General features: G+C 66.3%; 71 protein-coding genes, 3 rRNA genes and 2 pseudogenes (1 of these 76 running past the window's edge). 44 read left to right on the forward strand and 32 right to left on the reverse strand.

Annotated elements, in window-relative coordinates; genetic code table 11:
* Positions 1-988: the 5' portion of a phosphoenolpyruvate--protein phosphotransferase gene (ptsP, locus tag OVA06_RS18955; RefSeq protein WP_268160453.1), read on the reverse strand. It extends 698 nt beyond the left edge of the window; the window shows 988 of its 1,686 coding nt (coding positions 1-988); it begins with the start codon at positions 986-988; its stop codon lies off the left edge, out of view.
* 170 nt (positions 989-1,158) lie between these two features.
* Here ptsP and OVA06_RS18960 point away from each other — a divergent pair, with 170 nt between their 5' ends.
* From OVA06_RS18960 to OVA06_RS19005, 10 genes are all read left to right on the forward strand, one after another.
* Positions 1,159-1,887, forward strand: a complete 729-nt coding sequence (locus tag OVA06_RS18960; RefSeq protein ID WP_268160455.1) for a TetR/AcrR family transcriptional regulator — start codon at positions 1,159-1,161, stop codon at positions 1,885-1,887.
* A 97-nt stretch (positions 1,888-1,984) separates the two neighbouring features.
* The gene (locus tag OVA06_RS18965; RefSeq protein WP_268160457.1) at positions 1,985-4,051 is read left to right on the forward strand and encodes a PTS mannitol transporter subunit IICBA; all 2,067 of its coding nucleotides are present in this window, start codon (positions 1,985-1,987) and stop codon (positions 4,049-4,051) included.
* Entirely contained in the window at positions 4,051-5,214 is a 1,164-nt protein-coding gene (locus OVA06_RS18970) for a mannitol-1-phosphate 5-dehydrogenase (protein WP_268160459.1), read from the forward strand. Before OVA06_RS18965 ends, OVA06_RS18970 begins: the two co-directional genes overlap by 1 nt.
* A 221-nt stretch (positions 5,215-5,435) precedes the next feature.
* Positions 5,436-6,380, forward strand: a complete 945-nt coding sequence (locus tag OVA06_RS18975; RefSeq protein WP_268160461.1) for a siderophore ABC transporter substrate-binding protein — start codon at positions 5,436-5,438, stop codon at positions 6,378-6,380.
* 19 nt (positions 6,381-6,399) lie between these two features.
* Positions 6,400-7,407, forward strand: coding sequence for an ABC transporter permease (locus OVA06_RS18980; protein ID WP_268160463.1), 1,008 nt, complete (start codon positions 6,400-6,402; stop codon positions 7,405-7,407).
* The gene (locus tag OVA06_RS18985; protein WP_268160465.1) at positions 7,400-8,437 is read left to right on the forward strand and encodes an iron chelate uptake ABC transporter family permease subunit; all 1,038 of its coding nucleotides are present in this window, start codon (positions 7,400-7,402) and stop codon (positions 8,435-8,437) included. Before OVA06_RS18980 ends, OVA06_RS18985 begins: the two co-directional genes overlap by 8 nt.
* The gene (locus OVA06_RS18990; protein WP_268160467.1) at positions 8,434-9,195 is read left to right on the forward strand and encodes an iron ABC transporter ATP-binding protein; all 762 of its coding nucleotides are present in this window, start codon (positions 8,434-8,436) and stop codon (positions 9,193-9,195) included. Before OVA06_RS18985 ends, OVA06_RS18990 begins: the two co-directional genes overlap by 4 nt.
* 91 nt (positions 9,196-9,286) lie before the next feature.
* Complete coding sequence (locus OVA06_RS18995) at positions 9,287-9,778, forward strand: GNAT family N-acetyltransferase (protein WP_082497424.1); 492 nt, start codon at positions 9,287-9,289, stop codon at positions 9,776-9,778.
* A gap of 30 nt (positions 9,779-9,808) precedes the next feature.
* A complete protein-coding gene (locus OVA06_RS19000; RefSeq protein ID WP_268160469.1) occupies positions 9,809-10,261 on the forward strand; it encodes a MarR family winged helix-turn-helix transcriptional regulator in 453 nt (150 codons plus the stop codon).
* 29 nt (positions 10,262-10,290) lie between these two features.
* On the forward strand, positions 10,291-11,514 hold the full coding sequence (locus tag OVA06_RS19005; protein WP_056080583.1) for an MFS transporter: 1,224 nt from the start codon (positions 10,291-10,293) through the stop codon (positions 11,512-11,514).
* Positions 11,515-11,520: 6 nt separating this feature from the next.
* Here OVA06_RS19005 and OVA06_RS19010 read toward each other — a convergent pair whose 3' ends face one another.
* The 5 genes from OVA06_RS19010 to rraA form a co-directional block, all read right to left on the reverse strand.
* The gene (locus OVA06_RS19010; RefSeq protein WP_268160471.1) at positions 11,521-13,056 is read right to left on the reverse strand and encodes a DUF6297 family protein; all 1,536 of its coding nucleotides are present in this window, start codon (positions 13,054-13,056) and stop codon (positions 11,521-11,523) included.
* A 4-nt stretch (positions 13,057-13,060) separates the two neighbouring features.
* Positions 13,061-13,738, reverse strand: coding sequence for an ABC transporter ATP-binding protein (locus OVA06_RS19015; protein WP_268160859.1), 678 nt, complete (start codon positions 13,736-13,738; stop codon positions 13,061-13,063).
* A 75-nt stretch (positions 13,739-13,813) separates the two neighbouring features.
* Positions 13,814-15,253: a sugar porter family MFS transporter gene (locus OVA06_RS19020; protein ID WP_261618990.1), complete on the reverse strand. Its 1,440-nt coding sequence runs from the start codon at positions 15,251-15,253 to the stop codon at positions 13,814-13,816.
* Positions 15,254-15,570: 317 nt separating this feature from the next.
* Positions 15,571-17,238, reverse strand: coding sequence for an MDR family MFS transporter (locus OVA06_RS19025; protein ID WP_268160473.1), 1,668 nt, complete (start codon positions 17,236-17,238; stop codon positions 15,571-15,573).
* 110 nt (positions 17,239-17,348) lie between these two features.
* The gene (gene rraA, locus OVA06_RS19030; protein ID WP_268160475.1) at positions 17,349-17,834 is read right to left on the reverse strand and encodes a ribonuclease E activity regulator RraA; all 486 of its coding nucleotides are present in this window, start codon (positions 17,832-17,834) and stop codon (positions 17,349-17,351) included.
* Between the two features lie 126 nt (positions 17,835-17,960).
* Here rraA and OVA06_RS19035 point away from each other — a divergent pair, with 126 nt between their 5' ends.
* The 5 genes from OVA06_RS19035 (at position 17,961) to OVA06_RS19055 (ending at position 22,500) form a co-directional block, all read left to right on the forward strand.
* Entirely contained in the window at positions 17,961-19,238 is a 1,278-nt protein-coding gene (locus OVA06_RS19035; protein ID WP_268160477.1) for an MFS transporter, read from the forward strand.
* A gap of 138 nt (positions 19,239-19,376) precedes the next feature.
* On the forward strand, positions 19,377-19,985 hold the full coding sequence (locus OVA06_RS19040) for a TetR/AcrR family transcriptional regulator (protein WP_268160479.1): 609 nt from the start codon (positions 19,377-19,379) through the stop codon (positions 19,983-19,985).
* Positions 19,986-20,271: 286 nt separating this feature from the next.
* Positions 20,272-21,471 carry an NAD(P)-dependent malic enzyme gene (locus OVA06_RS19045; RefSeq protein ID WP_268160481.1) on the forward strand — a complete coding sequence of 400 codons (1,200 nt, stop codon included), beginning with the start codon at positions 20,272-20,274 and terminating at the stop codon, positions 21,469-21,471.
* Between the two features lie 110 nt (positions 21,472-21,581).
* On the forward strand, positions 21,582-22,085 hold the full coding sequence (locus tag OVA06_RS19050) for a DUF456 domain-containing protein (protein WP_056080602.1): 504 nt from the start codon (positions 21,582-21,584) through the stop codon (positions 22,083-22,085).
* A gap of 40 nt (positions 22,086-22,125) precedes the next feature.
* Complete coding sequence (locus OVA06_RS19055) at positions 22,126-22,500, forward strand: nuclear transport factor 2 family protein (protein WP_268160483.1); 375 nt, start codon at positions 22,126-22,128, stop codon at positions 22,498-22,500.
* 18 nt (positions 22,501-22,518) lie between these two features.
* Here the strand turns inward: OVA06_RS19055 and OVA06_RS19060 are convergent, their stop codons facing one another.
* On the reverse strand, positions 22,519-22,737 hold the full coding sequence (locus OVA06_RS19060; RefSeq protein ID WP_056080610.1) for a hypothetical protein: 219 nt from the start codon (positions 22,735-22,737) through the stop codon (positions 22,519-22,521).
* 147 nt (positions 22,738-22,884) lie between these two features.
* On the opposite strand from OVA06_RS19060, the gene OVA06_RS19065 reads away from it, so the two are divergent.
* Positions 22,885-23,859 (forward strand): hypothetical protein, encoded by a 975-nt coding sequence (locus tag OVA06_RS19065; RefSeq protein ID WP_268160486.1) that lies wholly within the window; start codon positions 22,885-22,887, stop codon positions 23,857-23,859.
* On the opposite strand, the gene OVA06_RS19070 is transcribed toward OVA06_RS19065, so the two are convergent.
* Positions 23,856-24,503 carry a LysE family translocator gene (locus tag OVA06_RS19070; protein ID WP_268160488.1) on the reverse strand — a complete coding sequence of 216 codons (648 nt, stop codon included), beginning with the start codon at positions 24,501-24,503 and terminating at the stop codon, positions 23,856-23,858. The genes OVA06_RS19065 and OVA06_RS19070 overlap by 4 nt on opposite strands.
* A 106-nt stretch (positions 24,504-24,609) precedes the next feature.
* On the opposite strand from OVA06_RS19070, the gene OVA06_RS19075 reads away from it, so the two are divergent.
* Entirely contained in the window at positions 24,610-25,065 is a 456-nt protein-coding gene (locus OVA06_RS19075) for an Lrp/AsnC family transcriptional regulator (RefSeq protein ID WP_015938915.1), read from the forward strand.
* A 15-nt stretch (positions 25,066-25,080) separates the two neighbouring features.
* On the opposite strand, the gene OVA06_RS19080 is transcribed toward OVA06_RS19075, so the two are convergent.
* The 3 genes from OVA06_RS19080 to OVA06_RS19090 all read right to left on the reverse strand — a co-directional run bounded on the left by OVA06_RS19080 (position 25,081) and on the right by OVA06_RS19090 (position 27,768).
* Positions 25,081-25,758, reverse strand: coding sequence for a hypothetical protein (locus OVA06_RS19080; RefSeq protein WP_268160490.1), 678 nt, complete (start codon positions 25,756-25,758; stop codon positions 25,081-25,083).
* On the reverse strand, positions 25,755-27,239 hold the full coding sequence (locus OVA06_RS19085; RefSeq protein WP_268160492.1) for a WXG100 family type VII secretion target: 1,485 nt from the start codon (positions 27,237-27,239) through the stop codon (positions 25,755-25,757). Before OVA06_RS19085 ends, OVA06_RS19080 begins: the two co-directional genes overlap by 4 nt.
* Before the next feature lie 70 nt (positions 27,240-27,309).
* A complete protein-coding gene (locus OVA06_RS19090) occupies positions 27,310-27,768 on the reverse strand; it encodes an Lrp/AsnC family transcriptional regulator (RefSeq protein ID WP_045731753.1) in 459 nt (152 codons plus the stop codon).
* Between the two features lie 325 nt (positions 27,769-28,093).
* Here OVA06_RS19090 and gluQRS point away from each other — a divergent pair, with 325 nt between their 5' ends.
* Both gluQRS and OVA06_RS19100 read left to right on the forward strand, forming a co-directional pair.
* Positions 28,094-28,987, forward strand: coding sequence for a tRNA glutamyl-Q(34) synthetase GluQRS (gluQRS, locus tag OVA06_RS19095; RefSeq protein ID WP_268160495.1), 894 nt, complete (start codon positions 28,094-28,096; stop codon positions 28,985-28,987).
* A 47-nt stretch (positions 28,988-29,034) separates the two neighbouring features.
* Positions 29,035-29,235, forward strand: coding sequence for an AsnC family protein (locus OVA06_RS19100; RefSeq protein WP_268160497.1), 201 nt, complete (start codon positions 29,035-29,037; stop codon positions 29,233-29,235).
* 4 nt (positions 29,236-29,239) lie between these two features.
* Here the strand turns inward: OVA06_RS19100 and OVA06_RS19105 are convergent, their stop codons facing one another.
* Positions 29,240-30,499 (reverse strand): low temperature requirement protein A, encoded by a 1,260-nt coding sequence (locus OVA06_RS19105; protein WP_268160499.1) that lies wholly within the window; start codon positions 30,497-30,499, stop codon positions 29,240-29,242.
* A gap of 27 nt (positions 30,500-30,526) precedes the next feature.
* The gene (locus tag OVA06_RS19110; protein ID WP_268160501.1) at positions 30,527-31,843 is read right to left on the reverse strand and encodes an ATP-binding protein; all 1,317 of its coding nucleotides are present in this window, start codon (positions 31,841-31,843) and stop codon (positions 30,527-30,529) included.
* A 223-nt stretch (positions 31,844-32,066) separates the two neighbouring features.
* Between OVA06_RS19110 and ggt the strand changes: the two genes are divergently transcribed.
* Positions 32,067-33,929 (forward strand): gamma-glutamyltransferase, encoded by a 1,863-nt coding sequence (ggt, locus tag OVA06_RS19115; RefSeq protein WP_268160503.1) that lies wholly within the window; start codon positions 32,067-32,069, stop codon positions 33,927-33,929.
* Between the two features lie 100 nt (positions 33,930-34,029).
* On the opposite strand, the gene OVA06_RS19120 is transcribed toward ggt, so the two are convergent.
* Genes OVA06_RS19120 through OVA06_RS19135 form a run of 4 tightly spaced genes read right to left on the reverse strand, consistent with a single transcriptional unit; the run spans position 34,030 to position 38,811 of the window.
* Positions 34,030-35,544 carry an amino acid permease gene (locus OVA06_RS19120; RefSeq protein WP_268160505.1) on the reverse strand — a complete coding sequence of 505 codons (1,515 nt, stop codon included), beginning with the start codon at positions 35,542-35,544 and terminating at the stop codon, positions 34,030-34,032.
* Positions 35,545-35,579: 35 nt separating this feature from the next.
* Complete coding sequence (locus tag OVA06_RS19125) at positions 35,580-36,995, reverse strand: aspartate ammonia-lyase (protein WP_261620876.1); 1,416 nt, start codon at positions 36,993-36,995, stop codon at positions 35,580-35,582.
* Between the two features lie 40 nt (positions 36,996-37,035).
* Positions 37,036-38,082: an asparaginase gene (locus OVA06_RS19130; RefSeq protein ID WP_261620875.1), complete on the reverse strand. Its 1,047-nt coding sequence runs from the start codon at positions 38,080-38,082 to the stop codon at positions 37,036-37,038.
* Positions 38,083-38,106: 24 nt separating this feature from the next.
* Entirely contained in the window at positions 38,107-38,811 is a 705-nt protein-coding gene (locus OVA06_RS19135; protein ID WP_261620874.1) for a FadR/GntR family transcriptional regulator, read from the reverse strand.
* Between the two features lie 165 nt (positions 38,812-38,976).
* Here OVA06_RS19135 and OVA06_RS19140 point away from each other — a divergent pair, with 165 nt between their 5' ends.
* Together OVA06_RS19140 and OVA06_RS19145 are read left to right on the forward strand one after the other, a co-directional pair.
* A complete protein-coding gene (locus tag OVA06_RS19140; RefSeq protein ID WP_268160508.1) occupies positions 38,977-39,240 on the forward strand; it encodes a helix-turn-helix transcriptional regulator in 264 nt (87 codons plus the stop codon).
* Entirely contained in the window at positions 39,237-40,487 is a 1,251-nt protein-coding gene (locus OVA06_RS19145; RefSeq protein ID WP_268160510.1) for a type II toxin-antitoxin system HipA family toxin, read from the forward strand. The genes OVA06_RS19140 and OVA06_RS19145 overlap by 4 nt, the downstream gene beginning before the upstream one ends.
* A 35-nt stretch (positions 40,488-40,522) precedes the next feature.
* Here OVA06_RS19145 and OVA06_RS19150 read toward each other — a convergent pair whose 3' ends face one another.
* Positions 40,523-41,140, reverse strand: a complete 618-nt coding sequence (locus OVA06_RS19150; protein ID WP_056078396.1) for a uracil-DNA glycosylase — start codon at positions 41,138-41,140, stop codon at positions 40,523-40,525.
* Between the two features lie 133 nt (positions 41,141-41,273).
* Between OVA06_RS19150 and OVA06_RS19155 the strand changes: the two genes are divergently transcribed.
* Positions 41,274-41,786 carry a hypothetical protein gene (locus OVA06_RS19155; RefSeq protein WP_268160512.1) on the forward strand — a complete coding sequence of 171 codons (513 nt, stop codon included), beginning with the start codon at positions 41,274-41,276 and terminating at the stop codon, positions 41,784-41,786.
* Positions 41,787-41,813: 27 nt separating this feature from the next.
* Here OVA06_RS19155 and OVA06_RS19160 read toward each other — a convergent pair whose 3' ends face one another.
* From OVA06_RS19160 to OVA06_RS19185, 6 genes are all read right to left on the reverse strand, one after another.
* A complete protein-coding gene (locus OVA06_RS19160) occupies positions 41,814-43,337 on the reverse strand; it encodes an amidohydrolase (protein WP_268160861.1) in 1,524 nt (507 codons plus the stop codon).
* Between the two features lie 57 nt (positions 43,338-43,394).
* Positions 43,395-43,778 (reverse strand): RNA-binding S4 domain-containing protein, encoded by a 384-nt coding sequence (locus OVA06_RS19165; protein WP_056078390.1) that lies wholly within the window; start codon positions 43,776-43,778, stop codon positions 43,395-43,397.
* A 39-nt stretch (positions 43,779-43,817) separates the two neighbouring features.
* Entirely contained in the window at positions 43,818-44,936 is a 1,119-nt protein-coding gene (locus OVA06_RS19170; protein WP_268160514.1) for a sulfite oxidase, read from the reverse strand.
* Between the two features lie 101 nt (positions 44,937-45,037).
* Complete coding sequence (locus OVA06_RS19175; protein WP_268160516.1) at positions 45,038-45,892, reverse strand: SDR family oxidoreductase; 855 nt, start codon at positions 45,890-45,892, stop codon at positions 45,038-45,040.
* 4 nt (positions 45,893-45,896) lie between these two features.
* Positions 45,897-46,901 carry an aldo/keto reductase family protein gene (locus OVA06_RS19180; protein ID WP_015938893.1) on the reverse strand — a complete coding sequence of 335 codons (1,005 nt, stop codon included), beginning with the start codon at positions 46,899-46,901 and terminating at the stop codon, positions 45,897-45,899.
* Positions 46,902-46,928: 27 nt separating this feature from the next.
* Positions 46,929-47,678, reverse strand: coding sequence for a hypothetical protein (locus OVA06_RS19185; RefSeq protein ID WP_268160519.1), 750 nt, complete (start codon positions 47,676-47,678; stop codon positions 46,929-46,931).
* A 164-nt stretch (positions 47,679-47,842) separates the two neighbouring features.
* Between OVA06_RS19185 and OVA06_RS19190 the strand changes: the two genes are divergently transcribed.
* The gene (locus OVA06_RS19190) at positions 47,843-48,241 is read left to right on the forward strand and encodes a YchJ family protein (protein WP_268160521.1); all 399 of its coding nucleotides are present in this window, start codon (positions 47,843-47,845) and stop codon (positions 48,239-48,241) included.
* Here OVA06_RS19190 and OVA06_RS19195 read toward each other — a convergent pair whose 3' ends face one another.
* The 3 genes from OVA06_RS19195 to OVA06_RS19205 form a co-directional block, all read right to left on the reverse strand.
* Positions 48,242-49,162 carry a TIGR04086 family membrane protein gene (locus OVA06_RS19195; protein ID WP_261620868.1) on the reverse strand — a complete coding sequence of 307 codons (921 nt, stop codon included), beginning with the start codon at positions 49,160-49,162 and terminating at the stop codon, positions 48,242-48,244.
* 64 nt (positions 49,163-49,226) lie between these two features.
* Positions 49,227-51,227 (reverse strand): acyl-CoA dehydrogenase family protein, encoded by a 2,001-nt coding sequence (locus tag OVA06_RS19200; RefSeq protein WP_268160523.1) that lies wholly within the window; start codon positions 51,225-51,227, stop codon positions 49,227-49,229.
* A gap of 61 nt (positions 51,228-51,288) precedes the next feature.
* Positions 51,289-51,591 carry a hypothetical protein gene (locus tag OVA06_RS19205; protein WP_268160525.1) on the reverse strand — a complete coding sequence of 101 codons (303 nt, stop codon included), beginning with the start codon at positions 51,589-51,591 and terminating at the stop codon, positions 51,289-51,291.
* 263 nt (positions 51,592-51,854) lie between these two features.
* On the opposite strand from OVA06_RS19205, the gene OVA06_RS19210 reads away from it, so the two are divergent.
* The 4 genes and pseudogenes from OVA06_RS19210 (at position 51,855) to OVA06_RS19225 (ending at position 58,705) form a co-directional block, all read left to right on the forward strand.
* The gene (locus tag OVA06_RS19210; RefSeq protein WP_056078366.1) at positions 51,855-53,312 is read left to right on the forward strand and encodes a DUF3375 family protein; all 1,458 of its coding nucleotides are present in this window, start codon (positions 51,855-51,857) and stop codon (positions 53,310-53,312) included.
* Positions 53,305-54,171, forward strand: a pseudogene (locus tag OVA06_RS19215) (DUF4194 domain-containing protein); the annotation flags it as partial. The gene OVA06_RS19210 and the pseudogene OVA06_RS19215, both read left to right, overlap by 8 nt.
* Before the next feature lie 149 nt (positions 54,172-54,320).
* On the forward strand, positions 54,321-57,782 hold the full coding sequence (locus OVA06_RS19220; protein WP_268160527.1) for an ATP-binding protein: 3,462 nt from the start codon (positions 54,321-54,323) through the stop codon (positions 57,780-57,782).
* A 200-nt stretch (positions 57,783-57,982) separates the two neighbouring features.
* Entirely contained in the window at positions 57,983-58,705 is a 723-nt protein-coding gene (locus OVA06_RS19225) for a hypothetical protein (RefSeq protein WP_268160529.1), read from the forward strand.
* Between the two features lie 65 nt (positions 58,706-58,770).
* Here the strand turns inward: OVA06_RS19225 and OVA06_RS19230 are convergent, their stop codons facing one another.
* Positions 58,771-59,265, reverse strand: coding sequence for an FBP domain-containing protein (locus OVA06_RS19230; protein WP_261620864.1), 495 nt, complete (start codon positions 59,263-59,265; stop codon positions 58,771-58,773).
* A gap of 366 nt (positions 59,266-59,631) precedes the next feature.
* On the opposite strand from OVA06_RS19230, the gene OVA06_RS19235 reads away from it, so the two are divergent.
* The 6 genes and pseudogenes from OVA06_RS19235 to OVA06_RS19260 all read left to right on the forward strand — a co-directional run bounded on the left by OVA06_RS19235 (position 59,632) and on the right by OVA06_RS19260 (position 65,763).
* Positions 59,632-60,717: an iron-siderophore ABC transporter substrate-binding protein gene (locus OVA06_RS19235; RefSeq protein WP_268160531.1), complete on the forward strand. Its 1,086-nt coding sequence runs from the start codon at positions 59,632-59,634 to the stop codon at positions 60,715-60,717.
* A 10-nt stretch (positions 60,718-60,727) separates the two neighbouring features.
* Positions 60,728-61,819 (forward strand): FecCD family ABC transporter permease, encoded by a 1,092-nt coding sequence (locus tag OVA06_RS19240; RefSeq protein WP_442793569.1) that lies wholly within the window; start codon positions 60,728-60,730, stop codon positions 61,817-61,819.
* Between the two features lie 77 nt (positions 61,820-61,896).
* Entirely contained in the window at positions 61,897-62,940 is a 1,044-nt protein-coding gene (locus OVA06_RS19245; RefSeq protein WP_268160533.1) for a FecCD family ABC transporter permease, read from the forward strand.
* Between the two features lies 1 nt (position 62,941).
* Positions 62,942-63,755 (forward strand): annotated as a pseudogene (locus OVA06_RS19250) (ABC transporter ATP-binding protein).
* Positions 63,752-64,822 carry a siderophore-interacting protein gene (locus OVA06_RS19255; RefSeq protein WP_268160535.1) on the forward strand — a complete coding sequence of 357 codons (1,071 nt, stop codon included), beginning with the start codon at positions 63,752-63,754 and terminating at the stop codon, positions 64,820-64,822. Before OVA06_RS19250 ends, OVA06_RS19255 begins: the two are co-directional and overlap by 4 nt.
* 95 nt (positions 64,823-64,917) lie before the next feature.
* The gene (locus tag OVA06_RS19260) at positions 64,918-65,763 is read left to right on the forward strand and encodes an SGNH/GDSL hydrolase family protein (RefSeq protein ID WP_268160537.1); all 846 of its coding nucleotides are present in this window, start codon (positions 64,918-64,920) and stop codon (positions 65,761-65,763) included.
* Here the strand turns inward: OVA06_RS19260 and OVA06_RS19265 are convergent.
* Positions 65,760-66,083: a YciI family protein gene (locus OVA06_RS19265; protein ID WP_268160539.1), complete on the reverse strand. Its 324-nt coding sequence runs from the start codon at positions 66,081-66,083 to the stop codon at positions 65,760-65,762. The genes OVA06_RS19260 and OVA06_RS19265 overlap by 4 nt on opposite strands.
* Positions 66,084-66,183: 100 nt before the next feature.
* Between OVA06_RS19265 and OVA06_RS19270 the strand changes: the two genes are divergently transcribed.
* Positions 66,184-66,669 carry a MarR family winged helix-turn-helix transcriptional regulator gene (locus OVA06_RS19270; protein ID WP_056078341.1) on the forward strand — a complete coding sequence of 162 codons (486 nt, stop codon included), beginning with the start codon at positions 66,184-66,186 and terminating at the stop codon, positions 66,667-66,669.
* A 56-nt stretch (positions 66,670-66,725) separates the two neighbouring features.
* Positions 66,726-67,499: an SGNH/GDSL hydrolase family protein gene (locus OVA06_RS19275; protein ID WP_268160541.1), complete on the forward strand. Its 774-nt coding sequence runs from the start codon at positions 66,726-66,728 to the stop codon at positions 67,497-67,499.
* Between the two features lie 9 nt (positions 67,500-67,508).
* On the opposite strand, the gene OVA06_RS19280 is transcribed toward OVA06_RS19275, so the two are convergent.
* The 3 genes from OVA06_RS19280 to OVA06_RS19290 are packed head-to-tail and all read right to left on the reverse strand — an operon-like array spanning position 67,509 to position 70,385.
* The gene (locus OVA06_RS19280; RefSeq protein ID WP_261620859.1) at positions 67,509-68,252 is read right to left on the reverse strand and encodes an FAD:protein FMN transferase; all 744 of its coding nucleotides are present in this window, start codon (positions 68,250-68,252) and stop codon (positions 67,509-67,511) included.
* A 55-nt stretch (positions 68,253-68,307) separates the two neighbouring features.
* Complete coding sequence (locus OVA06_RS19285; RefSeq protein ID WP_056078333.1) at positions 68,308-68,898, reverse strand: FMN-binding protein; 591 nt, start codon at positions 68,896-68,898, stop codon at positions 68,308-68,310.
* Positions 68,895-70,385 carry a ferredoxin reductase family protein gene (locus OVA06_RS19290; protein WP_268160545.1) on the reverse strand — a complete coding sequence of 497 codons (1,491 nt, stop codon included), beginning with the start codon at positions 70,383-70,385 and terminating at the stop codon, positions 68,895-68,897. The genes OVA06_RS19285 and OVA06_RS19290 overlap by 4 nt, the downstream gene beginning before the upstream one ends.
* A 340-nt stretch (positions 70,386-70,725) precedes the next feature.
* On the opposite strand from OVA06_RS19290, the gene rpmB reads away from it, so the two are divergent.
* The 8 genes from rpmB (at position 70,726) to OVA06_RS19330 (ending at position 81,925) form a co-directional block, all read left to right on the forward strand.
* Complete coding sequence (gene rpmB, locus OVA06_RS19295; RefSeq protein ID WP_015938871.1) at positions 70,726-70,962, forward strand: 50S ribosomal protein L28; 237 nt, start codon at positions 70,726-70,728, stop codon at positions 70,960-70,962.
* Entirely contained in the window at positions 70,962-71,129 is a 168-nt protein-coding gene (gene rpmG / locus OVA06_RS19300) for a 50S ribosomal protein L33 (RefSeq protein ID WP_013602737.1), read from the forward strand. The genes rpmB and rpmG overlap by 1 nt, the downstream gene beginning before the upstream one ends.
* A gap of 2 nt (positions 71,130-71,131) precedes the next feature.
* Positions 71,132-71,437 (forward strand): 30S ribosomal protein S14, encoded by a 306-nt coding sequence (gene rpsN, locus OVA06_RS19305; RefSeq protein WP_015938870.1) that lies wholly within the window; start codon positions 71,132-71,134, stop codon positions 71,435-71,437.
* A gap of 660 nt (positions 71,438-72,097) precedes the next feature.
* Positions 72,098-73,619 (forward strand): 16S ribosomal RNA (locus OVA06_RS19310).
* A gap of 485 nt (positions 73,620-74,104) precedes the next feature.
* Positions 74,105-77,233 (forward strand): 23S ribosomal RNA (locus OVA06_RS19315).
* Between the two features lie 155 nt (positions 77,234-77,388).
* Positions 77,389-77,505: ribosomal RNA gene (rrf, locus tag OVA06_RS19320) — 5S ribosomal RNA — on the forward strand.
* The 16S, 23S and 5S rRNA genes sit together here, the layout of an rRNA operon.
* 279 nt (positions 77,506-77,784) lie before the next feature.
* On the forward strand, positions 77,785-78,792 hold the full coding sequence (locus OVA06_RS19325) for a LacI family DNA-binding transcriptional regulator (protein ID WP_268160548.1): 1,008 nt from the start codon (positions 77,785-77,787) through the stop codon (positions 78,790-78,792).
* 118 nt (positions 78,793-78,910) lie between these two features.
* Positions 78,911-81,925 (forward strand): glycoside hydrolase family 2 TIM barrel-domain containing protein, encoded by a 3,015-nt coding sequence (locus tag OVA06_RS19330; protein WP_268160550.1) that lies wholly within the window; start codon positions 78,911-78,913, stop codon positions 81,923-81,925.
* The last annotated feature ends 124 nt before the right edge of the window (positions 81,926-82,049 follow it).

The following is an 82,049-nucleotide window of genomic DNA, read 5'->3' on the forward strand; positions in this document are numbered from 1 at the left end:
CGCCGGCGTCCAGGGTGCGCAGCACCACCTTCTTGCCGGGGAACGCATCGAAGACGCTCTTGTACGCGGCGGCCTGTTCCTCCACGGAGGGCTCGGTGTCGCGTTCCAGGAAGCAGAACTCGGTGCGGAACAGCCCCACGCCCTGGGCGCCCAGCTTCGCCGCAGCCACGGCGTCCTTGCCGCCGCCCACGTTGGCGAGCAACGGGACCTGGTGGCCGTCCGCCGTCGCGCCCGTGCCGGTGAACTCTGCCAGCAGCGACGCCGTTGCGGCCCAGCCTTCCGCGGCCTCGCGCAGGGAAGCGTCCGGTTCGGACGTGACGGAGCCGGCGGCGCCGTCCACGTAGACCTCGGTTCCGTCAGCGATGTGGTCCACCCCGACGGCGGCCACGACGGCGGGAAGGCCTAGCGAGCGGGCGATGATGGCCGTGTGCGACTGCGGGCCGCCGCCGGACGTCACCAGGGCGAGGACCTTGTTCGGGTCCAGGGTGGCGGTATCGGCCGGGGCGAGGTCGTCTGCCACCAGGACGAAGGGGTTCTCGGACGCGGGGATGCCGGGCGCGGCCACGCCCCGGAGCTCGGCCACGATGCGGGCCCGCACGTCCAGGACGTCGGTGGCGCGCTCAGCCATGTAGCCGCCCAGGTTGTGGAGCATCTCCGACACGGAGGATCCAGATTCCCAGATGGCCCGCTCGGCGGACGTACCCCGGGCCACCAGCTTGGCGGCGCCCTTGATCAGCATGGTGTCCTTGGCCATCAGTGCCGTGGCCTCCAGGACGGCCTTGCCGTCGCCGCTCGCGTGCGCGGCGCGCGCCTTCAGTTCGTCATGCACGGCCTGGGAGGCCGCCTTCAGTGCTGCAGTGGCTTCCTCGGCGGTGGTGTCCGGTGCCAGCTGCTCACCGGCGGGAGGTTCGCTGATCGGTTTGGGCATCTGCCGCACGGTGCCGATGACGCGGCCTGGACTGACGCCTACTCCTGGGAAGTTCTGCACTGAAGGTCCTCATTCTCTGCCGGTAACCAGGCCCGCCAAACAATCCCGGCGCCATGCCGGAACACCTCCGCCCCGCCACAACGCGTCACGTCAGGAGATGGAAACGAGCCTGAAAAAATTGTATGTGATTCAGTTCATATAGCAACGCTATAGGTGTTAGGGTAGCGGTTATGAGTTTGGATGGCCAGCTTCCCCCCAAAATGCGGCTGCTCCGTGCAGCGGCGGAGCTGCTGGCAAAATCCGCGGGAGCGCCGGTCTCCACCCGCCAGATCACGCAGCTGGCAGGGGTATCTGCACCCACCCTGTACCACCACTTCGGCGACAAGGAAGGCCTTTTCGACGCCGTGGTGGCTGCAGGATTCGAAGAATATGTCGCAGGCGAAAGGGATTTCGCCCCCTCCGGGCAGCCTCTCGAGGACATCCGGAGAATGTGGGACAACCACGTGCAGTTCGGGCTTAACCAGCCGGAGCTCTACCTGGTGATGTTCGGCAACATCCGCCCGGAAAACCGCCCCGCCATCGTTGCCGATGCCGAGGCGCTGATGGAGGAGATGCTGAACAAGGCCGCAGCGGCGGGCCAGCTCAACGTCCAGCCCAGGGAGGCGGCCAGGTCCATCCTGGCGGCCAACGTTGGCGTGACGCTGATGCTGATCGCGGAACCCGCTCCGGATCGGAACCTCGAACTGTCCACCATGACCCGGGATGCCATGATTTTCGCGGTGTCCGCCGAGCCCGCCAGTGGCTCGGCCCCGGGCAGCGCCGGAAAGTCCTCGGTGGTGGTGGCAGCGATTGCCCTGAACGCCGCACTTCAGGCCTCGCACTCAGACCAGCTCTCGAGCTCGGAGCTCAAGCTCTTCCTCGAGTGGCTGCACCGGATCTCCGCCACCCCCGCCGGTTAGCCCGGCATAACCTGCGCCACCCGGTTCCACCAGCAGTACGTCGTCGGCAGTATCGGACCATCCTGCGGAGCAGCAGGACGAACGGTTAGGAAATCACATGGCAACAGAAACAGTTGCAAAGCCCCGTACCAGCGCTCGGGTACACGTCCAGAAATTCGGGACGTTCCTGTCCGGAATGATCATGCCCAACATCGGCGCCTTCATCGCCTGGGGCATCATCACAGCCCTCTTCATCGAAAAGGGCTGGCTGCCGGTTCCCCAGCTTGGCGGCTTCGGTGAAACCGACGGGAAGCCGAACATCGGCCTCGTAGGGCCCATGATCACCTACCTGCTGCCGCTGCTGATCGGTTACACCGGCGGCAAGATGGTCTACGACGTCCGCGGCGGCGTGGTGGGCGCCATCGGCACCATGGGCGTGATTGTGGGCGCCGGCATCCCGATGTTCATTGGCGCCATGATCATGGGCCCGCTGGGCGGCTGGACCATGAAGAAGATCGATTCGCTCTGGGACGGAAAAATCCGCCCGGGCTTCGAAATGCTGGTCAACAACTTCTCCGCGGGTATTTGGGGTGCCCTCCTTGCCATGCTGGGCTTCTACGCGGTCGCTCCGGTGGTTTCAGGGTTCAGCGCCGGTGCCGGCAACGTGGTGCAGTTCCTGGTCAACAACGGCCTGCTGCCGCTCACCAGCATCTTCATTGAGCCCGCCAAAGTCCTCTTCCTGAACAACGCCATCAACCACGGTGTGCTGACCCCGCTGGGCGTCCAGCAGTCGCTGGAGCAGGGCAAGTCCATCCTCTTCCTGCTCGAGGCCAACCCCGGCCCGGGCCTGGGCATCCTGCTGGCTTACATGTTCTTCGGCAAGGGCGCGGCCAAGGCCTCCGCCCCGGGCGCAGCGATCATCCACTTCCTCGGCGGCATCCACGAGATCTACTTCCCGTACGTCCTGATGCGCCCGCTGCTCATCCTGGCCGCCATCGCCGGCGGCATGACAGGCATCGCCACCCTGGCGGTCACCGGTGCCGGCCTCGTGGCACCGGCAGCCCCGGGTTCCATCTTCGCCGTACTCGCACAGACCTCCCGTGACAGCTACCTCGGGGTGATCCTCGCGGTGCTTCTTGCCACGGCCGCGTCCTTCCTGGTGGCCTCGGTGATCATGAAGACCACCAAGCACAGCGACGAAGGCGACCTCAACGCCGCAACCTCCCGCATGGAAGAAATGAAGGGCAAGAAGAGCTCCGTCTCCTCCCACCTGACCGGTGCGGGTGCCGGTGTGGGAACCGCCGTGATGGCTGGTCCCATCAAGAACATTGTGTTCGCCTGCGACGCCGGAATGGGCTCCAGCGCCATGGGCGCATCAGTGCTCCGCAACAAGATCAAGGCCGCCGGCTTCCCGGATGTCAAGGTCACCAACTCGGCAATCGCCAACCTCAGCGACACGTACGACGTTGTGGTCACGCACCAGGACCTCACCGAACGTGCCAAGCCGTCCACGTCCAGCGCCGCTCACTTCTCGGTGGACAACTTCATGAACAGCCCACGCTACGACGAGATCGTTGACCTGGTCAGGGAGAGCAACACCGACGGCGGAACGTCCGACGCCGGCGCCACGGCCGAACCGGATGCCGGAACCTCCGGCGGTGCTGCTGCAGCGGGCGCTGCAGGAGTTGGCGCCGGGGCTGCTGCAGCCGCGGGCCGGGGTGCGCACGCCGCAGACGCCCCGGCCGCGGGACAGGCGGAGATCCTGGCCCGTGAAAGCGTCATCCTGACCGGAACGGCCACCACCCGCGACGCCGCCATCGACGAAGCCGGCAGGCTCCTGCTGGCCCGCGGCGCGGTGGACCAGGGCTACATCGACGCCATGCACGAGCGCGAGGAATCCGTGTCCACCTACATGGGCAGCTTCCTGGCCATCCCGCACGGCACCAACGCCGCCAAGGACCACATCCGGAAGTCGGCAGTCTCGGTGATCCGCTACCCGCAGGGCATCGACTGGAACGGCAAGGAGGTCAAGTTCGTGGTGGGCATCGCCGGCGTGAACAACGAACACCTGCACATCCTGTCCTCCATCGCCAAGGTCTTCACCAACAAGGAGCAGGTGGCCCGCCTTGAGGCGGCCAGCTCCGTTGATGAAGTCCTGGAGCTCTTCGGAAAGGTCAACGCATAGTGAAGGCTGTACATTTTGGTGCCGGTAACATCGGCCGCGGCTTCGTGGGGCTGCTCCTGCACAATGCCGGCTACGAGGTGGTGTTCGCCGACGTCGCCGACGCGCTGATCGCCCAGCTGGCGGCCGCGGACAGCTACGCCGTCCATGAGGTGGGGGAGAACCCCGCCGTGCAGACCGTGGACAACTTCCGCGCCCTGAATTCGAACACCCAGGAAGCGGAACTCATCACGGAGATCGCGACGGCGGACATCGTCACCACCGCGGTGGGGCCGCACATCCTGAAGTTCGTGGCGCCGGTGATCGCGCGGGGCATTGCCGCACGCGGGGCCGGGATGGCGCCGCTGCAGGTCATGGCCTGCGAGAACGCCATCAACGCCACGGACGTCCTGGCCCGGGAGGTGGCCTCCCGCCCGGAGGCCGCCGGCGGGGCGCTGGACGGCCAGGCGGTGTTCGCGAACACCGCCGTGGACCGGATCGTGCCCAACCAGGAAGCCGGGCAGGGCCTGGACGTCACTGTGGAATCCTTCTATGAGTGGGTCATCGACCGGACTGCCTTCGCCGGTTCGGAGCCGGAGATCCCCGGCGCCACCTTTGTGGACGAGCTTGCGCCCTACATAGAGCGCAAGCTGTTCACGGTGAACACCGGCCACGCTTCGGCCGCCTATTTCGGGTTCGAGGCCGGATTGGAGAAGATCTCCGACGCCATGGCGGACCAGGACGTGGCGGAAGACGTGCGGGCAGTGCTGGAGGAAACCAAGCAGCTCCTGGTGGCGAAGCACGGCTTCAGCAACGCGGCGCAGGAAGCCTACGTGCAGAAGATCCTGGTCCGGTTCACCAACCCGCACCTGCCGGACACCGTGAACCGGGTGGGCCGCGCCCCGTTGCGCAAGCTCAGCCGGCACGAGCGGTTCATCGGCCCTGCGGCCGAGCTGGCCGAACGCGGCGTGGTGCCCGAGGCTCTGCTGGGAGCCATCTCAGCGGCGCTGCGGTTCACTGATCCTGCCGACGCCGAGGCCGCCGAACTGGCCGGCATCCTCGCGTCGGGCAGTGCGGCGGACGCCACCGCCAGGATCACCGGCCTGGAGCCGGAGCACCCGCTCTTCAACGCGGTGTCCACCCTCGTGGAGGAACGGCAGGCAGAGGTGGCCGCCGCCTCCGCCTGATGTCCGCAGCGGCAGCACGCTGCCTGCCGCACCATCCGACGAATGACTGCAGCGACGTAATGCACAATGACGACGCCGGCACTGAACCCCAGTGCCGGCGTCGTTCTTCTGTGATCTCGCACACAAACGGACCGAAAGTGTATTGGTTAGCCTGTCCTTACTTATAGGCTCGGCTCTATTAGGCAACGAAGTTGTGACGTTATTACCGAGTGGAGAACATCGTGAAGAAGAGCCTGTCGGGCTATCTGGGGGCAATGGCAGCGGGGGCGGCTCTCCTGACCGCGACCGCGTGCGGCGGCAACGCCACGGCAACCCCCGCAGCGGAAACCTCCACCATCACCGTCGAGCACGCCCAGGGGAGCACGGCCAACGTTCCCGTCAACCCGGAAAAGGTCTTCACGTTCGACCTCGGCGTCCTGGACACGATGGATGCCCTGGGAGTAGAACCTGCCGGTGTGCCGGAGGCCGCCTACCCGGACGCGCTGAAGAAATACTCCGACGCCAAGTACGCAAAGATCGGCTCCCTGAAGGAACCCGACTTCGAAGCCGTCAGTGCCGGCGACCCGGACCTCATCATCATCTCCGGCCGCACCGCCGGAGCCTATGAAGAGCTGAGCAAGATCGCCCCCACGATTGATCTCTCCATTGATGCCGCCAAGCCCATGGACAGCTTTAAAGAGCAGGCCGGAAAGCTGGGGACCATCTTCAACAAGTCAGCCGAGGTTGAGGAGAAGCTCGCCGCCGTGGATACCACCGTGGCCGGCACCAAAGCCAAGGCCGCAACAGCCGGCAAGGGCCTGATCGTCCTCACTTCCGGCGGCGAAGTCACCGCCTACGGCGCGGGGTCCCGCTTCGGCATCATCCACGACGTTTTGGGCGTCCCCACTGCGGCGGACGTGAAGTCCGAGGGATCCCATGGCGAGGCCATCTCCTTCGAGTACATCAAGCAGGCCAACCCGGACCTCCTCTACGTGATCAACCGCGATACCGCCATCGGAACGGAAGGCAGCGCAAACGCCATCCTGGACAACGAGCTCGTCCAGTCCACCAATGCCGCCAAGAACGGCAAGATCATCAACCTTGACCCCGCAGGCTGGTACATCGTGGGATACGGCCTGAACAACGTCAAAGCCATGGTGGACGCCGTGGCCGGCTCCGTCGCCTAAACCACCACCGGGCTACAGCATGACCATCACCGCCGCGCGCCCCCATGCGCCGGCAACCCGCAGCCAGGCCCGCCACTACGCGGGCCTGGCTGCCGCCGCAGTTGCCGTCCTGGTCCTCGCCGCCGGAAGCATGTTCGTGGGCGTCAGCGACGTCTCACTCCCGGCGCTGCTCGCGGGTGACGCGGACACCATCGACATCTTCTGGATCTCCCGGGTGCCACGCACCCTGGCGGTGCTGCTGGCAGGCATGGCTGTGGCCGTGGCCGGGCTGATCATGCAGCTCATGGCCCGGAACCGCTTCGTGGAACCCTCCACCGTGGGTACGGTCGAGTCCGCCACACTGGGCATCCTGGTGGTCACGGTCCTCGCCCCGGGCGCGCCCATATTGGCCCAGATGCTGGTGGCCAGCGTTTTCGCGATGCTGGGGACCGCCCTGTTCCTGGCCATCCTGCGGCGGCTGCCCGCCAGGAACACCCTGCTCATCCCGCTGGTGGGCATCATGCTGGGCGGCATCATCGCCGCCGTCACCACCTTCTTCGCCTACCGGTACGACCTGCTGCAGACGCTCAGCAACTGGATGATCGGCGACTTCTCGGGCGTCCTCCGCGGCCGCTATGAGCTTCTCTGGATCGTCGCCGCACTCATGCTGGTGGGCGTGCTCGCTGCGGACCGTTTCACCGTGGCAGGGATGGGGCAGGACTTCACCACCAACCTGGGCCTGAACTACGCCCGCACCATGCGGCTGGGGTTGCTGATCGTCTCGCTGATCTCCGCCGTCGTGGTCACCACCGTGGGCGCCGTACCCTTCCTGGGCCTGGTAGTGCCCAACATCGTCTCCCTCATCTTCGGTGACAACCTCCGCCGGGCCGTCCCTTGGACCGCCCTGTTCGGGGCCGCGTTCGTGCTGGTCTGCGACATCATCGGCCGGACCATCCGGTACCCCTACGAGGTCCCCGTGGGGATGGTGATGTCCGTGCTGGGCGCCATCCTCTTCCTCGCCCTGATCCTGAGGAAACGCAATGCCTAAGGCGCCAGCCCTGACCTCCCCGGCTCCCGTGGATGCCGCCGCCGCCCCGTCCCGCGGCCCGGCCCGGCGCCGGCTCCGCAATGCCCCGCCCCACGTCGTGCTGGGTGTCCTGCTCGCGGCGGCGGCCGCCGCGGTCCTCTTCTTCCTGTTCTTCGAACTCAAGGGCAACGTGGGCTACATCCTGCCGCGCCGCGCCATCAAGGTCTCCGCCATGCTGCTGGTGGCCGTAGCCGTGGGCGTATCCACGCTGCTGTTCCAGACCGTGACGGCCAACCGCATCCTGACGCCGTCCATCATGGGCTTCGACTCGCTGTACATCCTGGTGCAGACCGTCATGGCCTTCCCCCTCGGTGCCGCGGCCGTGGTGACCGCCCCGCCCACGCTGCAGTTCGGCGTGGAGGTGGTGCTGATGGTGACCTTCAGCGCACTGCTGTACCGCTGGATGTTCACCGGCGCCACCCGCTCGCTGCATCTGCTCCTGTTGGTGGGAGTGATCCTCGGCAGCCTGTTCCGTGGATTCTCCTCACTGCTGCAGCGGCTGATGGAACCCAGCGAGTTCATCATCCTGCAGGACCTGTTCTTCGCGTCCTTCAACAACGTTGACCCCGCCCTGCTGGGCGTCGCCGCGGTGATCGTCGCCGCCGTTTGCGCGGCCGTGTGGCGGGCCCGGCACACCCTTGACGTCCTGGCGCTGGGCCGGGACGTGGCCATCAACGTGGGTGTGGACCACCGCAAGGTGGTGATGCGCGTGCTGCTGGCGTGCTCGCTGCTGGTGGCCGTCTCCACCGCCCTGGTGGGGCCGGTGACCTTCTTCGGACTCCTGGTGGTGAGCCTGGGCTACCAGCTGTGCCGCGGGTTCAGCCACGCCTGGCTGCTGCCCATCGTGGTACTGATCGGCGCCATTGCCCTGGTGGGCGGCCAGCTGGTTTTGGAGAAGGTTTTCGGCTTCGGCACGGCGCTCAGCGTGGTCATCGAGTTCACCGGCGGCATCCTCTTCCTCTACCTCCTGCTGAAAGGCTCGCTCAAATGACCATCGCGGTCCGCAACGTCTCCAAAAGCTACGGCGGCCAGACGGTCCTCGACGACGTCAGCTGCGAGCTCCCGCAGGGCGGCATCACCTCGATCATCGGACCCAACGGCGCCGGCAAATCCACCCTGCTCTCACTGATCAGCCGGTTGCAGCCCCTGGGCTCAGGCGAGGTGTCCGTGGGCGGCCTGGACATCGCGTCCACGGACAGCCGCCAGCTGGCCCGGACCATGGCCATCCTCCGCCAGGAGAACCACCTCACCATGCGGCTCACCGTCCGCGACCTGGTGGCCTTCGGCCGGTTCCCCCACTCCGGCGGCCGGCCCACCGTTGAGGACCTCGCCAAGGTGGAAGAGGCCATCGCGCACCTGGACCTGACGCCCATGGCGGACAAGTTCGTGGACGAGCTCTCCGGCGGGCAGCGGCAGCGCGCGTTCATTGCCATGGTGCTGGCCCAGGACACGCAGTACCTGCTCCTGGACGAGCCGCTGAACAACCTGGACATGAAGCACTCGGTGGAGATGATGCGGCTCCTGCGGCGTCTTGCCGACGAATTCGGCAAGACGATTGTGATCGTGGTCCACGACATCAACTTCGCCTCCTGCTACTCGGACACCATCCTGGCCATGAAGGACGGCAGGCTGATCCACCAGGGCAGCCCGCGGCAGATCATGCAGCAGGCCATGCTCCACGACGTCTACGACATCGACATCCGCATCGAGGAAATCGGCGCGCACCGGATCGGCGTCTACTTCACCTGACGCGCGCTCACTTGTGGTGGGTATTCCTGCAACGCGCGCTCGCCCGTGTAAGGCTGGGCAGGTGACTGAAACCGCTGGTGCCCCGGAACCTTTGCTGACCGCCGACGTCGAGCGCGGGACTTTCCGCCTCCGCCACGCCACGCGGGCGGACCTGCCCGCCGTCGTGCAGCTCCTCGCCGATGACGCCCTGGGCGCGGGCCGCGAGGCGGGCCAGGACATGGCGCCCTACGAACGCGCCTTTGACGCGATCGACGGCGACCCCCGCCACATGCTCCTTGTGGGCGAGCTGGTGCCGCCCGGGGAAGCCGCGGGTCCGGTGGTTGCCACGTTCCAGCTGAGCTTCCTCCCCGGCATCTCGCGGCACGGGGCATGGCGCTCGCAGATCGAGGGCGTGCGGGTGGCCGACGCCCTCAGGGGCCAGGGCATCGGCAACCTGATGATCCAGTGGGCCATCGGCGAGTCCAGGCGCCAGGGCTGTTCGCTGGTGCAGCTGACCACCCACAAGACGCGGACGGCCGCCCAGCGCTTCTACCAGCGGCTCGGATTTGAAGGCTCGCACGAGGGCATGAAGCTCACGCTCTGACAGCACATCCTTGACTGTTAGGTACCCTAAATGTTAGGGTACCTAATGATGAATGACACCAAGCTCCAGGAACTCGCCGCAGGCTTCCGCGAAGCCCTGCGCCACAGCGTCTACCTGGTCCGCCGCCTCGACGCGGACGGAGACCTCAGCGCCGCCCAGCTCAGCACCCTGAAGATGCTGCTGGACGACGGCGTCCGGGTAGGTGAGATCGCCCGCAACCTCGGCGTCAGGGTACCCAGCGCCACCGAGCAGATCATCAAGCTCGAACGCGCCGGGCTGGCCCGCCGCGAACCCGACCCCGCCGACTCCCGCGCCGTCCGCGTCATCCTGACCGCCGAAGGCCGCGCCGCCGTCGAGTCCGCAAACCAGCGGCGCAACGCCGTCATGGCCGAACTCCTCGGCGAACTCACCGAGCAGGACCGGGAAGCACTGGCGGCGGCGCTGCCCGTCATCGACAAAATCAACGCGTCCCTCCAGAACTGACGCACCGCACCCCCTTAGGAGCACACCCCATGAACCGCCAAGCAGACACCCTGCCGGCACCCGGGAACACCCTGCAGGCCGAAAAGGCCTCCTTCCTCAAACAGCCAAAAGCCGTGTGGGCCACCGCCCTGGCCGCGGTCTTCGCGTTCATGGGCATCGGCCTGGTGGACCCCATCCTCCCCGCGATCGCCACCAACCTGGACGCCAGCCCCAGCGAGGTCTCGCTGCTGTTCACCAGCTACTTCCTGGTCACCGCCCTGGCGATGCTGATCACCGGCTTCGTCTCGTCCCGCATCGGCGGCAAGAAAACCCTGCTGATCGGGCTGGCCATCATCGTGGTGTTCTCTTCGCTCTCCGGCCTGTCCGGCAGCGTGGATGAGCTGGTGGGCTTCCGCGCCGGCTGGGGCCTGGGCAACGCCCTCTTCGTCGCCACCGCCCTCGCGGTCATCGTGGGTGTGGCAAGCGGCGGCGCCGGCATTGCCATCATCCTCTACGAGGCCGCACTGGGCCTTGGCATCTCCCTCGGCCCGCTCCTGGGCGCCCTGCTGGGCGGCTGGCAGTGGCGCGCCCCGTTCTTTGGCACGGCCGTCCTGATGGCCGCCGCATTCATCGCCTTGCTGGCCCTGCTTCCCAAGACGCCGCTGCCCGAGCGCAAGGTGCGCCTCCGCGATCCGCTACTGGCCCTGGGCCACAAGGGATTGCGCACGACGGCGGCCAGCGGCTTGTTCTACAACTACGGCTTCTTCACCATCCTGGCTTTCACCCCCTTCATCCTGGGCATGGACGCGTATGGAATCGGCGCCGTCTTCTTCGGCTGGGGCGTGGCGGTGGCCGTGTTCTCCGTCTTCGTCGCGCCGGTCCTGCAGCGCCGCTTCGGTGCCGTCAAGGTGCTGACCGGCACCCTGTTCGTCCTGTTGCTGGACCTGGCCGGCCTGGGACTGGCGGCCGGGCACTCGGTGCCTGCCGTCGTCGTACTGGTCATTGTGGCGGGCGCCCTGCTGGGCATCAACAACACCGTCTACACCGAACTGGCCATGGGCGTCTCCGATTCCCCTCGGCCGGTGGCCTCCTCCGGCTACAACTTCGTCCGCTGGATGGGCGGCGCGCTGGCGCCATTCCTGGCCGCGCAACTGGGTGAGCACTTCGGCCCCCAGGTGCCCTTCTACGCCGGTGCCGTGGCCATGGGAATTGCCATCCTGGTGGCGTTCAGCGGCCGCAAGTACCTTACGGCGCACGAACCGCACCTGGTCTAGGAGTCGCTACTGCCTCCCGGAGGCAGACTTGGTGCCGGACAGCAGGACCACCAGCACCGCAGCCAGGCTCACCGCGGCCTGCACCATGACAAGCACCGGAAGGGCCTGCCCCACGAAGAGGGCGATCCCCACCGGCAGCAGAGACAGGACGGTGACGTCGAGTCCCCGCAGCAGCGAGGACAACTGGGCCCGGGGAACCGGGCCCATTGGCGTATCCACCGGCGGCAGCGTCCAGTCCGCGGGCGGCCGGGTAGCTCCGCGGAGGCAGCCGGCGCCCATGCCGATGCCGGCCAGCGCACCCATGGCGGGCAACAGCGGTCCGCCCGCCCCCAGCAGGGCCAGGGCGCCCGAGAGCAGTGTCATCCAAGCGGCCAGCGCCAGCGCGGGCATCAACAGCCGGCTCGCCCGGACGGCGGCGCGGGGGAGCGGCAGCAGGGCGTCCAGCTCGGGCAACAACGCTGTCCGCCGGGCCACGGTGCCCATCCCGCTGGCCACTCCACAGCCGGCCACCAGCAGGAAGACCAGCTGCAGCCAGGCGGGGAGCCCGGCGTCGGACACCACCACGGCCAGGCATGCCGCCAGCCACAGCAACGGCACTGCCAGGAGGGGCTGCAGGCGAAGGAACGCCGTAACGTCCGCCCTGACGAGGCCGGCAAACGGGCCCCGCGTCCTGCGGGCATAGAAACGCCGGGCCCGGGAACCGGCTGCGGGACGCGGTGTCCCCGCCATCGAGCGGAGCAGCTCGTTGGTGTCCAGGAAGAACACCGCCGACGCCGCGTGCCCTGACACGTTGCCGCCACGGACCAGTTCCATGCCGGTGACCTGGCCCGCGCGGCGCAAAAGGGGAACAAGGACCACGACGCCGGCCAGCACCGCGGCAGCCAATGGCCACCCGGCGTCGGCCATCCCCGGCAGCAGCGCAAGCGGGGCGAGGGCCAGCAGTGCGGCGGCCCGGCCACGGCGCGGAGCCACCAGCCCGAGCTGGAGTACACCTGCAATGCCCACTACCGCCACGCTTGCGGCCCCGAACGTTGCCGCGGCCAGCGCGTGGTCCGCGGCGTCCGCCGCCAGGTCCGTGACGATGCTGAACGGGACATAGCCGAGGGTGGCGCCGAGGCCCACGGAAAGCAGGCGGCGCCGGAAGGTGGGCAACACCATGGGGCGGCGGTCAAGGGGCAGCGGCAGCCACCACGCACCCTGCGCGCCCGTGACGGCGATGGGACCCAGCCGCCGTGCCACTGCCAGGATGGCCGCCAATCCGCCGTAGGTCAGCAGGGTCCACAGGAGCGGGGCCGGAAGCACCAGCGGGCTCCCCGCCACCAGGCTTGCCGCCATGGCGTTGTCCCTGGTCATTTCATCGCGCAGCCCGCCCACGAAGGAAACGGCAATGGCAGCGGCGCAGCCCAGGGCCACCAGGGAGGTATAAATATCCGCGAAGGCATCTCCCACGGACGTCTGGGTGCGGTTGTACGCCCGGGAGTGCCGCCTGGTGAAAGTCACCAATTCGCCGGCAAGGGCGGTGCCGGCTTGGGCGCCTGTCACGGGATCAGAGGCCTGCAATGAAAGCTGCCCCCTCGTCGGCGGACACCAGCTCCACATCGTCCTTGATCACCAGTGCAGAGGTTGCCGTGCGGACCAGCAGCCGCGGGTCGTGTGTCACCAGCAGGACGGCGCCACCGCCCTCCGCGTAGGCGGCGATCCGGCCTGCCAGGGCGTCCCGCATGCCGGGGTCCAGGCGCTGCTCCGGCTCGTCCAGGATCAGCAGGGCCGATGGCCGGATGAATCCCGCGGCCAACAGCAGGCGGCGCCGCTGCCCCGAAGACAATGCATCCGGTATGGCGTCCGCGCGCGTGGACAGGCCAAAGAACTCCAGTTCGGCAGCCACCCGCTCCCCGGGAGCCGCCAGCGAGTGGCCGCGGGCCACCAGGAGCAGGTGCTCGGTGACGCTCAGCGACGGAAAGAAGAGGTCGTCGTCGAACACGGCGGCAACTTCACGGCGGAAATGGACGGAATCCGGGTCCACGGGCAGTCCGAGGATCCGGGCGTCGCCGCTGATGGCGGGCTGCCGGCCGGCGATGGTCTGTACCACCGTGGATTTCCCGGCCCCGTTGACGCCCACCACGCCCAGCACCTGGCCTGCGCGCACTTCCGCCGTCACTTCGCCGCAAACGGGCGCGCCGCCATAGCCCACCACCAGCTGTCCGGCCTCAAGGACCGCCCCCAGATCAGTCACCCGTCCAATCTAGCGGGTGGTTCCCTGACGGAGTTCAGCCGGACCTGGGTTCAGCCGGACCTGCTGTCAGCCCTTCGCCGACCCCTTGGCCACGAACAGGGTCTCCGCCTGCTCGAGGGACATGCCGTTGGTCTCCGGCACCTTGAACATCACGAAGAAGAAGGATGCCGCCGCGAACAGCGCGTACATGGCGTAGGTCAGCGGCAGGGACACGGCGGACATCACCGGGAAGCTGAGGGTGATGGCGAAGTTGGCCACCCACTGTGCCGCGGCGGCGAGCCCCAGGGCGCGGGCGCGGATGCGGGACGGGAAGATCTCGCCGAGCAGCACCCACACCAGCGGGCCCCAGGAGGCGCCGAAGCTGACCACGAACACGTTGGCAGCCACCAGGGCCACGGGCCCCCAGGCGCCCGGGAGGGTGATGTCTTCGCCGGATCCCGTTGCGGAGGAGAAGGCCAGGGCCATGGCGCCCAGGGAGACGGCCATGCCTACGGAACCAACCAGCAGGATGGGGCGGCGGCCCACCCGGTCCACCAAGGCAATGGCCACGAGGGTGACCAGGATGTTGGTGACGGATGTGGCCACCGAGATGGCCAGGGAATCCTCTTCCCGGAAACCCACGGCCTTCCACAGGGTGGTGGAGTAGTAGAAGATCACGTTGATGCCCACGAACTGCTGCAGCATGGAGAGGATGATGCCCACCCAGACCACCGCCTGCAGGCCGAAGGTCTTGCCGCGCAGCGAGCCCTTCTGCCCGGCGATCTTGTCTTCCTCGATGGCGTCCCGGATTTCCCGGATGTGGCGCTCGGTGTCATCGGCCGGGGCGATGCTGTCGAAGATCTTGCGTGCTTCGTCGTCTTTGCCCTGGAACACCAGGAACCGCGGAGACTCCGGGAGCGTGAAGGCAATCCAGCCGTAAACCAGGGCGGGAACGGCGGCGGCCAGGAACATCCAGCGCCACGCCTCGATGCCCAGCCAGAAGGTCTGGTCCGCGCCGCCGGCGCTGGTGGCCAGGAGGGCGTCCGACAGCAGGGCCGCGAAAATACCTGTGGTGATGGCCAGCTGCTGCAGGGAGGCGAGCCGCCCGCGGACCTGCCGCGGCGAGATTTCGGAGATATATGCAGGGGCAATCACGGAGGCGAGGCCAATGCCGAGTCCGCCCACCAGCCGCCAGAAAATGAGGTCCCACACGCTGAAAGCGAAGCCGGTGCCGATGGCGCTGACCAGGAAGAGCAGCGCACCGATTTTCATGGCGGGGATGCGGCCGTATTTGTCGGCCACCTTGCCTGCCAGGTAGGCGCCGGCTGCGCAGCCCAGCAGCGCAACGGCGACGGCGAACCCGGTCACCGCCTCGGAGAGCGCGAACTCGCCCTTCATGGCGTCCACGGCACCGTTCACCACGGACGAGTCGAAGCCGAAGAGGAATCCGCCCACCGCTCCCGCAAGGGCCAGCCAGATCACCCGCTGCGGTATGCGGGTCTTGGTCTGCTCCTGTGCAGTGGGCATGGTTCTCCCTGGGTTTGGGGTGTGGTGGAGTTCGCGCGGACGTCGTCGGCTGCGGACCGGCTGAATGGCCAGTGTACTTACGGTAGTGTTCCATGCCACGGCGAACCGTTCCAGTTAAAGCAGGCCCGCGCCGGCTCCCCTCCCGCAGTGGACGCGCACGACGACGGTACGCGCCGCCGTCGTACACCCCGCCCCGGGCGCGCAGCACTCAGAAGAGAAACGCCGGAACCCTCCCGCACGGTGTGCGAAAGGGTTCCGGTTATGCCGCCACGAGTGAGCGCGCGTTGGTGTTTTGGACACCACAAGTGAGCTCGCGATTAGTGGGCGGGGACCTGCAGGGTGTCGTTGTCCTGCGGGGGAGTGGCGTTGGGGTCCGTCAGCTTCTTCTTCGGCAGCGCGAGGCTGATGAGGAACGCGATTCCGGTCAGCACCGCAGCTGTCAGCATCACGGCGTCGATCGAACCGGCGAAGCCTTCGGTGATGGGCCGGGTCAGGGTGCTGTTGGCCGTGTGCAGCCAGCTGGTGTCGTTGAGCGAATCGTTGGACGCGCCGTTCTTGAAGAAGTCGTACAGCTTGGCGTTGGCCGGGTCTGCCGCCACCGCCGGGTCCTTCAGGACGGCAAGGTACGCGGCATCAGTGGTGGCTGCCTTCATGCCGTCGGCGATCTTGTCGGCCGCCAGGCTGAACAGCATGGAGATGAAGACGGCGGTTCCCACGGCGCCGCCCATGGAGCGGAAGAAGGCGGCCGAGGACGTTCCCACACCCATGTCACGCGGCGGGACGGAGGTCTGCATGGCCAAGGTGAGCGGCTGCATGCAGAAGCCCAGGCCCACGCCGAAGAACACGGCGATCAGTCCGGGAACCCACAGGGCCGTGTCCACGCGAAGCGAAAGCCCCATGACCAGTGCTGCGGCCGTGAGGATTCCCGTGCCCATGATGGGGAAGATCCGGAAGGTGCCGGACGCAGAGATGGTCCGCCCGGCGGTGATGGACCCGAACAGGATGCCCACGGTGAAGGTGATCATCATCAGGCCGGCCTCGGTGGGAGTCAGGCCCTTCACGAGTTGGAGGTACATGGGGAGCATGGCGATGGCACCGAACATGCCGATGCCGATGATGAAGTTCAGCAGCGAGGACAGCCCGAAGGTGATGTTGCTGAAAAGCCGCAGCGGGATCAGGGCGTAGTCTCCGGCGCGTTTCTCGGCCAGCAGGAACCAGGCGATGCCCAGTACGCCCAGGCCGTAGCAGAGGAAGGAGTTGGTGGACGCCCAGCCCCAGGAGCGGCCCTGCTCGGCCACCAGGAGCAGCGGGACGATGGCCACGGTGATGGCTGCGGCGCCCCAGTAGTCGATCTTCTGCTTCAGGTGCTTGGCCGGCAGGTGCAGGAACAGGAACACCACCACCAGGGCGGCGAGGCCGATAGGCACGTTGATGAAGAACACCCAGCGCCAGCCGTCAAAGCCCAGGATGTTGGAGGTTCCGGCGAAGGCACCGCCCACCACGGGGCCCAGCACCGAGGAGATGCCGAACACGGACATGAAGTAGCCCTGGTACTTGGCCCGGTCCTTGAGCGAGACAATGTCGCCGATGATGGTCAGGGCCAGTGCCAGCAGGCCGCCGGCGCCGAGGCCCTGGACGCCGCGGGCCAGTGCAAGTTCCGTCATGGAATGGACGGAACCGGCGTAGACCGAGCCCGCCAGGAAGATCACGATGGCGCTCAGGTACAGGGGCCGGCGGCCGAATATATCGCTCAGCTTGCCGTACAGCGGGGTGCTGACCGTGGAGGTGATCAGGTACGCAGTGGTGGCCCACGCCTGGAGCGAGAGGCCGTCCAGGTCGTTGGCGATGGTGTAGATGGACGTGGACACGATGGTCTGGTCCAACGAGGCCAGGAACATGCCCAGCATCAGGCCCACCATCACGGTGACGATCTGGCGCTGCGTCAGGGTATCTCCGGCGCCGGGCGCGGCAGTGGCTTTGGACATAGGGGCTCCAAGGGGAAGAAAAGGGAAGTAAGCAATTGATAGTTGCTTTCAGTAACTATCTTACCTGCACTTCCATTCCCCGGCACGGGAAACTTTTTGAGGCTGCCGGGTCACGGCTCCACGAGGACGCCGTCCGGATCGCACCAGATCATGGCCCCCGTGCGGATGGTGACGCCATCGATCACCACGTCAACGTCCACTTCGCCTGCTCCGGCCTTGGCGCTCTTCCGGGGGTTGCTGCCCAGCGCCTTCACGCCCAGGTCGAGCTTCGCGATGGCCTCGCGGTCCCGGATTGCCCCATTGATCACGACGCCGGCCCAGCCGTTCGCCACGGCGCTTTCGGCGATCATGTCCCCCATCAGGGCGGTCCCCAGCGAGCCGCCGCCGTCCACCACCAGCACGTTGCCGTTGCCCGGGGTTGCCAGCGTGGACTTCACCAGGGCGTTGTCCTGGAAGCAGCGGATGGTCCGGGCCTGCCCGGAGAAATGCGTGCGGCCGCCGAGGGACTGGAACTGCAGCGCCACGGACGCCAGCTCATCGCCGCGCTCGTCGTAGAGGTCCGCCGTGTTGATGGCAGGGGTGGAAGCAGCGTTCATGTGGTTCTCCTTCGAGCCTCGGGGTGCCGCGCGCTCGTTACTGCCCCGGCGTGCGGCACAGACGCCGGGCAAGGCCCACGATAGTCTGAATTCCAGCATCAGCACCTGCCCCGGGGGGAACCAGCCATGAGCATGTCCAACACGCCGGTCCCGCCGGACGTTCCGCGGACCACGACGGCGGCGCTCGCCGAGCCAACGCAGAAGGTCACCGCGCGCTGGGTCACCGGGCTGGTGCTGGTCAATGTTGGCATCAACGCCGCATTCTTCGGGCCCATCAATGTCTTCATCGGCCAGCAGGCCATCAGCATTGATTCGCCCAGCAAGGAAGCCATCCTGTCCCTGGTCACGGCATGCGGCGCCGCAGTCTCCCTCGTGGCCAACCCGCTGTTCGGCGCCCTGTCTGACCGCACCACGTCGCGCTTTGGCCGCCGAGCCCCCTGGGTCCTTCTGGGAGCGGTGCTGGCCACGGCGGCCCTGCTGGCCATGTCCGTCTCGGCGTCGGTGGCGCTGATGGTGCTGTTCTGGTGCCTGGTGCAACTGGGTGCCAACGCGGCCTACGCAGCCATTTTCGCTGCCGTCCCGGACAGGGTCCCGGTGCCGCAGCGCGGCGGCGTGGGCGGGCTGGCGGCCATGGGCCAGACCTTGGGCGTCCTTACCGGGGCCGTCTTCGGCGCTGTGGTTACCGGAAACTTCATGGTGGGCTACTGGCTGTGCGCCGGGGCCTTGCTGGTTTCCGTGCTGCCCTACCTGTTCCACCGCAACGACCCCGCCCTGCCCAAATCGGAACTGGGCACTTTCAATCTGCGGGCCTTTGCCAAGGGTTTCTACATCAGTCCTGTCCGGTATCCGGACTTCGGCTGGGCCTGGCTGACCCGGCTGCTGGTTAACGTGGGCAATCAGCTCACCATCGTGTACCTGCTCTTCTTCCTCCGGGACATCATCAAACACGGCGACCCTGCCTTCGGAGTTCTGATACTCACCGGAATCTATGCGGTGATGGTGATGATCACCGCTGTGATCGCCGGGCCGTGGAGTGACAGGGTTGGCAAACGGAAGCCGTTTGTCATCGGCTCCTCGGCCACGATCGCCATGGCGGCCCTGATCATGGCCTTCTTTCCGGTCTGGCCGGGTGCCCTTGCCGGCGCCGCCGTGCTGGGCATCGGCTTTGGAGCCTACCTTGCAGTGGACTTTGCCCTGCTGACCCAGGTGCTTCCGAAGGCCGCGGACCGGGGCAAGGACCTGGGTGTCATCAACATCGCCAGCTCCCTGCCGCAGGTGATCGCACCCCTGCTTGCGTTCCTGGCCCTGAAGTTCTTCGGCGGGTACGGAACCCTCTTCACCACGGCGGCCGTCATCGGCCTGCTGGGCGCTGTTTTCGTCGTCAAGATCAAAGGCGTGGACTGACCCTTCCGGCGGCCATTGGTAAGGACACTGACGGGTTGCATCGCTGGCTGGTGCCGTATAGTTGAGCCGGCTGCGGGGCTGTATGGATGGGGGAGCCCGGGCAGCAGCAACCCCAGAACACAACCCCGGAAAATGCTGATGACCGAGACTGTTTCAGACCATCCGCCCATGGCCCCCCGGCCCACTGCACCACGCCAGCGCCTTCGCTACGCACGCATGCTCGAAGCCGCTGCTTCCTTTGCCCGGAAGGGCCTGGACTCCGTGGACCTGTCCGACATCGCCGCGAAAGCAGACGTTCCGTTGGGGACGGTGTACCGCTACTTTCCGTCTTCCACACACCTGGTGCTTGCCCTGTACCGCCACCAGCTGGAAGAGTTGGAGGCCGCTGCACGGCGCGAGTCTGACCGGTTCCGCGGCCGCACCCTGCCCGGCGTCGTGATGGAAATCTTCCACATGCGGGTCATGCAGCCTGCCGTGGAACAGTGCCTGAGCCGCGGTGTGTACCTTCCCGACCGGGACACCACGGCCCTCCTGCGCGACATCGACGCCCTGGGGCAGAAGGCAGTGGAGGCCGCCGCCGGCGATGCCGTGGCCGCCAGGGTCCTGATGCTGTCCGTCACTGGTCTGGTCCAGTCCGTCCGGAACCGCCGGCTGTCCCTCTTCGAGGCCGAAGAAGACCTCAAAAAGGCCTGCACCCGGCTCTCTCCGGCCGCGGATGCCCGGTTCACACTCCACCAGACGGCGTAACCGGTCTAGACCAATTCGGCATTAAATACGCCTTTATGGCGTGGCGTGAGTCATAATAAGCGCTGAATAAACGATTTGTCGTCCGTTTTCGCTGTCAAGACCGCCGTTGCGGGCTCCGGCGCTTGCCTACCATTGATCCAGCGGAGCAGCAGGGAGCGAACATCCCCGGGGGCTCCTACGGACCCGCCACCCCTGGGTTTCCTGTCGCACCATTTTCCCTGCCGGAGCCCGCACGGGTCCGGCCCCATGTGCCGTGCGTGCACGGCGAGCACCAGGAGACAACGACGTGTCCATTGACGCAGCTACAGCCACTGACAATTCCGCAGCCACAGCCTTGACCGAAGCCGAGATCTTCGACGCCCACCAGGGCGGAAAGCTCTCCATCGCCAGCACCGTCCCGCTGTCCAACAAGCGCGACCTGTCCATCGCCTACACCCCCGGTGTGGCCGAGGTCAGCCGCGCCATCCACAAGCAGCCGGAGCTCGCCCGCACCCTGACCTGGGCCGAGCGCCTGGTGGTCGTAGTCAGCGACGGCACCGCAGTCCTGGGCCTGGGCAACATTGGTGCCAGCGCCTCCCTGCCCGTGATGGAGGGCAAGTCCGCACTCTTCAAGACCTTCGGCGACCTTGATTCCATCCCCTTGGTCCTGAACACCAGCGACGTCGACGAAATCGTGGAGACCCTTGTCCGCCTGCGTCCCAGCTTCGGCGCCGTCAACCTCGAGGACATTGCCGCTCCCCGCTGCTTCGAGCTCGAGGAAAAGCTGATCGAGGCCCTGGACTGCCCGGTCATGCATGACGACCAGCACGGCACCGCAGTGGTGGCACTGGCCGCCCTGACCAACGCCGCCAAGGTGACCGGCCGCAGCCTGGACAGCCTGAAGGTTGTGGTTTCCGGTGCCGGTGCCGCGGGCATCGCCGTCGCCGAAATCCTCCTGGCCGCCGGCATCCCGGATGTCGTCCTGCTGGATTCCCGCGGTGTCATCAACAGCACCCGCGCCGACCTCGCCGCGGACACGTCCAGCAAGAAGGCTGACATTGCCGGCCGCAGCAACCCCCGCGGGGTGGAAGGCGGCCCGGCCGAGGCGCTTACCGGAGCGGACGTCTTCATCGGCGTTTCCTCCTCAAAGCTGGACGAGGCACACCTTGCCCTGATGAACCAGGACGCCATCGTGTTCGCCCTTTCCAACCCGGACCCCGAGGTCCTGCCGGAGGTCGCCGCGAAGTACGCCGCCGTGGTGGCCACCGGCCGCAGTGACTTCCCCAACCAGATCAACAACGTCCTGGCGTTCCCCGGCATCTTCCGGGGCGCCCTGGACGCCGGCGCCCGCCGGATCACCCCGGCCATGAAGCTGGCGGCGGCCAACGCCATTGCCGAGCTTGCCGCCGAGGACCTGGCCGCCGACTACATCGTGCCCAGCCCGCTCGACCCCCGGGTTGCACCGGCGGTGACAGCGGCCGTCGCCGCGGCGGTGGAAGCGGAGTAGTCCAACCCCCGTTACTCCCGACGGCGGTGCCTCCTTCCCCGAAAGGAGGCACCGCCGTCGGGCGTTAGCGCGGTCCGGTCCGGCAGGCGCGCCACCCTAGACTGGGTGCCATGACTTCCGAGACCGTGGTGACCATCCTGTGCGGCCTTGCGATCCTGGTGGGTGTGGCGGGGACCATCATCCCCGTCCTGCCCGGCAGCATCCTGATCGGGGCCAGCCTGCTGGCGTGGGCCATCTGGGGCGGCGCCGGTCCCGCCGGCTGGGTGGTGTTCGCCGTCGGCATCATCTTCGTGGCCGCCGGGATGGCCGCCGGCGCCGTCCTCACCGGGCGGAAGCTCAAGGAGCATGCCATCCCCAGCCGCAGCATCGTGGTGGGACTGGTGGCCGGTGTGGCCGGCATGTTCATCATCCCGGTGGTGGGACTGTTCGTCGGGTTCGCCGCAGGCCTGCTCCTCAGTGAAGTCCTGCGCACACGCAACCTGCCCACCGCGGCCCGTTCCAGCTGGGCCGCCCTCAAAGCCACCGGCATCGGGATGCTCGCCGAATTCGGGCTGGCGTGCCTGGCCGCAAGCGCCTGGGTCATCGGGGTGTGGATTGCCGCGGTGAACGGGTAGTTCCCTTGCGCCGGGTCAGGCAGGCGCGTACAACGGGGGGATGACCGAGCCCACGGAAGCAGCCCTGCACATCGCCACGTGGATGGACAACTACCAGGCCGCATGGTCCAGCAACGATCCGGAGCACATCCGCGCACTTTTCACGGAGAATGCGCGGTATGAAACCCGGCCGCACGACCCCGACGCCTGGACCGGCCGGGACGGGATCGTGGACGGTTGGCTGGCTGCCCGGGACGAACCCCAGGACTGGACCTTCAGCTGGGACCTGCTGGGAACCGACGGCCCCACGGCCTTCGTTCAAGGCGTGACCGTCTATGCCGGGGACCAGCCCAGCTATGACAATCTCTGGGTGGTGCGCTTTGACGGCTCAGGCCGCGCCGCCTCGTTCACCGAGTGGTTCATGGCGAGGCCCTGAGTCTGGTCAGATAGGGTCCTAGAGCCCCAGTCCGCCGAGTTTGTCTCCGATATGGTTGCCGATGCCGCCGGGCAGCTTTCCCAGTAACTCTGCGGGGTTGATGCCTAGGTTGGACAGGAGGCCTGCGTGCTGCTCGGTGTCTACCTGGTCCGGCAGCTCAGATTCAGCTTGGGATGCTTTGTCGTTGTTCCCTTGGGACCTCAGGAATTCAAGGATCTGGTTCTTGTCGATCTGCATGCTGTTCTCCTTGGCCTGGATTTTTTACTAAGGGCACTTACTACCATCCCCTACCCCGGTGGCCCGAGCAATGGGCTGGGTGAAGGTGCCTTGCTGATGGTCCGGACAGTCCGCATGCCGCGGCCCGGCGTTCGTTAGCATGGAAAGATGACTGCCGGGGACAGCGCACCGATCTATTGGGACAGCCGTGACCTGACGCCGTTCGGACAGGCGCACCTGCGCACGCCTGTCCACGACCTTGCCGGGGGAGTGGGCGGCCTGCTGACCGGAGTGCTGGGCGCACGCAATCCGTCACTGCTCGCGATCAACGGCGAGGTGCCGCGGCTCCGGCGGATGCCCCGGCCGGCCAAAGAGGTGCACGACGCGGTCTTCTCGAGCCGTGAACCCGAGCGGCTGATTGCCCTGGCCCGCACCTACCCGGGCTGGGCTGGCCTGTGCTACCTGATGTCCGGGCTGCTGGTGTACCAGCACGGCGGGTACCTCCGCGCCTCGGAGCTGCTGCAGCGCGGGCTCACCACCCGCAACGACGACGACGCGAACCGCTACTCAGCCACCTACCTGCGGCGCATCGTCACCCGGATCGAACTGGCCGAACGGGTGGAGGTTCCCGTCCTGTTCAGCGAGGAATCGGTGTTCCTGGCGCTGGCCCACGCGCTGCGCGAAACAGGCCGGACCGAGGCGGCGCTGGACGCCCTCACCGGGCTGCCGCCGTCGCTCCCCATGGCCCTTGCCCGGTGCTCGCTGGCACTCAGCCTGGGCCGGAGTCGCACAGTGATCGACTGGACCGAGGGGCTCCTGAACGCCGATGACCTGTCCGCCGCGCTGCTGCTGGTCCGTGCCCGCGCCCTGCGCCGGGAAGGCCGGCTCGACGCCGCGCAGCAGGCCATCACCGAAGTGCTGCGGCGCCGCAAGACGCACCTTGCGCTCCGGAACGATGCCCTGACGGACAAGGCGCTGCTCCTGCTGGACTCCAGCCGGCGATCGCTCAATCCGCGCGACTGGGGCAGGCGGCACGAGGATCCGGTGCCGCAGCGGGAGATCGCCGCGCCGGTCCCCATCCGCAAGGACGAGGAGATGCGCCGCATCTGGGAACAGGACTGGAAGAACCTCAGCGAGGACTAGGCGCGGCCCGCCACCAGGGGAACCAGCTGTTCGCCGAGCAGCACTGTCCCCAGCAGGACCATGATGATCCCGCTGGCAAGGGTCACCGCCCGCGCCGCCCCGGGCCTGCTCTGCAGCAGCGTGCGGGACAACAGCGCCACGGCCGTGTAGACCAGCCCGGCCAGCGCCACGAACGTCATGCCCAGCAGCCCGGACTGAACCGGCACCGGCAGGGAGGCGTCCGCGCTGACGAACTGCGGAATCAGGGCAATGTAGAACAGCAGGCCCTTCGGGTTGATGCCGCTGGTGCCCATTCCCTGCAGGAAGGTGCGCAGCCGCGTTGCGCCGGGACGTCCGACGGCGTCTGCCGTACTGAAGGACGCCACGCGCCACGAGCGGAGCGTGCTGATGCCCAGCCACATCAGGTAGCCGGCGCCCACAAGCGTCAGCCAGCCCAGCACGCCGGGCATACCGGTCAGCACGGCCGCGAGGCCGGCCACCAGCAGGGCGGTGTGCAGGACATAGCCGCCGCACAATCCGGCCACGGCGGGCACGAAACTGCGCTGTCCAAGCCCTGCCGTGATGGAGTAGGCCCAGTCCACGCCGGGCGTGCAGGCGAGGGCCGCGGCCACCAGCACAAAGGCCAGGAACAGCTCCGGATTCATGGTTTCTCCTGTCGGGGGATCTTTCAGGAGTAACTGTATGAACTTTCAGCCCGGAAGTGCTGTCCGGTTTTCGCCCGGCACGCTGACCAAGCAGTAGGATTTTTGCGTGATAGACGCCATTGACAGAAATATCTTGCGCCACCTCAAGGAGGACGGGAGGATGACCGCCACGGCGCTTGCCGCCAAAGTGGGGCTGACGGTGGCCCCGTGCCACCGCCGGTTGCGCGACCTGGAACAGTCCGGCGTGATCCGGGGCTACAAAGCGGACATCGATCCCGGGGCCGTTGGCCTGGGGTTTGAGGCGATTGTCTTTGTCACGCTGCGCCAGGTGGACCGGCCCACCATGGAGATCTTCGAGAACCGCGTGGCGGACAACCCGAACATCGTGGAGGCGCAGCGGCTCTTCGGTTCGCCGGACTACCTGCTGAAGGTCATCGCCGAGGACCTGCCCGCGTACCAGCGCTTTTACGACGCAGAGCTGACATCCCTGCCCGGCGTGGAACGGCTGACCTCCACCCTGGTGATGAAGAACCTCAAATCGAACGCCGGCCCTCCGGTGTAGCGGCCGCCCGTTGCCCTAGTCGGCCGGGCGGACGTGGACGATGATCACCTGGGTGTCCTTGCCGCCGTCGTACCTCAGGTCGTAGTTCACGTCCAGGCCGGTGGCCGTTCCGGAGGTGATGGAGAAATCGCTCTTTCCCTCCGGGTCGCTTTCGGTGCTGCTGATCCACCGCTCGGCGGAGTCACCGTCGATCCCGTAACGCTGCACACCCTCACGGATCAGGGCGAAATACTCCTCGGCGGATTGTGCGGTGAGGAAGTAGGTGACCTCGCTGAAGTCTGTGCGCCTGTCCGTGGTGTTGAACCGGATGCGGTCCGTTTCGCCCGTGATTTCGCCGCTGGGCGCCACGATGGTCAAGTTGATCTTTCCGGCGCCACGGGTGTTGATCTCGGGTCCGTAGCTGTCCGGCGTCACCTGAACGGCGGCCTTGTCCAGCGTGCCGGAGCTCATGTCCAGCCGTGCGGCCCCGGTGCTGCGGATGGTCTCTACGCCGGCGGCATCAAGGGTGGAAAATTCAGAGGTTTTCACGGTGCTCCCTGCAGAAGGTGATGTGGCGGAGGACGGGGTTGCGGGATCGGGGGCGGACAGTTGGCAGCCGCCCAGGGCCAGGCCGACGGCCAGGGCCGGCAGGAGGAGTACGACGCCGGATGCGCGCCGTTGCTTCCCGGCTGCGGCTGTGTGGGTGGTGGTCACTGGTGGACCTCCGCGTCGAAGCCTTCCAGGAAGCGGTCCATGATCTGGGGGATGTTGTTGGTGGGCCGGTACTGGTCCACCCGGGAGTCAAAGTCGGAGCCGATGATCTGGGCTGCCCGGTCCGGGTCCGAGGCCAGCAGGTCCTGGTAGGCGGGCAGGGTGTCCTGCCGGATGAGTTCCCAGCGCTGGTCCGCGTTGGCAATGTTGCCGTCCGGGAAACCCGTGGTGAAGTCGGTGCGGAACTGCGTGGGGTTGTCCCAGTTGGTGAACGGCACGTTCTGCGGGCCTGGGCTTTCCACGCTGAAGGTGTAGGGGAACACCTCTGCGTAGCTCCTGGCCCCGGGGATGGAGGGCTCGCCGGCCAGGGTCACCATGTAGGTCACGGCTTCACCGCCGGGGTGGCTGCGCATGTTGTCGTAATCGTCGGCAATGATTTCGTTCTGCTCGCGGTACAGGAGGGCGGTGTTGCCTTCCTGGACGCGGTCCGGGTCGCCGGAATCGATATTGGCCCAGGCCTCCGCCGTTCCGGCATCGATGGCGCCGGAATCTTGGAGCCGGTTGATCTCGTCCAGACCGCCGTTGAGATACGCCTGGTGCTGGCGCGCCTGGTCCAGGAAGATTTCCTTGTTCATGTCCAGCATGCTGGTTTCGTAGAAGCGGATTTCGTCATCGGTCATTCCGGCCAGCTGTTCGATCTGGTCCAGGATGGGCAGCGGGATGTTGGACGCCGGATTGTTGGCGATCTGCTGCGCGAGGTCCCGCATCATGGCCATGTCGCGGAAGCCGCCCGCGAAGGACGGTCCGATCATGTTGGCCATGCCGGCCCACTGCAGGTCCGGGTTGGCCAGGTAGGCCTGGCCGTAGAAGTCGTAGACGCTGCGGATGGTGTCCCAGTTGGCTTCGGTGCCGTTGGCGGTATCCCAGGTGGCCGGATCGATGCCCATGTCCAGCATGGCCTGGTTGTTCCAGTAGTCGCTGAGGAAATCGGCGTACTCCGGGGAGTTCTTGTCGATCAGGCCGGAGTCCGCTGCCGCGTCCATGGCGGCCTTGGCGGCTCCCGGGTTGGCCAGCGCCCATTGCCTGAACTCTTCGCTCTGCAGGTAGTCCCGGCGCTCGTCCGGCGTCATCGAGTTCAGGGTGTCGGTCAGGTCCTGGGCTGTTCCGCCGCCCCCGCCCGACTGGCCCGCGCCACCACCGCTGCCGCCGCCGGCGCCGTTGCTGGCCCGTTCCTGTTCGTCCGCGTTGGCCAGCAGCGCTTTTGACGCCGTTTCGAGCCCGGCCGTGGCGGCCTTCAGCAGCTTGATGTGGGAGGAGGTCCATTCGCTGCGGAACCTGTCGCCGTCGTGCCCCTTCCACGGCCCGGAGCTGATGGTGCTGTTGAGCTGCTGGCCCAGGGCGTTGAGCTGGTTGGCGCCGCCGGCGAGGTCCTTGGCGAGCTGCCGGAGCTGGGCCACGTCGCCGCCGTAAAAGGTACCCGCCATGATGATTCCCCCTGTGTGGATGTACCGTGCCAGCCTAGCCGGGAAGGTATATGCGGGGCGATGGGGAGCGCTATCCGTCCAGCAGACCCGTGGTGCGGTAGGGAATGACTTCGCGCAGGAACATGCTGGTGGAGGTGCGGACGATTCCCGGGCACAGCCGGATCTCCTCCGATACCCGGTACAGGTCGTCCGGGCTGGTGGCCACCACCCGGATCAGGAGGTCCGTGTCACCGGCGGGTGCGTGGCATTCGAGGACCTCCGGAATGTTCCGCAGGGCGGCGATGGCCTCATTGAGGTGGCTTTGGTCCAGTTCTGCGCTCACCGACGCCGCCACCCCGCGGCCCAATGCCGCGGGAAGGACCCTGCTGCTGTTGGGCCGGAGCGCGCCGGCCGCCGTCATCCGCTCCAGGCGCGACTGCACCGTGCCGCGCGCCAGCCCCAGCCGCTGGGCCAGCACCATGATGGGAACCCGCGGGTCATCGTCCAGCGCCCGGAGGATCCGCCGGTCCGTGGCGTCGAGTTCCTGCAATTTGCCTACTTTCTGCTGAGCTGGCCCGCGCGGATTAGTCAGATTGACTAAAGAACGCGGGACCAGTTGCACCAACTGTATGGCTGCTGCTGAAATGTTGGCAACAGGGCAGCGGCTACCGCCACTGCCCGCAGGCCACCGGCCTCCGGCACACCACCCGGGCGCCGCGCACAGCTTCCCGCAAGGAGGCCGCCGCTGATTGACTCTTGTTCACGCATCGTCTTTCCGCACCCACTGACGAGAGCCCCTGGGCTACCGATCCACCGGATATCCGGTCATATCGGTGGCTGAGGGGCTCTTGTGCTGTTCCGCATAGGCTGGATGCATGACTTTGGCCGGCCGCTTCGCCCCCAGCCCTTCCGGCGAACTCCATCTGGGCAACCTCCGTACCGCCATCCTTGCCTGGCTCTTCGCCCGTTCCAGCGGCCGCAGCTTCCTCCTGCGCGTTGAGGACCTGGACAGGGCGCGCGCCGGAGCCGAAGCCGTTCAGCTGCGTGACCTCGCCGCCATAGGGGTGGACTGGGACGGCGCGGTGGTCCGGCAGACCGCCCGCGGAACGTTGTATGCGGACGCTATCGGGCGCCTGCAGGCCGCAGGCCTGACCTACGAGTGCTTCTGCACCCGCCGTGAAATCCAGGAAGCCCCCTCCGCCCCGCATGCACCCCAGGGCGCCTATCCGGGAACCTGCCGGAACCTTGAATCCGCGGAGCTGGAGTACAGGCGGTCCACCCGGCCGGCGGCCATCCGGCTGCGCGCCGACGTTGCGGAGTTCACCGTCCGGGATGTCCTGCACGGCGCCTACACCGGCGTGGTGGATGACTTCGTGCTCCGCCGCAACGACGGTGTCACCGCGTACAACCTGGCAGTGGTGGTGGACGATGCCGAGCAGGGCGTAGACCAGGTGGTCCGGGGCGACGACCTACTTCCCTCGACCCCCAGGCAGGCATATCTCGCCTCCCTCCTGAATATTCCAGTTCCGGAATATGCCCACGTCCCGCTGGTGGTGAATTCCGACGGCGTCCGGTTGGCCAAGCGCGATGGTGCAGTGACGCTCGGTGACCTCGACGCTGCGGGCGTTCCGGTGGACCAGGTCCGGAACCGGCTGCTGGCGTCACTCGGGCTCCCCCCGGGGCCGCTGAGCCAGGCGCTCGACGCCTTTCATCCCGCCCGGGTGCCGACCTCGCCCTGGGTCTGGGAAGGCGCCGTCAACAATCGTTGACGGCCGCCTCCTCGTCAACTAACGTTGACGGCATGGAGGTGGACCGGATGAAAACACTCGTTGGATCAATGGACGGCAAAGGCCCAGCCGAGGCCCTGTACGCCGTTGCCGAACTGCAGAAGGAAGTCGGCCGGGCGGAAGCTGCCCTGGTGCGCGGCGCCAGACAGGCCGGCTTGTCCTGGGAAGCCATTGCGCTGTGCCTGGGCGTCACCAAGCAGGCGGTGCACCGGAAGTACGGCAAGCAGTGAAGCCTTAGGCGGGCAGTCCCGGCTCCGCCCCGCCCTCCAGCTTCGACAGGGCCGTGTGCACCCGGTCGCTGCCGCGCTTTTCGTCAATGATGATCGAGGCGGCCAGGGCGGCCACAATGACCAGCAGGCACACGGGGACGGAGACGCCTGCTGCCGCCAGGGCCACCGCACCGCCCTGGAGAGCGATGACACCCGCTGCGACCGCGATGACCATGCGTTCGGTTCCCATCATCACGCTGTACAGCCAGGTGAGGGTTGTCTTGAAGATTGCCACCGGAATGGCGATGCTCGCCACGGCCGCCGCAGCGCTGATGTGGGCCTCGTGGTCGATGTAGTACGCGGCCACGTGGAGGCCGGCGCCGGTGGCGGCGATGGCCGCGAAGATGGGGATATGGCCGTAGCCGAACAGGTAGGACCGGTGCCGCCGCAGGTGCAGCGCCCGCCCGGCAGGCAGCATGAAGTACACCCACCACATTCCGAAGGCCAGTGCCGTTCCGCCGAATCCCACCAGGGCCGCGTCCATGGTCCAACCGCTGTTGGCTACAAACGCGCGCAGCGTCTCGATGGCACCGATCAGGCACTCACCCAGGGCAATGATGGCGAGCAGTCCGTACCGTTCGGCGATGTGGTGTGCATGCCACGGCGTGGTTGCCCTGCGTTCGGCAAAATACGGCGTGGCCATTTCCAGCGCCACCAGCGGAACCACCATCAGGAGGGTGGCTGCAACGCCGGTGTCGAGGATCAGCACCGCCACCCAGCCCAGCTGGACGATGGCCAGATACCGGGCGTAGCGCAGGCACGTCCCGCGGCGGGCAGGATCCTGGCGCGCAGCCCGCATCCACTGCGCCACCAGGGCCAGGCGCATCAGAATGTAGCCGCCCACAATGACCCTGTTGTCCACGTGCTGCCCCTCGACGATCGAGTGGAACATCGGTTCGATTCCCATGGTGAGGATCAGGACGCCCACGATCTGGACCATGGTGACCACGCGGAACACCCAGTCGTCCGTGTCGTAGGCGCTGGCGAACCAGGTGAAATTTATCCAGGCCCAGATGACGGCGAACATCGCGAACGCGAACCCGATCAACCCGGGCAATACGTGGGCTTCCGCGATTTCATGGGCGAACTGGCTTCCCGCGACGCCGAAGGCAATGACGAACGTCAGGTCGAAGAAGAGTTCCAGCGGGGTGGCTGCCCGGTGTTTTTCATGCGGATCGCGGCCGCCCATGCGCGCGAACGCATGGCGGAGAGGGTTTGAGGACATGCCTCAAAGATAGCCGGACGGGCGCGCTCAGACCCTTCCCAAGGCGTCGATGTCTTCGAGGAAGTCCTGGTGCACTTCGGCGCTGACAGTGGTGCGGGTTTCGGCGATCGCGGCGAGGTAGTCCTCTGTGGAGGGCCCCTTCCGTACCGCCTCCCGGACGGACGGCCGCGCATCGGTGGCCAGCCCGCCGTCGTCGTACACCGCTTTCTCCAGCGCCCGCTGCGACGCGCTCCGTGCCGCGTATTCAATGTCCGCAGGGGAGAAGCCCTCGGTCCGCTCCACGAGGAGTTCCACGTCCACGTCATCCACCACGGGGGCGGGGATGAAGCGCTGCCACATGGCGTTGCGGGCCTGCCGGTCCGGCAGGCCGATGGGGATGACATAGTCGAACCGGCCGTGCCGCAGGAACGCGGTGTCCAGGGCGCGGATGAAGTTGGTGGCGCAGACCAGGAGCCTGCCGGGCTGTTCCCGGAACGCCGGAATGATCTTGAGCAGTTCGTTGGTGACGCCCTGCAGGGGTGAGGGCGGGTCCCCGGCGCGCTGGGAGGCGATCTCCTCCACCTCGTCGATGAAGACCACCGCGTGCTCGAGTTCGGCGATCTCCAGGAAGGTTTCCCGCAGTGCCCCTGCCAGGCCCTGTGGATCCGCGGCGAGGCGGGACGGGAACACCTCCACGAAGGGCCACTCCAAGCGGGAGGCGATGGCCTTGGCGAAGGTGGTCTTGCCGGTGCCGGGAGGGCCGAAAAGGACGACGGCGCGCGGCGGCACCACGCCGAATTCGTCCGCGAGGTCGGCCTCGGCAAGCGGCAGCACCAGGCGGCGTTCCAGGAGTTCCTTTTCCTTGCGCATGCCGGCGACGTTTTCCCAGAGGTCGCGGGCGAGGACGCGGCCGCCGAGCTGTCCGAGCGCACCGAGCTCCTGCCGTTGCACGGGGATGGTGCGTTCGAAGTAGCGCAGGTTCTTCTTCAGCGCGAAGCCGCGGCCCAGGAACGCTTCCACCCGGGTTTCGGACTCCGGCATCAGGGCCGAAAGCTTGTTCAGCCCGTGTGGTGCCATCCGGTTTTCGACGGCGGCCAGCAGCGAGGTGCCGATGCCCCGGCCGCGGTACTCCGGCAGGGTGGCCAGGAAGACAATCCAGCCCTGGTCGTGCGCGGCACGTCCCACGGCGGCGCCCACCACCTGATCACCCAGCACCGCCACCACGGCATGGTCCTTCTCGCACGAGGCCAAGACCTCGGACAGCGCGTACACCGGTTCCACGTTTGTTGCCTTCAGCGTCTCCCACAGGTGCAGGATCCCGTCCAGGTCTGCCGAATGAAAATCCCTGATCCGCCAGTTGGTCATGCCGTCACTCCTGTTGGTTCCCCGTTGAACTGCCCATGGTCTCTACTGCAGCGAGCATAAGCGATCCGACGGACGATGCCCGTTGCGGTCCCGTTGCATGACGCTGCGGTTCCGTGGGCGCCCAGCAACTCCAGGGGCTCCGCAGGGTAGCCGGGGGCGTTGAGCCCGTCCGGCCCTAGGAGTAGCGTGTGATGCACATCACCCAAGCCCCCTAGGAGCAACCATGCCACATCTGGGACGCCGGGTAGGAGCCTTAACGGCTGCACTGGCGATGAGCGTGACGTCCGGAGCCATCATGAGCCCGGCCTCGGCCCACACATGGGACGACGAACCCGAGAAGAAAGCCACCGCCACCGGATACGGGGGAGCGGTCAGCACGGTGGACGCCGATGCTTCCGCGGCCGCCATCACAGTGCTCCGCAAGGGCGGCAACGCCGTGGACGCCGCCGTCGCAGCGGCAGCTACCCTGGGGGTAACGGAGCCCTACTCTGCCGGCATCGGCGGAGGCGGCTACTTCGTGTACTACGACGCGAAGAGCGGCGAAGTCCACACGCTCGACGGCCGCGAGACCGCACCCGCGGCGATGCCGAACGATGCGTTCATCGATCCCGCCACCGGAAAGGCATATAACTTCTCTCCGGAACTCGTCACCAGCGGCGTTTCCGTGGGCGTCCCCGGCACGGCAGCTACGTGGGAGCGTGCGCTGGAACGCTGGGGCAGCCTGAGCCTCGGCGATGCCCTGAAGCCTGCCATTGACGTGGCGGACAACGGGTTCACCGTGGACGCGACGTTCAACCTCCAGACTGAAGAAAACAAGTTGCGCTTCTCAGCCTTCCCGTCCACCAGCGAGCTCTATCTTCCGGGAGGGGCAGCCCCCGCCGTGGGGTCGGTCCTGAAGAACCCCGACCTCGCCGACACCTACCGCTTGCTTGGCGATGAGGGCACTGACGCCTTCTACAAGGGTCCGCTGGCCGAGGAGATTGCCGCCACCGTCCAGGAACCACCCAAGACGGCAACAACCAAACTGCCGGTGCCCAAGGGCTACATGACCGCCGAGGACCTGGCCGACTATGAGGTACTGAACCAGGACCCCACCCACGTCAGCTATCGGGACTACGACGTCTACGGCATGGCACCGTCCAGCAGTGGCGGCACCACGGTGGGCGAGGCCCTGAACATCCTGGCCCCCTTCGAACTGCCGGACCTCGTGAAGGGCAAAGGCAACGCCAAGAACCAGTCTGACGTCCTGCACTACTACCTTGAAGCGTCCGCGCTCGCCTTCGCTGATCGGGCCAAGTATCTGGGCGACCCGAAGTTCGTGGACGTCCCCACCGAAGCCCTCCTCGACGACGTCTTCGGCAAGGAACGCGGCTGCGAGATCGACGCCCGGAAGGCGGCCGTCAAGCCCGTGGCGGCCGGTGACGTGGAGAACTATGACGGCACCTGCGACGTGGAACCGGCAGCGGCCGGCGACGCGCCGGACACCGAGAACATCAACACCACCAACCTCACCGTCTCGGACAAGTGGGGCAACGTGGTGGAGTACACGCTCACCATCGAGCAGACCGGTGGCTCGGGCATCGTGGTTCCCGGCCGTGGCTTCATCCTGAACAATGAACTCACGGACTTCTCCACCGAGTACAAGGCGGACGACCCCAACCGGATCCAGCCCGGCAAGCGGCCCCGTTCCTCGATGTCGCCCACCATTGTGCTCAAGGATGGTGACCCGTTCCTGGCCCTCGGCTCGCCCGGCGGCTCGACCATCATCACCACGGTGCTGCAGACCCTGGTGAACAGGATCGACCTCGGAATGAGCATTGAAGACGCCGTGGCAGCTCCCCGCGCAACACAGCGGAACACCGCCAACGTGACAGCGGAACAGGGCTTCATCGACTCGCCCTCGGGCAAAGTCCTGGCGGCCAAGTACGGGCATACGTTCACCGCTGCCGGTACCCCCGGCACATCCGCGGCCGAGATCGGCGCCGCAACGGCCATCGAGTTCCATCGGGACGGCCGCGTGACAGCGGTCGCTGAACCGGAACGGCGCGGTGGCGGATCGGCCATGGTGGTCAAACCGGCCAGGTGATCCGGCCGCTGCCGCCGGGCAGCTGCCCTTAAACCCTGACGGCGGCACCTGGGTTCTGTAGTTCCAGAACCCAGGTGCCGCCGTCGGACGTTAAGAAGCGTTACTTCTTGAAGGTGCCTGCCGGAGGATTGGCAACCACGGGTGCGGTGCCGGTGTGGCCTTCGCGGGTTTCGGCGATTTTGTGGATGCGTTTGCGGCAGGCGTACCAGCCGAAGACCATGAGGACTGAGGCGATGGCGGTGACCATCATGGTCAGCGGTGAGTCGATGAAGACCATGATGAGGACGCCTACCAGGAAGACCAGGGAGAGGTATCCGGTGAACGGGGCGCCGAACATCCTGAAGGACGGCCGTTCCACCCATCCCTTGTCGGCCCAGCGTTTGAGCTGGATCTGGCACAGGACGATGGTGGCCCAGGTCATGATGATGCCCACGGAGGCGATGTTCAGCACGATCTCGAACGCTTCGGCCGGGACCAGGTAGTTCAGCGGCACACCGAGGAGGGAGACGCCGGCGGTGATGGCGATCCCGCCGTAGGGGACGCCTGCCTTGTTCATCCGGGACGCGAACTTCGGGGCGGACCCGTTCACGGACATCGAGCGCAGGATCCGGCCGGTGGAGTACAGGCCGGCGTTCAGCGAGGACAGCGCCGCGGTGAGGACCACCAGGTTCATGATCACGTCCACGCCCTGGACGCCGATGGAGCCGAAGAACGTCACGAACGGGCTGACGCCCTTCTGGTAGGACGTGTACGGCAGCAGCAGGGCCAGCAGGATCACGGAGCCCACGTAGAACACCGCGATGCGGAAGACCACGGAGTTGATGGCCTTGGGCATGATCTTCTCGGGGTTCTCGGTCTCGCCGGCCGCGGTGCCCACCAGTTCGATCGAGGCGTAGGCGAACAGGACGCCCTGCATGAGGATGATCATGGGCAGCAGGCCGTTGGGGAACACGCCGCCGTTGTCCGAGAGGAGGCTCAGGCCCACTTCCTGGCCGTCCACCGGGGTCCCGAAGATCACGAAGTACGTGCCGACCAGCAGGAACGCGACGAGGGCGGCGACCTTGATGAGGGCGAACCAGAATTCCATCTCGCCGAAGACCTTCACGGAGACCAGGTTCAGGCTCAGGACCACCACCAGGGCAATCAGGGCCCAGGCCCACTGCGGCACGTCAGCCATCCAGGGGACGTAGTTGCCGAAGAAGTGCATGTAGAGGGCGGCGGCGGTGATGTCCACGATGGTGGTGGTGGCCCAGTTGATCCAGTAGAACCAGCCGGAAACAAACGCGGCCTTCTCCCCGAAGAACTCACGGGCATAGGACACGAACGAACCCGACGAGGGCCGGTGGAGCACCAGCTCGCCCAGGGCGCGCAGGATCAGGAACGCGAAGAAACCACACACCGCGTACGCGATCACCAGCGACGGGCCGGCCGCGTTGAGGCGCCCGCCGGCACCAAGGAACAAACCGGTACCAATAGCACCGCCAATAGCGATCATCTGGATCTGCCGCGGCTTCAGGCTCTTGTGATAACCCTTATCCTCAGCATGCAGCGAGGACTCGGTAGCGTGTGCGTGACCGCCGTCGATGACGTGGTCTGGGAGTGGGGACTGACTCATGGGTGTCCTTACAGACGGGGGATGTTGGGTGGGGACTATTTGCTGAGGTTGGCTAGCCGTTCGGGGCTCAGGAGTTCCTGCAGTTGGGTGGCGGTGAGCAGTCCGTGTTCCAGGACCAGCTCAGCCACGCCCTTGCCGGTGGCGAGGGCTTCCTGCGCGATGGCGGTGGCGGTGGCGTAGCCCAGGTGGGGGTTCAGGGCGGTGACCAGGCCGATGGATTGCTCCACCGTGAGCCGCAGGTGTTCGGTGTTGGCGGTGATTCCACGGATGCAGCGCGCCGTCAGGGTGCGGCAGGCTGCTTCGAGGTGGGAGATGCTCTTGTGGAGGCTGTGGACAATGACGGGTTCGAACGCGTTGAGCTGAAGCTGCCCGGCTTCGGCGGCCATGGTGATGGTGACGTCGTTGCCGATCACTTCGTACGCCACCTGGGAGACCACTTCCGGGATCACCGGGTTGATCTTGCCGGGCATGATGGAGGAGCCGGACTGGACGGCCGGCAGGTTGATTTCGCCCAGGCCGGCGCGCGGGCCGGAGGAGAGCAGGCGAAGGTCGTTGCAGATCTTGGAGAGCTTGACCGCTACCCGCTTGAGCACGCCTGAGAGGTGGACGAACGCGCCAACGTCCTGGGTGGCTTCGATGAGGTCGACGGCGGTGACCAGCGGCAGGCCGGTGACCTCGGCCAGGTGCCGGCAGGCGGCGTCGGCGTAGCCTGCCGGGGCGTTCAGGCCGGTGCCGATGGCGGTGGCACCGAGGTTGATTTCGTGGATCAGGAGTTCGGCTTCGGCCAGGCGCAGCCGGTCCTCGCCGATGGTGACGGCGTAGGTGCCGAATTCCTGGCCCAGGGTCATGGGGACGGCGTCCTGGAGCTGGGTGCGGCCCATTTTCACCACGGTGCGGAATTCCATGGCTTTGGCGGCGCAAGCCTCTTCCAGTTCGGCCAGGGCGTCCAGGAGTTCCCGGGCGGCGAAGATGGTGCCGAGCTTCACCGCGGTGGGGTAGACGTCGTTGGTGGACTGGCTGAGGTTGACGTGGTCGTTGGGGTGCAGCCGCGCGTAGTCGCCCTTGGGGTGGCCAAGGATTTCCAGGGCGCGGTTGGCGATGACCTCGTTGGCGTTCATGTTCGACGACGTTCCGGCGCCGCCCTGGATGACGTCCACCACGAACTGTTCGGCCAGCTTGCCGTCCAGGATGTCCTGGCAGGCCTGTTCGATGGCTGCGGTGCGTTCGGCATCCAGCAGGCCAAGGTCCCGGTTGGTGCGGGCGGCGGCGAGCTTGACCGCCGCCAGGCCGCGGACCAGGTGCATGTTGGTGGAGAGCGGCTGGCCGGTGATGGGGAAGTTCTCCACGGCGCGCAGGGTGTGCACGCCCCAGTATGCTTCCGCGGGGACGTCGCGGTCACCCAGCAGGTCGTGTTCGGAGCGGAAATTTTCGGCGGTTGGTGTGATGGTCATGGGGGTCCTTACGGGCGTCGTTGTCTGGTTCGGACAGAAATTAGTTGAGGAAGTCGGTGGCCTGCAGCCGGCCCACTTCGTGGCCGCCGCCCAGCACGGGTGCGGTGGCGATGGGCGCCAGGGGTCCGGTATCAAGTCCCAGCGCGTCGAGGAGCCGGACGGTGGCGGGCATCCGGGCGCGGTCGCCGCCGTCGGAAATCTTCACGGCCACGGCACTGCCGTCGGCCAGGCCCACCAGCTGGACGCCCTCGAAGCCGTCCTTGGCCACGGCGCCGGGCACCAGGCGCATGAGCTCAGTGACGTCGCGTCCCTCGCCCGCCACCATGTGGGGGTGCTGCTGCATGGCGAGCCCGACGGCGGCTTCCGCGCTCCGGGAAGCCGGCCCGCCGTCGTCGGAGGTTCCCTCCGCCTGGCCGGCGGCGCGCGAAATGAGGCCGAAGGCGCGGGCCATGCCGCGGAGGGTGAGGGCGAACAGCGGGGTGCCGCAGCCGTCGGTGCTGATGGCGGCGGGTTCTTCGCCGGTCAGTTCGGTGACGGTGGCGGCAACGAGCTGCTGGAGCGGGTGGGACGGCTCAAGGTAGCCGCGGACCGGCCAGCCGTTGATGGCGCAGGTGGCGGCCATGGCGGCGTGCTTGCCCGAGCAGTTCTGGGTGAGCTGGGTGGCTTCGCCGCCGTTCCGCAGCCATTCCCCGCGTTCGGCCGTGCCGTAGGGGAGATCCGTGCTGTTTTCGAGGTCGGCGGCGCTGAGGCCGTGCAGTTCCAGGATGCGGAGGGCGCCGTCGCGGTGGCGGCTGTCGCCGGAGTGGCTGGCGGCGGCCAGGGCCAGGAGGTCTGCGGGGAGGTCCAGCCCGGCCCGGACCATGGCCACGGCCTGGAGCGGCTTGAGCGAGGAACGAGGGTAGAAGGGGGCTTCCGGGTTGCCGGCGGTTGCGGCGGTGGAGCCGTCCCTGCGCAGGGCGAGGGCCGATCCGTAGTGGACGCTTTCCACGAGGCCGCTGCGGACGGCCGCCACCAGGGGAGCGTGCTGCGGCAGGGCCAGGTGGTCCGGGGCAGGGGTGCGGGCAGCGGAAAACGCGGGGGAGGGCATGGTGTCCTTGGGGTTGCTGGCGGGTTATTTGTTGAGGATCGAGTCGAGGGCCTGGCCCACGGCTTCCAGATGGCGGGCCATGGCGGAACGCGCGTCCTGGGCGGATCCGGCCTCGATGGCGGCCAGGATGTGCTGGTGTTCAATGTCCGAGGCGTGCTGGCGGTCAGCCACCATGTTCAGGGTTTCCGACTGGTGGGCCAGGGCGTCGCGGATATCGGCCACGACGCTTTCGAAGACCTTGTTGCCGCTGGCGCGGGCGATGGCGGCATGGAAAGTGGAGTCCAGGGCCACCCAGGATTCGGGGTCGGTTTCGGTGGCCATGGCGGCCATGATTTGGCGGAGGGTGTCCAGCTCGTCGTCGGTGCGCCGCTCGGCGGCGAGGCCGGCGGCGGGAATTTCGATGTGCGGGCGGGCCTCGGTCAGGTCGCGGGCGGAGTACTGCCCCAGCGTCAGGTCGTTGGCCACCTTGTTGGCCACCACGAACGTGCCCTTGCCGGTCTTGGTGACCGTCAGGCCCAGGGCGGTGCAGGATCGGAGGGCCTCCCGGATGACGGAGCGGCTCACGCCGTATTGCTGGGCGAGGGTGGCCTCGGAGCTGAGTTTGCTGCCCACGGGAACAAGGCCGGATTCGATGTCCACGCGGATCGCGTTGAATACCGCTTCGGCGGCGCTGAGCCGCGCGAGGGGGACCACAGGCTGTCCTGCTGTCCGGCTGTCTGACAGGTTCACGCTTAAAATATGGCACCGGTCACACGGGAGTGTCAAGCCCCACTCTTTACCGGCTCCCTCATGACCGGCACGAGCGTACCGTTATAACCGAATAGCCCCTACCGCAACCAGGCCGCCACTGCTACATTGAACCTAACCGGCACGATCGTGCCTCAGGAGGTACGTATGACGTCAGCAATGGACCTGGTTGCAACGGAGGTCCGGGCCAGGCGCACCTCGCTGCGGCTCACCCAGCGGGACCTCGCCGACATGGCGGGTGTATCAGAGCGGTTCGTCAGGTTCGTGGAGCGGGGAAAGCCAAGCGTGCAGCTGGACTCGCTGCTTGCAGTCCTTGATACGCTGGGCCTCGAACTGCGGATTGCTGACAGGGCCAGCCAGGCGGAGCGTTCCCTTAGCGGCCAGGACCGCGCCGGGAGTGCCGCTCCGTGAGGCACCGCGTCGCGGACGTCTACAAGGCAGGGGTCCTGGCCGCGCGGCTGGAACGGTACGGCGGCGGAACGAAGTTCAGCTACCTGCCCGTTTACCTTGCCGGCGGAGGACCCGCCGTCGCGTCCTCCCTTCCCCTCACCGGAGAACCGGTCATGTCCGCCGCAGGTGCCGCACCGCCGTACTTCACCGGCCTGCTGCCGGAAGGCCGGCGCCTGAATGCACTGCGCCGGTCCATCAAAACCAGCGCGGACGACGACCTGTCCCTGCTGATCGCGGCCGGCGGGAACCCTGTGGGCGACGTCCAGATCATCGGCCACGGCGAGCCGCTGGACCCGGACGAACATGCAGTGGAGCTGGACCCGCGCCAGCCGGTGGACTTCGACGAGCTCCTGGGCGACCCGGACCTTATTGATCCCGTGGCGCTTGCCGGCGTGCAGGACAAGCTGTCCGCCGGGATGATCTCGCTGCCCGTGGCCGCCAAGGGGAAGCGGTTCATCCTCAAGCTCAACGCCCCCGAGTTCCCGCACGTGGTGGAGAACGAGTTCGCCATGTTCCGCTACGCGGCCAGGCTGCGGATCCCGCTGAGCCGGGTGGGGCTGATCCGGGACGTCGCAGGGCGGCCGGGACTGCTGGTGGAACGCTTCGACCGCGTCCCGCCGCTCGAAGCAGCAGCCGGCGCCGGCGACGTCCTGCGGCTCGCCGTTGAGGACGGAGCCCAGGTGCTCAGGCTGTACCCGGCAGACAAGTACAACGTGGGGTACGGGCAGGTGTGCCGGGCACTGGCGGAGCACTGCGCCGCTCCGCTGCCGGCCCTCCGCAACCTTGCCCTTCAAGGTGCGTTCGCCTGGCTGACCGGCAACGGCGACCTGCACGCGAAGAACGTGTCCATGGTGCAGGATCCCCGGGCCGGCTGGGTGATCGCGCCCGTCTACGACATCCCCTCCACGGTTGTTTACGGCGACAAGACGCTCGCGCTGGCCATCGACGGCAAGCGGACGGGCATCTCCCGCCGCCACTTCCTGGGCTGGACTGCGGGCCTCGGGCTTCCGGAGCGCGCCGCGAGCAAGGTCATCGACCTCGCGTTAAGGGCGTCGGGGCCGCTGGTTGCCGACCTTGAGGCCGGCACTGCGTTTGCCGGTGCCGGACCGGCCGGGAAGAACGACGGCGGCCGGTCGCCGTTCCCGGACATGGTCACCAGGGCGTGGGTCAAGGAGCTGAAGCACCGCCGCCGGCTTTTCGAAGGGTAGGTTGCCACGCTTCCGCGTTCAGCCTGGGGAGTGGCTTACAGGTGCTGGATGCCCGCCCGCTGCATGGCGTCCTTGTAGATCTCGACGTTCTTAGTGAGGATCTCTTCCTGCTTCGTATCGGATACGGCGAATGCCCGCCCGCCAAGAGCAGTGGCCTTGTAGATCTTGATGCCGCTGTTCTTCAGTGCGGAGTGGTAGGTCTTCTCGTAGAGCGTCAGGAAGGTGGATGCATCGGTTCCGTGGGCAATGATCGCCGAGACGCGGGAGTTGATTTTGAGGAACTGGCGGAACGGGCGGAGGCCGTCCGTCTTCTCCTGGACACTCAGCGCCGACGGGCTTCCGGACTCGCGGACCCAAGGGAACGCGTTCCAAGGCATGACGTAGCGCGGATCCAGTTCGGCGAGTTCGTAGATCTGGGTCGCACGGCGTGCGGCTTCATCGTCGTTGTTGTGGGACACGAACCCGGATTCGGTGCCCTTCCCGGGGCTGACCTGCAGGGTGACGATCCGGCACTCATCCTCGTCATGGACGGGGTCGATGTAGGGAACGGTGGAGCCCGGCTTCTTTTCCATGAGTTCGTCGCAAAGCTGGGTTACCTTCGCGATGTTCGGTTCCTGTAGCAGGGCTTTCTTTTCGTCCCAGTCAATCGTCACGATCTCTCCCTCAGCAGCACGGCGTCCAGAATCAGGCGTCTCATGCCACTCTACGCTTCTCCGTACGGGGGTGGGCAGGGGAAAGGTGCGGCGGGGGCCAGGCCGGCTTCGGCGATGCTGTTCAATGAGGAGCGTGCAGTTCACCCGGAAAGGCCTGAAGGCCGATGGTTTCGCAGGCTTCAGGCCCATCGACGATCTCGACATTATGCGCATACCGCAGGGAACCGGCCTGTTCGTTGTGGTTGCGCCGGCCGGGTTCCTGCCCCGCTTCCTGAAGAGGAGCACGGCCGGCGTTTTCAAGAAGAGGCAGCCAACCCTCCCCGATACGGCACTCCGGACGGAGTGGGTGGAATCGGCATCGGTCCTTTACATCGGCAAGGCCGGTCCCGGCAGCAAGGGCAACAGGGGACTCAGGCGCCAGATCCAGGAATTTGTTGATTTCGGTCAGGGGAAGCCGCCAGGCCATTGGGACGGGCGGCTCATTTGGCAGTTGGCCTATGCCACCGAATTGCTTGTGGCCTGGAAAGAAGTGCCGGCTGGGCAGTTGAACCAGGCGGAGGCCGGCTACCACGCAGGCTTCGTGGCGGAGTACGGGAAACTGCCGTTCGCGAACCTTGTCCAGGCACGCGGCAGCGCCCCCGCATGACCGGAAAGGCTGCCCGGCCGGCACGGTTCAGCCGCCCCGCGAAGCCGCCCATCCGGCGTCGTACGTGAAACGACCGCCCACCAGCGTCGCCGCGACGGGCATGGCAGCCAGCCCGGAGTCCGGAACCGCCAGGGGATCGGCGTCAAGAAGCACGAGGTCGGCCGGCCCGCCCACCCGGACGGCGCCGCGGCCCCGGGTGGAGGCGGCCAGGGCCTGTTCGCGTGTGATGGCTTCCTGCGGCTGCCACGGATCACGGCCGTCGAAGGAAGACCGTGTGGTGGCGGCCGACACCGCTGCCCAGGGATCGAGCGGTGCCACCGGCGCATCCGATCCCAGCGCCAGCGTGGCACCTGCGTCCAGCAGCGACCGCAGCGGAAAGGCCCGGTCTGTCCGCCCGCCCCAGTTGGCTTCGGCGGCATCCCGGTCGTCAAGCGCATGCACCGGCTGCACGCTGGCCACCACGCCCAGGGCGGCGAAACGGGCAAAGTCCTCCCGCCGGACGAACTGGGCATGCTCAATCCGGCCGCCGATGCCGGCATGCTCGAACGCGTCCAGGGCCACCCGGTTGGCGGCATCACCGATGGCGTGGACTGCCGGGACAAACCCGGTGTCCCGCGCCCGCCGCAGCAGGGCACGCAGCTGGTCAACGGGAACGGTCAGCAGACCATGCCCGCCAAAAGGGTACGGATCCACGCAGTATGCGGTCCGGGTGTTCAGGGACCCGTCAATCAGGATTTTCAGCGGGCCAGTGCGCAGTAAGCCGTTGCCGCCAGGTACCTCCCGGTCCGTCCGCAGGCCCTCCGAGGCAGCCCGATCCAGGTCCGCCGGGTACACGCCGGCCTCCACGCGCAGGCTATCGAAACCGGCGGCCATCCGCCGCAGCCACGGATCGCGGTTCCACGTCATCTCAAAATCCACCACGCCCACCACGCCCTTGGCGGCGGCATCGCGGGCGGCCTGGCTGACCCAGCCGTCCACCACGGCATCCGGCAGCCGGCCCAGCTCACGGGTCAGGAGGAAGGCAGGTTCCTCGCGGAGCAACCCCGAGGCGTCCACCCGGAGCGCGTAGCGGCGGGCGGCAGCCGTGTTCACCCACACGCAGTGCAGGTCGTGGCTGATGAGCGCGGCCGGCCGTTCGCCGGCGGCGGCATCGAGCATGGCCACCGTGGGCGTATCCGGCCAGAGGGCATCACGGAAGCCCACGCCCACAGCGGTGATCGGGTGGCCGGGACCGGTCCCGCCCGCTCCAGCGGCGTCCGCGGCAATGAAGCGTCCGACGGCGGCAGCGGCCTCCTGCGCGGACGCCGCCGCAGCGAGGTCAAGCCGGTTCGCGTGCAGGGACCACTGGGTGAGATGGACGTGTTCGTCCCACAGCCCCGGGATGATGAACCGGCCGGCGCAGTCGACAGTCCGGAGGGGCCGGGCTTTGTGCGCCAGCGTCCCCGCCGGGCTGATCCCAGCCACCACCCCGCCGCGGAGGTGTACGTCGAGGGGTGCCTTCGAGCCGGGGCGGCGCACGGAGGCCAGGACAAGGTCCGCGGCAGCCGGCATCACCGTGTTGCCGCCACTGTGCTGCAGCCACGGGGCCTGGTCACTGCCCACGGCACGTCATGCGGACCCTCGGAGGCGGTCCATTTCCCGGCGGTCCTTCTTCGTGGGCCGGCCGGTGCCCCGGTCCCGCTGCGGGATGCCCAAGGCAGGGGCCACCGGCCGCGGCGGTGTGTGGTCGGTGAAGCAGTGTGACGCCACTTCAGCGCCGACGCGTTTGACGATCAGGCGGCGGACCTCGAGGATCCGTTCGTAGCCGGGCATCCGGACCGTCACCGTATCGCCCGTGACGAGGGTGGCGGATGCCTTGGCCGGTGTGCCGTTGAGGCGGACGTGGCCGGCGCGGCAGGCTGCGGTGGCGGCCGAACGCGTCTTGTAGGCGCGGATGGCCCACAGCCACGCGTCAATGCGGGCGCTGGCGGGGGAGGAGGGAAGGCTCGTCATGGTTGGCACCGAGTATAGCCCCGGCGCCGGGGGCCAGCCCTAGGCGACCGTTACCCGGACCTTCTGCACCATGTTGTTGGCCATGCCCTGGTAGTTCCAGTTCTGCTCCAGGGGCTGGGTGGCGCCGGTGGCATCGGTGGCGCGGCAGGACAGCACGTGTTCACCGGCCCCGGCCACCCATGGCAGGGTCCACTTCCGCCACGCGAATCCGCCCGGGGGTTTCTCGAGCTGCGCCGGCAGCCAGGCCCCGTCGATGCCGACGTCCACGCCGGTCACAGCACCTTCACCGGACCACGCCCTGCCCTGCAGCAGGACAGGTCCGGCGGCCAGGGTCCGGTTCCGTGTGAGGAAGTCCGGGATGCCCGGCGGAACCATCAGCGAACGGACCCTGATGCGCGAAACCGGTGTTCCGGCGTCGTCCGCGGAATCCTGGTAGCGGTAGGCGACGTGCTGCTGGAAGCCGGTAAAGGGGGCGGTGACCACCTCGATGGACTCCAGCCACTTCACGCTGGCCATGCCGTACCAGCCGGGGACCACCAGGCGCAGGGGATAGCCGTGCTGGGGCGGGAGCTCGTGGCCGTTCATCGTGTAAGCAAGCACTACGTCGGCCCGCATCGCCTCGTGGATCGGCAGGCTGCGCGCGTACCGCTGGCGGACGCCGCCCTGGATCCCGGCGTCCGCACCGGTAAAGACGACTTCCCGGGCGCTGGGCAGGACGCCCGCCTTGCCCAGCAAATAGGCGAGCGGCACACCCGTCCAGTATGCCGTCCCCACGGCTTCGAGGACCCAGGGCTGGCTGATGGGCCGGGGGCTGAGCAGGGACCGGCCATTCCCGGCGCACTCGAGCGTCACGGGGACGGTGATGGCAGGGTCCTTGTGCAGGGCCGCCATGCTCAGTTCCAGGGACCGTTCCACCGCCCCGCCGATCAGCAGGTGCCAGGACGTAGCATCAATGTCCGGAATATCGAAGTGCGTGAGGACATAGTGCAGGCCCGGCGGAGTGACATCACGGCGCATCGCCTCCAGCGGCATGGAGTGGTTGCGGGCCGAGAGCTGGAGTTCCTCCGCGGTCAGCGGGCCGGTGGTGGGCCCGGCGGGCGCCGTGCCCACCGGGGTTTCCACCTGGACGGACTGCAGGTTGTCGTGGGTCTGCGTCATGGCGCTGCGATTCTGTGGGGCGGATGGCGGGGCGGTGGTTCCCTGCCTCTGGTTTACGCCCGCCCCGCGCGCCCGTCAACGCCCTGAAGACGCAAGAAAAGCTAAAGCACGGGCCGGGTCAGGAACTCCGCAAGGCTGATGGGGTCCTGGCCCGTCAGGCCATGCACGTCGAGCGAAATGCCCGCCATCTCGCCTGCCGCCATGGCGGTGTAGGTGCTGACCCAGGCATCCACCTGCCATTTCGGCGCGTTGTAGGGTGCCCGCGACGCGTAGGCCTCCTCCACCGTCTCCGCCTGGTAGGTCACGTTCCTGCCGGTCCCTTCGCTGATGATCTCCGCAGCCCGGGCCATGGTGAGCTCTTCGGGGCCGGTGAGCTGGTAGGTCTTGCCCTTGTGGATGGCGGGGTCGCGCAGAACGGCAACCGCGCTGCGGGCGATGTCCTCCCGGGCCACCCCGGAAAAAACGCCGTCACCGGCCGGTCCCCTGATGACCCCGTGGTCATCGGTCATCAAGGGCAGGAAGTCCAGGTAGAAGTTGTCCCGCAGGAACGTGTAATCCATTCCGGAGGCCCGGATGCGCTCCTCGGTGGCGTAGTGGTCCCGGGCCAGTGTGAACGTGGCATCCGGGGCCGCCCCGTAAAAGGACGTGTACACCACGTGCTGCACGCCGGCGCCGGCAGCGGCATCCACGAACGCAAAATGCTGCTGCAACCGGTCCTCCGCCTCGGCGGCGGACACCATGAACAGCACCCGGACCCCTTCAAGGGCGCTCCGGGCGGCCTCCGCGTCACCGTAGCTGCATACGGCCGTGGCCGCCTGTTCCAGCTCAGGCGCGCGGGCCGGGTCCCGCACCAGCAGGCGCTGGGCGAAGCCGGCGCCTGCGAGTTCCCGGGCCACCATGCCGCCCAGCCCGCCGGTGGAGCCAGTGACTGCAAGGTCGGGCAGGTCCGCCGCCATGCGCCTAGGCTTCCCGCGTGGCGGGTGACTTGGTCTGGGCAGGGTCGCGTTCGGCGAGGGCACCGATGGCGTCGTCGATCTTCTTCAGGACGTCCGGTTCCAGCTTCACGCCAGCGGCAGCCACGCTGTCGGCGATCTGCTCCGGCCGCGAGGCGCCCACGATGGCGGAAGCCACATTGGGGTTCTGCAGTACCCACGCCACAGCCAGCTGCGGCATGGACAGGCCTGCCTCCTCCGCGACCGGCTTGAGGTCCTGCACACCCTGCAGGACGTCGTCGCGCATCCACCGCGAGATCATCTTGGCGCCGCCCTTTTCGTCGGTGGCGCGGCTGCCTTCGGGCGCCGGCTGGCCGGGCAGGTACTTGCCGCTCAGGACTCCCTGCGCCATGGGTGACCAGACGATCTGGGACACACCCAGTTCCTCCGACGCCGGTACCACCTCGGCTTCGATGACGCGCCAGAGCATGGAGTACTGGGGCTGGTTGGAGATCAGCTGGAAGCCCAGTTCCCGGGACAGCTTGTGCCCCTCCCGGAGCTGGTCCGCGGTCCACTCGCTGACGCCGATATAGAGCGCCTTGCCCTGGCGGACGATGTCCGCGAACGCCTGCATGGTCTCCTCGAGCGGCGTTTCGAAGTCGTACCGGTGGGCCTGGTAGAGGTCGATGTAGTCCGTCTGCAGCCGCCGCAGCGAGCCGTTAACGGAATCCATGATGTGTTTGCGGGACAGGCCAAGATCGTTCTTGCCCTTGGGGCCGGTGGGCCCGAAGACCTTCGTGAAGATCTCCAGCGATTCGCGGCGCTCGCCCTTCAGGGCCTCGCCCAGGACTGTTTCCGCCGCGGTGTTGGCATAGACGTCGGCAGTGTCGAAGGTGCTGATGCCGGCGTCGAGGGCGGCGCGCACGCACTGGGAGGCGACGTCGTTTTCCACCTGGGAGCCGTGCGTCAACCAGTTGCCGAAAGTGATTTCCGAGACTTTGAAACCGCTGTTTCCGAGGTATCTGAATTCCATGGGCTTCACGCTAGCGGAGATGGTTGCTCAGGGTAAGGGCCGTCCGCCGTTCCGTGCAGCAGCGTCGGATTCGGTCCGCTTCGGCTCCTGGCCGTGCTTGAGTACCTGCTGCGCGGAGAGGGACACCAGGGATCCGGTGTCCAACGGCGGCAGTACCTGCGGAGCCGGGGGCTTCTTGAAGGAATGCGGGACTTCGCGGACGGGGCGGTGGTTGTGCAGCGCTGATTCCACGAGCGGCGCCACGGACTCCACCTTGTCCGCCGGAACGCCGGGATCCGGCAGGTCCCGCACGGAGAGCTTGATTTCGGGGGTCGCGGCGCGCTGCCGGGCCGTTGCGCGGGCGTCGGCTTCGGCCACGGCGGAGACCCAGTCCTCGGCCAGGACGGGTTGCTCGCGGCGGGCTCCGGGTTTACGGACGACGGCGGCGCCCAGCGCCGATTTCGCCAGGGCAGACTTCGCCAGCGCAGACTTTACGCGCGCCGGCTTGAGTGCCGCAGGCCAGCCGCGCGGTGTGGACGCGGATCCTGCCGGAGCGCCCGTGCCGGACCCGGAACCGGGCTCGCCAAGGTGGGTCCCGTAGAGCTGGACCAGGGGCATCCCGTCTTTCCGTTTGCCCCTGCCGAACAGCCGCATCAGCACCACGGCGGCCAGCCGGCCCACGCCCGCGAGGAGCAGGGTGATGACGCCCAGGAGGAAGAGGATGAAGAAGATCAGGAAGGCAACGCCCACCGTGCCCAAAAAGGTTAGGTTGAGGACGAGCGTGTCCGGATTTTCCACGTGGCATCTCTCCTCTCTGCTTTCAGCTGGGCCCGCGGCGGCGCCCCCACGCACGGCAGCAGCTTCGTATCCACCTTACGGATTTTTGCGCCGCCGTGCCCCCGGCGCGGGGGCCGTCCGGAGGGTTGTAGCAAAGCCGTTACCGGATATGACAGCATCCCGGTATGACAAAAATCGGAGCGCAGGACCGTTGCCCGTGCCTGTCCGGGGATCAGTACGCCTCCTGTTGCGGCCGGTTCCATTCAGGCGGGGCCGAAGCAGCCACGGCGGAGCAGCTGATGCGCTCCCGGTACACGGCCTTTGTACTCCTGGACCGGGACTACCTGCTCCGGACGTGGCACCCGGATACGGCCCCGGGGAACCTGCAGTTGGACCCGGAAATGCAGTGGCGGCGGCTGGACATCGCGGCCACCGGCGGCGGTGGACCTTTCGACACCGCTGGAACGGTGGAGTTCAAGGCGCACTACCGTCACACGGGTGGGCGCGGCGTGCTGCATGAGGCCAGCACGTTCGTCCGTTCGGACGGCCGGTGGTTCTACGTGGATGGGGACATCCTGGACTGACTACCCGTCGTAGTCGCTGTCCGGCGTGAATCCTGCCCGGTCAACCTTCCGGTGGAAGTGCATCCCGGCCAGCCCGCCCAGCACGGCACCCACCAGCGCCACCACGGCCACCACTACGGCGGCGATGATGCTGGTGGTGGTCAGCTCACCTTCGTTGATGGGGATCCGCGGGAAGCTGTTGAGGTTTGCCAGCACATTGAACTGCTGTCCGGCCACCAGGCCCAGGACAGCGATGACGATGGCGGCGATCAAAGCCCAGACCCACACCATCAGGCCCTGCTTGGCCCCGTTGAAGCGGGCCATCCGGCCGGCCACGTAGCCGCCGGAGTAATAGGAAACAAACAGGATCACCAGCAGCACAATGATGCCCACCAGGCCCACCGTGCCGCTGTTTTGGGTGGCCTGGTTCACAGCCTCATTGACATCCGTGTTGTTGGCCAGACCCACGGCGGTGCCGGCTGCGGCCACCAGGGCGGTGAGCAGGACGGCCAGGCCTGTTGCGGTCAGCCAGCCAAAGAACGCCGAACCCACCTTGATGCCGCCGAACTGTTCCTTCTGCCGGGCGATCGCGGTTTCGCGGTCCGTCAGGTTCGGGTTCACGGCCGCGGCCGGGACAGCTGCGGTCCGAGCGGTATCCGCGGACCCGCTGCGGTCCACGTAGTCCCGGTCCGGCTCCGCCCGCTCGGCATAGACCTCCTGGGGGTAGTCGCGTTCGGCGGATGCGGCCGGCGCCCCGGAGTACTGGCGCGTTGCATCGCCGGCGGATGTGCGGTCGATGGGACGCGTTGCATTGTCAGCCGGAGTCCGGTCGATGGAGCGCGTGGCCTGGCTGTCCGCGTCCCCGGCAAGGCCGCTTTCGCTGCGCCCGTCCTGCCGCGCTCGCCGGGGAGGGAGGTTCTCTGGGTCCGTTGAGCTGCTCATGGATCCACTCAACCACCGCCCCACCCCGATAGCAAGGATGCTTACGATTCCGTGACCTGCGGTTCTACCGGTATCTGCGGTGCAGGTTCTCCTTCGCCGAGGGCCCGTGGGAGGCGTCGGCAATCCACGGCCCGGTGCCTTCGGACTGGTCCAGGACCCCTTCCTCCAGCCAGGCGTAATCCCCGGCGAGGACCTTGCGCGTGAGGCGGTGGTCGCCGTCGTCCGTATTCCGCCACAGCTGGTCAAAGTATTCGTCCACGCGCACCCGCGCCTGTTCACAGTAGGCTTCGGCGAGTTCGTAGGCGCTCGCCGCCCGCCCGGGATCGGTGCGCAGCAGCATCTCCGCACGCGAGCAGCACGCGGTCATGGCGAACAGTTCAGCGCCGATGTCCACCACGCGGCCCAGGAAGGCCTGTTTGCGTTCGAGCTTCGCCTGCCACCTGCCCATGGCGTAAAAGGTCTGGCGGGCCAGCCGCCGGGAGGAGCGTTCCACGAACCGCAGCTGCCGGGCCAGCCGGCCGAACTCGCCGTAGGAACGCGGGTCCATTCCGGCGCCGGCCACCAGCTTGGGCAGCCATTTGGCGTAGAAGCCGGAGGCCCCGACGGCGGCACGGGCTTTGTCGGACAGGCTCGCATCCATCGACGCCAGGTCTCCCGCGGCGGCGAGGTGCGCGTCAACGGCTTCGCGCGCGATCAGCAGGCGCATGATCTCGGAGGACCCTTCGAAGATCCTGTTGATCCGCAGGTCCCGCAGCTGCTGCTCGGCGGGTACTGCACGCTCTCCGCGTGCGGCCAGGGACTCCGCGGTCTCGAAACCGCGCCCGCCGCGGATCTGGACCAGCTCGTCGGCGATCTGGCAGCTGATTTCCGTGGCCCACAGCTTGGCCAGGGCGGCCTCGATCCGCACATCCTTCTGGCCGGCGTCCGCAAGCTCGGCGGCGAGCTCGAACACGGCATCCAGTGCGAAGGCGGAGGCCGCGATGAAGGCGATTTTCTTTCCCACCGCTTCGTGCTCGCCCACGGGACGGCCCCACTGGGTGCGGGCGTTGGACCATTCACGGGCGATCTTCAGGCTCCACCGCCCGGACGCGACGCACAGCGCAGGCAGGGCCAGCCGCCCGGTGTTAAGGGTGGTCAGGGCAATTTTCAGGCCCTGCCCCTCGCGGCCCAGTCGGTTGGCGGCGGGCACCCGGACCTGGTGGAAGCGGGTGACGCCGTTTTCGATCCCGCGAAGGCCCATGAAGGCGTTCCGGTTCTCCACCGTGATCCCGGGGGAGTCCATCTCCACCACGAACGCGCTGATCCCGCCCTTATGCCGGGTGCCGTCGGCGTCCGTGTGCGCCGGGACCACCGCCATCACCACCACCAGCTCAGCAATCACCCCGTTGGTGGTCCAAAGCTTCACGCCGTCCAACAGGTAGGCCTCGCCGTCGTCCGTGGGTGTGGCGGTGCTGCCCAGCCGGGCGGGGTCGCTGCCCACATCCGGTTCGGTGAGGAGGAATGCGGTGATGGCGCCGGCCGCGCAGCGCGGCAGGTACTCCTTTTTCTGTTCCGGCGAGCCGAACACCTTGACCGGCTCGGGCACGCCAATGGACTGGTGCGCCGAAAGGAGCGCACCGAGGCTCGGGTGGACGCTGCCCAGCAGCGCCAGGGCGCGGCCGTAGTACACCAGTGAGAGGCCCAGGCCGCCGTATTCCTCGGGGATCTTCATGCCGAAGACGCCCAGGTCCGCCAACCCTCGGATGTACTCGTCCGGAATCTGTGAAGCACGCTCAATGACCCGGCCGTCCATGGTCCGGGCATACGCGGTGAGCCCGGCCATGAATGCTTCACCGCGCTCCACATCCGCAGGATCGGGCGTTGGCCACGGGTGGACCAGGCTCAGGTCGAAGTTGCCCAGGTAGAGGCCCTTGGCGAAACTGGGCCGGTCCCACCCGGTCTCCCGGGCGGCTTCGGCCACGGCCCGGGCTTCATCCGCGGTGACGCCGGAACCGATCTTTCCGGCGGGGACGGGCGTTTCTTCGGCCGGCGCGTCAGTGGACGGGCTGTGCGTGGCGGAGGTCATGGGTTATCTCCTAGGCCGGAATGGCCGGTGAAGCCATGGATCCGCCGGGTTGGAGAACCCTTCAGCTGTCCCTCAATATTACCCGCGGGTAGGTTCCGGTGCCAGGGGAAGGCGGGCCCGGAAAGTCCGCGGCCACGTCCACGCTTTTCGCGTGATGCACCAGCCGGTCCCAGCCTGCGTTAATGCCATGGACCACCGCCAGGAGCGTGCTGGACACCAGGATCCAGGCGAGCTTTCCCGTACCCAGCAGCAGGAGCGCAACCAGCCCCGATGCCAGAACGAAGGCGGCCAACAGGCCGCCAAAAGCCAGGGTCCCGATGAAGACCAACGTGGATGTGTCCAGAGCGCTCAAATCGAACTGCATGTGTCCCCCTGCGGCGTTGCTGTGGTGAAAGTCTGCTGCGGCCAAGCGGCGAAGGCCGGTAGCAGAAAGCGTAGGGTGGGCCCTGCGCGGCGAGCCAGAGCGAAGCAGCACGAAACAGCTGTTGATACGGGATCGATACCCTACCGCCGGGTAGGTCACGGAGCGGTTGCGGCGGCCCCCCCGAACGCGCTGAGTTAACCTTGTAGTTGGCCGTTTTCCGGCCCGCCCTGCCACCCGCCCCGCCAACAGTCCAAGGAGAGTGTGTGCCCCGCTCCGCCAGGTCATCCGCTGACGCCATCAGCGCCCGGCTCCGGGACCTCGAGCTCCTCACCAAGGGACCCGCCTGGGCCCTCACCCGCTCGGCGCCGTGGGTTATCGCGGTGCTGCAGGCGTCCTTTACCCGCATCCGGCCGCAGCTTCCGCTCGAGGAATTCCATGCCGACGTCGACTCCTTCCTGGAGGAGCTCCGCCGGCAGGACCCCGGGCTGGGCGGCGGAGCCAACGGCAAGTCGTTCGGCGACGAGTGGACGCGACGGCAGTTCCTGACCCGCCGGAACCAGTCCGGCCAGATCGTCTATGAAGTCACCGAACCCGCCGCCCGCGTACTCGCATTCCTGGACAGCCTCTCCAGCGAACGGTCCACCCTCAACGGGTCCCGGCTGGGCACCCTGCTCGGCGATGTCGAAAAGCTCGCCAATGAGACCAACCCGGACCAGAGCGCCCGGCTTGAGGCCCTCGAGGAGGAAATCGGTGAGCGGCAGCAGCTGATCGAGGACATCAGCAGCGGCGAGTTCGACGGCCTGCTCGATGACGACCAAGCCGTGGAGGCCGCGGGCAACATCTTGGACCTGGCCGCCAGCCTGCCCGCCGACTACAAGAAGATGCGCGACCGGATCGAGGAACTGGTGGGCGGCCTCCGCAACCAGATCATCGAGGAGTCGCTGACCAAGGGCGCCACCATGGCGCAGGTGCTGGAAGCGGACAAGCGGCTCCGCCAAAGCCCGGAAGGCAGGACGTTCCGGTCCTTCACCGCGTTCCTGGAGGACCCGCAGCAGCAGCTTCGGTTCCGCTCCGCCATCGGCGAAGTCCTCGGCCGGCAGTTCGCGGATGACCTCTCGCCGGAGGACCGCGAAACACTGAAGAACCTGGTGGCAGAACTCCGCCAGCAGCACAGCCAGATCCAGCGCATCTACGGGAAGCTCAGCGAAAGCCTCAACACCTACGTCCAGAGCGACGACTTCCGCCAGTCGGTCCGGTTACGGCAGGTCCTGCGCGAAGCCGAGCACGCCATCCGGTCCCTGCCGTACGAGCGTGACCGGCCCGGCCTGATTCCCGGACCCGTCCTGTACAACGCGGGTTTCGAGGCGCTGTCCATGGTGAAGCTGTTCGACCCAGACGAGTTCGCCGCACCCCCCAAGCTGGCCGACCCCATCGCGTTCAGCGACTCAGACCGCGTGCGCTCGCCGAGGACCGGCAAGGCCAAGCCGGCGGTGGTCCGCGCGGCTATGGCAGGAGCCAGGACCCTGGGTGACGCCTGGGAGCAGCTGCCGCCGGAAGAGCAGCACATCAACACCATCCGGGCCCTCCTGTCCGAGGCGCTGCACGCGGGCGCCACCTTCGACCGCGAAGCGGTGGACGGCCTGGACTTTGAACAGATAGACGGCACCACCCGGCGGGCCTACCTGCCGGTGGTCACGCTCGCAAAGGATTCAGATGACTGAAGAGATGACGGCACCGCCCGCCGAGCCAGTACCCGGCCCGTCGGTTGAGCCGGCCGAAACCCGTGATCCGATAGTTGGGCCTGCCGAAACCGCGGACGCCCCGATGCCGGCCAGCCACGTCACCGGCGCAGTCACTCCGCGCGACACCTTCGTGGACGGAGCCGCGCTGTTCCCCGGCGACACAGGCGTGCTGAACATGAAGGTCCGGCAGGCGCTGGTGAAGCTCCTCAAGGGCCCTTATATTGACGGCGGCCGGGACGAAAAGCTGTGGACGGTCCTCCTGGACAACCAGGTGATCCTGCGCAGCCGGCTTTCGGAACTGTTCCTCAGCATGCAGTTGGACCATGAACGGAAGATCGCCGTCCTGCGCCCGGTGGACCCGGACGTGATCGGGGGCAGCGCCCGGTCCAGCATCCTGCGGCAACAACGGGCCCTAAGCCGGGTGGAGACCATCGTGCTGCTCCGGCTGCGGCTCCTTCTGGACCGGCACGTCACCGCCCAGACTGACCCCACCATTACCCGCGAGGAAATCACGGACCTGGTGGCGCACTACCAGCCGTCCGGCCAGCAGGACGCCCTCCGCGACTCGGACGTCGTCACCCGGGCGATCACCAAGCTCCTGGCCCGCCAGCTCCTGCTGCCCACGGGCCTTGACGACGTGTACACCATCTCCAACGCCCTCCCGCTGGCCCTCCCGTTCGAGAACATCGGCGACATCCCGGCCCACATCGAAGCCCTGGTGGCCGCTTCGACGGACCAGTCCGGAACGGAACCCCTGCTGGACTTGGACGACACGGGTGACGATGACAACGACGACGGCGCTGCCGCCCAGGGAGTGGCATCTAAGGGAACGGATGAGGGACCCGCTGCGAGCTTGCGAGCAGTGGGAAATCCGGACCCGCTGTCGGAGCCGGACGCATCGTCCGAAGGACGGATGCCGTCCGGCGAAGGGGCGGGGGCGGCAGCGCCGTCGTCGTACCCTGCCGGCACCAAGAAGGAGGCCGCGAAGTGACCATTCCGAGCATGCTCCCGCTGGGGGAAGAGACGAACCCGGGCCAGATGCGGCTGGCGCTGGTCCAGGTGGTCAACTGGGGCACGTTCCACGGCGCGCACACCATGCGCGTGGACCGGAACGGAACCCTGCTGACCGGTAATTCCGGCGTGGGAAAGTCCACGCTCTTCGACGCCATGCTGCGCGTTTTCGATGCCAGGCCACGGTCCAACGAGGCAGCCGCCCAGCGGTCCGGCGGTGCTGTGGAGGACAAGCGCACCACGTTCACGTACATGCGCGGCAAAGTGGGCGACAAGGCCGTGGGCGAGGGCTCGGCGAGTGCCTTCCAGCGCCCCGGTGCCACCTGGTCCGCCGTCGGGCTGACGTTCGACAACGCTGCGGGCACCCGCGTGACCGTCTCGGCACTGTTCGACCTGCCGAAGAACGGCACGGAATCGAGCGTGGGCCGGTTCTACCTGATCGACAATGTTCCGCTGGACCTCGATGCGATTGAGGGCATCGCGGACAAGCGGTTCACCAAGGGCGCGCTGGAAACGATCTTCCCGCACGCCCAGGTGTTCGACGTCCACAAGGCCTTCGCCGAGCGGTTCCGGCGCCTGCTGGGCATCAGCTCGGACCAGGCGCTTCCGCTGCTGCGGGTCATCCAGGCGGGCAAAGGCCTGGGCGGCAGCGTCAATACGTTCTTCCGCGACCAGGTGCTGGATGCCCCCGCAACGCTGACGGCGGCTGACGACGTGGTGGAAGAGTTCAGCAACCTCATGTCCATCCGTCAGCGCCTCGAAGACGTCCGGCAGCAGCGCGACCAGCTGGCGCCGGTTCCGGGGCTGAACCGCGAGTACGCCCAGTCCCTCCTGGACGCCAACCGGCTCCGGGACCTGGCCGGCGGCGAATTCGAGTCGTACAGGCAGCGGCTCGCCGTCACCGTCCAGCAGAAGATCCTGGCCCGGTTCAAGGAACTGGCGCAGGCCAAAGCGAAGGAGCTCGGTGCCGAGCGTTCGGTCCGCGATGGCCTGGCCAAGGACCTGCGGCAGCTGGAAACCGACTACAACAGCCAGGGCGGCAATGCGATTTCCGCCATTGAGCAGTCGCTGGAGAACGCCAGGGTGGGGCTGCGCCTCCGCCGCCAGGTGGAGCAGGCCGCACAGCAGGCATTGTCCGACGCCGGGCTGCAGCTGGAGTGGACGGCCTCCGGCTGGGAGCAGGCCCACGAGCAGGCGGCCGCCCGTTCCGTGGAGCTGAAGGACGATTCGCAGGCACTGCAGGAGCTGCGCTTCGAGGCGTTCGACGCCCACGCCAGCCGCAAGCGCGAACTGGCCGCGGCCGAGCAGGAACTCGTGTCGCTGAAGACGCGCAAATCCCTGCTGCCGCCGTCGAGCATTGAAAACCGTGCCGCCATTGCCGCCGCCACCGGCATCCCGGAGGACAGGATGCCGTTCGCCGGTGAGCTGATGGACCTGGCTGAAGGGGAGGAGCGGTGGCGCCCGGCGGCCGAGCGTGCGCTCCGTAACCTGGCCACCACGCTCCTGGTCCCCGGCGAACATTTCTCCTCGGTGACCCGCTACCTGAACGACAACAAGGTCCGGGGCGCGCTGCGGGCCGTGGACGTCTCCAAGCCCCTCGCCGGTGGTCCGCTGGCAGTGGAGGACGCGCGCGACGGCGACCTGCTCACCAAGCTGGACATCCTCGCCAGCGGTGCGGCTGCCGAGGCGGGGGGATGGGTTCGGGAACGCATCGCCCTCGACTTTGCCTACCCCTGCGTGGAAGACCCGGACCAGCTCGCCGCGCTGGACAAGGGCCTGAGCCTGGGCGGCGTGGTCAAGCGGAACCGCCACACCGTGGAGAAGGACGACCGGTTCACCAGCCGCCAGGACTACGTGCTCGGGTTCGACAACGCCGCCAAGCTGGAACTCGTGGCCGGCCAGGCGGAGGACCTCCGGCAGGAAGTGGCCAAGGCGGCCGAGCTGGCCCAGAGCCGGGAAGATTCCCACCAAGGCATGAGCCGGCAGCTCGAGGCGCTCCGCCGGATCGCTGAGGACGACAGGCCCTGGGACCAGGTCTCGGCAGCCGTCGCGGCCGAGGAACTGGCGGGCATTGAGCGGCGGCTCAAGGACGCCCTTGCCGCCCAGGCGGACCTGGAACCGCTGCGCGCCACCATCGAGGAAGTCCGGCAGAGGCACCAGTCCAGCACCGAGTCCGCAGCCGTGCTTCAGAGCGAGTACAAGGCCCTCGACAGGCAACTGACCGCTGCCGATTCCCTGCTGGAGGCCGCGCGCCACCGCTTGGCCGAAGCGCCGCCGTCGGACGCTACCGTGACGGCGCTGGAACCGTACTTCGCCGACTTCGGCGATGTGACGGAGATGCACGAGCTGGACAACCTGGCCAACCGCGTGCGGACCGCACTCCAGGGCGAGCTGCACACCGCCGAATCCCGGGGACAGGCTACTGCGGAGCGGCTCACCCGCATTTTCGAGGGGTTCGTGCGGGAGTGGGGCAGCGCCATCTCCGCCGACCACGGCACCAGCATTGGGGCGGCCAGCGAATTCGAAGCCCGCTACCACGCGATCGTCAACGATGGACTGCCGGCGCAGGAAGCCGAATTCCGGCAGTTCTTCAACCAGCGCACGCATGAATCCTTCAGCACCCTGCTGCACCTCCTGGACGAGGAACGCCGCTCCATCACCAGCCGGATCCTGCCGCTGAACGGCATCCTGTCGCAGGTGAACTTCCACGAGGGCAGCTTCCTGGAACTGGACATCAAGCAGACCCTGCCGCCAACCGCGAAGCAGTTCAAGGACGCCATCCAGAACGCGCTGAAGGCCCGGCATACGCGGCCCGCCAAGGCCGAGCCGGGTGCGGAACGGGACGACGACGCCGAGCTTACGGCACGCTACAAGTCCCTGGAAACGCTGGTGAAGCGCCTGGGCTCGCAGGCTCCGGAAGACCGGCGCTGGCGGGCCGAGGTGCTCGATGTCCGCGGGCACCTGTTCATCCAGTGCAAGGAGCACCGCGAGGTCACCGCGCCCCCGGCCAAGGGAAAGAAGGCCGGCAAGAAGACCGAGGTGTTCATGCACGCGGACACCGGGTCCATGTCCGGCGGTGAGCGGCAGCGGTTCACGGCGTTCATCATGGCGGCCGCCCTCAGCTACCAGCTGGGCATCGCCGAGCAGGGCTTCACCACGTACGGCACGGTGATGATGGATGAAGCCTTCGTGCTTGCCTCGGAAGAGTTCGCCGGCGCCGGGATCAAGGCGCTGCACGAGTTCGGGTTCCAGCTGCTGCTGGCCGCGCCCGAGAACGTCATCGACCTGTCCCGGCACCTCGGCTCCGTGACCGAGATCCTCCGGGACCGGCGCACCAACCGTTCCGGCGTGCTGACCGCGCCGGTGATCCGCCCCCGGCGGGGCGAGGAAGGGGCCTGGCGGTCCGAGGCGAATCCTGTGGACATCGTGCTGCGCTGATGGCCGCCGCCGCGAACCATAGACAGGGATAACAAACTGATGGATTTATCCGTCAGGTTCTGGTGTGCCGCGATTTGGTTGTGCCACCCTTGTGAGCAAAACACCACCACGCCATCCTGATCCCCGTAGGCATTGCGGAACGCTGGGTCCCGCAGTTGCCGCCGAACAAACTCACGGCGCCCTCGTGAAAGGCAGCCACCATGCACCCAGCCCGCCGACTCACCGGACCCCTTGCAATGGCCACCGCGGCCGCCTTCTTCCTGGCAGGCTGTACAGCCGGCGGGCCGGCAGAACCCGGCGGCGGGGTGATGTCCCCCGCCGCTACAGTCCCACCTTCAACAGGGGCGCCGGGCGCTCCAGCCCCGTCCACGGCGCCGGGCCAGCCCGCCCCGCCGGCACCGTCCAGTTCCGATCCTGCTGGGGCCGGGCTGGCGACTTTCACTTTCCCCGACGGCAGGCTCTCTTTCACGCGGCCGGCGGACTGGAAGGCCGAGGTCTTCGAGGCCTCGGCGTCCCCCTACGTGGGAACGGCCACCATCTATGACGCCAGTGACAAGCAGTTGGTCAGCATCTATTACGGACAAATCGCCGATGGCGTCGCCGGCGCGGTCACCAGGACCGTTTTCGAATCCGTTCCGGTGCCCGGGCTGCAGGGCCGGTCCACCCCGGAGGCGCATGCCTCGTTCTACGTGGACTGGGACGACGACGATGCCACCTACCACCTGCAGCTGACGGCGGGCGCACCGGCAACAGGCCCCCGGGACGCGGTCAAGGGAATCATCCTCCTGGGCGACCGCGTGCTGACGGCGGAAGTGCTGTTCGATGACCAGCAGTTCCCCGACGACAAGGCAGCCCGGGCGTGGTTCGCCGGCAGCCAGGGCCAGGCGCTGAGGGCCATCCTGGCCAGCTTCACCTACCGCTGACCGGACACAGGAAGGCCCTCCCGTGATGCGCGGGAGGGCATTCCCCAGGTGTGGCGTCCGGGCAGCTACTTGGACTGCACCCTGCCCAGGAACTGCGCGGTGCGGTCCTGAAGGCCCTGGATCTGGCGGACCACGACGGCGGCCGGGTCCGGGTTGATCTCATTGGCCGGGGGCTCCTTGCGGACATTGCCGGAGCACAGGAAATCTGCGCAGATCAGGGTGCCCACGGTATTGCCGTTGCGGCCGGATTGGCCGGCGCGGCGGGCCACCCAGAGCAGCACGTCCTCCTTGGAGAACACGTCACGGCACAGTTCGCACAGGACAGAGCGGTTCTTCCGGGCGCCACCTTCGGGCGCCCGGAGCAGGACTCCGGTGAGGCCCTTGGGGCCTGGAACCACGAGATAACCGCGAAGCGGCATCTTGGGGTCCCGCCAACCGAGGAAGTCCAGGCTGTCCCAGTGCAGGTTGTCAAAGTGCTGGGGCAGGTTGAGTTTGGCGGCCTCGGAACGGCTGGCGTTGACGAAGGATGAGCGGATTTGCTGGGGCGTGACTGATTGCATGGCTGAACTTTCGTGAGAAGGGGCCCGGCAGCGGGCAGCAGCCCGGGATGCGGGTTCTAAAAAGGGGAGTCAGCAGTTGTCCGCGAAGCAGGCCAAAGCGGCCACCCCGCATTCCGCGGCAGCAGCGGGGCTGAAAGCCTCCGGCGTGCGCATTGCTCCTCGATGTCCCGATCTCTTGAGGTTTTTGTCCGGCCGTTCCTTAACGGACCCGGTCCCTGCCATCCTGCCAAACCCTGGAAATCCTGTCCAAGACCACGGCGGCTGTGTCCTTCGTCACCTTGGGGAATAAGATACAAAAAGCTTTCGTAATAGACGTAAGCATAGGCTAGCCTTACTTAAGTTCGCATCGCTCACTTAAGGAATTTCATGGCTTCCTCCCTGTTTACGGGCCCCAGCACCACCCGCCGCACGCTGCTTAGGTCAGCGGGGGCGTCGGCCATCCTGGCAGCCGCGGTGACGCTCTCCGCCTGCTCCACCGGCCCGGCAACGTCTACTTCCGATGCCAGCGCCTCCGCTTCCAGCAGTGCCCAGTTCCCGGTCACCATCGACCATGTGTTCGGCAAGACCGTCATCGAGAAGCAGCCCACGCGGGTTGCCACGGTCTCCTGGGTCAATGACGACGTCGCCATTGCCCTGGGTGTTGTCCCGGTAGGTGTTCCCAAGAATGAATGGGGCGGCAACGACAAGGGTTCCACTCCCTGGAAGGACGCCGCCCTTGAAGAACTCGGCGCCGGATTCGGCACCGACAAGGCTCCGGTCCAGTACTCGGAGGCGGACGGCGTCAACTTCACCGAGATCGCCAAGCTCACCCCTGACGTCATCCTGGCCGCCTACTCCGGCCTGACCGAAGAGGATTACAAGAAGCTCAGCGAAATCGCCCCGGTAGTGGCGCACCCCGAGCTGGCTTACGGAACGTCCTGGCAGGACGCCACCACCATCGTGGGCAAGGCGCTGGGCAAGGACGCCGAAGCTGCCAAACTGGTCTCCGACACAGAAGCCACCGTCAAGGAAGAGGCGGCGAAGTACCCGCAGATCAAGGACAAGACCTTCATCTACGGCTACGCCCTGCCGTCCGACCGCACCCAGACCGGCATCTACACGGCCAATGACAACCGGCCCAAGTTCCTGTCCTCCATCGGCATGAAGCTTGCCCCCGTTGCGGAGCAGGCGTCGGCCGGCTCGAAGGAGTTCTTCGTGCCGTGGTCGGCAGAGAAGGTCAACGAGCTTGATTCGGACATCTTCCTCAGCTCGGTGGAAGACGCCAGCGAAGCCGACGCGATCAAGAATGACCCCCTGCTCGGACAGATCCCGGCCGTCAAGAGCGGCGCATTCGTCGCAGACGCCAACAAGAGCCTGGTCCTCGCCATCTCCGCTTCCTCACCGCTGAGCCTTCCCTGGGCACTGGACACGTTCCTGCCTGAGCTGGCCACCGCAGCGGATGCCGTGAAGTAGCGCCGGTTCCGTGACGCAGAGTTCGACGACGGCGGCCCGCCAGGCCGCAAGCCCCGGTACTTCGGTGCCGGGCACGGCAGCCCGTGCCCCGGGAAACGCCCGCGCGTTCCCGGGGAAGCGTGCCGCCTGGCTGCTGGCCGCCGTCGTCGTACTCGCCGTCCTGGCAGGCGCATCCCTCGCCGTCGGAGCGAGGGGCCTGCCGCTGGGCACCGTCTGGGACGCGCTCACGCAGTTCGATCCCGCCAACGGTGACCACGCAGTGGTCCACGCCCGTATTCCCCGCACAGTCCTCGGCCTGCTGGCCGGCGGTGCGCTGGGCCTGGCAGGCGCCGCCATGCAGGGCGTTGCCCGCAACCCCCTCGCCGATCCCGGAATCATGGGCGTCAACGCGGGCGCCGCCCTGGCCGTGGTGACCGGCATCTATGTCTTTGGTGTCGGCTCACTGTCCGGCTACATCTGGTTCGCGTTCATCGGCGCCGCCGTGGCCGCCGTCGTGGTCTACTTCATCGCATCCCTCGGCCGGGACGGAGCCACCCCGGTCAAGCTTGCCCTGGCGGGTGCCGCCCTCAACGCCGGCCTGTACTCGCTCATGAGCGTCATCCTGGTGTCCAGCCAGGACACCCTGGACAAGTTCCGTTTCTGGCAGGTGGGTGGCATTGCCGGCCGTGACTGGTCCGTGGTGCTGGCGGGGCTGCCTTTCCTCGCCGCGGGGGCCGTCATCGTGCTCTTGACCGGCCGCATCCTCAACAGCCTGGCGCTCGGTGATGACATTGCCCGCGGCCTGGGCCAGCGCGTGGGCCTCGCCCGGGGCATCACTGCCCTGGGCATCGTGCTGCTGTGCGGATCCGCAACGGCGATGGCTGGCCCCATCGCCTTCGTAGGCCTGGTCATCCCGCACGCTGTCCGCTTCCTGACCGGGCCGGATTACCGCTGGATACTGCCGTTCTCCCTGGTCCTGGCGCCCGTGCTGCTGCTCGGCGCGGACATCGTGGGACGGGTGGTGCTGCTTCCCGGTGAGGTGCCCGCCGGCATCATGACCGCACTCATCGGCGCCCCCGTCTTCGTGTGGCTGGTCCGCCGCGGGAAGGGAGCCGGACTGTGACCCCGAAGACAGCGGCCCCCACAACCCCGGTTGCCCTATCAGATAAGGCTGCTACAACCGCCCCTGAAGGACCCCAAGTGACAGGGCAACGCCGGGGACGGATCCTCCTGAACCGGACCGCCTTCCTGGCCGCCGGCGTTGTGATCCTCTTCTTCGTTTCCGTGCTGCTGGGCAGTTACACGGTGACCATCCCTGATTTCTTCACCATCGTCTACAACCACCTGACCGGCGGTCCCAGGATCCCCGGTGCCAGCTTCATCGTCATGGAAAACAAGCTCCCGCGTGCGGTCATCGGAACCATGATCGGACTGGCCTTCGGGCTGGCCGGTGCACTCTTCCAGACGATGCTCCGCAACCCGCTGGCCAGCCCGGACATCATCGGCATCAGCTATGGCGCCAGCGCCGCCGCCGTGGTGGCCATCGTGATTTTCGGTGCGTCAGGTGCAGTGGTGTCCGGCGCCGCGCTGGTCGGGGCCCTGGCCGTAGCGGGCCTGATCTACGCGATTTCCAGCGGCGGGATCCGCGGCGGCGGCCGGGGCAATGCCGCTGGCAACCGGCTGGTACTGGCAGGCGTCGGAATCGCTGCCGCCCTGCACGCCGTGGTCAACTTCCTGATGACGCGCGCTGACATCCGCACCGCCGCCGATGCCCTGGTGTGGCTCAACGGTTCCCTGAACTCCGCTAACTGGGACCGCGCCGGGATCCTCTCCCTGGCACTCGCCGTGCTCCTTCCCGCGGTGGGCGTCATCGCCGGGCCGCTGCGCATCCTCGAACTGGGCGACGACACCGCGGCAGGCCTGGGCATCCGGGTCAACGCCGCCCGCCTCGCCCTGGTCATCATCGCGGTCACCCTCGCGGCGGTGGCGACGGCGGCAGCCGGGCCGGTCTCGTTCGTCGCCTTCCTCGCCGGTCCCATCGCCCGGCGCTTCACCGGGAAAGCCAGCCTGCCGGCCTCGGCCCTGGTGGGGGCCGTCATCGTCCTGGCCGCGGACTTCCTCGCCGCCAACCTTGCCCCGCTGGTACTGGACGGAACCGTCCTGCCGGTGGGCGTCATCACCGGCGCGCTCGGTGCCCCGTTCCTGCTGTGGCTCCTGGTCACGAACAACCGAAAGGATGCCTGACGTGGCAGTTCTGAACGCCGAGGACCTGACGCTGAAATACGATCAGCGCTGCGTGGTGGACGGCCTCAGTGTCGAAATCCCCGAAGGCAGGGTGACCATGATCGTGGGCGCCAACGCCTGCGGAAAATCCACCCTGCTCCGCGGACTGTCCCGGCTCCTTAAACCTGCCGGCGGCGCTGTCACGCTGGACGGCAAGGACATCCACACCCGTCCCGCCCGCGAACTGGCCCGCACCCTGGGCCTGCTGCCGCAGCATCCCACCGCACCGGACGGCATCACCGTCCGCGACCTGGTGGGCCGCGGCCGGTACCCGCACCAGGGCTTCTTCCGCAGCTGGAGCGAGAAGGATGATCTCGCGGTGCAGCGCGCGCTGGAGGCCACCGAAACGCTGGCCCTCGCGGGGCGGAACGTGGATGAACTCTCCGGCGGGCAGCGCCAGCGGGTCTGGATCGCCATGGCCCTGGCGCAGGAAACCGACATCCTGCTGCTGGACGAACCCACCACCTACCTCGGACCTGGCCCACCAGGTGGAAGTCCTGGACCTGGTCACGGACCTGAACCGAAGGCGCGGCACAACCGTGGCGATCGTCCTGCACGACCTCAACCTCGCGGCACGCTACGCAGACAACGTCATTGCCATGAAGGCCGGCGCCGTGGTGGCCGAAGGTACCCCGGGCGAGGTTGTCACCGAGGACCTGGTCCGCAGCGTCTTTAACCTGGAATCCCGGGTCATCCCGGATCCCGTCTCCGGAACGCCCCTGATCATTCCCATCGGCCGCCATCACGTCCCCACCGAACTGGAGCTTGTTTCATGAAGACCCGCGACGCCGCATCCACCAAGCCGATGAACTCCAAGACCCTGAACACTGAACCGATGACGCTGGCCTTCGAGGTCACCGTCTCGTCGGTGCAGGAGCTCAGCCCCAACTTCCGCCGGATCACGTTCGGCGGTTACTGCCTCCGCGATTTCGGTGTCCACGGGGACACCCTGGACCTCCGGATCAAGCTGATGATCCCGTCCGTCGCTGCCGACGGCACACAGATTCCCCTGCCGGTCTTCGAAATGAGCGAATCGGGCTGGTACCGCGAATGGCTGGCCATGGACCCTGCCGTGAAGGGCTCGATGCGCACCTACACCGTGCGTGACGCCCGGCTGGACGAGGTGTACCCGGAGATCGACGTCGACTTCGTCATGCACTTCGACGACCACGGAAACGGCGGACCCGCCGCCAACTGGGCACTGAACGCCAAGCCCGGTGACGCCATCACCATCATCGGCCCCAACAACCGGGCCGCGCACTGCGTCACCGCCGAAATCTACTCCGGCATCGAATGGCGGCCGGGCCTGGCCCAGCGCGTCCTGCTCGCCGGTGACGAGACCGCCATCCCGGCCATCTCCGCCATCCTGGAAAGCCTTCCGTCCTACATGACCGGCCACGCCTTCCTTGAGGTCCCGGAGGCCGGCGACTTCCAGCAGCTCAGCTCGCCGGCGGACATCGAGATCACCTGGCTGGCCCGGGGTGCAGCGATCGGGCGGTCCCGCCCGCACGGCCAACTGCTGCAGGACGCCGTGCGCAAGGCTGTTCCCGTTCCCGGCTGGGTGGGCATCAAGGCCTCCGACGCCGGCGCGGGCCCCGAACCCGAAGACGTCAACGTGGACGAGGACATCCTCTGGGAGACCCCGTCCCGGATGGAAACCGCCGCGATCAGCGCCACCAAGAACCCGGACATGCCCGCCGGTGCCATGCCGTTCTACGCCTGGATCGCGGGTGAAGCAGCCGTCATCAAGGACATGCGCCGGTATCTGGTGCGGGATGTGGGCATCGACCGGAAGCAGGTTGCGTTCATGGGTTACTGGCGGCAGGGCAAAGCCGAAGGCTAAGCCCTCTGCGCCTCGCCTTGGTGCGACGGCAGGTCACCTGAGCTTCACCTCGGCTTTTCCTGCGCTTTCCTTGGTGGGGCTAGGTTGGGCGGGTGGTGCCCTCTGAATCTCTGCTTCCCAGTTCCGGGCGGCGGGTGTTTGTTGCCTTGGGCGATTCGTTTACGGAGGGCGTGGGGGACCGGGATGAACGGCTGCCCAACGGGGTCCGCGGCTGGGCGGACCGGGTGGCCGAGAAGCTCGCCAAGGCGCAGCCGGGCTGGAAGTACGCCAACCTCGCCATCAGGAGCAAACGGCTCCGGCACATCATCGATGAACAACTGGAACCGGCCCTGCGGATGCGGCCGGCGCTGGTCACGCTGTATGCGGGCGGCAACGACATCCTGGACCTGAAAACGGACATGTCCACGCTCATGGCGGACTACGAGCAACTGGTGGCCCGGCTCGCCGGCACCGGAGCCACACTGGTCCTCTTCACCGGCTTCGATGTGAAGGTTTCCGCCCTGCTTGAGCCGCTGAAGAAGCGGAACTCCTTCTACAACCACCGGGTGCGGGCCATCGCCAAGAAACACGGTGCGATACTGGTGGACTACTGGTGCCTGGACGCCTTCCACGACCGGCGCATGTGGGACTCGGACCGGCTGCACATGTCCAAGGCCGGCCACAAGTACCTCGCCGGGCAGGTCCTGGACCAGCTGGGTGTGCCGCACAAAATCAGGCCCAAGGACTGGGAGCCGCCCACCCCGCTGACGCTGCGGGAATGGGAACGGCGGCAACGGCGGTGGGTCCACGACTGGGTCCTGCCCCTGTTCGGCCGCAAGCTGCGCGGCGTCACCCTGGGGGACGCGCTCACGCCCCGGTGGCCTGAGCCCGTCAAGGTGCCGCGCAAAGGCGGGCTGAAGAAGCTCGCCGCAGGGGCGTCCGACGGCGGCGCCGCGCCTTAGCGGCCAGGGGCCGCTTCAGCCGGGGGTGCAGGCGGGTTGTCCAGCAGGATCTCGTAGCCGGGGGCCACGCGTCCGGCGTGGAACTCCACCACCTCGAAGTCCGCGACACCGTTCGAATAGAAGGGGTCCTGCTGGAGGCTGGCGTCCAGGACTGACCGGTCGGCCTGGGAGAGCAGAAGCCCGCCGGTGCGGGGGACTTTGCGGCCGGCGGCAATGAAGACGCCGTCGTCGAAGGCCTTCTGCAGCCAGGCGAGGTGGGCGTCGTTGTGGAAGTCCACGATGTCCTGCGGAACCCGGTAGGTCAGGGAGACAACATACATGCGCCCAGATTACCGGCTCGCCGGACCCCGGGACTGTGGACCGGCTTGCCAGCTTGACCGGCCTGTCCGTCGGTTGAAGGATCAATCGTAGAATGGGTGCATGACCGAACCGCGCTGGCTGAGTGCCGACGAACGCCGTGCCTGGCTGGCCCTGGTAAGCATCAACACCCTGCTGCCCGCCGCTCTCGACACCAAGCTTCATGCCGCAGGCAAGCTTTCCCTGTTCGACTACACCGTGCTGGCCATGCTGTCCGAATCGGACCAGCGGTTTCTGCCCATGAGTGAACTCGCCGCGCGCACCAGCGCCTCCCTGTCCCGGCTCTCGCACGTAGTGACAAAGCTGCAGAAACGCGGCTGGGTGGAACGCCGCCCGCACCCGCGCGATGCCCGGGTCACCATCGCCCACCTCACTGAGGAAGGCATGTCCACCATCGTGGGCCTCGCACCCGGCCACGTGGAAGACGTCCGGAACCTCTTCCTCGATGCCCTCACGGAAAAGGACGTCGAGGACCTGGCCCGGATCGGCGAAAAGGTGGTGGGCCGCCTGGATTCGGACCACTGGATCCTGCGCGAAACCCAGCCCTGACCCCATAACTCCGCCCGGGATTGGTTGCTTCCGGCAACGGGTGGCAAACTAACCGGATGGACTTCACTTCCCGGTTTGTTGCCCTCGGCGATTCCTTTACGGAGGGCGTGGGCGACGACGACCCGGCCCGCCCCAATGGCGTCCGCGGCTGGGCTGACCGCGTGGCCGAGCAGCTCGGCGCGGGGGACCCAGGCTTCGGCTACGCCAACCTCGCCATCCGCGGCAGGAAGCTCCGGCAAATCCTCGAAGAACAGGTGGACGCCGCCGTCGAGCTTAAGCCCACCCTGGTGAGCCTCTACGCCGGCGCCAACGACATCCTGCGGCCCCGGATCGACATCGACGACCTGATGGCCGAATACGACGACGGCGTCCGCAGGCTGAGCGCCACGGGCGCTACCGTGGTGATGTTCACCGGGTTCGATGCCCGCGGCTCCAAAGTGTTCGGCACCATGCGCGGCCGCACCGCCATCTACAACGAACTGGTCCGCGGGATCGCGGGGGACCACGGCGCCCTGCTGGTGGACTACTGGCGCTTCAGTGAGTACTACGACTGGGGAATGTGGGCGCGGGACCGGATGCACATGTCCGCTGCAGGGCACGCCAACATGGCCAAACGGGTGCTGGAAGTCCTCAAGTACGACCACTCCATCGACGTCCCGCCGATGACGCCGGTGCCCCAGCTCAGCGGGACGGATGCCCTCCGCGCCAACGCCCAGTGGTTCCGCGAATACGCCGCGCCCTGGGTGGCCCGGCGGGTTACCGGTCAGTCTTCGGGCGACAACCTGGCCCCCAAGTACCCGCGGCTCACCAGGCTCCCGCAGCACATCTAGCAAGCAGATCTAACGGCGGAACGCCGGGGTGGCCAGCAGTGAGCCGTCGGCGTGGACGGCCAGGACCGCAACATCCCACTGGTCTGTGGCGAGATTGAGCATCGGCCTCCCGCCGGAGACGATCGCTGTGGCCAGGATGTCCGCCGTCACTACGTCCGCGGCGGCGACCGTGACCTGGACGAAGCCGGAACCGCCGTCCACCCGCCAGATGTGTTCGCCGCGTTCTGCCGAGCCGGATGTGGCCAGGGCTGCGTGCCCCTCGACCCCGCCCAGCGCATAGCCGCTGATCAGGGCATGCCTGTCGGCCGGATCGACGATGCCGGCTTTCCACGGCGTGCCGGAGCCCGGAACGGGTGAGCCGCTGACCAGGATGTCGCCGCCGGCATTGAGGCACCAGTCTCGACGCCCCAGGGCAAGCAAGGACCGCCCCGCTTCGCGGATCGCGTGGCCCTTGATGAGCCCGGAGAGGTCCAGCACGCCGTCAGGGCGCTCGGGCGAGAAGGCGCCCCCGGTCAGGAGCCGCCATTCATGCGCCTCCGCATACCGGGCGCGCATCTCCGGTGATGCGTTGCGGAGCGTCAGTTCGCCCCGGGCCAGGCGGCTGGCTTCCGACGCCGTGCGGTACAGGCTGAACGTCTCGTCCAGTTCCCGGAACAGGCGTTCGACGACGGCGGTTGCGGCTGCGAGTTCGTCCTGGGTTTCCGGGCCTGCCGCGGGGGAGTCCGCCAGGGTCAGGCTGATGACGGTTCCCATGCACTCAAAGGTCCGTGACGTGAGGCTTGTGCCCGTGTCCGGTGACCGGAGTGGATCAGAGGTTCGCGGCATCGATGGCTGCCTGGAGTGAGGTGAGGTAGGCGTTGCTGGTGACGGTGGCGCCGCTGATGGTCTGGACGTCCGCCGACTGTGCGGCCAGCACCTCGGTCCGCAGGAGCGGCGCCGCACGGTTGCTGATCTGGATCGACTTGCGGTCATCGTCGGTCAGGTGCAGGGCTGTCACCTCCGTGATCTTCCCGGATGCCACCGTGATCTGGACCTGCACTGCTCCGAACCTCGTCTGGACTGCGGCGCCCTGGTAGGTGCCGGCCGTTGCCGTGCCGCTGCTTGAGGAGCCGGAGCTGCCGGAGGTGCTCGAACTGCCTGAGGAGCTGGATCCGCTGGAGGAGCCCGAGGACCCCGTGGTCCCGCCCGAGCCTGTTGTCCCGGAACTGCCCGATGAACCTGACCCTGACGAACCGGCCCCGGACGTGCCGGTCCCTGTCGAACCCGCGGATCCTGCCGTCGTCGTACTTGAACCCGACGCGAGGGTGCTTGCACCCCCGGCCTGCGTGCCGGCCTGCCAGCCTGCCAGGAGGATCCCGGCGGACGCGACAGCTGCGGCGAGTGTTCCGCGTGCTTTCACCAGTCGAACCTTTCGTGATGGATCTGTTCTTCGGGGACTCCGGCCTGCCGGACGTCAGCGATGACGCTGTCCGCCCAGCCTGTGGGGCCGCAGACATAGACGTCGGAGTCTGCGACGTCGGGGACGAAAGCCGTGAGCCCGTAGCCGCCCCGGACTGCTTCCTGGGGCAACCAGCTGGAGCGCACGCGTGACCTCGGGCCCGGAAGGTGGAAGAGGCGCACGCCACGGGAGCGGCACAGGTCCAGGATTTCGCTGCTCAGGTACAGTTCCTGCTCCGTATGGCCCCTCAGCAGGACGCTCGCCTCTCCGGGAGTGAACGGGGTGGTTTCGAGCAGTGCGCGCAACGGCGTGATGCCGATGCCGGCGCCGATCATCACCACTTTGTTCCTGGTCCGGGCGCCGGTGCTGAGTAGCCCGTACGGGCCTTCGACGGCAACCCTGGTCCCCTTCCGCAGCCGGACCAGCTGCGCGGAACCGGCGCCAAGGTTGCGCACGGTGATGCGCAGGGTGCCTTCGCCGCGGGGTCCGGTGATGGCGGGCTCGGCGGACAGGCTGAACGGGTGCGGGTGCCACCACATTCCGGGCGCCAGGAACCGCCAGATGAAGAAGCGTCCGCCCGTTTCCGCCAACCGGTCCAGCTGCCGGCCCGCCATGAAGATGTTGATCACGCCCGGTGCCGCCACCTCTACCCGGGACACCGTGAGCTGGTGCCGTGACGTTGCCATGAGGGGTTGCAGCACCCGGAAGTACACCAGCGCCGCACCGGTGGCGATGCAGATGGCCAGCCAGTACCAGCGCTGCCAGGTACCTTCCGCAAACAGCCCGCCCACACTGAACTGGTGCGGCAGGGACGTGCCCACCGCGGCGTACGTGAGGAGATGGACCACGTACCAGAACTCGTACGGGAAGCGGCGCCGGACCGCCACCAGGGAGGTCACCACCACGGCAATGAAGAGCGCCATGGACACGAACGCAAGCCACATATCCGGGACCTGCTGCCAGAGGGAAATGGACTCGCTGACCGGGTCAAGGCCTTCCGCCATGCCGTATCCCACGGCCAGCAGGAAGCCGTGCGCCAACAGCAGATACAGCGAGGGTTTGCCGAGTTTACGGTGGAACTCCAGCGCCCGGTCATGTCCGATAGTGCGGTCGATGTACGGAATCCGGGCTGCCAGCAGCAGCATCAGCAGGACCAGGTCCATGCCAGCCAAACCGGCCACAATCCCGGCTGCGGTGAACGCGGAGGCGACGGAGCTGACGCCGGCCGCACCGCCGTCGGCAAGCCAGAGGGCGACGGCGGCAGCTACGGAACCCCAGGCAATAACAGTCAGGAGGTCGGCCCTTAGCAGCCGCTGCCGGTGCTGGCGGCGGAACCATCCGCTGTTGTTGTGGGCGGCAGGAGGAATGGCGGAGCCGGATAGGTGTGAAGGCCCCGGCCCGCCGGAGCTGTTGTGCGCCGGAGGTGCCGGCAGGGACTGCGTTCTCATGTACCTAAGATGCGCCGCCAAGCTTTCATTCAGCTGTGAAAACGGGTGCGCGCAAGCTGTGACACTGTGGCCTTGCAGGTGGGCGTTCGCAGGAAGCCCTTATACACCCAAACGCCCCGGATTGGTCTTTAATTGCGTCACCTCGTAGACTTGGGAGGCGCTAAGTGCGCGGAGCGTGCGCAATTGCTCCGGTGGCCCGGTATTTTTCTCCAGGGTAGCCGGTAGTTAGGGGCTCAAGTTGCGTGACTAACCGTTCACCCTGATCACTTTGGGTCGCTCTTAGACGCATGATCCTGCAGCCGATATGCGGATCATTACTTTCAATTCTTGAGGAGAAGTCATGGCAGCACACTGCCAAGTGACCGGAGCCGAGCCGGGCTTTGGGCACAGCATTTCGCACTCGCACCGCCGCAACAAGCGTCGGTTCGATCCGAACATCCAGAAGAAGCGCTACTGGGTTCCGTCCCTGCGCCGTAACGTCACGCTGCAGGTTTCTGCCCGTGGCATCAAGACCATCGACGTACGCGGCATCGACGCAGTCGTCGCCTCGATCCTGGCTCGTGGGGTGAAGCTCTAGTGGCTAAGGACAAGGACGTACGTCCGATCATCAAGCTCAAGTCGACCGCGGGCACGGGTTACACCTACGTAACCCGTAAGAACCGTCGTAACGATCCGGACCGCATGGTTCTGAAAAAGTACGACCCCAAGATCCGCCAGCACGTCGAATTCCGAGAGGAGCGCTAAACATGGCTAAGAAGTCCAAGATTGCTCGCAACGAGCAGCGCAAGGTCATCGTTGAGCGTTACGCTGCGAAGCGCCTCGAGCTGAAGAAGACCCTGGTTGACGAAAACGCAACCGACGAAGCACGCGAAGCAGCCCGCCTGGGCCTGCAGAAGCTGCCCCGCAACGCGTCCCCGATCCGTCTGCGTAACCGCGACATCATCGACGGCCGTCCCCGCGGTACCTTCCAGAAGTTCGGCATCTCCCGTGTTCGCTTCCGCGACATGGCTCACCGCGGTGAGCTCCCGGGCATCACCAAGTCTTCCTGGTAATCCAGCACCGCTGATACCAGCTGCTTGAGAAGAGCCGGCAACCATGTGGTTGCCGGCTCTTCTGCGTTTAACCCACTCGCCGGGTGGTGCTTGAGCGAGACTCCACCCCTGTGCGGCAGCACACACAGCGGAATGACGACGGCGGGAACCGGCGTGGGTGCCGTTTCGCCCGTTTCGCCGCGGAATCCCGGGGTTTGCTGCCTTGGGAGGGTCGGGTTTGCGGTGATGCCGCAGGGCGTGTATTGTTTTCTAAGTCGCCGCGAGGGAGACAGCGAAGAGCTGGTAACCGCGGGCGGCCAAACTCCCAAAAACCAAGACCAAGATTTAGTTGCTCTTCAGGGCGCTGAAAAATGGTGGGAGCGGTCATCTTCCGCTTCAAGTCCTGAAATATGGATTTGCATTGGGGCGGGTGGTCGGGTAAGTTTGTAAAGTTGCTCCGGAGCGATCCTGAACGTTAGTTGTTTGGGTGGTGCCGGGTGTGTCTGTTGTTTGAGAACTCAATAGTGTGCCAAGTTTGTTGATACCAATTTATTGTATTGAATTGGTTGAATTTGCTGTGCCGCCACCCCGTGGTTGGCATGGTGTTTTTGGCTGGTTTCAAATTTTGTGCATCCATTTTGTCCCGTTATTTCCGGGGTTGGTGGGTGTGTCTGTTTTACTTCAACGGAGAGTTTGATCCTGGCTCAGGATGAACGCTGGCGGCGTGCTTAACACATGCAAGTCGAACGATGAACCTCACTTGTGGGGGGATTAGTGGCGAACGGGTGAGTAACACGTGAGTAACCTGCCCTTGACTCTGGGATAAGCCTGGGAAACTGGGTCTAATACCGGATATGACTGATCATCGCATGGTGGTTGGTGGAAAGCTTTTGCGGTTTTGGATGGACTCGCGGCCTATCAGCTTGTTGGTGGGGTAATGGCCTACCAAGGCGACGACGGGTAGCCGGCCTGAGAGGGTGACCGGCCACACTGGGACTGAGACACGGCCCAGACTCCTACGGGAGGCAGCAGTGGGGAATATTGCACAATGGGCGCAAGCCTGATGCAGCGACGCCGCGTGAGGGATGACGGCCTTCGGGTTGTAAACCTCTTTCAGTAGGGAAGAAGCGTAAGTGACGGTACCTGCAGAAGAAGCGCCGGCTAACTACGTGCCAGCAGCCGCGGTAATACGTAGGGCGCAAGCGTTATCCGGAATTATTGGGCGTAAAGAGCTCGTAGGCGGTTTGTCGCGTCTGCCGTGAAAGTCCGGGGCTCAACTCCGGATCTGCGGTGGGTACGGGCAGACTAGAGTGATGTAGGGGAGACTGGAATTCCTGGTGTAGCGGTGAAATGCGCAGATATCAGGAGGAACACCGATGGCGAAGGCAGGTCTCTGGGCATTAACTGACGCTGAGGAGCGAAAGCATGGGGAGCGAACAGGATTAGATACCCTGGTAGTCCATGCCGTAAACGTTGGGCACTAGGTGTGGGGGACATTCCACGTTTTCCGCGCCGTAGCTAACGCATTAAGTGCCCCGCCTGGGGAGTACGGCCGCAAGGCTAAAACTCAAAGGAATTGACGGGGGCCCGCACAAGCGGCGGAGCATGCGGATTAATTCGATGCAACGCGAAGAACCTTACCAAGGCTTGACATGAACCGGAAACGCCTGGAAACAGGTGCCCCACTTGTGGTCGGTTTACAGGTGGTGCATGGTTGTCGTCAGCTCGTGTCGTGAGATGTTGGGTTAAGTCCCGCAACGAGCGCAACCCTCGTTCTATGTTGCCAGCACGTGATGGTGGGGACTCATAGGAGACTGCCGGGGTCAACTCGGAGGAAGGTGGGGACGACGTCAAATCATCATGCCCCTTATGTCTTGGGCTTCACGCATGCTACAATGGCCGGTACAAAGGGTTGCGATACTGTGAGGTGGAGCTAATCCCAAAAAGCCGGTCTCAGTTCGGATTGGGGTCTGCAACTCGACCCCATGAAGTCGGAGTCGCTAGTAATCGCAGATCAGCAACGCTGCGGTGAATACGTTCCCGGGCCTTGTACACACCGCCCGTCAAGTCACGAAAGTTGGTAACACCCGAAGCCGGTGGCCTAACCCCTTGTGGGGGGGAGCCGTCGAAGGTGGGACTGGCGATTGGGACTAAGTCGTAACAAGGTAGCCGTACCGGAAGGTGCGGCTGGATCACCTCCTTTCTAAGGAGCACCTACAGCTTTCTGTCCTGGATGTATGTCCGGTGGTGGGGGTTGTCAGGAGAATGCCCGTTGCACGGACGAATGTTTCGTGGCGGGTGCTCAAGGGTGGAATATCAACGAATAGGTGCCTGGTGGCACGGACCGTTTGCTAGTACGGACTGATCTCTTCGGAGTTGGTCCTGGAACGTTCGGTGGTCTGGTCTGCTGGGTAGTGTTTGGCACACTGTTGGGTCCTGAGGCAACAGGACCGGGGAGGGCCCTTGGGGTTCTTGTCGGTACTTTGTTTCTGGTTTCCCTGCTGCACCGATCATGCGCTGAGTGTGTGGGGTGTGTGGTGTGGGGTTGTTGTTTGAGAACTACATAGTGGACGCGAGCATCTTGTATAAGAAGCAATTTCCAAGAATATGAACCTGGATCTGGTTCGTGCGCCTTTGGGTGTGCGGGTCGGTTTCTGTGGTTCTCTCGAAAATGTTTTTGATCTTTGTGGTCAAGTTTTTAAGAGCACACGGTGGATGCCTTGGCATTAGGAGCCGAAGAAGGACGTAGGAATCTGCGATAAGCCTGGGGGAGTCGATAACCGGACTGTGATCCCAGGGTGTCCGAATGGGGAAACCCCGCCAGGAGCGCGAGTTACCTGGTGACCCGCATCTGAACACATAGGGTGCGTGGAGGGAACGCGGGGAAGTGAAACATCTCAGTACCCGCAGGAAGAGAAAACAATAGTGATTCCGTTAGTAGTGGCGAGCGAACGCGGATCAGGCTAAACCGTTCCATGTGTGATAGCCGGCGGGCGTTGCATGGTCGGGGTTGTGGGACATTACGTGTCAGTTCTGCCGGGCTGACGGGGTGTGGGTGTGCGTATAGGTGAACGGTCTTGAAAGGCCGGCCAGAGAGGGTGTTAGTCCCGTAACTGTAATGCGTTGCACCGCCTTGTTGATGTATCCCAAGTAGTACGGGGCCCGAGAAATCCCGTGCGAATCTGTCAGGACCACCTGATAAGCCTAAATACTCCCTAATGACCGATAGCGGACCAGTACCGTGAGGGAAAGGTGAAAAGTACCCCGGGAGGGGAGTGAAACAGTACCTGAAACCGTGTGCTTACAATCCGTCGGAGCAACCTTGTAGTTGTGACGGCGTGCCTTTTGAAGAATGAGCCTGCGAGTTAGTGTTACGTCGCGAGGTTAACCCGTGTGGGGCAGCCGTAGCGAAAGCGAGTCTGAATAGGGCGTTTGAGTGGCGTGATCTAGACCCGAAGCGAAGTGATCTACCCATGGCCAGGTTGAAGCGACGGTAAGACGTCGTGGAGGACCGAACCCACTTCAGTTGAAAATGGAGGGGATGAGCTGTGGGTAGGGGTGAAAGGCCAATCAAACTTCGTGATAGCTGGTTCTCCCCGAAATGCATTTAGGTGCAGCGTTGCGTGTTTCTTATCGGAGGTAGAGCTACTGGATGGCTAATGGGCCCTACAAGGTTACTGACGTCAGCCAAACTCCGAATGCCGGTAAGTGAGAGCGTAGCAGTGAGACTGTGGGGGATAAGCTTCATAGTCGAGAGGGAAACAGCCCAGACCACCAACTAAGGCCCCTAAGCGTGTGCTAAGTGGGAAAGGATGTGGAGTTGCGAAGACAACCAGGAGGTTGGCTTAGAAGCAGCCATCCTTAAAAGAGTGCGTAATAGCTCACTGGTCAAGTGATTCCGCGCCGACAATGTAGCGGGGCTCAAGTACACCGCCGAAGTTGTGGCATTCAAATATTAGCTAAGCCCTTGTGGTTCAGGCGTTTGGATGGGTAGGGGAGCGTCGTGTGGGCAGTGAAGTCGCGGTGGAAACCAGCGGTGGAGCCTACACGAGTGAGAATGCAGGCATGAGTAGCGAAAGACGGGTGAGAAACCCGTCCGCCGAATGATCAAGGGTTCCAGGGTCAAGCTAATCTGCCCTGGGTAAGTCGGGACCTAAGGCGAGGCCGACAGGCGTAGTCGATGGACAACGGGTTGATATTCCCGTACCGGCGAAAAACCGCCCATGTTGAACAGGGGATACTAACTGCCCGAGACCTGCCCGATCACCCTTGTGGTGTGAGGGTTTTGGTGGAGCGCAGGACCTGATCCTGGGAGGCAAGCGTATTAACAGGTGTGACGCAGGAAGGTAGCCGAGCCGGGCGATGGTTGTCCCGGTCTAAGGATGTAGGGCGAGTGGTAGGCAAATCCGCCACTCATGATGCCTGAGATCTGATGGGACCCCCGTTTGGGGGGATTTGGTGATCCTATGCTGCCGAGAAAAGCATCGACGCGAGGTTTTAGCCGCCCGTACCCCAAACCGACACAGGTGATCAGGTAGAGAATACTAAGGCGATCGAGAGAATTATGGTTAAGGAACTCGGCAAAATGCCCCCGTAACTTCGGGAGAAGGGGGGCCCCAACCTTGATGGACACTTGCTGTCCGGAGGGGATCGGGGCCGCAGAGACCAGGGGGAAGCGACTGTTTACTAAAAACACAGGTCCGTGCGAAGTCGCAAGACGATGTATACGGACTGACTCCTGCCCGGTGCTGGAAGGTTAAGAGGACCGGTTAGCCTGTAAGGGCGAAGCTGAGAATTTAAGCCCCAGTAAACGGCGGTGGTAACTATAACCATCCTAAGGTAGCGAAATTCCTTGTCGGGTAAGTTCCGACCTGCACGAATGGAGTAACGACTTCCCCGCTGTCTCAACCATAAACTCGGCGAAATTGCAGTACGAGTAAAGATGCTCGTTACGCGCAGCAGGACGGAAAGACCCCGAGACCTTTACTATAGTTTGGTATTGGTGTTCGGAGTGGCTTGTGTAGGATAGGTGGGAGACGTTGAAGCCCGGACGCCAGTTCGGGTGGAGTCATCGTTGAAATACCACTCTGGTCACTTTGGACATCTAACTTCGGCCCGTAATCCGGGTCAGGGACAGTGCCTGATGGGTAGTTTAACTGGGGCGGTTGCCTCCTAAAAAGTAACGGAGGCGCCCAAAGGTTCCCTCAGCCTGGTTGGCAATCAGGTGTCGAGTGTAAGTGCACAAGGGAGCTTGACTGTGAGAGAGACATCTCGAGCAGGGACGAAAGTCGGGACTAGTGATCCGGCGGTACATTGTGGAATGGCCGTCGCTCAACGGATAAAAGGTACCTCGGGGATAACAGGCTGATCTTGCCCAAGAGTCCATATCGACGGCATGGTTTGGCACCTCGATGTCGGCTCGTCGCATCCTGGGGCTGGAGTAGGTCCCAAGGGTTGGGCTGTTCGCCCATTAAAGCGGTACGCGAGCTGGGTTTAGAACGTCGTGAGACAGTTCGGTCCCTATCCGCTGCGCGCGCAGGAAATTTGAGAAGGGCTGTCCTTAGTACGAGAGGACCGGGACGGACGAACCTCTGGTGTGTCAGTTGTACTGCCAAGTGCACCGCTGATTAGCTACGTTCGGATGGGATAACCGCTGAAAGCATCTAAGCGGGAAGCTCGCTTCGAGATGAGATTTCCATACACTTTATTGTGTGAGAGGCCCCCAGCCAGACCACTGGGTTGATAGGCCGGATGTGGAAGCGAGGACTAACGACTCGTGAAGCTGACCGGTACTAATAGGCCAACAACTTACACCACACAGAAAATACATAACTCTGCTTGCGTCCACTATGTGGTTCCCAACCAACAACCCCGTTGGCCGGAACCCACTAATTGAATAACAACACCACAATGTTGTAACCACACAGATTTCCCAACCCCCTGGCATGATCGGGGGGGTCGGGTCAAAGGGTTACGGCGGTCATAGCGTGGGGGAAACGCCCGGTCCCATTCCGAACCCGGAAGCTAAGACCCACAGCGCCGATGGTACTGCACCCGGGAGGGTGTGGGAGAGTAGGACACCGCCGGACATAAATTACGTAGGGCCCTGACACAACGTCAGGGCCCTACCACTTTAACCACCACCACAAACCCCCAGCCCCGGATCCCCGCTCACTCATGGCGGGTCCCACCCGGACGCCCGCTCACTCGTGGCGGTTACCACCCGAACCCGCGCTCACTCGTGGCGGTTCCCACCCGGCGTGGGGAACCCCACCTGATACCGCAACCAGGCCCGGGGAACCCCCACACCTGAGCGAACGTCACCCAGGGGAAGGGGCTCTCACACCAGACGCATAGACTTACGGCCTATGAGTCCCCGATCCCCAGAGCCGCGACAGGGCCGCGCCACCATCCTCGATGTTGCCGCAGCGGCCGGCGTCTCGCGGCAGACAGTTACCCGGGCCATGAACGATATGACCGGCATTAGCCAGGTCACTCGGGAGCGCGTTCAGTTGATCGCGGCAGAGCTGGGCTACACGCCAAGCCGGTTTGCCAAGGGTCTGGTCCAAGGCGCGCGAACCTCGATAGGCCTGGCAATCCCCGACCTCACCAATCCGTACTTTCCCGCGTTTGCCTCGAGTGTTGTTGAGGCCGCCACGGAGCGGGGATGGAATGTGGTGGTGGATGACTATGGCCACGGCACAGGTAACGCCCTGGATGCCGCTGCCCGGCTGGCACCGCAGGTGGACGCATTGATCGGTTATCTCGGGGACCACGCAGTCGCGGCCCAGGCGATGCTGGGCCGTCGGCCCGTCGTTGGGCTGGACGACCCCCAGGCGCAGGCAGCCGGCTCGATCTCCTTTGACTACGCCTACGCAGCCCGGCTGGGCCTGGAAAGGCTGGTAGCCCACGGCTGCAGGAGCATAGCCTTCCTGGACTCGGGCCAGGGCGGGATCGCCGCGGGCCGGGGCTCTGCTGTTGCCGCTGCCGCCGCGGAACGCGGAGTTCAGCTGCTGAAGTTTGCGGCGGAGCCCTCCGCTGTACATGCCCGGGACGCCGTCAGCGCATTGCTGGCTGGAACGGCCGCACTCGACGGACTCCTGGTCTTCAACGACCTGATGGCGGCCGGTGCACTGAAGGCATTGCAAGCGGCGGGACGGAACGTGCCCCGGGATGTCGCCGTTATCGGGATGGACGGGATACCCCTGGGGGAGTTGGTGTCCCCTGAGCTGACCACGCTGTCCCTGGACCTGCGGTCCGTGGGCCGGGCCGCCGTCGGCCTCCTTGACGGCCTCCTGTCCGGAGCAATTGAACCGCGGGGCAGCGCCTCGGCACTGCTCCTGCGGCATGATCTGGTGGTGCGCCAGTCGGCGTAGGCCGGACTGATGTGCAACCTCACCCCTACCCATGAAGGGAGCAAGACGCTACGCTTGCACTTGCGCTACGTGAACGTTCACGAAGAAGCTAAATGCCCCCAGCCTCCAAGGAAGTCCCATGCCTGTCCAGTCCTCCGCAACGGTGACGAACGCTGTTGCAAGTGATGCCTCCGACGCCGTGCCGCGCAGTCTTGAACTCGGAGCCGGAGGCGTTCTCGAGTTGTCTTCTGTGGCTCCGGGACGGGGCACGCTCCCTCCCCGGGCCCACCTCGACAGCGATGCGCCGCGGCTGTCCCTGAACGGCGACTGGCAGTTCCGCCTCAGCCCCGGCATCCGAAGCGCCCCCGCCGAGGGATGGCAGCTGGGCCAGGATCTGGACGGCTTCGTAGCCTTGCCGGTTCCGTCCAGTTGGCCCATGCACGGGCACGGCGCGCCGGCCTACACAAACATCCAGTTTCCGTTTGCCGTTGACCCCCCGCATGTGCCGGAGACCAACCCCATTGGCGACCACCTCCTGACGTTCCACGCTGGCCCTGAGTTCTTCCCCAACGCACTGCTGCGTTTCGACGGCATCGACTCGGCCGGCACGGTGTGGCTCAACGGCATCGAACTCGGTACCACCCGCGGCAGCCGCCTTGCCCACGAATTCGATGTCTCAGGAATCCTCACGGAAGGCAGCAACACCCTTGCCGTGCGGGTGGCACAGTTCTCGGCCGCCAGCTATGTGGAGGACCAGGACATGTGGTGGCTCCCGGGGATCTTCCGGGATGTCACCCTTCAAGCCCGCCCCGCGGACGGCATCGATGATGTCTTCGTCCACGCCGACTACGACCCCCTCACGGGCGAAGGTGTCCTCCGTGTGGAGGCGAGCCGGGGCGGAGAGGCGATTGACGCCGTCGTACGCGTTCCCGAACTGGACGTGGAGCTTACGGCCGGCCAGGAGCATAGGTTGCCATCCGTGGCGCCCTGGTCTGCCGAAGTGCCCCGCCTGTATGAGGCCACAGTCAGCACCCCGGCCGAAACAGTGTCCCTGCAGCTGGGCTTCCGCAGCATCAGCATCGAGGATGCGCAGTTCAAGGTGAATGGGCGGCGGATCCTGCTCCGCGGGGTGAACCGACACGAGCACCACCCACGGCTGGGGCGCGTGGTTCCGCAGGAGGTGATGGAGGCGGAGCTCAAGCTCATGAAGCAGCACAACATCAACGCCATCCGCACCTCGCACTATCCGCCGCATCCGGAATTCCTTGCCCTGGCTGACCGGCTCGGTTTCTACGTCGTGCTCGAGTGCGACCTGGAAACGCATGGGTTTGAGAGCGCCGGCTGGGCCCAGAACCCGAGCGATGATCCCCAATGGGAGGCTGCCCTGCTGGACCGGATGCGCCGGACGGTGGAGCGGGACAAGAACCATGCCGCCGTCGTGATGTGGTCGCTGGGCAACGAAGCCGGGACCGGCCGGAACCTGGCCGCGATGTCCCGTTGGACCAAGGACCGCGACCCGTCACGCCCTATCCACTATGAGGGCGACTGGTCCTGCCCCTATGTTGACGTGTATTCCCGGATGTACGCCAACCAGGCTGAAACTGCATTGATTGGGCAGGGAACGGAGCCTCCACTCGACGATCCGGAGCTGGATGCCCGGCGCCGAGCCATGCCTTTCGTGCTCTGCGAATACGTTCACGCCATGGGCAACGGCCCGGGAGGGATGACCGAATACCAGGAGCTCTTTGAACGACACCCCAGGCTGATGGGCGGCTTCGTGTGGGAGTGGCTGGAACACGGAATCACCGTCCCTACGCCCGGCGGCGGCGAGCACTTCGCCTACGGCGGCGATTTTGGTGAGGAAATTCACGACGGCAACTTCGTCACCGACGGACTGGTGGACGCCAACCGCAAGCCCCGGCCCGGCCTCCTCGATTTCAAGCGCGTCGTGGCGCCGCTGCGCATACAGGTGGCGGAGGACTGGTCCGGCTTCACCATCCACAACGGGCAGGATTTCGCGGACACGTCCGCGTTCAGCTTCCGGTACGCGATGGAGGCCGACGGCGAAACGGTCGACGGCGGCTCGGTGGAGGTTCCGGACGTGGCACCGCAGTCCGGTGCCACGATTCCGTTGCCCTCCAGCTTCCCGGACACGGACGGGCCGGCCGTCCTCACCGTCAGCGCCGTCCTCGCCGCCGCGACGCCCTGGGCCAGCGCCGGCCACGAGATCACCTGGGGGCAGTCGGTGCGAGGAGTCTCACGTCATGAGGAGCCCCGTGCTGCTGAACTAGTGGCGGCCACTGACGATGAGTTGCGGCTGGGGCCGGCGGTGTTCAGCAGGCTGACCGGGATGCCCACGCGGATTGGTGGCATTGGCGTCGAAAAGCTGGGGCTCTCGCTGTGGTGGCCCCCCACTGACAATGACCTGGGCAGGGAGTGGGGCGGCGCCGACCCCCGACCCCTGGCCGCCCAGTGGCGGGATGCGGGGCTGGACCGGCTCCATGCACGGTTGCTTGGCATCAGCGCTGAACGCACTGCCGACGGCGGGGAGCAGCTCGTCACGAGGACCCGGGTGGGTGCCGCAGACAAGCAGTTCGGGGTCCTCGTCGACTACACATGGACCAGTGACGGGGAATCACTGGCTCTCCGCACGCAAGTGCGGCCGCAGGGATCTTGGGTCAACGCGGGCTTTGAAGTGGAGTGGGCCCGGATCGGCCTCGAACTGGTGCTGGACAGCGAAACGTCGGCGGTGAGCTGGTTCGGGCAGGGGCCACACCAGGGATACCCGGACACGGGGCAAGGCACGCGCAGAGGATGGTTCTCCATGCCCTTGGGTGAACTCGATGTGGAGTATGCGCGGCCCCAGGAATCCGGTGCACGCGCCGGCGTGCGTTCGGCAGCACTTGAGGTGGGAGGAGCCACGTTGGACATCGCCGGCGAGCCCTTTGCCCTGACGGTGCGTCCCTACAGCCAGGCTGCACTCAACGAAGCAACGCACCGGCCCGATCTGGCAGCCGACCGGCGGACCTACGTCTACATCGATAACGCCATGCGGGGTGTTGGTACCGGGGCCTGTGGCCCGGGCGTTCTCGAGCCGTACCGCCTGTCGCCCAGGGATGCCGATTTCACCGTAGTGCTGCGGGTACGTCCGTAGGCCCCAGCGACATGTGAGCCACTGCATACAGGTTGGTTCCGTCCGTTGGGGCTGCTTGTAGGTGTTGATGGCCCCTGGGATCCGCGCAATTGCGCGGGTTTTGGGGACCGTCCCAGTGGTTGGG

The sequence above is a fragment of the Pseudarthrobacter sp. SL88 genome, assembly GCF_026672455.1.
Lineage (GTDB): Bacteria > Actinomycetota > Actinomycetes > Actinomycetales > Micrococcaceae > Arthrobacter.

Excerpts from the sequence above, each read along its gene's own strand:
- OVA06_RS18980 (WP_268160463.1), top strand. The coding sequence starts at position 6,400 with ATGACCATCACCGCCGCGCGCCCCCATGCGCCGGCAACCCGCAGCCAG.
- OVA06_RS19025 (WP_268160473.1), bottom strand. The coding sequence starts at position 17,238 with ATGTCCAAAGCCACTGCCGCGCCCGGCGCCGGAGATACCCTGACGCAG.
- OVA06_RS19165 (WP_056078390.1), bottom strand. The coding sequence starts at position 43,778 with ATGACGAGCCTTCCCTCCTCCCCCGCCAGCGCCCGCATTGACGCGTGG.
- OVA06_RS19330 (WP_268160550.1), top strand. The coding sequence starts at position 78,911 with ATGCCTGTCCAGTCCTCCGCAACGGTGACGAACGCTGTTGCAAGTGAT.
- ggt (WP_268160503.1), top strand. The coding sequence starts at position 32,067 with ATGCCACATCTGGGACGCCGGGTAGGAGCCTTAACGGCTGCACTGGCG.
- gluQRS (WP_268160495.1), top strand. The coding sequence starts at position 28,094 with ATGACTTTGGCCGGCCGCTTCGCCCCCAGCCCTTCCGGCGAACTCCAT.
- OVA06_RS19140 (WP_268160508.1), top strand. The coding sequence starts at position 38,977 with ATGACGTCAGCAATGGACCTGGTTGCAACGGAGGTCCGGGCCAGGCGC.
- OVA06_RS19110 (WP_268160501.1), bottom strand. The coding sequence starts at position 31,843 with ATGACCAACTGGCGGATCAGGGATTTTCATTCGGCAGACCTGGACGGG.
- OVA06_RS19195 (WP_261620868.1), bottom strand. The coding sequence starts at position 49,162 with ATGAGCAGCTCAACGGACCCAGAGAACCTCCCTCCCCGGCGAGCGCGG.
- OVA06_RS19175 (WP_268160516.1), bottom strand. The coding sequence starts at position 45,892 with ATGGCGGCGGACCTGCCCGACCTTGCAGTCACTGGCTCCACCGGCGGG.
- OVA06_RS19060 (WP_056080610.1), bottom strand. The coding sequence starts at position 22,737 with ATGCAGATCGACAAGAACCAGATCCTTGAATTCCTGAGGTCCCAAGGG.
- OVA06_RS18960 (WP_268160455.1), top strand. The coding sequence starts at position 1,159 with ATGAGTTTGGATGGCCAGCTTCCCCCCAAAATGCGGCTGCTCCGTGCA.
- OVA06_RS19000 (WP_268160469.1), top strand. The coding sequence starts at position 9,809 with ATGTTAGGGTACCTAATGATGAATGACACCAAGCTCCAGGAACTCGCC.
- OVA06_RS19200 (WP_268160523.1), bottom strand. The coding sequence starts at position 51,227 with ATGACCTCCGCCACGCACAGCCCGTCCACTGACGCGCCGGCCGAAGAA.
- rpsN (WP_015938870.1), top strand. The coding sequence starts at position 71,132 with ATGGCTAAGAAGTCCAAGATTGCTCGCAACGAGCAGCGCAAGGTCATC.
- OVA06_RS19265 (WP_268160539.1), bottom strand. The coding sequence starts at position 66,083 with ATGTATGTTGTCTCCCTGACCTACCGGGTTCCGCAGGACATCGTGGAC.
- OVA06_RS19290 (WP_268160545.1), bottom strand. The coding sequence starts at position 70,385 with ATGAGAACGCAGTCCCTGCCGGCACCTCCGGCGCACAACAGCTCCGGC.
- OVA06_RS19205 (WP_268160525.1), bottom strand. The coding sequence starts at position 51,591 with ATGCAGTTCGATTTGAGCGCTCTGGACACATCCACGTTGGTCTTCATC.
- OVA06_RS19230 (WP_261620864.1), bottom strand. The coding sequence starts at position 59,265 with ATGCAATCAGTCACGCCCCAGCAAATCCGCTCATCCTTCGTCAACGCC.
- OVA06_RS19005 (WP_056080583.1), top strand. The coding sequence starts at position 10,291 with ATGAACCGCCAAGCAGACACCCTGCCGGCACCCGGGAACACCCTGCAG.
- OVA06_RS19255 (WP_268160535.1), top strand. The coding sequence starts at position 63,752 with ATGAAGACCCGCGACGCCGCATCCACCAAGCCGATGAACTCCAAGACC.
- OVA06_RS18965 (WP_268160457.1), top strand. The coding sequence starts at position 1,985 with ATGGCAACAGAAACAGTTGCAAAGCCCCGTACCAGCGCTCGGGTACAC.
- OVA06_RS19280 (WP_261620859.1), bottom strand. The coding sequence starts at position 68,252 with ATGGGAACCGTCATCAGCCTGACCCTGGCGGACTCCCCCGCGGCAGGC.
- OVA06_RS18990 (WP_268160467.1), top strand. The coding sequence starts at position 8,434 with ATGACCATCGCGGTCCGCAACGTCTCCAAAAGCTACGGCGGCCAGACG.
- rpmB (WP_015938871.1), top strand. The coding sequence starts at position 70,726 with ATGGCAGCACACTGCCAAGTGACCGGAGCCGAGCCGGGCTTTGGGCAC.
- OVA06_RS19050 (WP_056080602.1), top strand. The coding sequence starts at position 21,582 with ATGACTTCCGAGACCGTGGTGACCATCCTGTGCGGCCTTGCGATCCTG.
- OVA06_RS19325 (WP_268160548.1), top strand. The coding sequence starts at position 77,785 with ATGAGTCCCCGATCCCCAGAGCCGCGACAGGGCCGCGCCACCATCCTC.
- OVA06_RS19105 (WP_268160499.1), bottom strand. The coding sequence starts at position 30,499 with ATGTCCTCAAACCCTCTCCGCCATGCGTTCGCGCGCATGGGCGGCCGC.
- OVA06_RS19130 (WP_261620875.1), bottom strand. The coding sequence starts at position 38,082 with ATGCCCTCCCCCGCGTTTTCCGCTGCCCGCACCCCTGCCCCGGACCAC.
- OVA06_RS19225 (WP_268160529.1), top strand. The coding sequence starts at position 57,983 with ATGCACCCAGCCCGCCGACTCACCGGACCCCTTGCAATGGCCACCGCG.
- OVA06_RS19120 (WP_268160505.1), bottom strand. The coding sequence starts at position 35,544 with ATGAGTCAGTCCCCACTCCCAGACCACGTCATCGACGGCGGTCACGCA.
- OVA06_RS19055 (WP_268160483.1), top strand. The coding sequence starts at position 22,126 with ATGACCGAGCCCACGGAAGCAGCCCTGCACATCGCCACGTGGATGGAC.
- OVA06_RS19160 (WP_268160861.1), bottom strand. The coding sequence starts at position 43,337 with ATGCCGGCTGCCGCGGACCTTGTCCTGGCCTCCGTGCGCCGCCCCGGC.
- OVA06_RS19040 (WP_268160479.1), top strand. The coding sequence starts at position 19,377 with ATGACCGAGACTGTTTCAGACCATCCGCCCATGGCCCCCCGGCCCACT.
- OVA06_RS19190 (WP_268160521.1), top strand. The coding sequence starts at position 47,843 with ATGACAAAAATCGGAGCGCAGGACCGTTGCCCGTGCCTGTCCGGGGAT.
- OVA06_RS19070 (WP_268160488.1), bottom strand. The coding sequence starts at position 24,503 with ATGAATCCGGAGCTGTTCCTGGCCTTTGTGCTGGTGGCCGCGGCCCTC.
- OVA06_RS19020 (WP_261618990.1), bottom strand. The coding sequence starts at position 15,253 with ATGCCCACTGCACAGGAGCAGACCAAGACCCGCATACCGCAGCGGGTG.
- OVA06_RS18985 (WP_268160465.1), top strand. The coding sequence starts at position 7,400 with ATGCCTAAGGCGCCAGCCCTGACCTCCCCGGCTCCCGTGGATGCCGCC.
- OVA06_RS19275 (WP_268160541.1), top strand. The coding sequence starts at position 66,726 with ATGGACTTCACTTCCCGGTTTGTTGCCCTCGGCGATTCCTTTACGGAG.
- OVA06_RS19180 (WP_015938893.1), bottom strand. The coding sequence starts at position 46,901 with ATGGAATTCAGATACCTCGGAAACAGCGGTTTCAAAGTCTCGGAAATC.
- OVA06_RS19100 (WP_268160497.1), top strand. The coding sequence starts at position 29,035 with ATGAAAACACTCGTTGGATCAATGGACGGCAAAGGCCCAGCCGAGGCC.
- OVA06_RS19035 (WP_268160477.1), top strand. The coding sequence starts at position 17,961 with ATGAGCATGTCCAACACGCCGGTCCCGCCGGACGTTCCGCGGACCACG.
- OVA06_RS19170 (WP_268160514.1), bottom strand. The coding sequence starts at position 44,936 with ATGACGCAGACCCACGACAACCTGCAGTCCGTCCAGGTGGAAACCCCG.
- OVA06_RS19270 (WP_056078341.1), top strand. The coding sequence starts at position 66,184 with ATGACCGAACCGCGCTGGCTGAGTGCCGACGAACGCCGTGCCTGGCTG.
- rraA (WP_268160475.1), bottom strand. The coding sequence starts at position 17,834 with ATGAACGCTGCTTCCACCCCTGCCATCAACACGGCGGACCTCTACGAC.
- OVA06_RS19085 (WP_268160492.1), bottom strand. The coding sequence starts at position 27,239 with ATGGCGGGTACCTTTTACGGCGGCGACGTGGCCCAGCTCCGGCAGCTC.
- OVA06_RS19235 (WP_268160531.1), top strand. The coding sequence starts at position 59,632 with ATGGCTTCCTCCCTGTTTACGGGCCCCAGCACCACCCGCCGCACGCTG.
- OVA06_RS19125 (WP_261620876.1), bottom strand. The coding sequence starts at position 36,995 with ATGACCATCACACCAACCGCCGAAAATTTCCGCTCCGAACACGACCTG.
- OVA06_RS19065 (WP_268160486.1), top strand. The coding sequence starts at position 22,885 with ATGACTGCCGGGGACAGCGCACCGATCTATTGGGACAGCCGTGACCTG.